Here is a 114,084-nt window from a genome sequence, read left to right as displayed (position 1 = left end):
AGACCTCCGTGTCCTTCGGCAAGCAGCGGTGGCCCCACACCGACGACCGGCCGGTCACCCAGCACATCACCTACCGCAACGACGGCGACCACTCCGTCACCCTGGACCTGGCGGCCACCGCGACCGGCCCCGGAGGCAGCACGGCCCCCGAAGGCATGTTCACGCTGAGCACCACACAGCTCACCGTCCCGGCGGGCGGCACCGCCGACGTCGATCTCACCGCGGACACCCGCGTCGAGGCGGCGGACGGCGCCTACTCGGGCACGCTGGTCGCCACCGCGCGGAACGGCGCCGAACCCGCTGCCGTACGGACCGCCTTCGGCGTCGTACGCGAGGCCGAGGCACACGACCTCACCCTGAAGTTCCTCGACCGCGGCGGCCGGCCCGTGAGCGCGCCGCTGACCGAGATCCTCGGGTACTCGGGCACGTACTGGACCACGAACCTCGAGGACTCCGAGCAGATCTCCAAGGGCGTGTACCGGGTGCGGGTCCCGCGCGGCGACTACGTCGTGGACACCCTGATGGAAGACGCCAGGGGCACGTCCGCGCTGGTCCGGCCGCAGCTCTCGCTGACCGGGGACACCACGGTCGTCTTCGACGCGCGCAAGGCGAAGCCGGTCGGGATCACCGCGCCGCAGGGCGCGAAGATGTCCGACGGCCAGCTCAACCTCGCCGTGGGCACCGGGGACACCGGGAGCGAGCCGCACAACACCACCCTGTTCCTGGGGGCGTTCAAGAACCTGCGCACCGCGACCCTGGGACCGACCGCCCCTCCCGGGAGGCTCAGCACGCAGCTCGGCGGCCTGTGGCAGAAGGGCAGCACCACCTACCACCTGCTCCACAACCTGCCCGACCGCTTCCCCACCGGCTATCGGCACACCACGCGCATGAACGAACTGGCCCTGCTGAAGCGGAACTTCGGCTCGTCCGTCGCGCACCGCAAGGGCATCGTCAACGTCCTGTGGAGCGGCCCCACCCTGTCACTGGGCACGGTGAGCGACCCCTTCCCGCTGCCGACGACCGCGAAGATCTACGTCACCACGCCCAAGGGCTTCAAGTGGACGGCCAACCTGGGCCAGCGAAACGCCTCCGGAGACGACGAGGACGTCTTCTACGGCACGGAGAGCGCGAAGTCGTACCAAGCGGGCCGGACCTACGCAGCCACGTACAACGTCGGTGTCTTCAGCCCGATCACCGGCGGCCCGTACGGCGCACAGCGCGACGGCGACACCCTCGACCTGTGCGTCCCCGACCTCGCCGACGGGACCGGACACCCCGCCTACTCCACAGCGAAACGCCACACCACGGTCACCGCGGACGGCAGCACCCTGCTCGACAACGACGGCGACCTCTGCCAGACCGTGGAGAAGCTCCCGTCCGTCCCGGCCCGCTACACGATCCGAACGAACCTGACCCGCCCGCCAGGCGTGGCCACGACCACGAGCCGCCTGACAGCGGCCTGGACCTTCACGTCCAGCCCGTCCGACTCCGGCTCGCTGCCCCTCTCCACGGTCCGCTTCCACCCGAAGCTGACCCCGACCGGCACGGCCCCCGCAGGCCGCCGCACCACGATCCCCCTCTCCCTCCAGGGCCCGGCGGCCACTGACCTGAAATCCCTGACGGTGAAGGTCTCCTACGACGCCGGCAAGACCTGGTCCCCCGCCCCGGTGACCACCACCCACGGCAAAAGGACCCTCACCCTGACCCACCCGGAAAACGCCCGCTCGGTCTCCCTCGAATCCACCCTGACCGACACCACCGGCAACACCTACGCGGTGACGATCCTGAACGCATACCTCCTGACCTGACGTGGCCCGGACACTCCTCGACGCGGTCACGCACCATCTGGAGCACTTCGCCGCTGCCGACCGAGACACACGTCTTCGTCGATCCGCAGAGGCGGGCAACTGCGGCGGAGGGACGACTGGGGGAAGGCTCGGAAGGCTGCGGGTGTCACGGCCGAGTTGCACTTCCAAGACCTTCGGCACACGGGCAACACGCTCGCTTCGACGGCAGGAGCCGGCACCCGGGAGCTGATGACGCGCATGGGCCACAGCAGCTCCCGAGCCGCGCTGATCCACCAGCACATGACCAGCGACCGGGACCGGGCCATCGCCGACCGGCTTGGCGCCATGATCCGGGGCGGCGGGGGAGTGGCCACCCCCGAGCCCTCTGAAAAGGATCGGACGGGCTCGTAGTGGCATGGATGTGGCAGGGCGCCTGAAACGGCCAAGGGCCAGCCTTGGAGGAAACCCCTCCTGAGCTGGCCCTTATGTCTGTGCCCCCGGCAGGATTCGAACCTGCGACACCCGCTTTAGGAGAGCGGTGCTCTATCCCCTGAGCTACGAAGGCGCGGTCGTGGCCGTGAAGGCCACAGGCGTCAGCGTACCGGATCTGTTCCGGGGAACGCTCGATCTTGTCCCGGGGGAGCGGGAAGCCCCGTAAAACGACCCCGTCACCCCTGCGAACCGCCCCGTCACGTCACCGCCACCCCAATGAACCCCCGTCACACCACCGCCACCCCCGTGAACCGCCCCGCCACCCGCAGGTCGCCCTCGATGCGGTCCGCCGCTGCGCGTAGCTCGGGGAGGATGTCCCGTACGCACTCCTCGACCGTGTGCCGTGCCGCGTGCATGGCCACGTTCAGGGCTGCCACCACCCGGCCGGTGCGGTCCCGTACCGGTACCGCGATGGACCGCAGCCCGTCCTCCAACTCCTCGTCGACCAGGGCGTATCCCTGCGCCCGGACCTCGTCCAGCACGTGCCGCAGGGCGGCGAGGTCCGTGACCGTGTGCCTGGTCAGTGGCCGCAGCGGTGCCAGGGCGCGCAGCTCGCGCTCGCGCTCCGGGCCGGTCAGGTCCGCCAGCATCACGCGCCCCATGGACGCCGCGTACGCCGGCAGCCGGGTCCCCACCGTGATGTTCACGCTCATCACCCGCCCCGTCGCCACCCGGGCCGTGTACTGGATGTCCCGGCCGGACAGCACCGACAGCGACGTCGACTCGTGGACCCGCTCCGAGAGCTCGGTCATGTGCGGCAGCGCGATCTCCGGCAGCGAGGTCCGCGACAGCGGCGGAAACCCCAGTCCCAGTACCCGCGGCGTGAGTTCGAAGACGCGGTCCCTCGCTCTCACCAGCCCGAGGTGCTCGTACGTGATGAGCGCCCGTCGCGCCGTCGCTCGCGCGAGCCCCGTCGCCTGGGCCACCTCCGTCAGGGTCAGCGCCGCCCGGCCCTCCCCGAAGGCGGTCAGCACCGTCAGTCCACGCGCCAGGGACTCCACGAACCCCCGGCCCAGTTCCTGCTTGGACGCGCCGGTCCAGGTCGCCAGGCCCGACGGGGGAGGCGCGGTGGCACGCACCGGCGTACGCAGGTCGTTCTGCATGCCCCGCACCGCCTCCCGCAACCGCGGCAGCAGCGTCTCGCGCAGATCCGCCGCCGTGTGTCGGCTGGTGTGGCTGACAACGCTCGCCGCGCACGCGATCCGTCCGGTACGGGGATCCCGAACCGGGACGGACACCGCGACCAGCCCCGGTTCGATCAACTGGTCGTCCAGCGCCCAGCCGCCCTCGGCCGCCGCTCGTACCCGCCTCTCGAAGTCCCCCTCCATATAAGCCACTTGGCGCGGTGGTACGGCCGCGAAGCCGCTGTCCTCCGGATCCGCGGCCCGCCGCGTGCGCCAGGCCCGCCACTCCGGCTCCCGCCACTCCGTCGCGAACAGCGCGCCCGGCGCGGTGCGTTCGGTCGGCAGCAGGTCGCCGATGCGGAAGCTGAGGGACATCGCGCGGCGGCGGGTGGCCTGGTGGATGAAGCGGATGCCGTCGCGGTCGGCGACCGCCAGGGACACGGACTCGTCCAGTTCGTCGGCCAGGACGTCGGCGCGTTCGGCCAGGAGCGACGGGAGGCGCAGCGCCGCCAGGTACGCGTTGCCGAGCTCCATCACGCGAGGCGTGAGGATCGCGTCGCGGCCGTCCAGGCGGACGTAGCCCATGCGGGCCAGTGTGGAGGTGATGCGGTCGACCGTGGAGCGGGCCAGTCCCGTCGTCCGCTCCAGCGCGCTCAGGCTCAGGGTGCCGCCCGCCTCCGTCAGCGTGCGCAGCACGGCGACCCCGCGGATCAGCGGCGTGACCGCCTCGTCCGGCACGCCGGCGTCGGAGACGGTGTCGAGGGCGGGGTTCGCGGGTGGCATCGGCTCTCCGGTACGGCGGTCAGGGCAGCCCTACCGTAAACGGCACTCCCACCCTCCCGCCGTCCCTTCACCTCGCCGCCGGTACGCCGGAAGCCGTCCGCCCCCCTCGCCGCCGCCCCCAAGACCCCGCCCCCCTCCTCACCGCCGCTCCACCACCACCCGATACTCCCCGTCAGCCTCCGCCCCCGCCCCGGCCCCGGCCCCCGACCCCACCCCCGCCACCTCGATCCGCACCCCCCTCTTCGTGTCCTTGAAGACATCCCCGACCCCGAACGGCGCGTCCGACAGTTCCGCCTGCACGTTCGGGCTCCGGGTGCAGCCCCCGCTGTCCCGCCGGGAGTCGTACACCGTCACCGGCCCCATCCCGGTGTCGACGTCCGCGTCGACCCGGTAGATCAGTACTCCCGGCCGGCAGACCGCCTCGTCGTTGCCCGCGCGGGTGCGGACCTCGACGGCGTAGCCCGTCCGGGGGCCGAGGGGGACGAAGATCAGTTTCGGGCCGCCCGCGCGCTCCAGGGGCGTCAGGGCGTACGACATCGTCCCGGGCGTCGCCGCGCAGGCGACCTGGGAGGCGTCCAGCCAGCCCAGTTTCCACTTGTGCCAGCCCAGGAGGTCGTTGTTGGCACCCCAGTCCTCGCTCATGATGTCCCAGTGGCCGACCGCGCCCCCGCCGTCCTGTGTGTAGAGGTCGGGGAGGCCGAAGACGTGGCCGTTCTCGTGGGGGAGTACGCGGTAGCCGGTGCGGCTGTAGGAGCCGGAGCCGTCGTCCTGCCGGGAGTAGACGAAGGAGGCGTTCGCCACCGGGACGCCGTCGGCGACCGGCGCCTCCGTGTTGCCGGCGAAGGTGACCGACAGGACCGTGTCCAGCGCCGAGGGGCCCGCGTTCGGGGTGATCAGGACGTTCAGGAAGTCGTAGTCGCGGAAGTCGACCTTGGGGTCGGCCGCGCCGACGATGTCCTGGACCAGGTCGCGGTAGCCGGGGTCGAAGGGGGCGCCGCGTTCTATGCCGTACGCCTTGAACGGCTTGGGCATGCGCAGCCAGTGCCGGATCGGTGCCTCGGGGCGGTAGTCGAGGCGGCCGTAGGAGGCGGTGCGGAACCATTTCGCGGTCTGCGGGAAGAACTCGCGGTAGCGGTCGAGCGCGTCGCCGGGGCCGGGGGCGTCGGGGAAGTCGACCATCAGGGTCAGGGCGTGGACGGTGCCCGTGGAGCGGGAGTAGCCGGTGGAGGTCGGTACGCCCTCCGACATCTGGACGGTGTGGCCGCCGCTGATCATGCAGGGGCCGAAGGCCGAGCCGCGGGCCGCCGCGATCGGGCCCGCCCCGGCCGCGCTGGCCGGTGCCCGCAGGTGCCCGCTGCCGGCCGAGGTGCTGACCGCGAGGACCAGGGCGGTGACGGATGCGAGGGCGGCGACGCGGCGCGGACGTATCCGACGGCTGAGCTGCATGCACGGGCCCTTCGTCCATGGCAGCCGCCGGTGTCAGGCTGCGCCCTTTCGATCACCCTCGGTCGCGGGGTGTGCGGGCGCTCGCTGGAGGAGTCCGAACGTGGGGTCGGGCGGGGAGCCGGCCGCCATGAAGCCGCAGAGGCCACGGCGAAGCCGTCAGGGGATGGGATGCGGTAGCTGCCAGGGAATGGGATGCAGAACCCGTCAGGGGAATGTGACGCAGGTCACGTCACTACTTCTCCTCAACCCGAAATAACCGGGGAGCGTCTCCCCGTTTAGTCAGGTGTCCGAGCGAAACGGGGACTGCTTCCCCGGATCGCACCCAACAGATTTCCCAGGAGTCCACCGTGACCGCCACGACGACCGCGAAGCCCGCGCAGCGCAAGGTGACCCGGCCGCGTGCCGACGCCCTGCGCAACCGGGAGCGGATCGTCACCGCCGCCCGCGAGATGTTCACCGAGTTCGGCCCGTACGTGCCGCTCGACGACATCGCCCGCCGGGCCGGCGTCGGCAACGCCACGGTGTACCGCAACTTCCCCGACCGCGACGCGCTCGTCCGCGAGGTCGTCTGCTCCGTCATGGACCGGACGTCGGAAGCGGCCGAGCAGGCGCTCGCGGAGACCGGGGATGCCTTCGAGGCGCTCGAGCGTTTCGTGCACATCGCCGCCGACGAGCGGATCAGCGCGCTGTGCCCGATGGTCCAGAGCACCTTCGACCAGAACCACCCCGATCTCGAAGCGGCCCGTGAGCGGTGCGAGCAGATCGTCGAGTCGCTGATGGACCGTGCCAAGGAGGCCGGCCAGCTGCGGACCGACGTCGGCGTCGGCGACCTGATGGTCGTCGTGGCCCAGCTCAGCCGGCCCCCGGCGGGCACGGACTGCCTCACCAACGACCGCTTCGTCCACCGCCATCTGCAAATGTTCCTGGACGGACTGCGGGCCCCGGCCCGATCGGTCCTGCCGGGCACGCCCGTGACCGTGGAGGATCTGCGCCGGCCCTGCGATTAGTTCCGCCGTTCCCGACGGTCAGCACTCCCGGAAGCCGGAGCTCCCGGACGGTCGGCACACCGAACGTGACACATACACACAGCATCTGAGACGCACCACCGACTGACCGGTTCTCGCGCCAGGCGAGCCGTCCCCTTACGACACCGTTTTTCCGTCACGAAGTCCCGAAGTGGGTACTCCCATGTCTGAAACAGCCGCAAAGGCTACCGGCAGCACCCCAGGTGCCGCCGATTCCAACCGCTGGAAGGCGCTCGTCTTCATCGCGCTCGCCCAGCTGATGGTCGTCCTCGACGCCACCATCGTGAACATCGCGCTGCCCTCCGCCCAGGCCGACCTGGGCATCTCGGACGGCAACCGGCAGTGGGTCGTCACGGCCTACGCCCTGGCCTTCGGTGGCCTGCTGCTCTTCGGCGGCCGGATCGCCGACCTGTGGGGCCGCAAGCGCGCCTTCGTCATAGGTCTGACCGGCTTCGCCGCCGCCTCCGCGCTCGGCGGAGCGGCCACCACCGGCGCCATGATGTTCGGCGCCCGTGCCCTGCAGGGCGTCTTCGGCGCCATGCTCGCGCCCGCCGCGCTCTCCCTGCTCGCCGTGATGTTCACGGACGCCAAGGAGCGTGCCAAGGCGTTCGGCATCTACGGCGCGATCGCCGGTGGTGGCGGCGCCGTCGGCTTCATCCTCGGCGGTGTGCTGACCGAGTACCTGGACTGGCGCTGGACGTTCTTCGTCAACATTCCGTTCGCCATCGTCGCCGCGCTCGGCGCGTACTTCGTCATCCGTGAGCCGGAGGGCGGCCGCAACCGCAACCCGCTCGACATCCCGGGCGTGCTGCTGTCCACCCTCGGTCTGGTCTCGCTCGTCTACGGCTTCACCCGCGCCGAGTCCGACGGCTGGGGCGACTCCCTGACGATCGGCCTGTTCGTCGCCTCCGCGGTGCTGCTGCTGGCCTTCGTCGTCACCGAGGCCAAGGTCAAGGCCCCGCTGCTGCCCCTGCGCGTGGTCACCGACCGCAACCGCGGCGGCATCTACCTCTCGCTCGGTATCGCGATCATCGCGATGTTCGGCACCTTCCTGTTCCTGACCTACTACCTGCAGGTCATCAACGGATACTCGCCGATCAAGACGGGCTTCGCCTTCCTGCCGATGATCGCGGGCATGATGATCGGCTCCACCCAGATCGGTGCCCGGCTGATGACCCGGGTCCCGGCCCGGGCGCTGATGGGCCCCGGCTTCCTGGTCGCCGCGGTCGGCATGCTGCTGATGACGCAGCTCGAGATCGGCTCGTCGTACGCCTCGACGATCCTGCCGTCGATGCTGCTGCTCGGTCTCGGCATGGGTACGGCGTTCATGCCGGCCATGTCCCTGGCCACGCTGGGCGTCGAGCCCCGTGACGCCGGTGTCGCCTCCGCGATGGTCAACACCTCGCAGCAGGTGGGCGGCGCGATCGGCACGGCCCTGCTGAACACGATCGCCGCCTCCGCGACGACCGCGTACATCAAGGACCACATCGGCTCCGCGACCTCCAAGTCGCAGGCGCAGCTGGTGCAGATGCAGGGTGCGGTGCACGGCTACACCAACGCGATCTGGATCGCCGTCGGCATGCTGGTCCTGGCCGCCGTGGTCGTCGTGACCCTGGTCACCGCCGGCCGCCCCGGTTCGACCGCCGTGGCCGGATCCGAGGAGGGCGTCGAGGACGAGCTGGCCGTGCCGGTGGTCGCCCACTGACGGCGGCCGCCCGGCCGTACCCCTTCGGAACCACTCGTACGTAGGAGGAAGGGGACGCCTCATACGTACGACCCCAGGATCTGCCCTGGTTTCGCTGAGTGAGCGGCTCAGCGGAGCCAGGGCAGGTCCGCGCCCGCCTCGTCGGGCTGCAGCCCCTCGGCGACGATCTGCATGATCTCGCCGAGGGTTTTCTGCTGTTCGGGGGTCAGACGGTCGAACACCGCCTGCCGTACGGCCGTGACGTGGCCCGGCGCGGTCCGCCGCAGCACCTCGTGGCCCTCCTCGGTCAGCACCGCGAACTGGCCCCGCTTGTCGGAGGGGCAGTCCTCGCGGCGCACCCAGCCGTTCTTCTCCAGGCGGGCGATGGCGTGGGAGAGGCGGGAGCGGGTGATCTTCGCCTTCATCGCCAGCTCCGTCATCCGCAGCCGGCCCTGCGGGGCCTCGGCGAGGCCCACGAGGAGGCCGTAGTAGACGTGCGGCATGCCCGCCTCGCGCTGGAGCTGGCGGTCGAGGTGGTCCTCCAGGAGCGTGGTGGCGTGGACGTAGGAGCGCCAGACGCGCTGTTCCTCGTCGGAGAGCCAGTGGGTGTCCGCGGGGGGCTCCTGTGCCGCGGGGGTGGGTGCAGCGGAGGTGGGTGCCGTCTTCATGCATCCACTGTACGAGACCTCTCCTTGAAATTTAAACAAATGAAGCGTACCGTCTTTTCATAGAGTTTTAGATTTCAACCATCGGGAAGCATCGGGAGTCACCGTCATGTCCGCCGAAACGCTGGAGCGCATGCCCGCCCTCTACCTCAGCCACGGCGCGCCGCCCCTCGCGGACGACCCCGTCTGGCCCGGCCAGCTCGCCGCGTGGTCCGCCGACCTGCCCCGCCCCAAGGCGATCCTGATGGTCTCCGCCCACTGGGAGGAGGCCCCGCTCGCCCTCGGCGCGGTGGACACGGTCCCGCTCGTCTACGACTTCTGGGGCTTCCCCGAGCACTACTACCGGGTGCGGTACGAGGCCCCCGGCGCCCCCGAACTCGCCGAGTCCGTCCGCAAGTTGCTGCGCGCGCCGGGCATGCCCGTGCAGGACATCCCGGACCGGGGGCTGGACCACGGCGCGTACGTCCCGCTCGTCGAGTTGTTCCCGGCCGCCGACATCCCCGTACTGCAGATCTCCATGCCGACGCTCGACCCGGTCAAGCTGATGGAGATCGGCCGCAAGCTGGCGCCCCTGCGTGACGAGGGCGTGCTGATCGTCGGCTCCGGCTTCTTCACCCACAACCTGGCCGCGCTGCGGCACGTCGGTCAGGGGGTGCCCGGCTGGTCGGCCGAGTTCGACGACTGGGGGCACGGCAGGCTGGAGGACGGCGACGTCGACTCGCTGCTCGACTTCCTGCACAAGTCGCCGGCCGGTCGGCTCGCCCACCCGCGCACCGAGCACTTCGCCCCGCTCTTCGTCACCATGGGCGCGGCGGACGCGGCCGGCGAACTGGACGCGCAGAAGTCGGTGATCGACGGGTTCTGGATGGGGCTGGCCAAGCGGTCTGTGCAGTTCGGCTGACCGCACCGGGCGCGCAGCCCTGCCTACAGCGGAGCCCTGCCTACGGCTCCGCCCTGCCTACAGCTCCTTCTCGTACCAGGCGACGTCCCAGTAACGGCCGAACTTCCGGCCCACCTCGCGGTACGTACCGACGTGACGGAACCCGAAGCGTTCATGCAGCCGCGTGGACGCTTCGTTGGGCTGGGCGACGCCCGCGTAGGCGCGGTGCAGGTCCTCGTCGGCCAGGGCCTCGAAGAGGGCCTTGTACAGCAGCGTGCCGATGCCGCGCCGGCCCGCGTGCGGGGCCACATACACCGTCGTCTCCACCGAGGTCCCGTACGCGGGCTTGGCTCGATAAGGGCTGGATGTGGCGTAGCCCAGAATTTCCTGTGTGTCCGCTTCCGTGGCAACCATCAGGCGGTACGGCCCGTCTTCAGGGTGGGAGAGCAGCCACGGACGGCGCTCCTGAGGAGTGAAGACGGCTGTGTCGAATGTGATGGGCGTCTCACGTACGTAGTGGTTGTAGATGTCGGTGAGGGCTTCGAGGTCGCTCTCGACTCCCGGCCTGACCTGCACCTCTGCACGCTCCGACGGCATCGGACCTCCTCATGTGGCCGGACAGGGTACTGCATGATCAGAAAAAACGAGGGACGGGTTGGGAATTCTGTCCGGATTCCAGTCGTTGTTTCCATCAGACGCAGGGCACCCGACAAAGGTGCTGAGCGGTACTCGAAGGCGAGTACCGGCGTCCAGAACCACCCGCCAGCCCTCCTCCGGTCTCGACTTCGCTCGAGCGGGGGGACCCCGATACGCAAGGGAGCACGCATGGCAACCCGTGCCGTCGCCCGTCGTCAGTCCGCCGCCGGCGAGACCGGTGACGCGGCACGCAGTGTTCGCGCTCATGGCGGCGAGATCGCAGACCGCGACCTGGTCGGCATGTACCTCGACGAGATAGCGCGCACACCGCTGCTCGACGCCGCCAAGGAGGTCGAGCTGTCCCAGATCATCGAGGCGGGTGTGTTCGCGCGACAGGTTCTCGACGGGTACGAGGAGTCCAAGGCCGAGGCCACCCGCGAGGAGCTGGAGGCTCTTGTCGCCCAGGGTGAGCGCGCCAAGGACATCTTCATCCGCTCCAACCTCCGTCTGGTCGTGGCCGTGGCCCGCCGCTACCCCCGTAGCGGCCTGCCCCTGCTGGACCTGATCCAGGAGGGCAACGCCGGCCTGGTCCGCGCGGTCGAGAAGTTCGACTACCGCAAGGGCTTCAAGTTCTCCACGTACGCGACCTGGTGGATCCGTCAGGCCATCACCCGCTCGATAGCCGACCAGTCCCGCACCATCCGCCTCCCCGTCCACCTGGTGGAGGAGCTGGGCCGGATCCGTCGTGTGCAGCGCGAGTTCAACCGCGAGCACGGCCGTGACCCGGAGCCCGCGGAGATCGCGGCCGAGCTCGGTTCCAACCCCGAGCGCGTGACGGACGTCCTGGACTGGGCCCGCGACCCGGTCTCCCTGAACATGCCGGTGGACGACGGGGGCGAGACCCAGTTCGGCGACCTGCTGGAGGACACCTCCGCGGTCTCCCCGGAGCAGTCGGTCCTGACCCTGCTGCGCAGCGAGGAACTGGACGACCTCATCGGCCGCCTCGACCCGCGCACGGCCTCCATCATCAAGATGCGCTACGGCATCGAGGACGGCCGGGAGCGCACGCTGACCGAGGTCGGCAAGGAGCACGGTCTGACGCGCGAGCGCATCCGTCAGATCGAGAAGCACGCGCTGCTGGAGCTGAAGAAGCTGGCCCGCGACACCGGCTTCGAGGCGGCGGCGTAACACCGACGGCCGCTGCGGCCGGGGCGTGCGCGTGGGGGCGCGAGCGAGCCGGCCCGCCGCGGCGGCGTACGACGGCCGCGGGCCGCGTACGCCGGGTGGCGGAAGACCGCGCAAACATGGCGCGTAACGCCGCTTCAACCGGCGGTGCCCTGGGAAAAAGACTTCAGGGCACAGGAGTTCGGGCGAACCGACAGACGTTCGGGGCGACCCGGACCGGCACGACCGGCCCCTGAACGACCCTCTGGACCAAGTCCCGACGCACACCCCCCCGGCGCCGGGACTCTCCATGAGCCGGGCTTCGGCGCCCCTCCCCCCGGGCGTCGTAGCCCGGCTCTTTTTTCGTCCGTCGGCTTTGCCGTCTGCTGCCGTCTGCGGGCATCTTCCGGCGGCCGACACCGTCTGCCGCCGTCTTCCGCCGGCCGACGTCGGCGTCCTCGCGCATGCTGGGTGCTTCCGGGCACGTTGGAGGGCGGGGCACCCCGAACCTGAACCCCGGGGTGGCCCGCCGGTGGCAGATTGTGCCACATCGGCATAGCCTGCCGATGTGAGCAGCCCCACCCCCGCACCGAACCCCCGCTCCTCCACGGCGGCGCCGCTCTCCCTGACCGAGCGGCGCAAGGCCGCGACCCGGATGGAGATCGCCCGCGCCGCGGCAGGCCTGTTCGTACGGCAGGGCCTGCGCGCCACCCGCGCGGAGGACATCGCCCAGGCCGCGGGAGTCGCTCCCCGCACCTTCTACCGCTACTTCGCGACCAAGGAGGAGGCCGTCGCCCCCCTCTACGCGGCGGGCGCCGAGCGCTGGACGGACGCCCTCGCCGAGGCCCCCGCCCACCTCTCCGTCCCCCAGGCCCTGGAACACGCGGTCCGCCACACCCTCACACCGGGCGCCGGCGTCTCGGCGGCCTCCTGGGAACTGGTCCGCACCCTCATCCGCCTGACCGACGACAGCCCGGCACTGGGCAAGGTCTGGGCGGAGGTGTGCCAGGAGTCGGAGGGGCGGCTGGGGGAGGTGCTGGCGGGGAGGCTGGCGGGCGACGGGACTGGAATTCGTCGTGAAGGTGGGCATGACAACGTTGGCAGTCGAGCAGCCGTGTCCCCGCAGTTGAGGTTCGCCGCCGCCGTCGCCGGGGCCGCCGTGCGGGTGGCCGTCGAGGTGTGGGCTGCGGGAGGGGCACCGGCGAGCGGGGAGCAAGGCCCGGCGGCGCTGGCGCTGCGGAACCTGGGGGCGGTACGGGACTTTCCCTGGGCCGGGATCGAGGAGGAGGCGTAGCAACCGCGGTGTGCGGCGCGACCCTTGATGTCCGGCGCCGTCACCCACCCGCGGCGTGCGTCAGCCGCGCCCCCAACTCCCTTACGTGCTGCACCAGTTCCGCAGGCTCCTGCACGGTGAACTCGAAGCCCAGCAACGCCAGCCGTACCGCCGTCCACTCGGGCGCGTCCCCCGATCTGCCGCGCAGACGGCAGGAGTTCGCGTCCAAGGGCTCCGGAGCCCCCAGCCACGCCGGTACCTTCGCGGCGACGGCCTCTGCGGACGCGGCGAAGGTGACCTCGAAGTCGTAGACCTCCTGCTGGCGTTGCATGGAGCGGCGCAGGAACTCGGCCGCGTCCCCCGTGGGCAACTCCCGCGGAGCGAACCGTGCGCCGGTCGCGAAGGGCTCGCTCACCCGGTCGACGCGGAAGGTCCGCCAGTCGGCGCGGTCGAGGTCGTAGGCGACGAGGTACCAGCGGCGTCCGGTCGACACGAGCCGGTACGGCTCCGTCAGGCGCCGTGATTCCGTTCCGTCCCCGGCCCGGTAGGCGAAGCGCAGCCGCTCCCGTCCGGCCACCGTGGAGGCCATCACGGTCAGCGTCTCGGGCGCGATGCTCGCCCCGTCGCCGCTGGTCAGCGGGGTGGTCGCGGCCTGGAGCGTGGTGACGCGGTGGCGGAGGCGGGAGGGCAGGACCTGCTCCAGCTTGGCGAGGGCCCGTACGGAGGCCTCGTCGACGCCTTCGAGGGCGTGCCCGGCGCCTGCCCTGAGGCCCACCGCGATGGCCACGGCCTCCTCGTCGTCGAGCACCAGCGGGGGCATCGCCTTGCCCGCGACCAGCCGGTAGCCGCCGTCGGCGCCCATGGTGGCCTGCACGGGATAGCCGAGTTCGCGCAGCCGGTCGATGTCCCGGCGGACCGTGCGCCGGGACACACCGAGCCGCTCGGCGAGCTCTCCGCCGGGCCATTCGCGGGGGGTCTGGAGGAGGGAGAGGAGCGTCAGGAGCCGGGCCGGGGTATCCGTCGTCATGATGTCGAGGATGCCGCACAAGTAGGACCTGTTCTGTCCTAATGGGGGCATAGCTTCGAGCCATGAACCGCATCGAGAACCCCGTCGTACCGCCGGACCGGCGCCGCTGGTTCGCCCTCGCCATCGTGATGACCGCGGCCTTCATGGACCTCGTCGACGTCACGATCGTCAACGTCGCCATCCCGTCCATCCAGCGGGACGCGGGCGCCTCCTTCAGCCAGATCCAGTGGATCACGGCCGGCTACGCGCTGGCCTTCGCCGCCGCACTGATCACGGGAGGCCGTCTCGGTGACATCCATGGCCGAAAACGACTGTTCCTGATCGGCATCGGCGGTTTCACCCTCGCCTCGGCGCTGTGCGGCTTCGCCGCCAACCCGGAGATGCTCGTCGCCTCACGCGTCCTGCAGGGCGGTATGGCCGCGATGATGGTGCCGCAGGTGCTGTCGATCGTGCACGCCACCTTTCCGGCGCACGAGCGCGGCAAGGTCTTCGGGCTCTTCGGGGCCGTCGTGGGCCTGGGCGCGGTACTCGGCCCGCTGCTGGGCGCCCTGCTGACGGAGTGGAACCTGTTCGGGCTCGAATGGCGGCCCATCTTCCTCATCAACCTGCCGGTCGGCATCGCGGGCCTGATCCTGGGCAGCCGCTTCATCACCGAGTCGAAAGCGCCGCGGGCGCTCAAACTCGACCTGGTGGGCGTGGCGCTGGTGACACTGGGGCTGCTGATGCTGCTCTACCCGCTGACCAGGGGACGCGAGCTGGGCTGGCCGCTGTGGGGGTACGCCTCGATGGCCGGCGCGCTGCTGGTCTTCGGCGCGCTGGTGGCGTACGAGAGGCGGAAGGCGGCGCGGGACGGCTCGCCGCTGGTCGAACTCTCGCTGTTCCGGGTCAAGAGCTTCGCGGCCGGTATCGCCGTGCAGACCGTCTTCGGGGTCGCGCTCGGCGTGTTCTTCCTGGTGTGGACGCTGTACATGCAGATCGGCCTGGGCTGGAGCCCGTTGCGGGCGGGCCTGACCGGAATTCCCTTCTCGATCGCGGTCTCGACGGCGGCGGGACTGTCCGTGCAGAAGCTGGTGCCGCGCTTCGGGCGGAAGGTGCTCCAGGCGGGCGCGCTGCTGATGGCGGTCGGCGTACTGCTCTACATCTGGGAGTCCGACCGGTACGGCCTCGGCATCGCCTCCTGGCAGATGGCGCTGCCGCTGGTGGTGATGGGCGTAGGCATGGGGCTGATCGTCGCGCCCCTGACGGACGCCGTGCTCACGGACGTACCGCGCGAACACGCCGGCTCGGCGTCCGGGCTCATCAACACGGTGCAGCAGATGGGGAACGCGCTGGGGCTGGGACTCGTGTCGGTGGTGTTCTTCGGCGCGATCGGGGACCGGCTGACGCTCGCGCAGGTGGGACCGGCGTACGTGCACGCCTTCCAGCACGCCCTGGGGTGGGTGGCGGCCGTGATGACGGCGATCTTCCTGCTGATGTTCGCGCTGCCGCGGCGGGCGGCACAGCAGGTCGGGGGCGGTGAGGTTTCGGACGTCTCGGTGGCGGCGGACGGCGAGGTCGCGCCGGCCTCCTCCGGCGGCCGGCAGGCCCGGGAGGGGGCGGGGGTGTAGCGGACGGACGCGGTGTCGTAGGTGAAGGGCGCGGTGTCGCGGACGGACCTGGTGTAACTGGCGGACGGACGTGTTCGCTCGGCGTGCGGTGAGGCACGTCGGCTGCGGGGCCCTCCCACCTCCCTCAGGGGGTGGGAGGCCCGTTTGTGTCCGGATGGCGCCCGGAACTGTTTACTTTCCGGAAATCCGGGCGTAGCCTCCGGGGAGAAACCACAAGTTCGGGCATCAGGTGGAAACACTCGGACATCGAGGCGGAGGCGAACGGAGATGTACGCACCCGAGCGGCAGCAGGAGATCCTCCGGCTCGCCCGTGACGGCGGCCGCGTGGACGTCGTGTCGCTGGCCGAGGAGTTCCAGGTCACGGCGGAGACCATCCGCCGGGACCTGAAGGCCCTCGACCGCGCCGGCCTGGTCCGCAGAGTGCACGGCGGCGCCATACCGGCCGGACGCCTCGACTTCGAGCCGGACCTCGCCGAGCGCGAGGGGACCTCCACGGACGAGAAGGACCGCATCGCGAAGGCCGCCGTGGCGGAACTGACGACCGAGGGCACGATGATCCTCGACGCGGGTACGACGGTGGCACGCCTCGCCGCCGCGATCCCGCTGGAGTCCTCCCTCACCGTCGTCACGCACAGCCTGCCGATCGCCGCGCGTCTCGCCGACCATCCGGGCATCCAGCTCCACCTCGTCGGGGGGCGCGTGCGGCACCGCACGCGCGCCGCCGTCGACGCGTGGGCGCTGCGCGCGTACGGCGAGATCCGCGCCGACGTGCTGTTCGTCGCGGCCAACGGCTTCTCCGCCGAGCACGGCCTGACCACCCCCGACCTCGCCGAGGCCGCGGTCAAGCGCGCGGCCGTGGCCGCCGCCCGCCGCGTGGTGCTGCTCGCCGACTCCTCCAAGCACGGCCAGGAGCACTTCGCCCGCTTCGGCGACCTGAGCGACGTGGACCTGCTGATCACCGACAGCGGGCTGAGCCGAGAAGACGCCGTCGATATCGAGCGCGGCGGCACGGAAGTAGTGCGCGCATGATCCTCACCGTCACCCCCAACCCCTCCCTCGACCGCACCTACGAGGTCCCCTCGCTCGACCGCGGCGAGGTCATCCGCGCCACCGGCGAGCGCATGGACCCGGGCGGCAAGGGCGTGAACGTCTCGCGCGCCGTCGCGGCCGCCGGGCGGCGCACGGTGGCGGTCCTGCCCCTGGGTGGTGCGCCGGGGGCGCTCGTCGCCGACCTGCTCGACGCGCAGGGCATCGAGGTCGCGCCGGTTCCGGTCACCGGCGCCACCCGCTCCAACATCGCGCTCGCCGAGGCGGACGGGGTGCTGACCAAGATCAATGCGCCGGGTCCGGAGCTGTCGGCGGAGGAGCAGGAACTGCTGCTGGAGACCGTGCGCGCGCAGTCGCGCGACGCGGACTGGATCGCGTGCTGCGGGAGCCTGCCGCGGGGTCTCGCGCCGGCGTGGTACGCCGATGTCGTCGCGCGGGCGCACGCCGGGGGCGCGCGGATCGCGCTGGACACCTCAGGGCGTGCGCTCCTGGAGGCGCTGCGCGAGCGGCCCGACGTGGTGAAGCCGAACGCCGAGGAGCTCGCGGAGGCCGTCGGACGCCCCCTGGCAACGGTGGGCGACGCGGTGAAGGCGGCCGAGGAGTTGCGCGAGATGGGCGCGCGCGCCGTGCTCGCGAGCCTGGGCGCCGATGGACAGCTCCTGGTGGACGGCGCGGGCGCCTGGTTCGGCAGCGCGCGCGTGGACGTCGTACGAAGCAACGTGGGCGCCGGCGACTCGTCCCTGGCCGGTTTCCTGATCGCCGGCGGCAGCGGCCCGGAGGCGCTCGCCTCGGCGGTGGCGCACGGCGCGGCGGCCGTCCAGCTGCCCGGAAGCGTGATGCCGACGCCCGGCGACCTCGACCTGGCGGCGGTGACGGTGACCGCCGATGTGCCGGTGGACCGCGAGTTGTCGGAGCCGGTGTCATGAACGTCCGTACCGGCCCGGGTTGGGGAGTCGTGAACGTCCGTACCGCGCCTGGTTGGGGAGTCGTGAACGTCCGTACCGCGCCTGGTTCGGGAGTCGTGAACGTCCGTACCGGCCCGGGTTCCGGAGTCGTGAGCTTCCGTACTGGCCCCGGTTCCGGTGTCCGGCATACGGCCGCCGGGCGGCGAGGCTCCCCGTTACTCGCCGCGGCCGACGGGAGGCAGGGCCACCTGAGCCGCCCTGCCCTCACTGGGAGGCGGGGTTTCCCCGGCCTCGCCTCCACGGGCCCGGCCTCCACAGGCCCCGCCCACACCGGCGGTCCCGAGTTTCCCGCCACCCCCCACAGCACCCCTGTCCCCACCCCCGCCCACCCCACTCCACGGGCGATACGCGTGCGAAGGAGCCCGCGATGAGCGAGATGATCACCGCGGACCTGGTCGATCTCGACCTGTCCGCCGACAGCAAGGAAGCGGCGGCGCGTGCCCTCGCCGAGCGCATGGTGGCCCTGGGCCGGGTGACCGACCTGGAGGGCTTCCTCGCCGATGTGGCGGCGCGCGAGGCGCAGATGCCGACCGGCCTGGACGGCGGCATCGGCATCCCGCACTGCCGCAGCGAGCACGTCACCGAGCCGACGCTCGCCTTCGGGCGCAGCACCGCGGGGATCGATTTCGGCGCGGCGGACGGTCCCGCCGACCTGATCTTCCTGATCGCGGCGCCCGCCGGTGCCGACGACGCCCACCTGACGATCCTGTCGTCGCTGGCCCGGCAGCTGATGAACGCGGAGTTCACCGCCGCGCTGCGGTCGGTGGAGGACGCGTCGGCCGCGGCCGCGCTGATCCGCGGGGACGAGGCGGCCGAGGCGCCCGAGGCGGCGGCCGAGGGCGCCGGCGCCACGGAGGGCGCCTCCGAGGACTCCGTGGCGTCGTCGGTGGCGGCCTCCGCCGACGACGCCACGGACAGCACCGCTGCGGCGCCGGGCGCGAGCGCCTCCGGCGAGGACGCCTCCGCCGAGCGCCCGTTCCGCATCGTCGCCGTCACCTCCTGCCCGACCGGCATCGCCCACACGTACATGGCGGCCGAGTCGCTGGAGAACGCGGGCCGCGAGGCGGGCGTCGAGGTCGTCGTCGAGACGCAGGGCTCGGCGGGCTTCACCCGGCTCGACCCGGGCGTCATCGCGGCGGCGGACGGCGTGATCTTCGCGCACGACGTCCCCGTACGGGAGAAGGAACGCTTCGCCGGCAAGCCCACCGTCGACGTCGGCGTGAAGGCCGGCATCAACCGGCCCGGCGAGCTGATCACCGAGGTGCGCGGCAAGGCCGCGCGCGGTGAGGTGACCGCGGGCGCCCCCTCGGGCGCGGGCACGCCGGTCGAACGTGCCGGCGACTCCGGCGAGGGCTACGGCACGAAGCTGCGCAAGTGGCTGATGTCCGGCGTCAGTTACATGGTCCCGTTCGTCGCGGCCGGCGGTCTGCTGATCGCCCTCGGGTTCGCGGTCGGCGGATACAAGATCAAGTCGGCGCCCTCGGTGATGGACCACTTCGTGTGGACGCAGACCGACAGCTGGGCCGCCCTGATGTTCCAGATCGGCGCCGTGGCCTTCGGCTTCCTGGTGCCGGTACTGGCCGGCTACATCGCCTACGGCATGGCGGACCGCCCGGGCCTCGTCCCCGGCTTCGTCGGCGGCATGATCGCCTCCACGATCAACGCGGGCTTCCTCGGCGGCCTGGTGGCCGGTCTGCTGGCCGGCGGCGTGGTGATGGCCATCCAGAAGATCGACATCCCTCCGGTGCTGCGCGGCATCATGCCGGTGGTGGTGATCCCGCTGATCTCCTCGGCGATCGTCGGGTTCCTGATGTTCGTCGTGGTCGGCAAGCCCATCGCCTCCGCCCAGAAGGCCATGACCGACTGGCTGAACGGTCTCTCCGGCTCCAACGCCATCCTGCTCGGCGCCCTGCTGGGCCTGATGATGTGCTTCGACCTCGGCGGTCCCGTCAACAAGGTCGCGTACACCTTCGCCACCGCCGGCATCGCCGTCTCCAACCCGAGCGACTCCGCGATGAAGATCATGGCCGCGGTCATGGCGGCCGGCATGGTGCCGCCGCTGGCGATGGCCCTGGCCACCACGGTCCGCGGCAAGCTCTTCACCGAGACCGAGCGCGAGAACGGCAAGGCCGCCTGGGTCCTCGGCGCCTCCTTCATCTCCGAGGGCGCCATCCCGTTCGCCGCCGCCGACCCGCTGCGCGTCATCCCCTCCGCCATGGTGGGCGGCGCGATCACCGGCTCCCTGTCGATGGCCTTCAGCACCACCCTGCGCGCCCCGCACGGCGGCATCTTCGTGGTCCCGCTGATCGGCAACCCCTTCCTCTACCTGATCGCCATCGCGGTCGGCGTGTGCGTCACCACCGCCCTGGTCGTCGTACTGAAGGGCATGCGCAAGCCGGCACCCGGCGCCGTGGGCGCCGGCAAGGCGGACGGCGCGGCCGCCACGGCGGAGGCGAAGCAGCCGGTCGCGGCGTGAGGCTCTGTTTGTCCCTTTGAGGCGCTGTGGCGTGTTCACGGCACCTGCGAGATACGTCACGGTCCGGGCCCAAAGGCCCGGACCGTGGTGTCTACTAGGCGCATGCCTGATGAGCACGTCCCGGTTCTCCAGTCGATGGGTGCGGCGATACTCCTCCTCACCGCAGCCCTGTGGGTGTTCGCCCTGTACGCCCTCTCCCGCCGCGGTCACTTCGGGCCGGTTCCCCGGCTCGCCGGCGGCCGCAGTCCGCGCCTCCTGCCGCGTCGGCGCCAGTCCGCTCCCCACCTGGAGTCGGTCGAACTGACCCCGGCGGAGAGAGCGGCGTTCGCGGGGCTCGTACGACAACTCAGCGACGGCCGCTGAGGCGTACGCCGGGGGCGCGCATCCGAACCGCACGCCGGGGCGCGCGCTGATATCGGGCGCGGGGGACGGGCGCTCAGCACCGTCCGCGTCCGCTCCTCAGGAGACCTGCGCCGCCCGCCGCTCCATGGCGTCCCGGGCCGCGTCCTCCGTGACGTACACCTCGCACATGTGCCGCCCGTCGGGCGTCGCCGTGTGTTCGACCTCCCAGAGGGAGACCTCCTCGCCGTCGCGCAGCAGGAACGCGTGCTCGTAGAGCGCGAAGCACAGTCCCGCGCGCCGCACACGGCAGGGGCGCCCGAAGGCCTGCGTGATCTGGTGCGCGAACGCCGTCGTGAGTAAAGCGGCCGTCTCCGCGCCCGGGCGGTCGGCGTTCTCCGCGCGGCGCAGGAGCCGGCGCGCGTGGTCCGCCGAGTCGTCCGGCACGTACGCGTGACGGGGCGCGGGGACCGGCGACAACTGCACCGTCACCGGCAACTCGAAGTCGGGTGTGTCCGGCGGCAGGGGCAGGCGCGCGGTGGCGGCGCGCAGCTCCTCCTCGTCGACGTACACCTCGTGCTGGGCGGCGCTGCCCGGCGCGGGGTTGTGCACGAGCTCCCACAGGGTGAGTGCCGAGCCGTCGGCGAGCAGCCAAGTGTGCCGGTACGTCTCGCGGTGCAGCCCCGAACTGTGGTGCGCGGAGTGCAGCGAGCTGTCGTGCGCCAGCGCACAGTCGAGGCGCTGTATGACCTCGTCCGGCAGCTCGAAGGAGTTCAGGGCACGGCCGAGGAGTCGCGCGAGGTGCTCCTCCGGAGACTCGGGCGACTCGGGTGGTTCGTACGCTGCTGTCTCGTACGGAACGCTCAAGGTTTCTCCCGGCGTTGCTGCATGTCACCTTGTGGGTGCATACCGTAGCCCCTCGGTCGGACATCATGTCCGGGAACCGAGAAAACGTGCGCACACAAAACGAGCGGGCCGTGTGAGAAATTCCCACACGGCCCGATGGCCTGTCAGAACCCGCTGCTCAGGCGGCCCTTGAGGCGATCATGAGCGGCGCACGGCGATCACGCGGCGCTTCCCGCGACCCACTCGTTCCACGGCAGGTTCCAGCCGTTGAGTCCGTTGTCCGGCGCCACCGTCTTGTCGGGGGAGTTCTTGACGATCACCACGTCCCCGACGAGCGAGTTGTCGTAGAACCACTTGGCGTTCGTGGCGCCCTGCGCGCCCTGTACGTCCGCGAGCCCCACGCAGCCGTGGCTGGTGCCCTCGCGGCCGAAGGGCGGGTTGGCCTTGTTGTACCAGTAGTTGCCGTGGAGGAACGTCCCCGACGTCGTCAGGCGCATCGCGTGCGGCACGTCCGGGATGTCGTACTCGCCGCCCAGCCCGACCGTCTGGCTGTTCATGCGCGTCTGCACGAACTTCTCGGAGATCACCATCTGCCCGTTGTACGTGGTGTGCTCCGGGCTGCCGGACGAGATCGGCAGCGTCTTGAAGGTCTTGCCGTCCCGAACCACCGTCATGGTCTGGGTGTTCACGTCGACCGTGGAGACCTGCGAGCGCCCGATGGTGAAGGTGACGGTCTTCTTCTGCACCCCGTAGACGCCGTTCGCGCCCTCGACCCCGTCCAGGTCGATCTTCATGGTGACCTTGGAGCCGGCCTTCCAGTACTCCTGCGGCCGGAAGTCGAGCCGCTGCGACCCGAACCAGTGCCCGACCACCTTCTGCCCGCTGCTGGAGGTGAGGGTGATGTGCGACTGCACGGCCTTCCGGTCGCTGATCACCTTGTCGAAGTTGAACGACACCGGCATCCCGACCCCGACCGTGGTCCCGTTGTCCGGCGTGTAGGTTCCGATGAAGCTGTTCGCCGAAGTGACCGTGGTGAAGATGGAGTTGGCGGCGGCCGTACGACCGTTCGAGTCCTTCGCGGTCGCCGAGATCTGGTACTTGGTCCCGCGCTCCAGCTGTCCCTTCGGCTTCCAGGCGCCGCCGTTGCCGGATATCGAACCCGGCACGGACTGTCCCGTGCCCGCCACCGTCATCTTCACGTCGGTCAGTTCGCCCCCGCTGACCTTCACGCCGGTCGTGTTGATCGAGGCGTCGGTCGAGCCGTCCTTCGCCGAGATGACGATCTTGGCCGTGGACGTCTTGGCCGAGCTGTTGCCGGTCTTGCTGTCGTTGTTCGAGTCGGCGTTGGCGTCACCGCCGCAGGCGGTGAGGGTGAGGGCGCCGACCATCAGGACGGCACTTGCCCCCAGTGCGCGCCGCGCTGCCATGTTCGGCGTTTTCACGTGCTGCTCCCCGTTCTCGTGGTGTGCGTGCTCCGCTCCAGTGCGTGGGAAAAGAGGGGGCAGGTGGTCGCGGAGGTTCCCGCCGTACGCCTTGGACGCCGTCACGTGACAGAACCGGGACAATGTGGCGAGAGAGGGGTTGTGGCTGGTGGGGGGCGCAGGCGCGCGGGTGCGGCGTGCGCGGCGCGGCGCACCCTGTGAACTCGGGCTGCGCGCTCGGTGCGTGCGGTCGGCGCGGGCTCAACGGCTCCCGTACAGCTCCTCGTACGACGGCCATGTCCCGCCCGGCCCGTCCACCGACTCCGCGGCGCGCACGGCGCGCACGATGGCCCGCGCCACCAGATCCGCGCCCGCGGCGAGGATCTCGTTGAGGGCGAGGGGGTGTTCGGCGTCGAGCGGGCGCGCCCCCGTCGCCAGCGCGAACACCGTGTCGCCGTCGTTGAGCAGGTGGACCGGCCGCACGGCGCGCGCGATGCCGTCGTGCGCCGTGCCGGCGAGCTTCTGCGCCTGCGCCTTCGACAGGTCCGCGTCGGTGGCGACCACGGCGAGGGTGGTGTTGAGCGGCGGGCGCCCGTTCTTCGCCGCACACTCGGCGAGACGCCGGCGCGCGGACTCGTGCACGCCCGCCTCCGGGTAGTTCACGCGCCCTTGGAACAACTCGCCGTACAGGACGCCCGTTTCGGGGTCCATCGCCGAGCCCGCCGCGTTCGCCACCACCAGCGCAGCCACGGTGATCCCGGAGCCGAGAACAGCGCTCGCGGTGCCCACTCCGCCCTTGAGCGGCCCGACGGCCGCGCCCGTTCCGGCGCCCACGCACCCTTCCGGCACGGGCGCGCCGACCGCACCGGCCGCGGCTGCCTCGACCGCGGCACGGCCGGTGGCGGCGCCGGGCCGGGCGCGGAAGTCGCCGCCCCGCCCCAGGTCGAAGACGCACGCGGCGGGCACCACCGGCACGACGTGCGCGGGATCCGGCCCTACGCGCACCCCACGCCCCTGCTCCTCCAGCCAGCCCATCACGCCGGAAGCCGCGTCGAGCCCGTACGCGCTGCCGCCGGTCAGCACGACCGCCTCCACCTTCTGCACGAGGTTGCGCGGGTCGAGGGCGTCGGTCTCCTTCGTGCCGGGGCCGCCGCCCCGGACGTCCACGGCGGCCACCGCGCCGCCTTCCGGGGCGAGGACGACGGTGGTTCCGGTGAGCCAGCCGTCACCGGTGTGCGTCGCGTGGCCCACGTGCACTCCGATGACGTCGGTCAAAGCGTCAACTGCCATGGACCCAGTGTGGACCGGGCCCATGACGTGAGGGGCCCGTCAGACGACCGGAGTCGTCGCCCGCTCCCCGCTCGCCCCGGTCCTCCGGCGCTCCTTGGACAGCATGTGTGCCGTCAGGGCCACGCCGGTCGCCACTGCGAGTCCCGACACGATGCCGGCCGCGAGCACCGCCCAGTCGCCCAGGAAGGTGCAGGCGATCACCAGGAGCGCCGTGACGGGCAGCACCAGCTGCTGCGCGATGCCCACCTTGAAGTAGCGGGAGTGCAGCGCCCACACCGTGAGCAGGTACAGCGCCGTCGGCAGGGTCACGGCGGCCGACGCGGCCAGCGTGGAGATGTGTGCCTTGCCGACCGCCTGCTCCACGGCCACCTCCAGTCCCGCTCCGATCGCCGCGGCCGAGGCGAAGATCAGGTAGTGGCCGTAACCCCAGATGAACGCCTGCCTGCTGGTGCGCAGGCGTCCGTGGATCGGCACGACGAAGTAGATCCACCAGGCGGCGAAGACGATGAGCAGTCCGCCCGCCGCGATCGGAAGCAGTTCGCCCAGCGCGTCGTGCTCGTCCACCCCCGACTTCACGGCGGCGGTGGCGGCGGCGATCGTCTCGCCGAGCACGATGATGGTGAACAGCCCGTAGCGCTCGGCGATGTGGTGCGGGTGCCAGGCGGTAGTGGAGTCCTTCTCCGCGTAGAGCGGTACGCAGAGCTCCGCGATCGCCATCACCAGGAAGACCCAGGGACGGGCCGGCTCGGGCAGCACGACCAGCCCGAGCCAGCCGACCAGGCAGAGCAGGACGCCGCCCGCGTACCGAAGGGCGGCGGTTCTCTCCGCGCCCTGTGCCGATCTCGCCGCTCTCAGCCACTGCGCCGCCATCGCCAGCCGCATGATCAGGTAGCCGAGCCAGACCACGGTGTAGTCGTGGTCCTCGAAGGCCCGTGAGATTCCGGCGGCCAGCACGAGGACGCCGGCGATCTGGACGAGGGTGACGACCCGGTAGAGGGCGTCGTCGTTGTCGTACGCCGAAGCGAACCAGGTGAAGTTCATCCAGGCCCACCAGATGGCGAAGAACTGCATCGCGTAGCTCATGATGCCGTTGCCCGCGTGCCCGTCCGCCACGGCGTGCACCAGGCCGACGCCCGCCTGGGCGATGGCCACGACGAAGCACAGGTCGAAGAAGAGCTCGAGCGGTGAAGCGACACGATGTGCCTCGTCGCGACCGCGCGCGGTGAGCCGACGCAGGGGTCTGTGGCGTTCGTGCGCGCCGGAGGGCGCCGGGGGAGGAGTCGAGCTGGACGTCATGGACCCAAGCACACCAGATAACCTGCCGAAATTCTTGTGAAGCGATTCACAAGCAGTCGCGGTCCTAAGGTCCCGACGAAAAGGCAAGGTCAGCGCCCTCCGCTTCCGTTCTGATCGATTATCGATAGGACCTTTGGACCGAGATCGGGGACCAACGCAACTCCCTGCGGCGCCCGCCCCGGCGTGCAATGGATCCGTACCCACGAAGCGATGCGGAAGGTCTCGGCCATGACTGCCACTCCTGCGGAAACCACTCCCGTCACCCCTGCCGAGGAGACGCCGCGCGAACCGTCCCCGCGAGGAGACGCCTGGAACGGCTTCCGCGGCGGCCTGTGGCGCGACACCGTCGACGTCCGCGACTTCGTCCAGCACAACTACACCCCCTACGAGGGCGACGGATCCTTCCTCGCCGGACCCACCGAGCGCACCGACAAGGTCTGGAACCAGCTCCTCGGGATGTTCCCGGCCGAGATCGAGCGCGGCATCTACGACGTCGACACCAAGACGCCCTCGCGCATCGACGCCTTCGCCCCCGGGTACATCGACCGCGACCTCGACCTGATCGTCGGCCTCCAGACCGACGCCCCGCTCAAGCGCGCCATCATGCCCAACGGCGGCTGGCGCATGGTCGAGGCCGCCCTGAAGGCCTACGGGTACGAGCCTGACGCGGCGGTCCGGGAGATCTACACCAAGCTCCGCAAGACCCACAACGACGGTGTCTTCGACGCCTACACCCCCGAGATCCGCGCCTGCCGCTCGTCCGGCATCATCACCGGCCTGCCCGACGCCTACGGCCGCGGCCGCATCATCGGCGACTACCGCCGCGTCCCCCTCTACGGCGTGGACCGGCTCATCGTCGCGAAGCGAGCGGACAAACTCGCAGTCGAAGTCCTCTGGCCGAGTGCGGAGGTGATCCAGGAACGCGAGGAAATCTCCGAGCAGATCCGCGCCCTCGAAGAACTCAAGGCCATGGCCCTCTCCTACGGCTACGACATCTCCGGCCCCGCCCGCACCGGCCGCGAGGCCGTCCAGTGGCTCTACTTCGCCTACCTCGCCGCCGTCAAGGAACAGAACGGCGCTGCCATGTCGATCGGCCGCATCGACGCTTTCCTCGACATCTACCTCCAGCGGGACATCGAGGCCGGCCTGCTCACCGAGTCCGAGGCCCAGGAGATCATCGACGACTTCGTCATCAAGCTCCGCATCGTGCGCTTCCTGCGCACCCCCGACTACAACGAGCTCTACTCCGGCGACCCCACCTGGGTCACCTGGTCCATGGGCGGCATCGGCACCGACGGGCGCCCCCTGGTCACCCGCACCACCTTCCGCGCCCTCAACACGCTCTACAACCTCGGCCCGGCCCCCGAGCCCAACCTCACCGTCTTCTGGTCCCCGCGCCTCCCGGAGGCCTTCAAGAAGTACGCCTCCCAGGTCGCCATCGACACCAGCGCCCTGCAGTTCGAGTCCGACGACCTCATGCGCCCCAAGTACGGCGACGACACCGCCATCGCCTGCTGCGTCTCCGCGATGGCCATGGGCAAGCAGATGCAGTTCTTCGGCGCCCGCGTCAACGTCGCCAAGGCCCTCCTCTACGCCATCAACGGCGGCCGCGACGAGAAGACCGGCAAGCCGGTCGTCGAGGGCTTCGAGCCGATCACCGACGAGTACCTCGACTACGACACCGTCCTCGCCCGCTACGACGCCATGCTCGGCTGGCTCGCCAAGACGTACGTGCACGCGCTCAACGTCATCCACTACATGCACGACAAGTACGCCTACGAGCGCCTCGAAATGGCCCTGCACGACCGGGCGATCCTGCGCACCATGGCCTGCGGCATCGCCGGCCTGTCCGTCGCGGCCGACTCGCTGTCCGCCATCAAGCACGCACGCGTGAAGGTCGTGCGGGACGAGACCGGCCTGGCCGTCGACTACGTCATCGAGGGCGAGTACCCGGCGTACGGCAACAACGACGACCGGGCCGACGACCTCGCCCGCTGGATCGTCCACGACTTCATGGAGAAGGTCCGCCGTCATCCGACGTACCGCGACGCGGTGCACACCCAGTCGGTCCTGACGATCACCTCGAACGTCGTCTACGGCAAGAAGACCGGCAACACTCCCGACGGCCGCCGCGCGGGCACCCCCTTCGCGCCCGGCGCCAACCCCATGAACGGGCGGGACGAGCACGGCTACATCGCCTCGGCGCTCTCCGTCGCCAAGCTCCCGTACGACGACGCGGAGGACGGCATCTCCCTGACCAACACCATCACCCCGGACGCCCTGGGCCGCACCCCCGAGGAGCGCGTCGCCAACCTCTCCGGCGTCCTGGACGGGTTCATGGCCGACGACGGCTTCCACATGAACGTCAACGTCCTTGACCGGGCAACCCTGGAGGACGCGATGGAGCACCCCGAGAAGTACCCGCAGCTGACCATCCGGGTCTCCGGCTACGCGGTCAACTTCGTCCGCCTCACCCGTGAGCAGCAGCTCGACGTCATCAACCGCACCTTCCACGGCTCGCTCTGAGGAGCAAGGACGATGACTCCGCTTCTTCCTACGGCGTCGGTTCTGCCGGCGCCGGCCTGCGGGCCCGTTCCCGCGGCGGCCACCCCGGCCGCCGCGGCGACCCGGCGCCAGGTGGTCGGCTCGGTCCACTCGTGGGACCTGTCGACCGGTGTCGACGGCCCCGGCACCCGCTTCGTCACCTTCCTGTCGGGCTGCCCGCTGACCTGCCTGTACTGCCACAACCCCGACACCTGGCGGATGCGCGACGGCAAGCGCACCACGGCCGACGAGATCGTCGCCGAGGCCCGCAAGTACACGCGGTTCATCGCCGCGGCCGGCGGCGGGGCGACCATCAGCGGGGGTGAGCCCCTGCTCCAGCCCGTCTTCACCGGCGAACTGCTGCACCGCTTCAAGCACGAACTCGGCCTGCACACCGCCCTCGACACCTCGGGCTTCCTCGGCGTCCGCGCCACCGACGCCCTGCTGAGGGACACCGACCTGGTCCTGCTCGACATCAAGTCCTGGGACCCCGCCACCTACCGCAAGGTCACCGGCCGCCCTCTGCAGCCCACCCTCGTCTTCGCCCGGCGTCTGGCGGACCTCGGCAAGGAGGTCCACGTCCGCTTCGTGCTCGTTCCCGGCCTCACCGACGACCCGGCCAACATCGACGGCGTCGCGGCCTTCGCCGCCTCGCTCGGCAACGTCACACGCGTCGACGTCCTGCCCTTCCACAAGCTCGGCGAGGCCAAGTGGCAGGCGCTCGGCCGCCCCTTCGTCCTGCACGACACACCCGCCCCGACCGCCGAACAGACCGCTGTGGCCAGGAGCATCTTCGAGTCCCACGGACTGTGCGCCGTCTGAACCGCGCGGACGGCGCCCGTCCCCGGGGCCGTACCCTGGAGGCATGACCTCCGCCCCCGCCCCCGAGCCGCGCGCCCCCAAGCCCGCGTTGATCTTCGACGACCCGATGGACCAGCAGTCCTCGGACGACACGGACCGCGGCTGGGGCGAGCGACCCGCCGCCGATAACGACAGCGCGGCCGACCTGAAGCGCTTCCTCGACGAGAAGCCGCCCCACCACCTCTGAGCCGCGCGGACAGCAGTCCGCCCGCCCCGGCGGGCCGCCGCCGCTACCGCCCGCCGGACCCGGCCCCACGCTGCTGCGCGACCAGAGCGTCGCGGATCTCCTTGAGCACCTCCAGCTCGGTCACCTCCATCACCTCTTGCGTGCCCTCCCTGGCCTTCCTGCGGGCCTCCTGCCGCGCCAGGTACTTCGACATCGGCAACACCATCAGGAAGTAGACGACCGCCGCGGTGATCACGAAGGTGAGAGTGGCGCCGAGGACGGAGCCCCACATGATCGGGATGCCGCTCTTCACCGTGCCGTCCGCGTTCAAGTGGCACGGGTCCTTCAGGCACGAGGTGTAGTTGTCGAGATTCTTCGTCCCGATCGCCCCGACCACCGGGTTGATGATCCCCTTCACCAGCGAGTTGACGATGTTGGTGAAGGCGGCGCCGATGACCACCGCTACCGCCAGGTCGACGACGTTTCCGCGCATCAGGAAGGCCTTGAAGCCCTGCCAGACGCTCGGATCCTTCTTCTCGCTCAACTCGGGGCCTCTTCTCGCGTGCACAGGTTGAAGAACGAACAGCTCCGCAACCTACGTCAACACGCGGCCATCCTGTCCAATCAGGTAGCTGAAACGAGGGACTTGACAGAAATTTCCGCAGGATACGGACAACGCGGCTCAGCACAGCGTCACCGCCAGGCGTGCCGTCGCGCCCGCGCCGGCGAGGCGCGCCGCGGTCGCCCGGGGAACCGAGAGCACGACCAACGCCCCGTTTCCGGCGTCGTCGCCCAACGGCTCCGGAACCCCGGTCACTCGGGCCCCGCGCGCGACCACACGAGCGTCACCGCCGGTGGCCGTCTCACGGGCGGCGATGACGTCCACCCGGTCGCCGGGCCGCAGCAGCCGGACGGTGGCGCCGTCGGCGATACGTACCGGCGCGGCCACGACCTCGACGGCACGGTGCTTCCGTACGGGGTCCGCCACCGGATGCCCGCGCGCGTGCTCGCCGGCGCGCGGGCCGGCCGCCACCAGCGCGGCCGCGGTCACGGCGAGGCCCGCCGCCACGGCCCGCCTGCGGTGCCGTACGAGGCGTTGCAACTGGTACCGCCCGCCCCGCACTCGCACCGGAGCGAAGTGCGGCACCTCGCACGTGGCGGGGACGTCGGTTCCGGGCGGGCGCGAGGAGGAGGGGGAGGGGTACGGGGCCGGAAGGGGAAGGGACATGCGGGATCACCACCTGCGTCGGGGAATCGGCTTGCAGGCCCACGATGAGGCCTTGCGCCGATGCCCGCCGAGACCGGTGGACTACCGACGGGTTGTGGAAAACTCCCTCACCCGAACGTGAAGTTCCGCCGCCTCGGCCGCCGCCGACGCCTTTCCCCGCAATCTCCCCGGCACCCTTCCCGCCACCGCGTCACGGCAGCTCGAAGCCGGGATTCATGCCGCCCAGCGCCTTGGTGCACAGGCAGTCGCGGTCCTCGTTCGCGGGCAGGCCCGCCACCGCGTCGAACAACACGCCCCGCAGCCGGTCCACGTTCGCGGCGAAGACCTGCAACACCTCGTCGTGCGAGACGCCTTCGCCGGTCTCCGCGCCCGCGTCGAGGTCGGTCACCAAGGTCATCGAGGTGTAGCAGAGCTCCAGTTCACGGGCGAGCGCCGCCTCCGGATGGCCGGTCATGCCCACCACCGACCAGCCCTGGGCCTGGTGCCACAACGATTCGGCACGGGTCGAGAAGCGCGGCCCCTCGACCACGACCAACGTGCCTCCGTCCACCGGCTCCCAGTCCCTGCCGCGCGCGGCCTTCAGCGCGGCCGCTCGCCCGACGGGGCAGTAGGGGTCGGCCAGGGAGACGTGGACCACGTTGGGCACATCGCCGCCGGGCAGCGGCAGCCCGTCGAAGTAGGTACCCAGCCGGGACTTCGTACGGTCGACCAGCTGATCCGGCACGAGCAGCGTGCCCGGGCCGTACTCGGCGCGCAGGCCGCCCACCGCGCACGGGCCCAGGATTTGGCGGGCACCGACCGACCGCAGGGCCCACAGGTTGGCCCGGTAGTTGATCCGGTGCGGAGGCAAGTGGTGACCGCGGCCGTGGCGGGGCAGGAAGGCGACCCGTCGTCCGGCGACCTCGCCGAGGAAGAGGGAGTCGCTGGGGGGCCCGTACGGGGTGTCCACCTGGACCTCGGTCACGTCCTCGAGGAACGAGTAGAAGCCCGAGCCGCCGATTACACCGATCTCTGCGTTCGCCATGGTCAGCACAGTATCCGGCGACGGCCTCGCGCGGAGAGGGGCTCCGGAAACGCCGACGACCCCGCCGTCGTGAGACGGCAGGGTCCTGTGAGCGTGTCCTAGGCCGCGGAGCTGTTGCTCGAGGAGGTGCTCGTGCCCGAGGACTTCGAGTCCGAGGACGACGAAGACGGGGTAGAGGTGGACGTCGACGGCTTGGACGACGCCGGCGAGCTGCTCGACGAGGAGCCGCGGCTGTCGTTGCGGTAGAAGCCCGAGCCCTTGAAGACAATGCCGACCGCGGAGAACACCTTCTTCAGGCGGCCACCGCAGTTGGGGCACTCGGTAAGGGCGTCATCGGTGAACTTCTGCACCGCCTCGAGGCCCTCGCCGCACTCGGTGCACTGGTACTGGTAGGTGGGCACTGTCTTCCTCCTGGCACTCTCACTCAATGAGTGCTAACGATGGTCCATAGTGACGTATTCCTGAGGATCAGTCCACCGTCATCGGCATGCGGTGACCGACGCCACGTGCCACGGTCCGGCTCCGGGGCCGTGCGGCCAGCCGAGAACGCAGGGCCACCAGGGTCGCCAGGGCGAGGACCGTACCGGCCATCGGCACCAGGAAACCGGCGCCACCCCAGAACCGGTCCTCCAGCTGACCTGCGATGGTCACGGCCGCCGCCTGGCCGAGCGCGACCGCGCCGGTCAGCCAGGTGAACGCCTCGGTGCGGGCCCCGGCCGGGACCAGGCCCTCGACCAGCGTGTAACCGGTGATCAACGCGGGCGCGATGCACATGCCGACGAGCAGACCCAGACCGGCCAGCACGAGCACCGAGTGCGCGGCCCACAGGCCGGAGGCCGTCAGCGCGAGCGCGCCGTACCCGACGACGAGGCGCCGCTGCGGGGCCACCTTCCAGGCGACCGCGCCGCACACGACGCCGGAGAGCATGTTGCCAGCGGCGAAGACGCCGTAGAGGACGCCGTTCAGCCCGGGCTCGCCGATCGACTCGCTGAAGGCGGCCAGCGACACCTGCATGCCGCCGAAGACGGAACCGATGCCGAGGAAGACAGCGATCAGGACGCGCACGCCGGGGATGCGCAGCGCGGAAGCGTGCTCCACGCGCGCGTGCCCGGCGCCGGTGACGGCGGGCTGGCTGCCCTTCTGCGCCGCGAACAGCAGACCGCCCAGCAGAGTGAGCGCCGCTTCCGTGACCAGGCCCGCGGCCGGGGTGACGGTGGTGCACAGGGCCGTGGCCAGCAGCGGGCCGAAGACGAAGGTCAGCTCGTCCGTGACGGACTCGAACGCTGCCGCGGTCGTCATCAGGGGCGTGCCCTGAAGCTTCACCCCCCAGCGGGCGCGCACCATGGGCCCGACCTGCGGCACCGAGGCGCCCGTGGGCACGGCCGCCGCGAACAGCGCCCACAGCGGCGCGTGGGCCAGCGCGAGCGCCGTCAGGGTCAGGCCCGACAGCGTGTGCAGCAGCACACCGGGCACCAGCACGGCGCGCTGCCCGTAGCGGTCCGCGAGCCGGCCGCTGTAGGGCGCGAACAGCGCCATGGAGACACCGGTGACGGCCGCGGCAGCGCCCGCCGCGCCGTACGAGCCGGTGGTGTGCTGCACGAGCAGCACGATGGAGATGGTGAGCATCGCGAACGGCTGACGCGCCGCGAAGCCGGGGAGCAGGAACGTCCAGGCGCCTCGGGTGCGCAGTAGCTGCCCGTATCCGGGGCGGGAGGGAGCCGACGAGTCCTTCGACGGCTCGGTGGTGACCGTGGACGCCACGGCCCGTGCCTTTCTGCCGCCTGGTAGCGCGCCCGTGCGGGGGCGCCGAGAGCTGTCCTCTTGCGCGGACTGCGGTAGATGCCGGTGCCCGCAGTGAAAAGGGAGCCCGACCGCCATACGGTCGCGCCAGCTCTGCGTCAGGCAGAGTTGGTTCGATCTAGGTGTGCCTTCATCCTACAAGGGTCAACCAGCGGTGCGCCTGTGAAAGCGAGCACCATCGGCCGGGTTCACCTGTGATTGGCGGGGGTGTGAACCGCACGAAACACGCCCTTAACGTCGCACGAGCCGCATCGCGCGCCGCGCGCGCCCCCGGGCCGGGCGCCCGGCGCCCCGCGCCCGGCACCCGCCGCCCGGAACTCAGCGCCCCGCATTCAGCGCCCCGCGCCCGTCCCGTTCGCGCCCAGCCACCCGGCCAGCTTGCCCCCGTGTCCGACGGCGCGCAGGCGCTTCTCCGCGGCGTCCCGGACAGGATCCGTGGCGACGACGAGGAGCTCGTCGCCCGTGCGCAGCACCGTCGTCGGCAGGGGAACAAACGATTTTCCGTCACGGACGACGAGGGTGACGGCGGCGCCGGCGGGCAGGCGCAGCTCGTTGACCTCGACGCCGTGCATCTTCGAGCCCTCGGGGATGGCGACGGACAGCAGGTGCCCGCGCAGCCGCTCCAGGGGGGCGGACTCGATGCCCAGGTCGGCGGCCTCGCCGCTGCCGCCCAGGTGCAGCTGGCGGGCGAGCCAGGGCAGCGTCGGGCCCTGGATCAGGGTGTAGACGACGACCAGCACGAAGACGATGTTGAAGATGCGGCGGCTGGCGTCGACGCCCTCCACCATCGGGATCGTCGCGAGGATGATGGGCACCGCGCCGCGCAGGCCGGCCCAGGACATCAGGGCCTGCTCCTGCCAAGGCACCCGGAACGGCGTGAGGCACAACACCACGCTCAGGGGGCGCGCGACCATGGTGAGCACCAGGCCGATGACGAGCGCGGGCACCACGTCGTCGCCGAGTTCGTGCGGCGTGACCAGGAGGCCGAGCAGGACGAACATGCCGATCTGGGCGATCCAGCCGAGCCCGTCGGCGAAACCGCGCGTGGCGGGCCAGTGCGGCAGCTTGGCGTTGCCCATGACCATCGAGGCGAGGTAGACGCCCAGGAAGCCGCTGCCGTGCGCCAGCGCGCCGCCCGCGTACGCCGTGACGGCGATCGCCATGACGGCGATCGGATACAGGCCGGAGGCGGGCAGGGCCACGTGCCGCAGGCCCCAGGCGCCGAGCCAGCCCACCGCGAGCCCGATGGCCGCGCCGATGGCCAGCTCGAGGGCTATCTCGCCCACCAGCACGTACCAGTGCTCCACGGGTCCCGCCGTGGAGAAGGCCACCACCAGGATGACCACCGGGGCGTCGTTGAAGCCGGACTCGGCTTCCAGAGTGCCCGTCACGCGCGCGGGGAGGGGTATCTTCCGCAGCACCGAGAAGACCGCCGCCGCGTCCGTCGAGGAGACGACCGCCCCGACGATGAGCGCCTGCCGCCACTCCAGCCCGATCAGGTAGTGCGCCGCCGACGCCGTGACCCCGACGCTCACCCCGACACCCACCAGCGCCAGCGCGGAGGCGGACGGCAGGGCCGGCCTGACCTCCTTCCACGTCGTGCCGAGACCGCCCTCGGCCAGGATCACCACCAGGGCGGCGTACCCGATGACCTGGGTCAGCTCGGTGTTGTCGAAGTGGATGTCGCCGATGCCGTCCTGGCCCATCAGGACCCCGATGCCCAGGTAAACGAGCAGGCTGGGGAGCCCGCTGCGCGAGGAGATCCGAACCGCTGCCACAGCGACGAGCAGGACGAGCGAGCAGACGAGCAGAAGCTGGTTGAGGTGGTGGACAGTCAGCGGCCGTTCCCTTCCCCGGCTCACACGCATCCCGCGCGGGAGCTCACGTACATAGGACACGAAGTCGTGGAACTCCGCATCCAAGTACTTCGTTACCTTACCTAACTCTTGACGATTTCTTGACGCTCGCCGAGGCAAGATCGAACACCGGCCGGCTCTCGTTCCCGACTCCGCGTCAAGGGGCACAGGGCCCTGCGCCTATGGTTGCTCCAGCACTCCAGGACCGCCTGCCGCTCGCGTTAGGACAGCAAGGACAGCGATGCCCCCCAACACCACCGCCACAACGGGTGACAAGCCTGGCAAGTCCGGCAGGAAGAAGGGGCGAAAAGCCCGACTCGTCGTGCTGGTACTGGTCCTGGCCATCATCGGAGGCATCGCCTACGGGGCGTACTGGTCCATCAGTACGGTGCGCGCGTCCTTCCCGCAGACGAAGGGGTCGCTCACGCTCGACGGTCTGTCAGGGCCCGTCGACGTCAAGCGCGACGGCTACGGCATCCCGCAGGTCTACGCCTCCTCCGACGAGGACCTGTTCATGGCGCAGGGCTACGTCCAGGCGCAGGACCGGTTCTACGAGATGGACGTACGCCGTCACATGACCTCCGGGCGCCTGTCGGAGATGTTCGGCAAGGGCCAGGTCAAGAACGACGAGTTCCTGCGCACCCTGGGCTGGGACCGCGTCGCCAAGGAGGAGTACGACACCAAGCTGTCGGCCTCGTCCAAGAAGTACCTCCAGGCGTACTCCAAGGGAGTCAACGCCTACCTGCAGGGCAAAAACGGCAAGGACATCTCCCTGGAGTACGCCGCCCTGGGCTTCACCAACGACTACAGGCCCGCGAAGTGGACCCCGGTCGACTCGATCGCGTGGCTGAAGGCGATGGCCTGGGACCTGCGCGGCAACATGCAGGACGAGATCGACCGCGCCCTGATGACCAGCCGCCTCGGCCCCAAGCAGATCGCCGATCTGTACCCGGACTACCCGTACAGCCGCAACAAGGCGATCGTGCAGGAGGGCCAGTACAACTCGTTCACCAAGACGTTCGAGCAGAACGGCTCCACCTCCACGGGCGGAACCTCCACAAGCGGTTCTACGGGCACGTCGTCGACGTCGGCGTCCTCGGCCCTGCAGAGCCAGCTTTCGGGCCTCTACAAGGTCCTGGACAACGTTCCCACGGCCGTCGGCGTGAACGGCCAGGGCATCGGCTCCAACTCCTGGGTCGTCTCCGGTAGCCACACCATCACCGGTCACCCCCTCCTCGCCAACGACCCGCACCTGTCGGCCTCGCTGCCGTCCGTCTGGTACCAGATGGGCCTGCACTGCCGCACGGTCTCCAGCAAGTGCCAGTACGACGTCACCGGTTACACCTTCGCCGGCATGCCCGGCGTGGTCATCGGCCACAACCAGAACATCGCCTGGGGCATGACCAACTCCGGTGTCGACGTCACCGACCTGTACCTGGAGAAGATCAGCGGCGACGGGTACCTCTACAACGGCACCGTCAAGCCCTTCAAGACCCGCGAGGAGACCATCAAGGTCGCCGGGGGCGCGTCGAAGAAGATCATCGTCCGTGAGACCTCCGACGGCATGCCTCTGCTGTCCGACCGGGACGACGAACTCGTGAAGGTCGGCAAGAAGGCCTCCGTCGACACCGCCGCCCCCGACCGCGGCGACGGCTACGGCATCGCCCTGCGCTGGACGGCACTCGACCCCGGCACCTCCATGGACGCCGTCTTCGCCATGGACAAGGCGTCGAACTGGAGCGACTTCCGTTCCGCCGCCTCCCTGTTCGACGTGCCGTCGCAGAACCTCGTCTACGCCGACAAGACCAACATCGGCTACACGCTGCCCGGAAAGATCCCCACGCGCGCGAAGAAGGACGACGGCTCCATCCCCATGCCGGGCTGGGACTCCGCCTACAAGTGGACCGGGTACATCCCGAAGGACGCCCTGCCCTACGAGTTCAATCCGAAGCGCGGCTACATCGTCACCGCCAACCAGGCCGTGATCGACAAGGACAAGTACCCCTACACGCTCACCACCGACTGGGGTTACGGCACCCGCAGCCAGCGCATCAGCGACCTGATCGAGTCGAAGATCAAGGGTGGCGGCAAGGTCTCCACCGACGACATGCGGCAGATGCAGCTCGACAACAGCAGCGAGATCGCCAAGCTGCTCGTGCCCAAGCTGCTGAAGATCGACATCGGGGACAAGAACGTCCGCGAGGCGCAGGAGCTCCTCGAGGGCTGGGACTACACCCAGGACGCCGACTCCGCGGCGGCCGCCTACTTCAACGCGGTCTGGCGCAACATCCTCAAGCTCGCCTTCGGCAACAAGCTGCCCAAGGAACTGCGCGTCAAGGGCCAGTGCCTGTGGGTCGACCCCGTCAACACCACCGGGCCCGCGGACGAGACGAACAAGGTCCGCGAATGCGGCGAGCGCGACACCGACCAGGCGCAGCCGGACGGCGGCGACCGCTGGTTCGAGGTCGTGCGCAACCTCATGAACGACCCCAAGAGCGACTGGTGGTCCACCCCCAAGTCGCTGACCCGGCCGGGGGCGAGCGACAACCGCGACGACCTGTTCAAGCGCGCGATGATCGACGCCCGCTGGGAGCTGACCGCCAAGCTCGGCAAGGACATCGACTCCTGGAGCTGGGGCCGGCTGCACCGCCTGTTCCTGAAGAACCAGACGCTCGGCACCGAGGGTCCCGGTTTCCTGCGGTACATGCTCAACCGCGGCCCCTGGAAGCTCAGCGGCGGCGAGGCGACGGTCAACGCCAGCGGCTGGAACGCCGCGGGCGGCTACGGCGTCGTCTGGGTGCCGTCGATGCGCATGGTGGTCAACCTCGGCGACCTCGACAAATCGAAGTGGATCAACCTCACCGGCGCCTCAGGCCACGCCTTCAGCGCCCACTACACCGACCAGACCGGCAAGTGGGCCAAGGGCGAACTCCTCGACTGGGACTTCTCGCAGAAGGCGGTCGACGACAACACCAGGGACACGCTGGTGCTGAAGCCGTGAGCCGCCGGCGGTAGACCGCGGAACGGAACAGGGGCCCTTCACGGCGCGTGAGAGGCCCCTTTTCCGCGCGTGGGAGAGGGTGGGGTGTTTCCGCGCGTGGGCAGGGGGTGTGCGCGGGGTTCGCGAGGCCTGGGGCGCGCGGGGTGTGGGCGCGTGGGGCGTGAGGCCCAGGAAGCGGGGCGCGTGGAGATCGCCGCGCGCCTCCTGGAAGTTCACGCGCCGCTACGGAAGCGGCGCACGCCCGACGGCGTCACGACCGCGTGCACAGGCCGGTCGTGCGCCTCCTCCGGCACGCGCTCGACGACCTCCGAGTCGTACAGCAGAACCACGAGCGCAGGGCGGGCGCCCGCGCGCTCCAGACGGGCGAGCACGCGGTCGTACGATCCTCCGCCGCGCCCCAGTCTCATACCGCCCGCGTCGACCGCGAGCCCCGGCAGCAGCACGACGTCCGCCCCGGTCACGGCGTCCGGCCCGAGACGCTCTCCGGACGGCTCGAACAGCGCCATCTTCCCGCTGTGTTGGACGCGTGCGAGGGAGTGCTCGCCGGTGTACGCGGCCCAGTCCAGGTCGTTGTCGGGCAGGAGTGCCGGGAGCAGGACCCGCACGCCCCGCGCGCGCAGCGCGTCCAGCAGCGCGAGGGTGCCCGGTTCGCTTCCGACCGAGACGTACGCCGCCACGGTGCGCGCCTGCGCCAGTTCGGGCAGTTCGAGAGCGCGCCCGGCCAGCGCCTCCGCGGCTTCTTGCACGTCATCCGCCGTCAACCTGTTTCTCACCGCGAGGAGCTCTCGCCGCAACATTCGCTTGTCAGGCTCGGCCGTACGTCCGTCGTGACCTGCGTCTGGCACCGCGTATCCCTCCTAATGCGCTCATATGAGAGCCAATTAACCGGAGCCTCAGATTCCCGCCCAAGGCACCGGATAGGGTTGCGGACATGACTCAGGCGCAACCCAGGATCAGCAAGGCTGTCATCCCCGCAGCAGGTCTCGGCACCCGGTTCCTGCCGGCCACCAAGGCCACTCCCAAGGAGATGCTGCCGGTCGTCGACAAGCCGGCGATCCAGTACGTGGTCGAGGAGGCCGTGTCCGCCGGCCTCGACGACGTCCTCATGATCACAGGTCGCAACAAGCGCCCACTCGAGGACCACTTCGACCGCAACTACGAACTCGAGTCCGCCCTGGAGAAGAAGGGCGACGACGAACGGCTTGCCAAGGTCCAGGAGTCCAGCGACCTCGCCACCATGCACTACGTGCGCCAGGGCGACCCCAGGGGCCTGGGTCACGCGGTGCTGTGCGCCGCCCCGCACGTCGGGCACGAGCCCTTCGCCGTCCTGCTCGGCGACGACCTGATCGACCCGCGCGACCCGCTTCTCGCGCGCATGGTCGAGGTCCAGGAGCAGTGCGGCGGCAGCGTCATCGCGCTCATGGAGGTCGCCCCGGAGCAGATCCATCTCTACGGGTGCGCGGCCGTCGAGGCCACCGAGGACAGCGACGTCGTCCGGGTGACGGGCATGGTCGAGAAGCCCGACGCCTCCGACGCCCCCTCGAGCTACGCGGTCATCGGCCGCTACGTCCTCGACCCGCACATCTTCGACATACTGCGCAAGACCGAGCCGGGCCGGGGCGGCGAGATCCAGCTCACCGACGCCCTGCAGCAGCTCGCGCAGGACGAGAAGGTCGGCGGCCCGGTGCACGGCGTGGTCTTCAAGGGCCGCCGCTATGACACCGGGGACCGTGGCGACTACCTGCGTGCCATTGTCAGACTCGCGTGCGAACGTGAAGACCTGGGCCCGGACTTCCGGACCTGGCTTCGCAGTTACGTAGCCGAGGAGATGTAGGGATTTGAGCAGCGCCGCGACCCGCGCCACCGGCCCGGACCACCTGTGGTCGGTGGACGAACACCTGGAGGACATCCTCACGACCGTCCGCCCCCTGGAGCCCATCGAGCTGAACCTCCTGGACGCGCAGGGCTGCGTCCTGGTCGAGGACGTCACGGTGCCGGTGTCGCTGCCGCCGTTCGACAACAGCTCCATGGACGGGTACGCGGTGCGGGTCGCGGATGTCGCGGGCGCGAGCGAGGAGTTCCCCGCGGTGCTGGACGTCGTCGGGGACGTCGCGGCGGGCCAGGCCGACCTGCTCCACGTGGGGCCCGGCCAGGCCGCCCGCATCATGACCGGCGCCCCGCTGCCGCCCGGAGCGGAGACGGTCGTGCCCGTCGAATGGACCGACGGCGGGCTCGGCGAAGGCCCGGTGACCGGGATGCGCGCCCGCAGCCTGGCGCCCGAGGGCGCCGAGGGGCACGTGCACGTGTACCGGTCGGCCGAGGCACGCGCGCACGTGCGCGCGATGGGCAGCGACGTGAAGGCCGGGGACAGGGCCCTGGAGGCCGGCACGGTCCTCGGGCCGCCGCAGATCGGTCTGCTCGCCGCGATCGGGCGCGGCACGGTGCGCGTGCGCCCGCGCCCGCGTGTGGTCGTCGTCTCCACGGGCAGCGAGCTCGTCCAGCCCGACGAGCAACTCGGCAGCGGCCAGATCTACGACTCCAACAGCTTCGCCCTCACCGCCGCCGCCCGCGACGCCGGTGCCATCGCCTACCGCGTGGGCGCGGTCGCCGACGACGCCGAGACGCTGCGCTCCACCATCGAGGACCAGCTGGTGCGCGCCGACCTCATGGTCACCACGGGAGGCGTCAGCGTCGGGGCGTACGACGTCGTCAAGGAAGCCCTGTCGCACGTCGGGGACGAGGACGAGGCGGGCAGCGGCGTCGAGTTCCGCAAGCTGGCCATGCAGCCCGGAAAGCCCCAGGGCTTCGGTTCCATCGGCCCCGACCACACCCCGCTGCTCGCCCTCCCCGGCAACCCCGTCTCGTCGTACGTCTCCTTCGAGCTGTTCGTCCGTCCCGCGATCCGCACCCTGATGGGGCTCGACGACGTCCACCGGCCCACGGCCCGCGCCACCCTCACCGCCGACAACGCTCTGACCTCGCCGAAGGGCCGGCGGCAGTTCCTGCGCGGGACGTACACGGACGGCACCGTGGCCCCGGTCGGTGGTGCCGGATCGCACCTGGTCGCGGCGCTCGCGCACGCCGACGCGCTGATCGTCGTCCCGGAGGACGTGGAGTCCGTCGAGCCCGGCACCGAAGTCGAGGTCGTCCTGCTCGGCTGAGCCCACGCGCGCGTGCCGGACCATGGGGCAGTCCTGGTCCGTTGTTTGCGCCGACTTGGGGGTACCGTGTCGCGCACAACAGGCCCACGCGCCGCACCGCGAGGGGCCCGGACCGGGAGCGCCGCACAGCATGAGTACGCAGGACCGACTGACGCACATCGACGAGGCGGGCGCCGCCCGCATGGTCGACGTATCCGGCAAGGACGTGACCGCGCGCACCGCGCGGGCCAGCGGACGCGTCCTCGTCTCACCGCGCGTGGTCGAGCTGCTGCGCGGGGAGGGCATGCCCAAGGGCGACGCCCTCGCCACCGCGCGCATCGCGGGGATCATGGGCGCCAAGCGCACCCCGGACCTCATTCCGCTCTGTCACCCGCTCGCGGTGTCCGGTGTGAAACTGGATCTGTCGGTCGCGGACGACGCCGTGGAGATCGTGGCCACGGTGAAGACCACGGACCGCACGGGCGTCGAGATGGAGGCGCTCACCGCGGTCTCCGTCGCCGCGCTCACCGTGATCGACATGGTCAAGGCGGTCGACAAGGGAGCGGTCATCACGGACGTGCGTGTGGAGGAGAAGACGGGCGGCAAGTCGGGCGACTGGAGCCGGGCGTGAGCGCCGGGGCGCGCGCCGGGAACGGCGCGCCGTATCGCGCGCTGGTCGTGACCGCCTCCAACCGCGCCGCCGCCGGCGTCTACGAGGACAAGGGCGGTCCACTGATCGCCGCGGGTCTCGAAGGCTTCGGCTTCGCCGTCGACGGCCCGCAGGTCGTCCCCGACGGCGATCCGGTCGAGGCCGCGCTGAGGGCCGGCGCCGAGGACGGCTACGACGTGATCGTGACCACCGGCGGGACCGGCATTTCGCCCACCGACGGCACGCCCGAGGCCACCCGCTCGGTCATCGACTACGAGGTGCCGGGCATCGCGGAGGCCATCCGGGCGTTCGGGAGGGAGAAGGTCCCGACCGCCGCGCTCTCCCGCGGCCTGGCCGGAGTGGCGGGAAGGACACTGATCGTCAATCTGCCGGGTTCCACCGGCGGGGTGAAGGACGGGCTGGCCGTCCTGGAGCCCCTCCTGGTGCACGCCGTCGACCAGATCCGCGGCGGCGACCATCCCAGACCCGGCGCCACCAGTGGGGGTGCGAGCTGAACAGCCCATCCTGGCCCGTCGTGCTGGCGGACGGCGACATCGTCCTCCGGCCGATAAAGCTGCGCGACCAGCGGGCGTGGCGCGAGGTCAACCGGCGCAACCGCGACTGGCTGCGCCCCTGGGAGGCGACCATTCCGCCGCCCACGCCCAGCGGGCCGATCACGCACCGGCCGACCTACCGCCAGATGGTGAGGCATCTGCGGTCCGAGGCGAATTCGGGTCGGATGCTTCCCTTCGTCATCGAGTACCAGGGGCGGCTGGTCGGTCAGTTGACGGTCGCGGGAATCACCTGGGGATCGATGTGTTCGGGGCACATCGGCTACTGGGTGGACGAGTCGGTGGCGGGGCGCGGAGTGATGCCGACGTCCGTGGCGCTTGTCGTCGACCACTGTTTCCGGACGGTTGGTCTGCACCGCATCGAGGTCTGCATTCGCCCGGAGAACGGGCCCAGTCGCCGGGTCGTGGAGAAACTCGGATTCCGCGAGGAGGGACTCCGACCGCGTTATCTCCACATCGACGGCGCCTGGCGCGACCACCTCGTCTTCGCGCTCACCGCGGAAGAGGTTCCGGACGGGTTGCTCAACCGTTGGCGTCGGGCACGATCCCAGCGCACCTCCGACGACGCCTCGCGAGAGACCGCGCGGGACCCGCAGAACACGCCGGGGAATCCCGCCTGGCCGTCCCATAGTCAAGAAAATTGAATAAGTGTTCGAAATTGATCGCTCCGCGACCGCCTCAAGACATTAAATTCGCCGCCTCGGCGGGCCGCTGATCGCATCCATCACAAAAAAAGTTCGAAATATCAGCCAGATCGTGCGACACACCGGCCCAATTGGCGGATGGCCTCGCGCAAACCCCTCTACGGTGTGAGGCGTGAGCAGCAGCGGCCTCATCTACGCAGTCATTGTCGGGGCCTGGGCCGCCTACTTGGTGCCGATGTGGCTCCGTAGGCAGGACGAGCTGAACGAGGCCCGTCCGACGGAACGCTTCAGCACAGCCATCCGGTTGCTGTCCGGACGGGCGGGGATGGAGCGCCGGTACGCCAAGGACCTGCGCGCGCGCTCCGCCGAAGAGGGGGAGCCCGGCGCCGACGCTTCGGACGTGGTCACCGACTCGGTGGACGTCCGGGCCTTCGCCATGCCTCCGGCGCGGCACCAGACCCGCGCGGAAGTGCAGTCTCCGGCGCCCGGGCGTGCACAACCGGCGCGCGAGCAGGCGGGAGCGCCGGCGGCCGCGTCGAGCGCCGCCCCGGCGCGCGCATCGAAACCCACGCCCGCGCGCGCATCCGACTCCGCGCCCGCGCGCAAGCGCCCGCCCATCGCGCGGCGCACGCCCTCGCAGGAGGCGGCCGCGGCCCGCGCCCGGCGCACGAAGGTTCTCGCGCGCCGTCGGCGCACAACCGTGATGCTCTTCATCGCATTCACGCTCGGCGCGATCGTCGCCGCCGTGGGCGGACTCGCCTTCCTCTGGGCGCCCGGCGTCCCCGCCGTGCTGCTCAGCGGGTACATCGCCTACCTGCGCTCCCAGGAACGCCGCCGCTTCGCCTACCAGATGGACCGGCGCCGTGCCGAGGCCGCGGCGCAGCGGCTCAAGGAGCGCGCGCGGCAGCCGCGCCGGCGCGTGACCGCCGAGGTCGACACCGAAGAACCGGAAGAAGGCCCAGAGACCGTGACCGATCCCGGGCTGTCCGCGCTCGCCGCCGACCGGCGGGCGCTGGTGGAGCAGACCGACCACGCGGAGTGGGTCGACCAGCAGCGTGAGCGGCAACGGCGGCCCGGGCACGGGGACAGCTGGGACCCGGTGCCGGTGCCGTTGCCGACGTACGTGACCGCGCCGGTCGCGCCGCGGGCGACCGCGGACGTGGACCTCGGGGCGCCGGACGCGTGGAGTTCGGCGCGGTCGAGTTCCGTCGCGCCCGAGCAGGAGGCGCAGGCCGGCTCCCGGGCCGAGCGGCGGGACGCGGCGGCGGCGGACGAGGCCGCTTCCGGCGAGGAGGCCGAGGAGGCCGGGGAAGCGAGGGCGGACGACGACGGGCGCTGTGACGCCCGCCGGGCGGCTTCCGCGCGGCGGGCCAGGGAGCGGGGGCGTACGCCGTTGTTCGACCAGTACGAGGACGGCGAGCGGCCGCGGGCCGCCAACGAGTAGCGCCCCCACCCGCCCCACCTGTGGCGCAGCCGTCCGCCCCACCTGTGGTGCTGCCGCCCGGCGGCCCCGGAACGGATTTCCAAGCACGCGGATCGGGGTGCTAGAGTTTCACTCGTTGCAAGGGCCTGTGGCGCAGTCCGGTAGCGCACCTCGTTCGCATCGAGGGGGCCAGGGGTTCAAATCCCCTCAGGTCCACGCAGCATGGAGCCCCTGTCGGTGATGGCCGACAGGGGCTCTTGCACGTCCCGCGGCCACAGACCCCGGACAACCCGCGGAACCCGCACAGCAGTTGGGCTGGACCAACCTTCCGCCCAGCCCCCTCTGCCCGGCCCGCTCGGCTCAGCCCCCGCTGCCCAGCCGCCCTGCCTCGCTACAGCGCCTTCGCGAAGCAGCGGCTCGCCTCGTAGTGCCGGTAGTAGCCGAACTTCCCGCACGGCTCGTAACCGCTGGAGGTGTACAGGGCGATGGCCTCCGGCTGCTTGGTGCCGGTCTCCAGGACCATCCGGGCCCGCCCCGCCGCCCGGGCGTCCTCCTCCAGGGCGGCCAGGATGCGCCGGGCGACGCCCCGGCCCCGCATCGACTCCACCACGAACATGCGCTTGAGCTCGGCGTCCCCGTCGAGGTTGCCCTCGCCGTTGGAGTCCTGGGTGCGCCAGCCGCCGGTGGCCACCGGGGTGCCGTCCACGTCGTAGGCGATCAGGTAGACGCCGTTCGGCGGCTCGAAGTCGGCCGGGTCGAGGAAGGTGGCGTCGCCGCCGTCGCCGTAGCGGGCGTGGTATTCGGCCTGGACCTCGTCGTTGAGCTTGACGGCGTCGGGGTGGTCGAAGGAGACCCGGCGTATGTTCATGCTGTGGACCGTACACCTATGCGAAGTAGGGAGATGGACGTCGTCCAGTGTGCCGGTATCGTTCCCGCGTGCCCACTGTGACCTCGGACAACATGTCCAGCCGCCGAGGTCGGCCATGAGGTCGAGGAGAGTGTTGTGACGACGGTGACCTCCGTCAACGTCAATGGACTGCGTGCCGCCGCGAAGAAGGGCTTCGTGGAGTGGCTCGCGGGGACCGGCGCCGACGTGCTCTGTCTGCAGGAGGTGCGGGCCGAGCCGCAGCAGCTGCCGGAGCAGGTCCGTACCCCGGACGGTTGGTACGTGGTGCACGCGCCCGCCGCCGCCAAGGGCCGGGCCGGCGTCTCCCTCTACACCCGACGTGAGCCCGACCGCGTCCAAGTCGGCTTCGGCTCTGCCGAGTTCGACGGCAGCGGGCGCTACGTCGAGGCCGACCTGCCGGGCATCACCGTCGCCTCCCTCTACCTCCCCTCCGGCGAGGTCGGCACCGAGCGCCAGGACGAGAAGGTCCGCTTCATGGACGAGTTCCTCGCCTATCTGAAGGGGCTGCGCGAGCGGGCCGCCGCCGACGGCCGGGAGGTCGTCGTCTGCGGTGACTGGAACATCGCCCACCGGCCGGCCGACCTGAAGAACTGGCGCGCCAACCAGAAGAACTCCGGGTTCCTGCCCGAGGAGCGCGAGTGGCTCTCCCGGGTCCTCGATCCCGCGGACGGCGGATACGTCGACGTCGTACGGGCGCTGCATCCGGAGGCGGAAGGGCCGTACTCGTGGTGGTCCTACCGGGGGCGGGCCTTCGACAACGACAGCGGCTGGCGCATCGACTACCACCTCGCCACGCCCGGGCTCGCGGCCAGGGCCGTCAAGGGGTACGTGGAGCGGGCCGCCACGCATGCCGAGCGGTGGTCGGACCACGCGCCGGTGACCGTCGTGTACGAGTGAGGTCCGGTCCCGGCGTCGTACGCGACGAACGTCACAGCGCCGGAAGATCAGCGCGGGAGATCAGCGCTTGAAAGTCAGCGCTGCGAGATCAGCCGCGGCGTCCCGCACGGACGGCCACCGCTGCGACGCTCTACCGTTCGGATTTCCGTTTGGTCGTCGACTGTCCGAGGCGTCGGTCCAGTGCCAGTGACAGTTCCGCCTCCACCACGCTCCGCGCCAGCGGGCGCAGGCGGTGCAGGTCCTCCTCGGGGCCGTGGCGCAGGACCAGTTCGGCGAACATCTCGGCCAGGGCGTCGGCGTGCTCGCGGACACGGGCGCCGGCCTCCAGGACCTCGGCGAGGGGGATGCCCTCGCGCACCAGGGCGGAGGAGACGTCGAGGAGGCGCCGGCTGATGTGGACGATCTCGCCGCCGTCGGTGCCGAGGTAGCCGAGGTCGAGGGCGGCGGCGAGGTTCTCCGTGGTGACCTGGCCCTCGAAGCGGGCGGCGAGCTCCTCGGGGGTGAGGCGGACCGGCTCCTCCTCCGTCGGCTCGACGCCCAGCAGGTCGGCGACGTCACGGCCGTGGTCGAGGGCCTCCGCCAGTTCCGCGATGCCGGTGAGGGTGTGGCCGCGCTCCAGCAGCGCCGCGATCGTGCGCAGACGGGCCAGGTGGTCGTCGTCGTACCAGGCGATGCGGCCCTCGCGACGGGGTGGCGGGATCAGCTTGCGTTCGCGGTAGAAGCGCAGGGTGCGCACCGTGATGCCGGCCAGGCGGGCCAGTTCCTCCATGCGGTACTCACGCTTGTCAGCCACGCCCGAACCCTACGTTGTACCCGCGGTAACTTTCCTGGCCCCGCCCCCTACCCATCGGTACGGAGCTGTTCTAACCTCCCATTGCGCCAGTATTCACTGGCATGGTCGCGTGAGGGAAGGGCGTCGGCATGGCTGAGCGGGAGCATGTGCGGGTGGCGGTGATCGGGTCCGGGTTCGGCGGGCTCGGGGCCGCCGTACGGCTGCGGCGCGAGGGCGTCACGGACTTCGTGGTGCTGGAGCGGGCGAGCAGCGTCGGTGGCACCTGGCGCGACAACAGTTACCCCGGGTGCGCCTGCGACGTGCCGTCGCACCTGTACTCGTTCTCCTTCGCCCCCAACCCGGACTGGCCGCGCACCTTCTCCGGGCAGGAGCACATCCGCGCCTACCTCGAGCACGTCACGGACCTCTTCGGGCTGCGCCCGCACATCCGCTTCGACTCCGAGGTGAAGCGGATGACCTGGAACGGCGAGAAGCTGCGCTGGGACATCGAGACGGCCGGCGGAAGCCTCTCGGCCGACTTCGTCGTCTCCGCCACCGGGCCGCTGTCCGACCCCAAGATCCCCGAGATCCCCGGGCTGGACTCCTTCCCCGGCAAGGTCTTCCACTCCGCCCGCTGGGACCACGACTACGACCTGCGCGGCAAGCGCGTGGCGATGGTGGGGACGGGCGCGTCCGCCATCCAGATCGTGCCGAGCATCCAGCCCGAGGTCTCCCGGCTCACCCTCTTCCAGCGCACCCCGCCGTGGGTCATGCCCCGCGTCGACCGGGCCATCAGCGGCGCCGAGCGGGCCCTGCACCGGGCGCTGCCCTTCACGGCGCAGGCCCGCCGCGGCCTGCTGTGGGGCATCAGGGAGTTGCAGGTCCAGGCGTTCACCAAGCACCCCAACGAGCTCGGATTCGTCGAGCAGTTGGCGAAGCGGAACATGGCCCGGGCCATCAAGGACCCGGCCCTGCGCGCCAAGCTGACCCCCGACTACCGCATCGGCTGCAAGCGGATCCTGCTGAGCAGCACGTACTACCCGGCGCTCGCCGAGCCGAATGTGGACGTCGTCGCCGGCGGGCTCAGCGAGGTCCGCGGCTCCACCCTCGTGGCCGCCGACGGCACCGAGGCCGAGGTCGACGCGATCATCTTCGGCACCGGGTTCCACGTCACCGACATGCCCATCGCGGAGCGGGTCGTGGGCGCGGACGGCCGGACGCTCGCCGAGACCTGGAAGGGCGGCATGGAGGCCCTGCGCGGCGCCTCCGTGCCGGGCTTCCCCAACTGGATGACCGTCATCGGCCCCAACACCGGGCTCGGCAACTCGTCGATGATCCTCATGATCGAGTCGCAGCTCAACTACATGGTCGACTTCCTGCGGCAGCTGGACGTCCTGGGCGGTCGCGCGGTCCTCGACGCCCGGCCCGGCGCCGTCTCCGCCTGGACCCTGCGGGTGCAGGAACGCATGAAGCGCACGGTCTGGGACACCGGCGGTTGCACCAGCTGGTACATGGACGCCAACGGCCGCAACACCACCATCTGGCCCGGTACGACCACCGAGTTCCGGCGGGCGACGCGGCGGGTGGACCTAGCGGAGTACGAACTCGTGCGCCAACCGGCGGCCGAGGAGACGGCCGAGAAGACGGAGGTGTCCGCGTGAGCCGCCTCATGCACGTCTCCTCCGGGCCGTACGCCCCTCCCGTCCCCGTCCGCGTGCTCACCGCCACCTCCGCCGACGGCGCCGGCCTCCACGTCGAGGTGCACGGACCCGAGGGCGCCCCCGCCGTCGTCCTCGCCCACGGCTGGACCTGCTCCACCGCCTTCTGGGCCGCGCAGATCCGGGACCTCGCCGCCGATCACCGCGTCATCGCCTACGACCAGCGCGGCCACGGACGCAGCCCGGCGAGCCCCGCCTGCACCACCGACGGCCTCGCCGACGACCTCGAAGCCGTGCTGAAGGCCACCCTCGCGCCCGGCGAGAAGGCCGTGATCGCCGGTCACTCCATGGGCGGCATGACGGTCATGGCGGCCGCGACCCGGCCCGTCTTCCGCGAGCACGCGGCGGCCGTCCTGCTGTGCAGCACCGGTTCCTCGCGGCTGGTCGCCGAGTCGACCGTCGTACCCATGCGGCCCGGACGGCTGCGGACCTGGCTGACCCGGAACATCCTCGGGGCGCGGGCCCCGCTCGGGCCGGTGACGCCTCTCGCGCGGCGGATCCTCAAGTACGGGACGATGGGGCCCGGTTCGGCACCTCACATGGTGGAGGCGTGCGCCCGCATCGTGCACGCGTGTCCGCGCAAGGTGCGCCACGCCTGGTCGAACGTCCTCGACCTGCTCGATCTCGACCACGGCGTACGGGAGTTGAGGGTGCCGACCGCCGTCGTCGTCGGGACCGCCGACCGGCTCACCCCGCCCGTGCACGCGCGGGCACTGGTGGCCGCGCTGCCGAACTGCGTGGACTCGACCGAGCTGCCGGGGCTCGGCCACATGACGCCGATCGAGGCGCCGGAGCTGGTCAGCGAACGGATCCGGGACCTCGTGACGACGTACGCAACGATCAAGGAGGGTGCATGAGCAAGGTCAGCCTCGAAGGACAGGTCGCCGTCGTCACGGGCGCCGCGCGCGGTGTGGGCGAGCTGCTCGCCCGCAAGCTGTCGGCGCGCGGCGCCAAGGTGGCGCTGGTGGGTCTGGAGCCGGACGCCCTCAAGCAGGTCTCCGAACGGCTGCACAGCGAGAGCGACCACTGGTACGCCGACGTCACCGACCACGAGGCGATGGCCCGCGTCGCGCGGGAGGTCAAGGAGCGGTTCGGGAAGGTCGACATCGTGGTCGCCAACGCGGGAGTGGCGACCGGCGGGCCCTTCGTGGACTCCGACCCGGAGGCGTGGCGGCGGGTCATCGAGGTGAACCTCATCGGGTCGGCCGTGACCGCCCGCGCGTTCCTGCCCGTTCTGATGGAGAGCCGCGGCTATCTGCTGCAGATCGCCTCCCTCGCCGCGATCACCCCGGCGCCGATGATGACCGCGTACTGCGCCTCCAAGTCCGGTGTGGAGGCGTACGCGCACAGCCTGCGGGCCGAGGTCGGCTACAAGGGCGTGCGGGTCGGCGTCGGCTATCTGTCGTGGACCGACACCGACATGGTGCGCGGCGCCGACCAGGACGAGGTCATGCGGGAGTTGCGGCAGCGGCTGCCGTGGCCCTCCAACAAGACCTATCCGCTGGGCCCGGCCGTGGACCGCCTCGTGGCCGGCATCGAGCGGCGCTCCAGCCATGTCTACGGGCAGTGGTGGCTGCGCGGGATGCAGGGCGTGCGCGGATACCTTCCGGGCATCATCGGGTCGGTCGGACAGCGGGAGATGAAGCGGTTCGCGCCCCGGTTGGCGGGAATGCGGCAGGGGCTCGTCGGCGCAGGTGGGGCGGCAGACGAGGAGGCCCGCGCTACGCACCGTAACTGATCGAAATGCGCGCTGTGTCCGCCCGTGTGAATCTGATGAAGGCCCCGCTCAGGGGCTCTTCCCCCCACTCGATACGGGAGTGAACCCACATGGGTATGAAGGACAAGTTCCAGGACCAGTCGGAGCAGTGGAAGCAGCAGGCCAAGCAGAAGGCCCAGGAGGCCAGGGAGCAGGGCCAGCAGCGTGGCCGGCAGGACCGGGACCGCATGCGTGACGAGCAGCCCGAGCGGATGCGCGAGGAGCAGGACCGGCTCGAAGAGGACTTCGACGCCTAGTCGCTGCGCCGGCGTTCGCCGGTGAGGTCGGAGTGGGGTGCCCTGCGTTTGCGGGGTGCCCCACTCTGCCGTTCTGTGCGCGGTTCCCCGCGCCCCTTCGATGCTAGGGAGTTGTGCGGGGAGGGAGCTTGGGGCGGGATCTGTCCGGGACGTTCGAGTAGTCCGGGGGAGTTGCCGGGGGGTTGGATTCCAGGAGTTGCAGGGCCAGTTGGACCGCGTCGTCCAGTTGGGCGTGGCGGCCCTCCGCCCAGTCGAGGGGGGTGCGGAGGATCTCCACGTCCGGGGTCACGCCCCGGTTCTCCACGCCCCAGCCGTACGCGTCGAACCACGCCGCGTTCATCGGGACCGTGATCACCGTGCCGTCGCCCAGTTCGTGGCGGCCGGTCATGCCGACCACTCCGCCCCAGGTGCGCTGGCCGATGACGGGGCCGAGCTTCAGGAGTTTGAAGGCCGCCGTGATCATGTCGCCGTCGGAGGAGGTCGCCTCGTCGGCGAGGGCGACCACCGGGCCGCGCGGGGCGTTGGAGGCGTACGACACCGGCTGGGCGTTGCGCGTCAGGTCCCAGCCGATGATCGTGCGGGTCAGCTTCTCCACCACCAGTTCGCTGATGTGCCCGCCCGCGTTGCCGCGCACGTCGACGATGAGGGCGGGGCGGGACACCTCCATCCGCAGGTCCCGGTTGAACTGGGCCCAGCCCGAGCCGCCCATGTCCGGGATGTGCAGGTAGCCGCAGCGGCCGCCGCTCAACTCCCGTACCACCGCCCGGCGTTTGGCCACCCAGTCCTGGTAGCGCAGGGGGCGTTCGTCGACCAGGGGGACCACGGCGACCCGGCGCGAGCGGCCCGCCTCGCCCTCGGCGGGTGTGAAGGTGAGCTCGACGGTCGTCCCGCCCGCGCCCGCCAGCAACGGATACGGCCCGGTCAGCGGGTCCACCGGCCGGCCGTCGACATGGGTGAGGACGGCGCCCTCCCGGATTCCCGTGCCCGCCAGCGGGGAGCGTGCCTTGGAGTCCGAGGGGTCGCCGGGCAGGATCCGCCTGACCACCCAACCCGCATCCCTGCGCACGAAGTTGGCGCCGAGCAGGCCCTGCCGGCGCTGGTAGTGGGGCGGCCCCTCGTTGCGGCGGGCGGCGGTGACGTAGGCGTGGGAGGTGCCCAGTTCGCCCAGCACCTCGCGCAGCAGGTCGGCGAACTCGTCCGGGGACGCGACCCGTTCGACCAGCGGACGGTACCGGTCCAGCACTCCGGTCCAGTCGACCCCGCACATCCCCGGGTCCCAGAAGTAGGCCCGGATCAGCCGGCCCGCCTCCTCGTACGACTGGCGCCACTCGGCCGCCGGGTCGACCTCGTGCAGGATGCGGCGCAGGTCGATCCAGACCGTCGTGTCGCCGTCGCCCGACTCACTGGAGGGGACCGCGCGCAGATCGCCCTCGTCGACCACCACCAGGCGGGTGCCCTCGCCGCTGACCGCGAACCAGTCGAGGTGGTCGACCAGTTCGGACTTCCTGGCCTTGCTGATGTTGAAGTGCTCCAGCGTCGGCCGGCCGCTGGTGTCGTCCGGGTTGACGAAGGTCTCGCCGAGCGCGCCCGAGATCGGCCAGCGCAGCCAGACCAGCCCGCCGCCCGCCACCGGATACAGCGCCGAGTACTTCGAGGCGGCGACCGGGAAGGGCGTGACCCTGTTCTCCAGCCCCTCGACCTCCACGGTCACCGCGCCGTCGCCCTCCTCCTCGTCGACGGGGTCCAGGCCGCCGGCGGCCGGTCGGCCCTCCGGGTTCAGCGCGAAGGGGGAGGGGGTCGCGGACGACAACGGGACCAGGTAGGGACGGCAGCCGAGCGGGAAGGACAGGTCCCCGGTGTGGACGTCGTAGACCGGGTCGAAGCCGCGCCAGGAGAGGAACGCCAGATAGCGGCCGTCCCTGGTGAACACCGGGTTCTCGTCCTCGAAGCGGCCGTTGGTCACGTCCACGACCAACCGCTCCGCCCGGCCTTTGGCGGCGATGCGGGCCATCTTGATCTGCCGCAGGGTCCGGCCGATCCCCGGGTGCGACCACGTCAGCCACCCCCCGTCCGGCGAGAAGGCGAGGTCCCGCACGGGGCCGTTGACCGACCGGATCAGCTCGGTCACCTCGCCGTTGGAGCCTTCGGTTGCGTCGATCAGCAGCAGGCGCCCGTCGTGCGAGGCGATGGCGAGGCGCTCGCCCCGGGGGTCGGAGACCAGCTCCAGGACGCGGCCCAGCTCGCCGGAGGCCAGGCGGCGCGGCTCCCGGTCGCCGCTCGCGCGCGGCAGCTGGGCGATCTCGACGGCGTCGTCGCCCTCCGCGTCCGTCACGTAGGCGACCTGGCCGGTCGAGCCCAGCATCTCGGGGAGCCGGACCCGCACGCCGGGGGTGTCCGTGATGGTGCGGGCCGGTCCGTCGCGGTGGGTCAGCCAGTACAGGCTGCCGCGTACGACGACGGCGCTCGCGCGGCCGGTCTCGTCGACGGAGAGGCCGTTGACGTGCTGTCCGGCCGGCACCTGGTAGGTACGGCGTCCCGCGCGCGGCCCGCTCAGCCGCACGTCGAGTCTGCGCGGCTCGGCGGCGAGGTCGTCGACGATCCACAGGTCCCCGGCGCACTGGTAGACCACCCGGGTGCCGTCGCTGGAGGCGTGCCGGGCGTAGAAGGCGTCGTGATCGGTGTGGCGGCGCAGGTCGGAGCCGTCGTACGCGCACGAGTACAGGTTGCCGATGCCCTCGTGGTCGGAGAGGAAGGCGATCCGGCCTCCGACGAACATGGGGGAGTGCAGGTGGCCCTCCAGGCCGTCGAGCAGCCGTTCGCCGTGGAACCACAGCCGGCCCGTCGCGCCGCCCCGGTACCGCTTCCAGGCGGCCGGCTCGTGCGGCGGGGTGCCGGTGAGCAGCAGGCTCTTGCGCTCGCCGTCGATCTCTGCGACCTGGATGTCGGATACCGGGCCCCAGGGGAGCTTGCGGCCGGGGTCGCCGTCGGGGGAGACCTTGTAGGCCCAGGTGAAGTAGGAGAAGGGCTCGCCGTGGGAGGCGACGGCCAGGATGGTGCCCTGCGGGGTCCAGCCGCAGACCTGGGTGTCGGCGGAACCCCAGTGGGTGAGCTGTCTGCCGGGCCCGCCGCCGTCCACCGGCACCACGTGGATCTCCGGTACCAGGCTGCGCCAGCTCGTGTACGCGATGGTGCCGCCGTCCGGTGAGAAGCGCGGATGGCCGGTCTTCGTGCGGTCGACGGTGAGGCGCCAGGCGCGTCCGGGGCCGTCGAGGGGGGCCAGCCAGAGGTCGTCCTCGGCGACGAAGCACAACAGGTCACCGCTCAGGTGCGGCAGGCGCAGATAGCTCACCTCCTCATGTTTTTCCGGCAAATCGGGCCGGGCAACTTATGTGCCCTTCATGTTCGTGAGGCAAGACACGTACGAAACGGTTTCGTTTCGCTCGGTAGGGGGGTATCTTCATGAACGTACAAAGAAACGAACGTCCCGAGCGGGAAGGCGAGTGGCATGACCGAGGTGACAACCGCGCGTCGCAGTCGCATCACGCCCGAGCGCGAGGCCGAGTTGTACGAGGCCGTGCTCGAACTGCTCAGGGAGGTCGGCTACGACGCCCTCACCATGGACGCCGTGGCGGCCCGCACCAAGTCCAGCAAGGCGACGCTCTACCGCCAGTGGGGCGGCAAGGCCGAGCTGGTCGCGAAGGCGGTGCGGCACAACAAGCGGGGCTTCGACCTCGGTGGGATCGACACCGGGTCGCTCAGGGGCGACCTGCACGCCCTGACCATGCGTTCGGACGACTGCGAGATGGAGCAGAACTCCGCGCTGATGCGAGGTCTGGCCATGGCCATCCATGGCAATCCGGACCTGCTGAAGGCGTTCAGGGAGTATCTGATCGAGCCGGAGATGGCCGAGTTCCGCCGGGTGCTGCAACGGGCGATCGACCGGGGCGAGGTCCGTGCGGACAACCCCGCGATCGATTACGTGATGCACATGATGATCGGCGGGTTCGCCGCCCGCACGATGATCGACGAGCAGCCGCCGACGCAGGCGTTCCTTCTGTCGTACATCGACGCCGTGGTCCTTCCGGCCCTGGGCGTCTGACCCCTCCCCACACTCTCCCCACCACCTGACGTCACCGCTCAAGTCGTCGGGACGGTCGCCCATGCCTCCCCGCCGGGCGATCACCCCTGCTCCGAAACACCCCACGACCTGACCGGGAGTACGCCCACGTGGCCACGTTCCTCTACCGACTCGGCCGGTTCGCCTTCCGGCGACGGCACTTCGTCGCACTGTTCTGGGTGGCGCTGCTGACGCTCGCCGGCGTCGCCGCGGCCAACGCGCCCGCCGCCGGCTCCACCTCCTTCTCCATCCCGGGCACGGAAGCGCAGAAGGCTTTCGACCTGCTGGACCAGCGTTTCCCCGGCTCCAATTCCGACGGTGCCACCGCCCGCGTCGTCTTCAAGGCGCCCAGCGGCGAGAAGATGACCGACGCCGCCAACAAGGCGACCGTCGAGAAGACGGTGAAGGAGCTGGCCGACGGCTCCGAGGTGACCTCCGTCGCCGACCCGTACACCGCGCACGCCGTCAGCAAGGACGGCACGGTGGCGTACGCGTCCGTGCGGTACGACAAGTCCGGCATGGAACTCAAGGACGCCTCCCGCACCGCACTGGAGGACACCGCCCAGCAGGCGCGGGACGCCGGGCTGACCGTCGAGATCGGCGGTGACGCGCTGCAGGCGGGCGCCGAACCGGGCGCGGCCGGCGAGGTCGTCGGCCTCGCCATCGCCGCCGTCGTCCTCGTCATCACCCTCGGCTCACTCGTCGCGGCCGGACTGCCCCTGCTGACGGCGATCATCGGCGTCGGCATCGGTGTCTCCGGCATCACCGCCCTCGCCAAGGCGCTCGACCTCGGCGACACGACCTCCACCCTCGCCCTGATGATCGGCCTCGCGGTCGGCATCGACTACGCGCTGTTCATCGTCTCCCGCTACCGCGGCGAACTCGCCGAGGGCCGCAGCCGCGAGGAGGCGGTCGGCCGGGCGGCCGGCACGGCCGGCTCGGCGGTGGTCTTCGCCGGCCTGACGGTCGTGATCGCGCTGGCCGGCCTGTCGGTGGTCGGCGTGCCGATGCTGACCAAGATGGGCCTCGCGGCGGCCGCCACCGTCCTGGTCGCCGTCCTCATCGCGCTGACCATGATCCCGGCGCTGCTCGGCTACGCGGGCCGCAAGGTCAGGCCGGCGGGTGAGAAGCGCCGCAAGACCGACGGCGCCCGCTCCGGCGGACCCGGCCTGGGCGAGCGTTGGGCGAGCTTCGTCGTACGGCGCCCGGCCGCCGTACTGCTGCTCGGCGTCGTCGGCCTCGGCGCGGTCGCCGTCCCGGCCACCCAGCTGGAACTGGGCCTGCCCGACGACGGTTCGCAGCCGACGTCCACGACCCAGCGGCGCGCCTACGACCTGCTGTCGGAGGGCTTCGGACCCGGCTTCAACGGCCCCCTGATGATCGTCGTCGACGCCAAGGGCAGCGACGACCCCAAGGCGGCGGCGAACCGTGTCGCCGACGACATCAAGGGCCTGAAGGACGTCACCACGGTCACCCCGGCGGTGTTCAACAAGGCCGGTGACACCGCGATGATCACCGTGGTCCCCGGATCCAAGCCGTCCTCCACGCAGACCGAGGACCTGGTGCACGCGATCCGCGACAAGGGCGCGGACGTCAGGGCCGACACCGGCGCGAAGGCCCTGGTCACCGGCACCACGGCCATGAACATCGACTTCTCGCAGAAGCTCAACGACGCGCTGATCCCGTATCTGGGCCTGGTCGTCGGTCTCGCGTTCCTGCTGCTGATCGCGGTGTTCCGCTCGATCCTGGTCCCGCTGAAGGCGGCCCTCGGCTTCCTGCTCAGCGTGCTGGCCGCGCTCGGCGCCGTGGTCGCGGTCTTCCAGTGGGGCTGGCTCGGCGGCCTGCTCGGGGTGGAGCAGACCGGCCCGATCATGTCGATGATGCCGATCTTCATGGTGGGCGTGGTCTTCGGCCTGGCGATGGACTACGAGGTGTTCCTCGTGACCCGTATGCGGGAGGCGTACGTCCACGGCGAGACGCCCGGCCAGGCCGTGGTCACCGGATTCCGGCACAGCGCGCGGGTCGTGGCGGCCGCCGCGGTCATCATGATCGCCGTCTTCGGAGGCTTCATCACCTCCAGCGAGTCCATGATCAAGATGATCGGCTTCGGCCTGGCCATCGCCGTCTTCTTCGACGCGTTCATCGTCCGCATGGCCATCGTCCCGGCGGTCCTGGCGCTGCTCGGCCGCCGGGCCTGGTGGCTGCCGAAGTGGCTGGACCGGGCGCTGCCCAACGTGGACGTCGAGGGCGAGGGGCTGAAGACCCTCGACGCCGCCGGGGGCGCCGACCGGGACACCGATCCCGACGAGGACCGGGAGCTGGTGAAGGCCTGAGGGCCTCTGAAGGTGTGAGTGCCGGATGACGGGCGGCCTTCCGGACGCGGTGGTGCAGTGTGCTGCACCCCGGGCTCGGGAGGCCGCTCCCTCGTTGCGCGGGGCGTCTCCCTCGGCGCGGCGGCCGGCCCGCTCGCGGAGCGCCGCAGGCGACGGGCCGTTGTCAGTGGCGCCCCCTAACGTGGCGGCATGACCACACTCTCCGAACGACCCCACACCGCCCTGCTGGTGATCGACGTCCAGCAGGGCGTCGTCGCGTCCGCGTACGAGCGGGACGCGGTCGTCGCGAACATCGCGTCCCTCGTCGACAAGGCCCGCGCCGAGGACGTCCCGGTCGTCTGGGTCCAGCACTCCGATGAGGGCCTGGAGAAGGGCAGCGACGACTGGCGGTACGTCCCCGAGCTGCCGCGCCGCGACTCCGAGTCCCTGGTCCACAAGAACTACGGCGACTCCTTCGAGGCCACCGACCTGGAGCAGGTCCTCGCCGAGGCGGGCGTCGGCCATCTCGTCGTCACCGGCGCGGAGACGGACGCGTGCATCCGGTCCACGATCCACGGCGCGTTCGCACGGGGCTACGACGTCACGCTCGTCGCCGACGCGCACACCGCCAACGACCAGAGCGAGTGGGGCGCCCCGCCGCCGGAGCAGGTCATCGCCCACACGAACCTGTACTGGCGCTGGCAGGGGGCGCCGGGACGCAAGGCTGCGGTGACGGACACCAAGGACGTGAAGTTCGGCGGCTGAGACGCCGGTTTCCCGGTTCCCGTCACCCGGAGTGACCGTCTCCACCTACCGTGATCCATGACGGAGCGTGAGTGACCCGTGACTGTCCGGCGTTTGTCTCGGACTGTCCCGGCTGTCCGCGATGCCGTCCGGGTACGGGGCGCGTTGGAGGTGGTCATGAACGAGGGCGTGGACGAGGCCGGTTGGGACGTGGAACCGGGGGACGAGATCGAGCCGGTCGTGCAGGCCGTGGGGCACCTGCTGAAGGTGTGCCGCGAAGGCGCGGGTATGCGGCCTGCCGAGTTCGGTGAACTCATGGGGTACGGCGAGGACATGGTCCGCAAGATGGAGCGGGGCCAGCGGATTCCGCGCCCGGAGTTCCTGGACAGGGCGGACACGGTCCTCAAGGCGCAGGGTCATCTGCGGGCGTTCATGGACGACATGCGGAAGGCGCGGTATCCGAAGAAGGTGCGGGAGCTGGCCGAGATGGAGGAGCGGGCGATCGAGGTGCTCCTCTATCGCAACCACAACATCCACGGCCTCCTGCAGACGCCGGAGTACGCGAAGGCCCTGTTCGAGACACATCAGCCCGCGCTCACGGCGGACGTGGTGGAACGGGAGACGGCCGCCCGCATGTCCCGTAAGGCGATCTTCGACCGTGACCCCGCTCCGACGCTCGGATTCGTCCAGGAACAGGTGACACTGGAGCGGCCGATCGGCGGGAGGATGGTGCTGCGCCGACAGCTCGAACACCTCCTGGAGGTGGCGCAGTCGAGGAACGTCACGTTCCAGGTGATGCCGACCGAGCGTGAGGACCACGCAGGCATGCAGGGGTTGATCGACGTGATGAAGTTCGGTGACGGCACTGCCATCGGACGCTCCGACGGAGCGTTCAACGGCCGTCCCGTCTCAAGTCATCGTGATCTTCAGATCCTCGAACTGCGCTATGGGATGATCCGGGCGCAGGCTCTCACGCCGAAAGAGTCGCTGGCCTTCGTCGAGCAAGTGCTGGGGAGACTATGAGCACTACGGAACTCCGCTGGTTCAAGAGCAGCTACAGCGACAGCAGTGAACCCGGCGACTGCGTCGAAGTCGCCGTCACTCCCGTCACGATCCACATCCGCGACTCCAAGACCCCGCAGGCCGCGCGCCTCGCCGTCGCCCGTACCACCTGGACCGCCTTCCTCACCCACGTGTCGCGCTGAACTCGGTCGCATGTCCGGTACACCCACCGCTAGCGTGCCGTGCATGACGAGTGCTGATGCCACCGATGGTTCCGCAGTCCACCCACGGTTCGCCGACGCCCTGCGCGAGCTGGGCCTGGACGGCCTGCACGGCCGTGTCCGCCGGTTTCCGGACGCGACCCGCACCGCGGCCGAGGCCGCGGCGGCGATCGGGTGCGAGCTGAGCCAGATCTGCAAGTCACTGATCTTCGCGGCCGACGGCGTGCCGGTACTGGTGCTGATGGACGGGGCGTCCCGGGTGGACGTCGAGCGGGTGCGGGAGGAGCTCGGCGTCGAGAAGGTGACGCGGGCGAAGGCGGACGTCGTCAGGGAGACGACCGGGTACGCCATCGGCGGCGTACCGCCCTTCGGGCACCGTACGCGGACCCGGGTGCTGGCCGACCGGTCGCTGCTCGCGCACGAGGTGGTGTGGGCCGCCGCCGGGACGCCGTACACGGTCTTCCCCATGGAGCCCAAGGAACTGATCGCCCACGCGGGCGCGACGCTGGTGGACGTGCGCGAGCCGGCGTCGTGACCCCGCTGGTCGCCACGGCGGTCCTGTTCGCCGCGGTCACGCACGCCAGCTGGAACGCGATCGCCCACCGGATCACCGACAAACTGGTCGGGTTCACGCTGATCGCGGGCGGCGGGATGCTGATCGGGCTGGCCATGACGCCGTTCGTGCCGGTCCCGGCGGCGGCCGCGTGGCCGTACCTGATCTTCTCGGCCGTCATCCACGCCGCCTACTACGTGCTGCTGATGAAGTCCTTCCGGCTCGGTGACTTCGGGCAGGCGTACCCGATCGCGCGCGGCACCGCGCCGCTGGTGGTCACCGTTCTGGCCGCGGTCTTCGCGCACGAGGTGCCCGACGGGTGGGCGGCGGCCGGGATCGCCCTGTCCTGCGCGGGACTGACCGGGGTCGCCCTGTGGGGGCTGCGCGGGCGCCGGCCGAACTGGGCGGCGATCGGCGCGGCGCTGGCCACCGGGCTGACCATCGCCGCGTACACGGTCGTGGACGGGCTGGGCGTACGGGCCTCGGGCTCCTCCCTCGGGTACATCGCCTGGCTGATGGCCGTGGAGGGCGTGGCGATCCCGGCGTACGCGCTGACCCGCCTGCGCGGCGACTTCCTCGCCGTCCTGCGGCCGTTCGCCGCCGTGGGCCTGCTGGGCGCCGCCCTGTCCGTCCTCGCCTACGGGCTCGTCCTGTGGGCCCAGACCAAGGCGGAACTCGCCCCGATCGCAGCCCTGCGCGAGTCGTCGATCATCGTCGGCGCGGCGATCGGCGCGGTCTTCTTCAAGGAACGCTTCGGAGCCCCCCGCATCATGGCCGCCGGCCTTCTGGTGGCGGGCATCGGCCTGATGCTGCACGCGAGTTAGGCGGTGCGCGTGAGCAGCGGTGAACGGGCCTGGTCCGAGCGTGAGCTGCCGGCGTTCCTCAGGCGCTGGCGCACCGAGTGGAAGGACGAGGAGCTATCCCCGGTGCACTATCTCGACTACGAGGGCGGGCTTCGTTTCGTCCTGGCGGCGGCCTGGCTGTTCTGCCCGGAGACGGTCGAGTACCGGGGCTGCGTGTTCCTCAAGGAGCGCTTCAGCCGGGCGGCCGTCGACGATTGGTTCACGAAACCGGGCCAGGAACGGCAGCGCGTCGAGGCCGTCGTCAACCACGTCGAGTTGTGGGCCGCTTTCGGCAACACCGCCCTCACGGACGACGACCGCCTCGGGGAGGAACTGCCCCAACTCGCCCTGGCTCTCGGGGAGTGCTGGCAGGGAGTCCTGTCCGCGCGCCATCCCCACCGGGAGATCACGGTCGAGGTGAGCGACGAGGAGGACGGCTCCTACGGGCCGACGGTGACCTTCTGGACGTCCCCGATGCACGCGAGTTAGCGGCGCCGCCCGCTCGGGCCCGCCTCCGGAGGAGAACCCGGCAACGTTGTCCGGAACGTTTCGCCAAGCGTTGGCCAAGCACGCGTCTGTATCGGGTTGTCGTGCACACGATTTGTCGATGCCTTGACGATCCGTTCCACCAACGTTCAGCCGGCCGTCTGTGCCTGGGTTGTGTGCCGTCCCTAGGGTCCCGACGGATTCCGGAAGAAGGGACTCATGGACACACTCCACGCAGTCCGGGCCCGCGCGGTCACCAAGTGCTTCGGCGACGTCGTCGCGCTCGACGCCGTCGACCTGGATGTGACGCAGGGTCGGATCCACGGCCTGGTCGGTCCGAACGGTGCCGGCAAGACGACGCTGCTCGGCCTGCTGCTGGGCCTGGCCGTCGCCGACGCGGGCGGCCTCGAAATCCTCGGCGTGCCCGTCGGGCGGGCGTTCGGCGTGCCCGAGGGGGTCGCCGGGTTCGTCGACGGGCCCGGCCTCTACCCCTCGCTGACCGCCCGGCAGAACCTCGCCGCGCTGGCCCGGCTGCGCGGCGAGGACCCGCGCACGGCCCGGGTCGACGAAGCCCTCGACCAGGTCGGCCTCACCGACGTCGCCGACGACCGGGCCCGCGGCTTCTCCCTCGGAATGCGCCAGCGGCTCGGGCTCGCCGCCGCCCTGCTCGCCAGGCCCCGGCTGCTGGTCCTCGACGAGCCCGCCAACGGCCTCGACCCGGCCGGCAAGCGACATGTGCACGGCGTCCTCGCCCGGCTCGCCGCGGACGGCACCGCCGTCGTGCTCTCCAGCCACCGTATGGACGACCTGGAGGCCCTGTGCTCCGAGGTCACCATCCTCGCCACCGGGCGGGTCGTCTTCTCCGGCCCGCCGGCCAAGCTCGCCGCCGAGAACCGCGAACTCGACTACCGGCTGCGCACGTCCGACCCGCAGGCCGCGCGCCGGCTGGCCGCCGAGACGGCCGGCATCCGGATCGTCGACGACCCGGGGACGCGGCAGGGCGCCGAGACGCTCGTCCTGCGCGCGCTCGTGCCCGCACTCGACGAACTGGTGGCCGCGATCGTCCGGTCGGGCGTCGCGGTCCGCGAACTGGCCCCCGTGGTCTCGCCGTTGGAGGCCGCCTTCCTCGCCCTCACCGACCAGCGCGAGGAGGCCGGCAGATGAGTACCGCCCTCACCGACCAGCGTCAGGAGGCCGGCCGATGACCGCCACCGTCGCCCACGACAAGGTTGTCGGCACCCGGCCCGTCTCCGTCCCGCGCGGCTACCGCTTCGAACTGGTCAAACTGGTCTCGCAGTGGCGCATCCGCCTGCTGGTGCTGGCCTGCTGGATCGCGCCGGGCGTCTTCGTCGCCGGCGTGGGCGGGCAGAGCACCCTGCCCTCCGACACCCTCTTCGGCCGCTGGATGCACGCCACCGGGTGGGCCGGACCGCTGGTGATGCTCGGCTTCGCCGGCACCTGGGCGCTCCCGCTGCTGACCTCCCTGGTCGCGGGCGACGTCTTCGCCTCCGAGGACCGGCTCGGCACCTGGCGGCACCTGCTGGTGGCCGTCCGCTCACCCCGCCGGATCTTCGTGGCGAAGTCCCTGGCCAGCCTCACCGTGATCCTGCTGCTGGTGGCCGGACTGGCCGTCTCCAGCACGGCCGGCGGCCTCGCCTCGGTCGGCGACCAGCCCCTGGTCGGCCTCGACGGCCACCGGCTGGCGTCCTCCGACACCGCCGTACGCGTCCTGCTCGCCTGGGCCGCCGCCCTCGCCCCCACCCTGGCCCTCGCCGCCATCGGCCTGCTCGGCTCGGTCGCGCTGGGCCGGTCCCCGACGGGCCTGCTGCTGCCCCCGCTCGTCGCCCTCGGCATGCAGGTCGCCCAGATGCTGCCGCTGCCGGTCGCCGTACGCCTCGCCCTGCCCGGCTACGCCTTCATCTCCTGGAACGGCCTGTTCACCAGCCCGGCCCAGCTCGCCCCGCTGCTGATCGGCGTCGCGGTGAGCCTGGTGTGGGCGCTGCTCGCGACCGCGCTGGCGTATCTGCTGTTCCTGCGCCGGGACTTCACCGACCTCGCCTACGACGGTGCCGGGCGCCGCGCCATCACCCTCGGGCTGCTGCCCCTGGCCGGCCTGACCGCCCTCACCGTCGCCGTGGTCGCCGTCTCGACCCCCTCCACCGGCTCCGGCATCACGCGGGACAAGGTCCAGGCCTCGGTGGCCACCGCCTTCGCGCACCTGTACCGCCTGCAGACCGAACAGCTGCGCCGCCCCGCCGTCACCGAGGCCCGGCTGCGTTCCACCGCGGCCTGCACCAAGAGCGACGGCCAGGGTGCCCAGAGCGGCGCGGGCAACGACTGGCGCTGCGTCGTCACCTGGCACCTTCCCGGCGTCCCGGTGCCGGGCCAGGCCATCTACCAGCTCGACGTCACCTCGGACGGGCGGTTCGTCGCCGACGGCGACGGGCCGAAGGAAGTCAACGGCTACTTCCTGGTGCGGACCCCGACAGGGGACGCGCCGAACCCGCTGTGGCAGTTCGACGGCAACGTCGAGCTGCTCGACACCACCTCGAAGGGATAGTTCCATGCAGGTAACACGGCAGCGCCGGGTTGACGAGAAGGAGCAGGTCAACCTCTTCGGCAGACGCGTCGGCCGCCGCGCCGTGCTGGTGACGGCAGGCATCGCCGTCGCCCTCGGCGTCACGGGCACGGCGGTCGCCTCGACGTGGCAGTTCGGCAGCCGGCAGGTCGCCGAGGACACCCCCGAGGGACAGGTCATCTCCAGCGACCAGTTCCTCAAGCCGTACGGCAGCCGCACGGTCGTCAACGACGGCAAGATCATGTCGTCGACGGTCAGCCCGGACGGCGGTCACCTCGCCGCCTCCGTCGCCGACGGCGACGCCTCCCTGGTCATCATGGACCTGAGCACCGGTCAGGTGATCCAGAAGGTCGGCACCAACAAGGCGGACGACCTGCGCATCAAGAGCGCCTCCGTCGGCCAGGAGGGCCCCACCTACTCGCCCGACGGCACCCAGCTGTGGCTCGGCCAGACCGACGGCTACACGAAGTTCACCGTCGGCTCCGACGGCACCCTCTCCAACCCCGTGGCCGTCCCGATCCCGGCGGACGGCGACAAGCACGCGCTCGTGGCCGGCGCCGTGTTCTCCGCCGACGGCTCCACCGTGTACGCGGCCGTCAACGGCCAGAACCGCGTCGTCGCCCTCGACGCGGCGACCGGAACCGTCCAGCACAGCTGGGCCGTCGGCAACGCCCCGCGCGGCCTCGCCCTGGCCGACGGCAAGCTGTACGTCAGCAACGAGGGCGGCCGCCCCGCCGAGGACGGCGACACCACCATCAACTCGTACGGCACCGACGTACCGGCGAACCCCGACACCGGCGCCACCACCACCGGCACCGTCAGCGTCATCGACACCACCGACCCGTCCGCCGCGGTCGACTCCATCGACGTCGGCCTGCACCCCACCGCGGTGTACGCCGCCAAGGGCGCGGTGTTCGTCACCAACACCGCCGACAACAACGTCTCGGTCATCGACACCCGCAAGGACAAGGTCGTCCAGACCATCGCGACCCAGCCGTGGCCCGAGGCGAAGGTCGGCTACGAGCCGGACGCGGTCACCCTCACCGACGACGGCCGTCTGCTGGTCACCCTCGGCCGCGCGAACGCGGTCGCCGTCTACCGCTACAAGTCGCCGCAGGAACCGGCCAGTTACGTCGGCCTGCTGCCCACCGACTACTTCCCCTCGGAGATCACCACCGTCGGCGACGACGTCGTCGTCTCCAACACCCGCGGCATCGACGCCCGCCGCCCCACCACCGCCGCCGGCCACGGCACCCACGACACCACGTCCAGCATCACGCGGTTCACACTGCCCGACGACCACGTCGTGCGGGCCCAGACCGCCAAGGTCTTCAAGCAGAACGGCTGGACGCCCGGCTCGGTCGTCACCTCGAGCGGCAAGAGCCACGTGCCGGCGCTCCCCGTCCCGCTGCGCCTGGGCGACCCCTCGACGATCAAGCACGTCTTCCTGCTCGTCAAGGAGAACCGCACCTACGACCAGGTCTACGGCGACCTCCCGCAGGGCGACGGCGACTCCACCCTCACCACCTTCGGCGAGAACGTCACCCCCAACCAGCACGCCCTCGCCGACCAGTTCGGGCTCTACGACAACTTCTACGACGTCGGCACCAACTCCGCCGAGGGCCACAACTGGCTGATGCAGTCGGACAACCCGGAGTACACCGAGTCCTCCGCCGGCGAGTACCAGCGCAGCTACGACACCGAGAACGACGCCCTCGGTCACCAGAAGTCCGGCTTCATCTGGAGCGGCGCGCAAGCGGCCGGCAAGTCCGTCAAGGACTTCGGCGAGTTCCAGTCGCTGGAGAGCAAGCCGGCCGACGCCACCTGGCAGAACCTGTACTGCGACAGCAAGAACATGGAAGCCACCGGCGCGCAGACCCAGTACCCCATCCAGACCGGCTCGGCGATCCCCTCCCTGAACAAGGTGTCGGTCCAGGGCTTCCCGATGTTCGACCTCAGCGTCCCGGACATCTACAAGGAACAGATCTGGAAGCAGGACTTCGAGAAGAACGGCCCGGCGAACCTCAACATGTTCTGGTTCTCCAACGACCACACCGGCGGCCCGGCCAACGCCGCCGCCGAAGTCGCCGACAACGACCTCGCCGTCGGCCGCATGGTCGACGAGATCTCCCACAGCAGGTACTGGAAGGACTCGGCGATCTTCGTCGTGGAGGACGACTCCCAGAACGGCCTCGACCACGTCGACGGCCACCGCGCCCCGGTCCAGATCATCAGCCCCTGGGCCCAGCGCGACACCGTCGACAGCCACTACTACTCGCAGATCACGATGATCCGCACCATCGAGCAGATCCTCGGGATCCACCCGATGAACCAGAAGGACAGCGCGGCCACCCCGATGTACGGCGCGTTCACGCTGAAGCCGGACAACACGCCGTTCACGGCCGTGCCCAACCGCACCTCCCTCACGCTCGGCGTCAGCCCGCAGCCGCCCTGCGGCTCGGACACCCCGGCGCCGCAGGATCCCTCGGCTGCCGCCGCCCCGACGTCCGCCGCGGTCCCCGAGGCCAAGCAGGCGCTCGCCGACGAGTGGAAGACGTGGGCCTCGCACCAGCGCCTGACCGGCCCGCACGCCGTGCCCGACTACGCCAACAACGAGCAGATGAACCGCTACACCTGGTACCAGACCCACAACTGGACCAAGCCCTACCCCGGCGACAAGAAGGTCTACGCGCCGAACGACGTTCCCGGCGCCTACCTCCCCTCCGCGGAGTCCGACGGCTGACCCGGCACCCCTCGCGCGAAGGAGCCCCCAGGAGCACTCTGGAAGCAGGTGTTCCGGAGGTGATCGACATGATGCACACCGCTGTGGGATGGCACGTGGAGATGGAGTTCAGCGAGGACGAGACGCACACACGGGCCGTCGCGATGGTTCGCTTGCCCGACGGGAGCGAGGTACGGGCCCATGGGCACGCGAGCCGCCACCACACCGACTCCAATCAGCCGAGGGTCGGCGAGGAGATCGCCGGCGCGCGGGCGCTGAACGAACTCGCCATGCAACTGCTCACCAAGGCGCACGGCGAGATCGACTCGGCCTCCGGCCGGACCTCCCACCCGATCAACGTCTGAGCGTCAGGCGGAACCGAGGGACGCGCGCAGCGCCCGTACCAGGGCCTGCGCCCTCGGGTCCGCCGTCACGCTCTTCCTGAAGCCGTTGGTCACATAGCCGAAGGCGATACCCGACTCGGGGTGGGCGAAGCCGAGAGCGCCGCCGCGGCCCGGGTGACCGAAGGAGGTGGGGGACAGCAGCGGGGAAGCCGCTCCATGCAGCATGTAGCCCAGGCCGAACCTGGTCGCCACGACCAGCACGCGGTCCGGTCCCGCGCTTCGTTCGGCGCGGGCCAGCTCGACCGTCTCCGGCGTGAACAGGCGTGCGCCGCCGTCCACTTCGCCGATCAGCGAGGCGTAGAAACGGGCCAGTCCGTCCGCCGTCGCGACGCCGTTGGAGGCGGGCAGGACGGCGGCCCGGTAGGCGGGGTCGTTCTCGTCGGGCAGCGGCGTGATCGCGGCGAAGGCACGGCGGGTGAGGGAGGCGGGGTCGGCGTAGGCCTCGGAGACCTCCCGCTTGGGGCGCGTCCTGAGACCGCGCGGGTCGGCCGGGGGATCGATCTGCGCCACCCGGCCCGCGCGCGCCCGCTCGCCGTCGGGCAGCCCGAGCCACAGGTCCGCGCCGAGCGGGCCCGCGATCTCACCGGCGATCCACTCGCCGATGTCCCGCCCGGTCACCCGCCGCACCAGCTCGCCGGTCAGCCAGCTGTACGTCTGCGCGTGGTACCCGTGGTCCGTCCCCGGCTCCCACACCGGCGCCTGCGCCGCGACCGCCTCGGCGCCTAGGTCCGGGTCGGCGGCCTGCGCGGGCGTGAGCGGCGTGTCCAGCACTGGCACGCCGGCCCGGTGCGCGAGCAGGTGCCACACCCGCGTCCGCTCCTTTCCGGCCGCCTTGAACTCCGGCCAGTACTCGCCGACCGGCGCGTCCAGATCGAGCTCTCCGCGCTGGTGCAGCAGCAGGAGTACGGCGGCGGCGACGCCCTTGGTCGCCGAGCGCACGATCTGCGCGGTGCCGTGCTGCCAGGGCTCGGTGCCGTCGACGTCCCTGGTCCCGGCCCACAGGTCGACGACCCTGTGCCCGTCCCGGTAGACCGCCACCGCCGCGCCGCGGTCCCCGAGCACGTCGAAGTTCCTCACGAACGCTTCCCTGACCGGCTCGAAGCCCTCGGCCACCGCACCGTTCACGTCCACGTCCGTGCTCCTCCTCGCGCTGTTCCGCTGTCCTACTCAACCAAGCAGAATCGTCACGTCGATGTTCCCGCGGGTCGCGTTCGAGTACGGGCACACCTCGTGCGCCGCGTCCACCAGCTTCGCCGCGACGTCCGGGTCCAGGACCGGCAGGGAGACGCTGAGGGCGACCGCCAGGCCGTAGCCGCGCGTCCTGTTGGGGCCGATGCCGACCTTGGCGGCGACGGTCGAGCCCGTCAGGTCGTAGCCCTCACGGTTGCCGACGAGGATCAGGGCGTTGTGGAAGCAGGAGCTGTAGCCGGCCGCGAAGAGCTGCTCGGGGTTGGTGCCGTCGCCGTCGCCGCCCAGCTGCGGCGGCATCGCCACCTTGAGCTGGATGTGGCCGTCCTGGCTGGTGACGTAGCCGTTCCGGCCGCCGTGCGCGGTCGCCTCGGCGACGTACATGATCTTCGTCGGACGGGTGTCGGTGCCCGTGTCCGTGCCGGTGCTGGTGCCGACGGTGAGGTCGTCGCTCATGGCGCTCATGGATGGCCCCCCAGAACGAGTGCGCGCGAGTACATCGTGCACAAGGTACTGGCCGGTAGGTCGGGATGGGGGATCGGGGGGATGCAACCGGGGGTAACGGGAGGCGGGGGGGGGGGGGGGGGGCCCCCGGGGGGGGGGGGGGGCCCCGGTAAGAGGGCGCCCCGAACCCCCACGGGGCGCGCGCCGTCAGGCGGGGCGCTCTGCCGCCTCGTGCGCCCTTTCCGCGAGCCTCCACAACTCCTCGCGCAACCGCGCGACCTCTTCGGTGCCGAGCCCCGTCGCCGTGAGCAGGGCGCCCGGCACGCACGCCGCACGCTCCCGCAGTTCCTCTCCGCGCCCCGTGCACGCGACGAGCACCGAGCGCTCGTCGTGGGCCGCGCGCTCCCGGCGCACCACCCCGGCGCTCTCCAGCCGCTTGAGCAACGGCGACACCGTGCCGTAGTCGAGCCGCAGGGCTGCGCCGAGCTCCTTCACCGTCGTCTCGCCGCGCTCCCAGAGGACGAGCATCACGAGGTACTGGGGGTAGGTGAGGCCGAGTTCCTCCAGCACCGGGCGGTAGGCGGCGGTCACCGCGCGCTGGGCCGCGTACAGCGCGAAGCACAGCTGGTCGTCGAGCAGCGGCGAGGCCGCGGCCGGCGTGTGGTCCTCGTTCGTCACGCGCCCATTGTCACGGACGGCCCGTGCCCGCCGTCACCGAACGGGGATCGAAGCCGAAGGGAAGCTCCAGGCGGTGGGCGCGCATGAGGTCGTCGTCGGAGAGGAGTTCGCCGGTCCTGCCGTCCGCGGCGATCACGCCCTCGCTGAGGATCAGGGAGCGCGGGCACAGTTCCAGGGCGTAGGGCAGGTCGTGGGTGACCATCAGGACCGTCACGTCCAGGGCGCGCAGGATGTCGGCCAGTTCGCGGCGCGACGCCGGGTCGAGGTTGGAGGAGGGCTCGTCCAGGACGAGGATCTCCGGCTCCATGGCGAGGACCGTGGCGACGGCCACGCGGCGCCGCTGTCCGAAGGAGAGGTGGTGCGGGGGACGGTCCTTGAACTCCGCCATGCCGACCAGCGCGAGCGCCCGGTCGACCCGCTCCTCCAGGTCCGCGCCGCCCCTGAGCCCGGCCGCCGCCGGCCCGAACGCCACGTCCTCGCGCACGGTCGGCATGAACAGCTGGTCGTCCGGGTCCTGGAAGACGATCCCGACCCGGCGCCGGATCTCCGCCATGTGCCGCTTGCCGACGGGCAGCCCGGCGACGGTCACCGTTCCCGCGCCGCCGGTCAGGATGCCGTTGAGGTGGAGCACGAGCGTCGTCTTGCCCGCGCCGTTCGGGCCGAGCAGCGCGACCCGTTCGCCGCGCTCGACGCGGAAGTCCACGCCGAACAGCGCCTGGTGGCCGTCGGGGTAGGCGAAGGCCAGTCCGGCCACTTCCAGAGAGGGCGTCTCGACAGTCACAGGGTCCATCCCAGCAGGCAGACGACAAGGGCGGCGAAGGGGAGGGCGAGGGCGTGCGACCACTGCGTCCGGGACGCGGTCACCTCGTCGATGACCGGCATCGAACCGGCGTATCCGCGGCTGACCATGGCCAGGTGCACGCGCTCCCCGCGCTCGTAGGAGCGGATGAACAGGGCGCCCGCGCTCTTCGCGAGCACCCCCCAGTGCCGCACGCCCCGCGCCTCGAACCCGCGCGACTCCCGCGCGATCCGCATGCGCCGCATCTCGTCGGTGATGACGTCGCCGTAGCGGATCATGAAGGAGGCGATCTGGACGAGGAGCGGCGGGAGCTTCAACCGCTGCAGGCCCAGCAGCAGTTCGCGCAGCTCGGTGGTGGAGGCCAGCAGGACCGACGTGGCCACGCCGAGCGTGCCCTTGGCGAGCACGTTCCACGCGCCCCACAGGCCGTTGACGCTCAGGGACACCCCCAGGACGTCCACCCGCTCGCCCTCCGCCACGAACGGCATCAGCACCGCGAACGCCACGAACGGCACCTCGATCAGCAGCCGCTTGAGGACGAAGCCGGCCGGCACGCGCGCGTGGTGCGCGACGGCACCCAGGAGGACGGCGTACAGGCCGAAGGCCCACATCGCCTCCCGCGGGGTCGAGACGACGACCACGACGAACGCGAAGGCGGCGGCGAGCTTGGTGTGCGGCGGCAGGGCGTGCACGGGGGAGTGCCCGTGCCGGTAGAGCCGGTGTGCGTGTCCCGCGCCCATGTCAGACGGCGCTCGTGCTCGTCGGTGAGACGTCCGGCGTACGCCGGCGGCGCACGACCCAGAACACCGCGCTCCCCGCGACCACCGTCACGCCGACGCCGATCACGCCCGCCAGCCCCCCGGACAGGCGGGCGTCCTCGACGTCCTTGACGCCGTAGTCGGCCAGCGGGGAGCCGGCCGAGGTGTGCCGCTGGGCCTTCTGGTCGATGCCCTTGTCATGCGCGACCTTCTCCAGTCCGTCGGGGCTGGAGGAGGCGTAGAAGCTGACGAAGCCCGCCAGGACGAGGGAGGTCGCGAGACCGGTGATCCACAGCGTGCGGCGGGAGGTGCGCGCCGCGACGGGCGCCGTGCGCGCCCCGTCGGGGGCCGGTACATCCACGAGCGCGCCGTTCACGCGCAGCTTCAGGCGCTGTCGCAGGCCGCGCGCGCCGTGCACGAGATCCGGGCGCACGGAGATCACCGCGCCCACCGTCAGCGCCGTGATCACCGCCTCCCCGAGCCCGATGAGCACATGCACGCCGATCATCGCGGTGGCGACCTCGCCGAGGGAGACGTCGGTCGTCCCGCCGACGGCGTAGATGAGGGTGAACGCCACCGCCGCGGCCGGCACCGACAGGAGCGCGGCGGCGAAGGAGGCGACGGTGACCGAACGCCGCCCGCGCGGCAGCACCTTCACCAGGACGCGGAAGACGGCGTACGAGACGACCGTCGTGACGATCGCCATGTCCGTGATGTTGACGCCGAGCGCGGTCAGCCCGCCGTCCGCGAAGAGGATCCCCTGCATGAGCAGGACCACGGAGACGCAGAGCACACCGGTGTAGGGGCCGACGAGGATCGCCGCCAGCGCCCCGCCCAGCAGGTGCCCGCTCGTACCGGCCGCGACGGGGAAGTTGAGCATCTGCACCGCGAAGATGAACGCCGCCACCAGACCGGCCAACGGGGCTGTTCTCTCGTCCAGTTCGCGTCGCGCGCCGCGCAGGCTCACGGCGACGGCGGCAGCGGCGACCACGCCGGTCGCGGCCGAGGTGGGCGCGTTGATGAATCCGTCAGGCACATGCACCGTTCGATGATAATGCCTTGTTGCGAACCTCTTGCAAGAGCGAGTTAGTCGTATGTCGGGTCGCTGCTCATTCGTCAAGAGGCATGAACGGGAAAATATGGGACATTGGAAGGGGGTGGACGCACATATTCCACACAGGTCACGCAGCGTGAGAGGCCCGTCACGATGTCTGTAGTCGAACAGTACGCGCGAGCCCACATCGTCTCCGACGACGCGATACCGGTCGACGAAGCGGTCCCCGTCATCCTGCGCTACGACCCGGAGGCCGACCCGCGTTCGGTGCGCTTCGCCCTCCCGGGCACCCCCGAATGGACCTGCTCCCGCTCGCTCCTCGAACAGGGCCTGCGTGCCCCGGCCGGCACCGGACAGGTCCGCGTATGGCCGTGCGGCCGCGTGCAGGCGGTCGTCGAGTTCCACTCCCCACAGGGCGTCTCGGTGGTGCAGTTCGAGACGAAGGCCCTGCTCAGGTTCCTGCGCCGCACCTACATGGCGGCGGCACCCGTCAGCCGCTGACCGGCACCGCCCGCCCGCGCAGGCGGCGCCCGGACGCCGTCGCTCAGCCCATCTTCAGCAGCGCCGCCACGATCGGACCGGCCGTGTCACCGCCGTGACCGCCCGCCTGGACCACCCCCGCCGCCGCGAGGTCGCCCCGGTAGGCGGTGAACCAGCCGTTCGGCTTCTTCTGGCCGTCCACCTCGGCCGAGCCCGTCTTCGCGCCCGCGTCACCGCTCAGGCCGGACATCGCCTTGGCCGCCGTACCGTAGCCCGCCGTGTACCGCATGACCTCCTTCAGCCAGGTCTGCGTCTGCGAGGACATCGTCCGGGACGCCTTCGCCAGAGTGCGGTGGTCGACGTCGGGGGAGACCAGGTACGGCTGGCGGAAGACGCCCGACTCCACGGTCGCCGAGACCGACGCCATGTTCAGCGGGTTCATGCGCACCCCGCCCTGGCCGATCAGCGAGGCACCCATCTGCGCACCGCTCTGCACCGGGATCGAGCCGTCGAAGGTCGGGACGCCGATGGCCCAGTTGTTCATACCGAGGCCGTAGACCTGCTGGGCCTCCGTCGTCAGGTCGCTGTCGGACAGCTTCGGCGCGAAGTTGATGAAGGCGTTGTTGCAGGAGGCGCCGAAGGCCAGCTTGAAGCTGCCCTGCTTGATCTCCGAGTTGTCGTCGTTGTGGAAGGTCCAGCCCGCGAGCTTGTACGTCTTGGGGCAGGGGTGCGACTGGTCCGGCTTGACGAGCTTCTTCTCGAACAGCATCGTCGACGTCACGATCTTCATCGTGGAGCCCGGCGCCAGGGAGCCCTGGAAAGCCGTGTTGAAGCCGGGGTTGTGGTTCGCCACGGCCAGGATCTCGCCCGTCGACGGGCGCACGACCACGACCGAGGACCGGTCCTTCGCGGCGACCTGCCGCTCGGCCGCCGCCTGGAAGGTGGGGCTCAGCGTCGTCTTCACCTTGCCCGGGGTGCCCTTGGTCAGCGTCAGCAGGCTCTTGTCGGACAGCTTGGCCTTCTGGGAGGCCTTGCCGCGCACGACGTCGAGCTCGATGCCCGCCTTTCCGCCGGCGATCTTGCCGTACTTCTCGCGCAGGCCGTCCAGGACCGGGCCCAGCGACGGGTACTCGGCGGTCGTCAGCTCGCCGCCGTCACGGTCGTAGGCCCTGACCGGAGGCGTCCCCGCCTCGCCGGTGACCAGGGTGTCGCCGTCCTTCAGGTCCGGGTGGACGACGGAGGAGTGCCAGTCGACCAGCGGCTTGCCGGTCTCCTTGTCGCGTACGACCGTCAGCGAACTGGCGTACGCCAGCGGCTTGCTGATGCCCTTGTACGCGACCGTGCCCTTGACGGAGAAGGGGACCTTGTCGCCGGTGCGGGTGCCCGGCGTGAGGGTGACGCCCGTGATGTGGGCGTCCTTGGTGTAGCCGGTGAGCAGGGCGGTGGCCGCCGTCGGGTCGTTCGTGACGGCGGCCGCCCGGTCGGCCTTGCCCGACTTCCAGGACGTCAGGAACTCCGTGGCCGCGGTCCGCACCTCGGTCGCCGACAACGGGCCGGTCTTGACGTGCTTGTGGTCGCCCGAGGACGCGGACGTCGAGGACGCCCCGTCCTCGGCCGAGGCCCCGTGGCCGTACAGCGCGTAGGCGCCGAGGCCGGCGCCGCCGACGACCACGGCGATCATCCCGCCGATGACGGCGGGCCTGGTCTTCCGTCGCTCGGCGACGCGCCTTCTGTTGCCCACAGTTCCCGTTCCTCCGCTGCTTCCCCAGGGTCCCCGTTGCCCTCATCCATCCCAACGACGCCAACAGCCTAGAGTCCCGAAGCGGAGCGGAAACTTCAGCCCGCCGTCCGTAGCACAGCTGCGACAATCGGGCCCGCCGCGGTGCCGCCGTGGCCGCCCTCCTCGGTCATGGCCGCGGCCGCCATGTCGTTGCGGAACCCGGTGAACCAGCTGTTGGACACGGTCTGCCCGTCGACCTCCGCGGAACCGGTCTTGGCGCCGATGTCACCGCGCAATCCGGCCATGGCGTTCATCGCCGTCCCCTGGGTTGCGGTGAGCCGCATCATCTGCCTCAGCTGGCCGGAGGTGCTCGCGGACAGGCCCTTCGCGGTGGCCAGTTCGCGGTCGTCCAGGTTCGGCGAGACCAGGTACGGCTGGCGGAAGCTGCCGGTGATGGCGGTCGCGGTCACCGACGCCATGTTCAGCGGGCTCATCTGCACCTGGCCCTGGCCGATGGCGTTGGCGGCGCGGTCCGGGCCGCTGACCGTGGGCACCTTGCCGTCGAAGGAGGTGATGCCGGTCTTCCAGTTGTCCCGGCCGAGTCCGAAGCGGTCCTCGGCCTCCTGCGTGAGCGAGGAGTCGGTGAGCGGCTTCTCGTCGATGAGCTTGATGAAGGCGGTGTTGCAGGAACGCAGGAAGCTGTTGGCGAGCGTGGCCTTCTCGTTGGGCTGCATGTTCTTGAGGTTGGTGAAGGTCTGGCTCTGCCAGGTGGCGCTCGGCGGACAGGGCGCCGGGCCGTTCATCGAGGTCACGCCGTTGTCGATGAGCATCGCCGCAGTGATGATCTTCATCGTGGAGCCGGGCGCGACCTCGCCCTCGAACGCCGCGTTGAACTGGTCCTTGCGGTTGTTGGCCACCGCCAGCACCTCACCGGTACTGGGCTTGACGGCCACCACCGACGACTGGTCGAACTTCTTCACCGCCGTCTCGGCCGCCGCCTGCGCACTCGCGCTGATCGTGGTCCGCAGCCTGCCCGCCCTGCCCTTGGCGAGGGTCACCAGCGTGGTGTCGGCCACCCCCTCCGCCTGGTGGTGGACGGCCAGCTCGATGCCGGGCGTGCCGCCCGCCTTGTCGCCGTAGCGCTGGCGCAGGGTGTCGATGACGGGCCCGAGCGAGGGGTACTTCTCCTTGGTCAGCACGGCCCCGTTGCGGTCCACGGCCTCGATCTCCGGGCTCGCCGACTCGCCGGTGACCAGCGTGTCGCCGGTCTTGAGCTGCGGATGGACGACCGAGGGCCGCCAGTCGACCAGCGCCCGCCCGGTGGTCCGGCCCCGCACCACCGTCAACTCGCTCTTGTACGTCAACGGCTTGGACTTGCCCTCGTACGACACCGTCGCCCTGACCGTGAAGGGCACCGTCGCCCCGCTCGCCGCGCCCGGGGTGATCTTCACGTCCTTGATGTGCGCGCTCTCGCCGTAGGCCGTCAGCAGCGGCTCGGCGCCGGCGTCGTCGTTCGTGTACGTGGCCGCCCGGGCCGCGTCCCCCTTCGACCAGGCGGCCAGGAACTTCGCCGACGTCTGCTTGATCTCGTCCTTGCTCGGCGGCCCCGTCTTCACGGACGCCGCTCCGCCGTCGCCGTCACCGTTCAGCGCCGACACGATGTTGAAGGCGCCGTACCCGGCGCCGCCCACCATCACGGCGAACACGCTGCCTATGACGGCGACCTTGACCCCCTTGGCCATCTCTCTCCCCGTTCCCCGTACATCGATCCTCCGCACTGTAGGCGGCGGGAGAGGCGGGCGTGAGGGAAGTTGCCCATGTGGGGACGAAAACCGGCTACACCCAGGTGTCCAGCCACATACGTGAACGCCAGTTGTCGATCGGGATCGCGGTGCCGGTGTACAGGGGCCAGAAGTAGATGAAGTTCCAGGCGATCAGCAGCACCAGGACGCCCGCGCCCGTCGCTCCGGCCACCCGCCGCGTGTCACTGGAGCCCGGCGGGCCGATGACCGCGCCCAGCAGCATCGCCACCGCCAGGCACAGGAACGGCACGAAGACGACGGCGTAGAAGAAGAAGATCGTCCGTTCCTGGTACATGAACCAGGGCAGATAGCCGGCCGCCACACCGCAGGCGATGGCACCGGCCCGCCAGTCGCGGCGGAACAGCCAGCGCCACAGGACGTACAGGACCGCGAAGCAGGCCACCCACCACAGCAGCGGCGTGCCGATCGCGAGGACCTCCCGGGCACACTTCTGGCCCGCGTCGGCGGCGCAGCCGTCCGCGCCGGGCGAGGGGGACTCGTAGAAGTACGACACCGGGCGGCCGTCGACGATCCAGCTCCACGGGTTGGACATGTACGTGTGCGGCGAGGACAGGCCGATGTGGAACTCGTAGACCTCGTGCTCGTAGTGCCACAGGCTGCGCAGCCAGTCCGGCAGGAAGGTCCAGCTGCCGCCCCGGCCGTCGGTCGCGGCCCAGCTGCGGAAGTAGCCGCCGGAGCCGTCCGCGGGGGAGAGGATCCAGCGGATCCAGGAGAGCAGGTAGACGGTGACGGCGATGACGGACATCACCACCCACGAGACGATCGACTCGGCCGCCCAGATCAGCGAGATCCGGTGGCGGGCGCCCGCCGTCCTGCGCGCCCCGACGTCCCACAGCGCGGCCATCAGGGCGAACGCGGCCAGGAAGTACAGGCCGTTCCACTTCGTGCCGATCGCCAGCCCCAGCAGCACGGCCGCCGCCCACCGCCAGGGGCGCAGACCCAGCCAGGTGGACTCGGCGACGTGCGCGTCGGGCCGCGCCTGACCGTCCGGGCCCACCGGGAGGGCGGCCGCGAGTCTGGCGCGCGCCCGGTCCCGGTCGAGCACCAGGCAGCCGAACGCGGCCAGCACGAAGAACATCAGCACGCCGTCGAGCAGCGCGGTGCGGCTCATCACGAAGTGCAGCCCGTCCACCGCCATCAGCGCGCCGGCCAGGCAGCCGAGGAAGGTGGAGCGGAAGATCCGGCGGCCGATACGGCACAGCATCAGCACCGACAGCGTGCCGAGCACGGCGGTCATGAAACGCCAGCCGAACGGGTTGAACCCGAACATCGTCTCGCCCAGCCCGATCACGTACTTGCCGACCGGCGGATGCACGACATAGGCCGCGTCCGTCGGGATCTTCACGTGTCCGTGGGAGGAGATGATCAGGTCGTTGGCGTTCTTGTCCCAGTTGACCTCGAAGCCGCGGTGGACGATCGCCCAGGCGTCCTTGGCGTAGTACGTCTCGTCGAATATCACCGCGTTCGGGCTGCCCAGGTGCCAGAACCGCATGACGCCCGCCAGCAGCGTCACCAGCAGCGGGCCGCCCCAGCCCGACCAGCGCGCGATGCGCCCGGCGAGCGCCGGCCGCACGCCCAGCACCTGCCACAGCCGCGGGCTCGGTTCGACGAACGGCGGCACCAGACGCTCACGGACGTCGCTTCTGTACCCGGCCGAGTATCCGAAACGGCGCAGCCGCAGCTGCCAGGCCGGCCGCTCGTCTTCGGGGGTCTGGCCTTGCCGGGTGTCCGGGGAGGACGCGGTACTGGTCACCGCGCCATCGTAGGGAACGGTTCTGTGTGAGTCCCGTGCATGGCAGGTAAGGGTTCGAATGCGTTCGCTTCCGTCGCTCCCTGGGAGGATGGGGGCGTGACCGGAATCCTCGTACTCGCAGGCACCCCCATCGGCGACATCGCGGACGCGCCCCCGCGACTGGCCCAGGAACTCGCCGGGGCCGACCTCGTCGCCGCCGAGGACACCCGGCGGCTCAGGCGGCTGACCCAGGCGCTGGGCGTCACCCCCAAGGGCCGCGTGGTGTCGTACTTCGAGGGCAACGAGTCCGCCCGCACACCGGAGCTGGTCGAGGAGCTGGTCAACGGGGCGCGCGTGCTGCTCGTCACCGACGCCGGCATGCCCTCGGTGTCCGACCCCGGCTACCGGCTGGTCGCCGCCGCCGTCGAGAAGGACATCCGGGTCACCGCTGTGCCGGGCCCGTCCGCCGTGCTCACCGCGCTCGCCCTGTCGGGGCTGCCCGTGGACCGGTTCTGCTTCGAGGGGTTCCTGCCGCGTAAGGCGGGGGAGCGGCTGACGCGGCTGAAGGAGGTCGCCGAGGAGCGGCGCACGCTCGTGTACTTCGAGGCCCCGCACCGGCTCGACGACACGCTCGCCGCGATGGCCGAGGCGTTCGGCGCCGACCGGCGGGCTGCCGTGTGCCGGGAACTGACCAAGACGTACGAGGAGGTCAGGCGCGGCCCGCTGGCGGAGCTCGCGGAGTGGGCGGCCGCGGGGGTGCGCGGTGAGATCACGGTGGTCGTGGAGGGGGCGCCCGAGCGGGGCGCGCAGGACGTGAGCGCGGAGGAGCTCGTGCGCCGTGTGCGCCTGCGCGAGGAGGCCGGGGAGCGCCGCAAGGAGGCGATCGCGGCCGTCGCGGCCCAGGCCGGGCTGCCCAAACGGGAGGTCTTCGACGCGGTTGTGGCCGCGAAGAACGCCGCTTCGGTGAGTGGTTCGTGAGGCTTTCGTGAACTGCGCCACACCCCCTCTGAGCAGGGCGCATCTCGCCTGAGCGAGCGCCCCACGGACAGGCAAAGGGCTGTCGTGAAAAGCAAAGCCCCAAGGGGCCGAGTGGGGGTGGTATGGCAAGGAAAATCCAAATCGGATCCAACACTCGACAGGCCTGCTGCGCTCACGCCGCCGGAAGCGTCCACTGGGTGAAGGGACGCACCCGTCCCTTTGTCCAGCGGACAAGAGGAGCTGGCATGAGCGAGATCGAAGGACGGACCGCCCTGCGCGGCGCGGCCACCGCGGTCGTCCACGAGTCGTACTCCTTCGCCTGCATGCGCTGCGGGCACGGCTGGGAGCAGTCGTACGAGATAGAGCACCACACGGACGCCGACGGCCACGAGTTCGTGATGTACGTGGCGAACGAAAGGATCGTCCCCTCCCCGCTGTCCAGGCCGACCTGCCAGAACTGCGACGCCCACGTCGTGCGGATCATGGGGCCCGGGCGGGTCTCCGCGGCGCACGACGCGGCGCACCGCTCCCATCGGCCCACCGCCCCGCAGGCCGGGCCCGTGGAGGCGCCGGAGACGGCCGCCGACGGCGTGGAGCCGAAGGAGCACCACCACTGGCATCTGTCCGATCTCCTGCACCCCTTTCAGCGCAAGGCGAGCTGACAGCTCCCCGGGCCGGGACGGCATGCCCCTTTCGTAGGATCGGGGCATGCCTTCCTCCAGCGCGAAGACCGGTGACAAGAGCGCACCGCCGCTCCCGGCGCCCCTCCGGGTGCCCGTCGCCGACTCCCACACCCACCTCGACATGCAGTCCGGCACGGTGGAGGAGGGGCTCGCCAAGGCCGCGTCGGTGGGCGTGACCACCGTCGTCCAGGTCGGCTGCGACGTACGCGGCTCGCGCTGGGCCGCCGAGACCGCAGCGGCCCACGACGCCGTCCACGCCGCCGTCGCCCTCCACCCGAACGAGGCGCCGCGCATCGTGCACGGCGACCCCGACGGCTGGTCCCGGCAGGGCGCGCGCGAACCGGGGGGCGCCACGGCGCTCGACGAGGCGCTCGCCGAGATCGACCGCCTGGCCGCGCTCCCCCACGTCAAGGGCGTCGGCGAGACCGGCCTCGACTACTTCCGCACCGGCCCTGAGGGCAAGGAGGCGCAGGAGCGCTCGTTCCGCGCCCACATCGAGATCGCCAAGCGGCACGGCAAGGCGCTCGTCATCCACGACCGCGACGCCCACGCGGACGTACTGCGCGTGCTGAAGGAGGAGGGCGCCCCCGAGCGCACCGTCTTCCACTGCTACTCCGGCGACGCCGAGATGGCGCAGACGTGCGCCCGCGCCGGCTACTTCATGTCCTTCGCCGGCAACGTCACCTTCAAGAACGCCCAGAACCTGCGGGACGCCGTGGCGGTGGCCCCGGCGGAGCTGCTGCTGGTGGAGACCGACGCGCCCTTCCTCACCCCGGTGCCGTACCGCGGACGGCCCAACGCCCCGTATCTCATTCCGGTCACGGTGCGCGCCATGGCCGCCGTCCGGGGCGTCGACGAGGACGTCCTGGCGACGGCACTCGCCGCGAACACCGCCCGCGCCTTCGATTACTGACCCATAACGCACGACTGTGCGTAGCCGCGTCGCTTTGGAGAGTGACGGTCGCTCCGCTAGGTTCTGTTGGCCCGATCCGGACCCCTCTGGACCCAACGGCCCCTGGAGCGTGTCGGCGTGAGCAACTCGCAGTACGAGACGTATGAGGAGTACGGCCCGGCCGCGCCGGCCGAGGCGTACCCGCCGTCGCCGGGGTACGACTGCTTCGGCGACGGCTTCGACGACCGTTTCGACGACGGCTTCGGTGACGGCGGGCTGGACGGCGGGTTCGGCGACGGCGGTTTCCGTGACCGTGGTTTCGACCTGCACAGCGCGCGGACCCTTCCGGCGGCGCACGTGGTGCCGGAGGCGCCGGTGGTGTCCGGTGCGCTCGGGGCGTACGGCGATCCGTACGCGCCTGCGTACGAGACGTACGGGGCGTACGAGGCGTACGGACAGGGTGCCGACGCGCCGCGCGAGCCCTACGAGGCGGCGCTGCCGCGCCAGACGGGGCGCGTGGTGAACGAGGGGGCGCCCGACGAGGCCGCGCGCGCCGTGGCGAGCGGGCGCGGTTCGCGCCGGCGCAAAGTGCGGTACGCCGAGCGCCCGAACGACTCCGTGCGCCGCCTGCTGCCCCAGGCGCTGGTCGTCGCCTTCCTCGCCGGCGGAACCTCCGCGTTCGTCGCCAACGACAAGGCGATCGAGCTGAGCGTCGACGGCAAACCGCGCACCCTGCACACCTTCGCGGACGACGTGACGGAACTCCTCGCGCAGGAGGGCGTCGCCGTGGGGGAGCACGACGTGGTCGCGCCCGCCCCCGGCACGGCGCTCGCCAGCGGCGACGAGGTGGCGGTGCACTACGGGCGCCCCGTGCGGCTCACGCTCGACGGACACCGGCGCGAGGTGTGGACCACGGCGAACACTGTGCAAGGGGCGCTCGACCAACTGGGCGTGCGCGCGGAGGGCGCGTACATGTCCGTCTCGCGCTCCCAGCCCATCGGACGCGCCGGCCTCGCCCTCGACGTCCGCACCGAACGCTCCGTGACGATCATGGCCGACGGCCGCGCCCGCACCGTGCGCACGAACGCGGCGACCGTGCGCGAGGCGGTCGAGGAGGCCGGTGTCACCCTGCGCGGCGAGGACACCACGTCCGTCCCGGGCGACAGCTTCCCGCGCGACGGACAGACCGTGACCGTGCTGCGCGTGACCGGCAGCGAGGAGGTCCGCGAGGAGCCGATCCCGTTCGAGACGGAACGCAGGAACGACCCCACGCTGTTCAAGGGGACGGAGGTCGTCGAGCAGACCGGGCAGCCGGGCCTGCGACGCGACACCTACGCCCTGCGGACCGTCAACGGCGTCCGGCAGAAGCCGCGCAGGACCGACTCCGACGTGGTGCGCGAGCCGCGCAGACAGATCGTGCGGGTCGGCACCAAGCCCCTGCCGACGTCCGTGCACGGCGCGGACGGCCTGAACTGGCACGGGCTGGCGGCGTGCGAGTCGGGCGGCAGGCCGGACGCGGTCGACCCTTCGGGGACGTACGGGGGCCTGTACCAGTTCGACACCCACACCTGGCACAGCCTCGGCGGCAGCGGGCGGCCGCAGGACGCGACGGCGGAGGAGCAGACGCTCCGGGCGAAGAAGCTGTACGTGCGGCGCGGGGCGAGCCCCTGGCCGCACTGCGGGACGCGCCTGCACGGGTGAGCCGCGCGGACGGGGGCGGGGCGACACCCCCGTACCCTTGTCCCCGTGAGCAGCAGCCCCGCCCCAGACGCCCTCCTCGGGCCCGCCGACGTACGCGAACTCGCGGCCGCCCTCGGTGTGCGTCCCACCAAGCAGCGCGGCCAGAACTTCGTGATCGACGCGAACACGGTCCGCCGTATCGTCCGCACCGCCGAAGTCCGCCCCGACGACGTGGTGGTGGAGGTCGGCCCCGGGCTCGGCTCGCTCACGCTCGCGCTGCTGGAGGCCGCCGAGCACGTCACCGCCGTGGAGATCGACGACGTACTGGCCGCCGCGCTGCCGGCGACCGTCGCGGCCCGCATGCCGGAGCGCGCCGGGCGTTTCGCGCTGGTCCACTCCGACGCGATGCAGGTGAGCGAGCTGCCCGGCCCGCCGCCGACCGCGCTGGTGGCGAACCTGCCGTACAACGTCGCCGTACCGGTCCTGCTGCACATGCTCGACACCTTCCCGACCATCGAACGCACCCTGGTCATGGTCCAGTCGGAGGTCGCCGACCGCCTCGCCGCCGGGCCCGGGTCGAAGGTGTACGGCGTGCCGTCCGTGAAGGCCAACTGGTACGCCGAGGTCAAGCGGGCCGGGGCGATCGGACGGAACGTCTTCTGGCCGGCGCCGAACGTCGACAGCGGTCTCGTGGCGCTCACCCGGCGCACCGAGCCGGTCGCGACCACCGCCTCCAAGGCCGAGGTGTTCGCCGTGGTCGACGCCGCCTTCGCGCAGCGCCGCAAGACGCTGCGGGCCGCGCTCGCCGGATGGGCCGGTTCGGCCCCGGCGGCGGAGGCGGCCCTGGTCGCCGCCGGGGTGTCGCCGCAGGCGCGCGGCGAGGCGCTCACCGTCGAGGAGTTCGCGCGCATCGCAGAGAACAAGCGGGCCGGCGCCACCGAGCCCGTCGAGCACGAGGAGCCCCGTTCCCAGTGAGCGTCACCGTCCGCGTCCCCGCCAAGGTCAACGTGCAGCTCGCGGTGGGCGCCGCCCGGCCCGACGGCTTCCACGACCTGGCCAACGTCTTCCTCGCGGTCGGCCTCTACGACGAGGTGACCGTGACGCCGGCCGAGGAGCTGCGCGTCACCTGCGAGGGCGCCGACGCCGACCAGGTCCCCCTGGACCGTACGAACCTCGCCGCGCGGGCCGCGCTCGCGCTCGCCGAACGGCGGGGCATCGAGCCGGCCGTGCACATCCACATCGCCAAGGACATCCCGGTCGCCGGCGGCATGGCGGGCGGCAGCGCGGACGGCGCGGGCGCGCTGCTGGCCTGCGACGCGCTGTGGAGTGCGGGCGCCTCGCGGGCCGAACTGCTCGCCATCTGCGCCGAGTTGGGCAGTGACGTGCCGTTCAGCCTGGTCGGCGGCGCGGCGCTGGGCACCGGGCGCGGCGAACAGCTGACCGCGCTGGAGGTGGGCGGCACCTTCCACTGGGTGTTCGCGATGGCCGGGCGGGGGCTGTCGACGCCGGCCGTGTTCCGGGAGTTCGACCGGCTCACGGCAGACCTCGACGTCCCCGAGCCGGTCGCCTCGCAGGAGCTGCTCGACGCCCTCGCGAAGGGCGACGCCGACGCGCTCGCCGCCGCCGTCTCCAACGACCTGCAGCCCGCCGCCCTCTCGCTCTTCCCGGAGCTCGCCGACACGCTGGCCACGGGCCGCGCCGCCGGCGCCCTCGCCGCGCTCGTCTCCGGATCGGGGCCGACGACGGCGTTCCTCGCCCGGGACGCGCGGTCGGCGGTGAAGGTGGCGGAGGCACTGGAGGCCTCGGGCACCTGCCGCACGGTGCGTACGACGACGGCTCCGGCGCCGGGCGCGACGGTGCTCGGGGGCACGCCGGCGTAACGGCACATCCGCGAGGGGATCTGACCTGCGCGGGGATCGGTCGGCCACCGGTGCGCATTACGCTGGGAGGCTGATCGATCCCCCCGGGCAGGAGAGAAATGGCCGTCAATCTGGTCAATGTCGAGAACGTCAGCAAGGTGTACGGCACTCGTGCCCTCCTCGACGGCGTCTCCCTCGGCGTCTCCGAAGGCGACCGGATCGGGGTCGTGGGACGCAACGGGGACGGCAAGACCACGCTCATCCGCATGCTGGCCAAGCTCGAGGAGGCCGACACCGGGCGCGTCACCCACTCCGGAGGGCTGCGCCTGGGGGTGCTCACCCAGCACGACTCCCTGGACCCGAACGCCACCGTGCGGCACGAGGTCATCCGGGACATGGCCGACCACGAGTGGGCGGGCAACTCCAAGATCCGGGACGTGCTCACCGGACTGTTCGGCGGGCTGGATCTGCCCGGTTTCCCCCAGGGTCTCGACACCGTCATCGCGCCCCTGTCCGGCGGTGAGCGGCGCCGTATCGCCCTCGCCAAGCTGCTCATCGAGGAACAGGACCTGATCGTCCTCGACGAGCCGACCAACCACCTCGACGTCGAGGGCATCTCGTGGCTCGCCCGCCACCTGCGCGAGCGCCGCTCCGCGCTGGTCTGCGTCACGCACGACCGCTGGTTCCTGGACCAGGTGTGCACGCGCATGTGGGACGTGCAGAAGGGCGACGTCTACGAGTACGAGGGCGGTTACTCCGACTACGTCTTCGCGCGCGCCGAGCGTGAGCGCATCGCCGCCACCGAGGAGGTCAAGCGGCAGAACCTGGTCCGCAAGGAGCTGGCCTGGCTGCGCCGCGGGGCGCCCGCGCGTACGTCCAAGCCGCGCTTCCGCGTCGAGGCCGCCAACGAGCTGATCAAGGACGTGCCGCCGCCCCGGGACAGCTCCGAGCTGATGAAGTTCGCCTCCTCGCGGCTCGGCAAGACGGTCTTCGACCTGGAGGACGTGACCGTCCAGGCCGGCCCCAAGGTGCTGCTCAAGCACGTCACCTGGCAGCTCGGCCCCGGCGACCGCGTCGGCCTGGTCGGCGTGAACGGCGCAGGCAAGACCTCCCTGCTGCGGGCGATGGCGGAGGCGGCCCGCAGCGAGGGCGAGACGCAGCCGGTCGGCGGCCGGATCGCCGTCGGGAAGACGGTCAAGCTCGCCTACCTCTCCCAGGAGGTCACCGAGCTGAACCCGAACCTGCGGGTGCTGGAGGCCGTCCAGCAGGTGCGCGAGCGCGTCGACCTCGGCAAGGGACGCGAGATGACCGCCGGGCAGCTGTGCGAGACGTTCGGCTTCAACAAGGAGAAGCAGTGGACGCCGGTCGGCGATCTCTCCGGCGGTGAGCGCCGCCGCCTCCAGCTGCTGCGCCTGCTCATGGACGAGCCCAACGTCCTCTTCCTCGACGAGCCCACCAACGACCTCGACATCGAGACCCTGACCCAGCTGGAGGACCTCCTCGACGGCTGGCCCGGCTCGATGATCGTCATCTCCCACGACCGGTTCTTCGTCGAGCGCACCACCGACCGCGTCTTCGCGCTGCTGGGCGACGCCACGCTGCGGATGCTGCCGCGCGGCATCGACGAGTACCTGGAGCGGCGCCGGCGGATGGAGGAGGCGGTCGCCGCGGCCGCCCCGGTCGCGGACAAGCCCGTCGCCGAGAGGAGCTCCGCGGACCAGCGCGTGGCGAAGAAGGAACTGCAGAAGATCGAGCGGCAGTTGGACAAGGTCTCCGAGCGGGAGGCCAAGCTGCACGCCCAGATCGCCGAGAACGCCACGGACTTCGCGAAGGTGGCCGAACTGGACGCGGAGCTGCGGGATTTGGCCGGGCAGCGGGAGGAACTGGAGCTGCGCTGGCTCGAACTCGCCGAGGACGCGTGAAGCACGTGTGAAGGCGTAACGGCGGTATCACGGGCCGGTCGTCCCTTGGGAACAGCGGACGAACCGGCCCGGTGCGTTGTCGGTGCCGAGTGATAGAAAGAGCCGTCTGAGAACTCTCTGAGTACGACTCCGGCTCATCACGCGCCTCGGGGCGTGGCTGGAAATCAGTGATCGAACGGGGGAAAGCGCTGATGACACAGCCGCCGCAGGGTGGCTTCGGACCGCCGCAGGACCCGCCGCCCCAGGGCGGATTCGGGTCCCCGCAGCCTCCGCAGAGCCCGCCGCCTCCGCAGCCCGGTTACGGCCACCCCCAGCCTCCGCAGCCCCCTCAGCCGCCCGCGCAGCCACCCCAGCAGCCGGGTCCGTACGGTCAGCCCGGTCCCTACGGTCAGCCGCAGCAGCCGGGTCCGTACGGTCAGCCCGGCCCCTACGGCCAGCCGCAGCCGCCCGGCCCGTACGGAGCGCAGCCCGGCTACGGCTACCCGCCGCAGCCCCAGTACCCGGGCGGGCCCGGCACCCCGGGCGGCCCCAAGTCCTCCAAGGGCAGGCCGGCGCTGATCGCGGTGGCGGCCGTCGCCGCCCTGGCCGTCATCGGCGGAGTCGCGTACGCGGTGACCCGCGGTGGGGACGACGGCAAGAAGCCGGTCGCCGGGCAGAGCGACGATCCCAAGCCCACCGCGTCCGGCACCTCGGGCGGCTCCGGCGGCACGAAGGGTTCCGATCCCGAGGACCTCAACTCGGGCCGCCAGGCGGGCGAGGCGAAGGTCCTCTGGTACAAGTCGCCGCCGGACACGCCCGGTTCGGGCGCCGACGCCCCCGGCATGTGGATCACCGGCAAGACGGTGGTGAAGGCGGCGTACAAGCAGGTCTTCGCCTACGGCGTGGGCGACGGCGCGACCGCCTGGGGCCCGGTGACGTTCCCGCAGAAGATCTGTTCGGTCACCCCGCAGAAGTCGTCCGACGACAAGGTCGTGGTGGCGTACGAGAGCGGCACCGGCGAGCGCGCCAAGTGCAACAAGCTCCAGCAACTCGACCTGAACACCGGCGCGAAGGGCTGGAGCGGCACGCTCGGCGACGGCGCGCTGTTCGACAACACCATCAACGTCTCGCTGTCCATCACCGGCAAGACGGTGGTGGCGGGCCGCGCCCAGTCCGGGGTGGGCTTCGACGTCGACAGCGGCAAGAAGCTGTTCGAGAAGACGAAGTACGGCAGCTCCTGCTTCCCGACCGCGTTCGCGGGCGGCGCCAGGCTGGTCTCCGTCGCGTCCTGCGACGCCTCCGAGGCGAACGAGCACGAGGAGATCCAGGAGCTCGACCCGAAGACCGGCAAGGCCAGGTGGACGCAGAAGTTCGACAAGGGCTGGACGGTCTCGCGGACCTACTCCGTCGACCCGCTCGTCGTCTACAGCACGAACGAGGACAAGAAGGCCTGGAACATCTCCTCCTTCGACTCCAAGGGGCGTTTCCGCTCCCAGGTCGGCTTCGACGAGAACTTCGCCCCGCAGTGCGGCTGGCAGATCCTCGACCGCGACCTGCAGGGCTGCGAGGGCGTGGCGGCCGACGCGAACACGCTCTACCTGCCGACCAAGGCGACCACCGGGCCGAACGAGATCGTCGCGATCGACCTCGCCGACGGCAAGGAGAAGTGGCGCGTGAAGTCCACCGCGGACGAGTCGATGCTGCCGATGAAGGTGGAGGGCGGAAAGCTCATCGCCTACGTCGAGCCGTCGTACGACGCGGGCGGCGAGGTCGTGTCGATCGCGACGAGCGGCTCGGACCACAAGCCGGCGAAGCTGCTGCGCAACCCGGCGGGCACGGCCGACCTGGAGAACGGCTTCTACTCCAAGGCCTACGACTGGGTCGACGGCCGCTTCTACCTCTCCTCGACCCGGCTGGCCGGCAATGACGACTCGAAGGGGAAGCTGATTCTCGCCTTCGGCAACTGACGCCGTCCCACGGCTCCCCACGTCCCCGTCGCCCCGCCGCCGCCCCCGAGGTACCCCGCCATGACCCAGCCCCCGCCCCCGCCGCCGAACCAGCCGCCGAACCAGCCCCCTCAGCAGCCCGGCTTCGGCCCGCCCCAGGGCCAGCAGCCGCCCCAGCCGCCGCAGACACCCCCGCAGCAGCCGGGTTTCGGCGCCCCGCAGACCCCGCCGCAGCAGCAGCCGCCCTACGGCGCCCCGCAGCCGCCCCCGCAGCCCGGCTACGGCTACCCCCAGGCCCCCCAGCCTCCGCAGCAGCCCGGCTACGGCTACCCCACGCCGCAGCCGCCGTACGGCCAGCAGCCCAACCCCTACGGCCAGCAGCCCGGTTACGGCTATCCGCAGCAGCCCGTACCGCCGCACCCCCAGGCCGGCGGACGGAAGAACAACACGCCGCTGATCGTCGTCGCGGCGGTCGCCGCGCTCGCGCTCGTCGTGGGCGGCATCTGGTACTTCGCGTCCGCCGGTGGCGACGCCAAGAAGGACCGGACCGCGAACTCCAGCGGCGGCACCGGCGGCGGCGACGGCGGTGACACCGGCAAGGGCGGCGTCGACGGCAAGGGCGAGGAGAAGGTGCCCGCCGACACCGCCTCCAAGCTGCTGTACAAGCTCCCGGCGCCCAAGGTCGACGACACCACCGTGGTGTCCGGTTCCTGGCTGACCGACAAGGTGTACGTGAAGAGCGGCGTCGCCCAGATCAGCGCCTACGACCTCGACAAGGGCACCAAGCAGTGGACGATCAGGCTGCCCGGCCCGGTCTGCACGGTCAGCCAGCACACCACCGACGACCACCGCACGGCCGTCCTCTTCCAGCCCAAGATGCCGGCGAAGAACAGGTCGGCCGGATGCAGCCAGGTCGCGGCGATCGACCTGGACGCAGGCAAGAAGCTGTGGACGAAGTCGGTCGGTGACGGCGCCGGCGGGACGATCACGTTCAGCAACGTCACCGTCAGCGCGAGCACGGTCGCCGCGGGCGGCCTGCAGGGAGGCGCCGCGTTCGACGTCTCCAGCGGCAAGCCGCTGTGGGCCCCGAAGGCCGACGACACCTGCTACGACGCCGGGTACGGCGGCGGCGAGAAGCTGGTCGCGGTGCTCAAGTGCGGTCAGTACGGCGAGCGCCTGCTGCACATCCAGACCATCGACCCGCAGACGGGGAAGGTGATCTCGGAGTACAAGATGGCCAAGGGCATCGAGTACGCCTCCGTCGTGTCGACGAACCCGCTGGTCGTGGCGGCCGACGCGGGCGACAGCGCCGGGGACGGCAGCGAGATCTCGGACTTCTACTCCATCGACAACAAGACCGGCAAGCTGATCAACCGGATCTCGGCGCCGGGCAAGCAGTACGCGGCCCGCTGCGACGGCATCACCAAGATCGAAGGCTGCACCGGTCTCGCCGTCGGCAACGACCGGCTGTACGTCCCGACCGAGGAGCACAGCGGCACCAAGGAGTACAGCCAGACCAACGAGATCGTCGCCTTCGACCTGGCCACCGGCAAGCAGACCGGCCAGCGCGCCGACGCCGGCGACGGTTACACGATCACGCCGCTGCGCATGGACAACGGCAACGTGATCGCGTACAAGCGCCCGCCGTACGACAAGGGCGGCCAGATCGTCAGCATCGACGGCGGCTCCTTCAAGGAGACGACCCTGCTGGAGAACCCGGCGACCGGTCCCGCGCGGTCGGCGGAGACCACGATGTCGCCGGACTACTCCGAGATCCTCTACTCGCAGGGCCACCTGTTCATGGCCTCGCAGTTCGCCGACAAGTCGTCGTCGGCGGGGGACAAGTACCTGGCCCTGGCGTTCGGTACGGGCAGCTGAATCACCCACGTATGAGAGAAAAACAAGATATTCCGTCGATCCGGGGCAGTTCTCACCGGTAGGGGGAGCGCAACGTCGAACAAGCGTGTAGCTTCCGGGGGCATGAAGAGCGGGGGAGCCGGGAGGGGGGCTCCTGTCCGCGCGGACCGGTGGGCACCCATGGTGGGGCATGCCTGGGGATCCACTGGGGGGAGTGGGGGGTTTGCTCGATGGGAGTGCGGCTCATGGTGGTCGACGACCACCGACTGCTCGCCGAGGCGCTGGCCTCGGCGCTGAAGCTGCGGGGGCACCGGGTGCTGGCCGCCGCGGCGCCGGCCGCGGGCGCGGCGGAGCTGGTGATCACACGCGCGCCGGAGGTGTGCCTGCTGGGTACGGCGACGCCGGCCGAGCCGGGCATGTTCGACCCGGTGGTGCGGATCAAGCGGGAGCGTCCGCAGGTGGCGGTGCTGGTGCTGGGCCCGGTGCCCAGTCCGCGCGGGATAGCCGCGGCCTTCGCCGCGGGCGCGTCCGGCTACGTACGCCACGACGAGCGCATCGAGGGCGTCGAGCGGGCGATCATGAAGGCGCGGGCGGGTGAGGCGGCGGTCGCTCCGCAGCTGTTGCAGGGGGCCTTCAGCGAGCTGCTCAACCCCGCCGCACAGCCCGACGACGAGGGCCAGCGTCTGCTGCAGATGCTCACCCCGAGGGAGGTCGAGGTGCTGGTCCGGGTCGCCGACGGGGAGGACACCCGGCTGATCGCGGCCGGCATGGGCATCGCCCCGTCGACCGCGCGCACCCACGTCCAGCGCGTCCTGATGAAACTGGGCGTCGGCTCCCGCCTGGAGGCGGCGGCCCTGGCGGCCCGCACGGGCCTGCTGGACCGGGCGGGACCGCTGTCGCACCCGGCGCCGGAGACGGGAGCGGGGCCGGAGGCGTCGTAGCCTCCGGCCCCGCGGCCGTCACTCGGCGGGCTTGTCCGGCAGGTCCTCGGGGGTGACCTCGGGGACCGTCGGCGGGGTGGGCCGCAGCTTCAGCCAGACCAGGAAGAAGATGCCCAGCAGCAGCATCCCGATCCCGGTCCACAGGTTGATGTTGATGCCCTGTGCCTTGTCGATGGCGGCCTGGTCGTCGGTGATGCCGGCGATGGTGACGATCACGCCGTAGAGGACGAACAGGCCGCCGATGATGCGGCGCAGGTCGAAGATGCGGGCCGCGGTGGCCGACTTCTTCTGCAGTTCGGAGACCTCACGCTGGACGTCCTGCTCGGAGTACGCGTGCGGCTCGGGGCGCTCGGAGGGGCTGGAAAAATCGGACATGGTCTCTCGATCCTCCCGCGATCAGAGCGAGAACGGGATGTAGCAGGCGGCAGCGATGATCACCGCGCCCCAGCCCAGCAGGGCCGGCTTGCGGTACCAGGCCTCGTCGCCGGGGGCGGGCGGCTCGGTCATGCCGGGGGAGGTGGTGCCGTAGACCAGGCCCTGGAGCTCCTCGGCGGGCTTGGGCTCGGTGAACAGGGACACGGCGAACATCACCACGGCGCCGGCGGCGAAGCCGACCATGGCCGAGACGAAGTTGGCGCCCTGGTCGGTGGGGATGTCGATGATGCCCTGCTTGTAGATGACGAAGTAGTTCACCATCGCGGCCACGGTGCCGGCGAGCAGGCCCCAGAAGCCGGACTTCACGGACGCGCGCTTCCAGAACATGCCGATGATGAAGACGACGAACATCGGCACGTTGAAGAAGGAGAACAGCGTCTGCAGGTAGCTCATGATGTTCGAGAAGGACGAGGCCAGGAAGGCCGTGCCGACCGAGGCGCAGACGCCGATGACCGTGATCAGGCGGCCGAAGCGGACGTAGTAGGCGTCCTCACGGCCCTTGACGACGTACCGGCCCCAGATGTCGTTGGTGAACACCGTGTTGAAGGACGACACGTTGGCGGCCATGCCGGCCATGAAGGCGGCGAGCAGACCGGTGATCGCGATGCCGAGGACGCCGTTGGGCAGCAGCCCGTGCATCAGGTACAGGATGGCGTCGTTGTACTGGTAGCCCGACTTGGGGGTGCCGAAGCCGGGGACCAGGGCCGCCGCGACCAGCCCCGGGATCATCACCAGGAAGACGATGAAGATCTTCGGGTACGCGGCGATCAGCGGGGTGCGCTGGGCGGCGGAGAGGTTCTTCGCGGACAGGGCGCGCTGCACCTCGGCGAAGTTCGTCGTCCAGTAGCCGAAGGAGAGCACGAAGCCGAGGCCCAGGACGATCGTCAGCCAGTTGGCGCCCAGCGGGTTGGTGCTGCCGATGCCGGTGCCGCCCCACGCGGTGGTGAAGTTCGAGCCGTGCGTCGCGGTGAGCTTGTCGGTCAGGCCGCCCCAGCCGCCGACCTTCTTCAGGCCCAGGACGACGATCGGGATGAGGGCCGCGAGGATCACGAAGAACTGCAGTACCTCGTTGTAGATCGCGGACGACAGACCGCCGAGGGTGATGTACGCGAGCACGAAGGCGCCGGCGACCACGATCGCCACCCACTGCGGCCAGCCCAGCAGTGCCTCGACGACGAGCGCGAGGGCGTAGAGGTTCACACCGGCGATCAGAATGGCGGCAAAGGCGAACAGCAGCGAACTGAGAAGATGTGCCCATTTGTCGAAGCGCAGCAGCAGCATCTCGGGAACCGAGCGGACCTTGCTGCCGTAGTAGAAGGGCATCATCACCAGGCCGAGGAAGACCATGGCGGGGATGGCGCCGATCCAGTACCAGTGCACGGTGTACGCGCCGTACTGCGCGCTGTTGGCGGCCATGCCGAGGATCTCGGTGGCGGCCAGGTTGGCGGAGATGAAGGCGAGGCCGGTGATCCAGGCGGGCAGGGAGCGTCCGGAGAGGAAGAAGTCGAGGCTGGTCTTCACCGATCTACGAGCGGCGAAGCCGATGCCCAGGACGACGACGAAGTAGATACCGAGGATCGTGTAATCGAGCCAACTCGTGGGGAGTCGTAGCTCGGCGGCGAGGGGGACAGCCAAGTTCGTGGGGGTTTGCATAAGAACTCGCTTCGTTGCGTGAACTGATCCAGAGCGGAACCTACGCCTCCGTGTTCAGTTATTGAACACTTCGGTTGATGCTCTTTGTTGGATTGTGATGTTGACGACTCTGGGTGATCGTGTTCCAATGTGTTTGGTTATGTTTGATGGCTGTGCAGCTGAGTGAGTGGCTCGGATAGGGAGTCCGCAGTGAAGAAGACGTCGACCCGACTGGCCGACGGTCGCGAGCTGATCTACTACGACCTGCGCGACGACGTCGTGCGCGACGCGGTGGACAAGCGACCCCTGGAGCGGACCCACACCACCTCCGAGATCCGCCGCGACCCCCTGCTCGGCGACAGCGTTGCCATCGCCTCGCACCGGCAGGGCCGCACCTACCACCCGCCGGCCGACGAGTGCCCGCTGTGCCCCTCCCAGGACGGGCGGCTGAGCGAGATCCCGGACTCGTCGTACGACGTCGTCGTCTTCGAGAACCGTTTCCCCTCCCTCGCCGGCGACTCGGGCCGCTGCGAGGTCGTCTGCTTCACCTCCGACCACAACGCGTCCTTCGCCGACCTCACCGAGGAGCAGGCCGCCCTGGTGCTGGACGCGTGGACGGACCGCACGTCGGAGCTGTCGCATCTGGCCTCCGTGGAGCAGGTGTTCTGCTTCGAGAACCGCGGCGCCGAGATCGGCGTGACTCTGGGTCACCCGCACGGCCAGATCTACGCCTACCCCTTCACCACCCCTCGCACCGCACTGATGCTCCGGCAACTCGCCCAGCACAAGGAGGCGACCGGCGGGGAGAACCTCTTCGATCACGTTCTCGAGCGTGAACTCGCCGACGAGCGGGTCGTCCTCGAGGGTGAACACTGGGTGGCGTTCGTGCCGTACGCGGCCCACTGGCCGTACGAGGTCCACCTGTACCCCAAGCACCGCGTGCCGGACCTGCTCGCCCTGGGCGAGGAGGCGCGCACAGAGTTCCCCAAGGTCTATCTGGAACTGTTGAGGCGCTTCGACCGGATCTTCGGTGAGAACGAGCCGCCGACGCCGTACATCTCGGCCTGGCACCAGGCCCCGTTCGGCGCGCTGGAGGAGTTCGAGGGCGTCAACCGCGACGACTTCGGGCTCCACCTAGAGCTTTTCACCATTCGCCGTACGTCCGGCAAGCTGAAGTTCCTCGCGGGTTCCGAGTCCGGCATGAACGTGTTCATCAACGACGTGCCGCCGGAGCGCGCGGCCGAGCGACTGCGAGAGGTAGCGAGTTGATGAGCGGCAAGTATCTGGTCACCGGTGGCGCGGGCTATGTCGGCAGCGTGGTCGCCCAGCATCTGCTGGAGGCGGGCCACGAGGTCACCGTCCTCGACAACCTGACCACCGGGTTCCGCGAGGGGGTCCCGGCGGGCGCCACCTTCGTCGAGGGTGACATCCGCGACGCCGCCAAGTGGCTGGACTCCTCCTACGAGGCCGTCCTGCACTTCGCCGCGTTCTCGCAGGTCGGCGAGTCGGTCGTGAAGCCCGAGAAGTACTGGGACAACAACGTCGGCGGCACCATGGCGCTGCTCGGCGCGATGCGCGAGGCGGGCGTGCGCAAGCTCGTCTTCTCCTCCACGGCGGCGACCTACGGCGAGCCGGAGCAGGTCCCGATCGTCGAGACCGCCCCGACGAAGCCCACCAACCCCTACGGCGCCACCAAGCTCGCCGTCGACCACATGATCACCGGCGAGGCGGCCGCCCACGGCCTGGGCGCGGTCTCCCTGCGGTACTTCAACGTGGCGGGCGCCTACGGCGCGTGCGGCGAGCGCCACGACCCCGAGTCGCACCTGATCCCCCTCGTCCTCCAGGTCGCCCAGGGCAGGCGCGAGGCGATCTCGGTGTACGGCGACGACTACCCGACGCCCGACGGCACCTGCGTGCGCGACTACATCCACGTCGCGGACCTGGCCGAGGCCCACCTGCTCGCGCTGAAGGCCGCCACCTCCGGCGAGCACCTGATCTGCAACCTCGGCAACGGCGAGGGCTTCTCGGTCCGCCAGGTCATCGAGACCGTCCGTCAGGTGACCGGCCATCCGATCCCCGAGGTCGTGGCCCCGCGCCGCGGCGGCGACCCGGCGGTCCTGGTGGCCTCGGCGCACAGCGCCCGCGAGAAGCTGGGCTGGAACCCGTCCCGCGCGGATCTCGCGGGAATCGTCGCGGATGCGTGGGAGTTCGCGCAGAACATCTCCAGGGAGCAGTAGTGGGTGCACAGCAGGTCCGGGAAGGCTTCGCCGCGCTGTACGGGGCCGAGCCGGAGGGCGTCTGGTCGGCGCCGGGCCGCGTCAACCTCATCGGTGAGCACACCGACTACAACGACGGCTTCGTGATGCCCTTCGCGCTGCCGCACACCGCGGTCGCGGCCGTCTCGCGCCGCGACGACGGCGTGCTGCGCCTGCACTCGGCGGACGTCGAGGGCGGCGTGGTGGAGCTGCGCCTGGACGACCTGGCACCGGAGTCCGACCGGAACTGGACGGCGTACCCGGCGGGTGTCGTCTGGGCGCTGCGCGAGGCCGGTCACGCGGTGACCGGCGCCGATGTGCACCTGGCGTCGACGGTCCCCTCCGGCGCGGGCCTGTCCTCCTCGGCCGCGCTGGAGGTGGTGATCGCCCTGGCGCTCAACGACCTGTTCGAACTGGGTCTGCAGCGCTGGCAGTTGGCCCGCCTGTGCCAGCGCGCCGAGAACGTCTACGTCGGCGCGCCCACCGGCATCATGGACCAGACGGCCTCGGCCTGCTGCGAGGACGGCCACGCCCTGTTCCTCGACACCCGGGACCTCTCCCAGAAGCAGATCCCCTTCGACCTCGCGGCCGAGGGCATGCGCCTGCTGGTGGTGGACACCCAGGTCAAGCACGCCCACAGCGAGGGCGAGTACGGCAAGCGCCGGGCGGGCTGCGAGCGGGGTGCGGCGCTGCTCGGCGTCGACGCCCTGCGGGACGTCCCGTACGCCGAACTCGACGACGCGCTCGCGCGGTTGGGCGACGACGAGGAGGCGGTCCGGCTGGTGCGGCACGTCGTCACCGAGGACGAGCGGGTGGAGAAGGTCGTCTCCCTGCTGAAGGCGGGCGACACGCGCGCCATCGGCCCGGTGCTGGTGGCCGGCCACGCGTCCCTGCGCGACGACTTCCGCATCTCCTGCCCGGAGCTGGACCTGGCGGTCGACACGGCCCTGGCGGCCGGCGCCCTGGGCGCGCGGATGACGGGCGGCGGCTTCGGCGGCTCGGCGATCGTCCTGGCGGAGGCCGCCGACGTCGAGACCATCACGAAGGCGGTCGAGGGGGCCTTCGCGACGGCGGAGTTCACCGCCCCGCGGATCTTCGAGGCGGTCCCGGCGGCCGGGGCCCGCAGGCTCAGCTGAGCCGCTTGGTCAGGGTGTACTCGGTGATCCCCGGCGGATAGTCGGGGATCACGCACACCACGTCGTACCCCTGCTTCTGGTAGAAGTCCGGCGCCTGGAAGTCCCAGGTCTCCAGGCGCACGGAAGCGCAGCCCCGCTCCCGCTTCGCGATGCGCTCCGCCGTCGCGAGCAGTTGCGAACCAAGACCCGCTCCCCGGTGGCGCGCGTCCACCCACAGATAGGTCACGTGCAGCCAGGTCGTCCAGGTGTGGCCGACCAGTCCGCCCGCGAGGGCGTCGGTGTCGTCCAACGCCCATACGTGGAGCGGAAGTTCCCGTTCACCTGGGGTTCCCCGCAGAGCGCGCAGCACGGGGGAGGCCGCCGTGTTGGTCTCGCGCAGCCGGGTTCGGAGAAGATCGCGCCGGGCCCTGTCGACTTCTGTCTCAAGACGAAACATGCGGCTCACGATAAACGCGTCGGACCGCCAGTTCTGCAAATAACCTTCCCCTCCCGGCCCCCAGCCGTACCCTGATGAGCAGCACCGGTGGGGGCCGGTGCCGATCAGGGGGCGAGACAGTCGGGTACGACACCCGAAGTGGGGGTAGCAGTTTCCGCACGGCGGCGGCCGTGCCGGGCCATCGCGCCGGGCGTCGTGCCCGCGCCCGTACCGTCTCCCGAACAAAGGGGTCCCCTGCTCTTCAGGAGCCTGGGGAAGGGGGTTTCGTGGTTCGCATCCGAGTCCTGGTCGTCGACGACCACCGCATCTTCGCCGAGTCGCTCGCCGCAGCCCTTGCGGCCGAGCCCGACGTCGACGTCTCCGCAGCGGGCAGCGGTCCCGCCGCGCTGCGCAGCCTGGAGCGGGCGGCGGCCGAGGGGCGCCGCTTCGACGTGCTGCTCGTCGACGCCGACCTGGGCGGCAACCTGCCCGGTGTGCGGCCCGCCGTGCCCGTCCAGGAGGTCGGCGAGGACGGTCTCGTCGACGGGATCTCGCTGGTCGCCGGGGTGCGCACCGCGCAGCCGGGGGTACGGATCGTCGTCCTCGCCGAGAAGGACGATCCGCGGCGCGCCGCGCTCGCCCTGCAGGCCGGGGCGTCCGGCTGGGTCGCCAAGGACTGCTCGCTGTCGAGACTCCTGAACGTCATCCGGGGCGTCCTGCGCGACGAGACCCATCTGCCGCCCGCCCTGCTCACGGGCGTCCTCAGGGAGCTGACGGCCGCGCGCAAGCACCGCACCGAGAGCGAACGGCTGGTGGAGTCCCTCACGCCGAGGGAGCGGGAGGTGCTGCGCTGCATGGTGGCGGGGCTCGGCCGGAAGGCGGTCGCCGAGCGGCTGTTCCTCTCCCCGCACACGGTGCGCACCCATATGCAGAACGTCCTCGGCAAGCTGGGCGTGCACAGCACGCTGGCCGCCGTCGCCCTCGCCCGCCGGGCCGGGGTCGGGCCGGTGGACCTAGCCGGGGATGTTGTCGAACGGGGCGGTCAGCTGGCGTAGCAGCCCGGCGAGTTCACCGCGCTGGGCGCGCGAGAGCTCGGCGAGGATCGCCCGCTCCTGGTCGAGGAGGCCGGCCAGGGCCTGGTCCGCGCGGTCCTGGCCCTCGGTCGTCAGACGCACCAGCACACCCCGCCGGTCGCTCGGGTCGGGCAGCCGCTCCACCAGGCCCTTCTTGGTGAGCCGGTCGATGCGGTTGGTCATCGTGCCGGAGGTGACCAGCGTCTGCGTCAGCAGCTGTCCCGGTGAGAGCTGGTACGGCGTCCCCGCGCGCCTGAGCGCGGTCAGCACGTCGAACTCCCAGGGCTCCAGGCTGTGCTCGGCGAACGCCAGCCTGCGCGCCCGGTCCAGATGCCGGGCCAGTCTGCTCACCCGGCTGAGCACCTCGAGCGGTTCCACGTCGAGGTCCGGGCGCTCCCGGCGCCACGCAGCGACCAGCCGATCGACCTCGTCCTCCATGGCGATCAGTGTAGTGGTTGTGTCGATGTGAAGTCTCTTGATGTCGAGTCTCTTGACATCGAGAGAATTCGGCGGGGAAGGTAGCAGTCATGACCAGCCCTGCCTGGGACCCCGCCCAGTACCTCCGCCATGCCGGCCACCGCGCCCGGCCCTTCGCCGACCTCCTCGCGCGCGTCCCCGACCTGCCCTCCGCCGAGCCGGCCGTCGCCGACCTCGGCTGCGGCCCCGGCAACGTCACCGTCCTGCTCGCCGAACGCTGGCCCGGCGCGCACATCACCGGCTACGACAACTCGCCCGAGATGCTCGACCGGGCCTTCACCGAACACGCGGGACCCACACCCGGCGGCGGGCACCTGGACTTCGCCCACGCCGACGTCCGCACCTGGGCGCCCGCACGGCCGTACGACCTGATCGTCAGCAACGCCACCCTCCAGTGGGTGCCCGGGCACGCGGAGCGGTTCGGCGAGTGGATCGCGGGGCTCCGGCCGGGCGGCACCTTCGCCTTCCAGGTGCCCGGCAACTTCTCCGCCCCCAGCCACCGGCTGATGCGCGAGATCGCCCGCTCCCCCCGCTTCGCGGACCACCTCGGCGACCTCCTCCGCCACGACGACGCCGTCCTCGCGCCGGAGGCCTACCTGGAGCGGCTGACCTCCCTCGGCTGCGAGGCCGACGTGTGGGAGACGACGTACCTGCACCTGCTGACCGGCGAGGATCCGGTGCTGGACTGGGTGAAGGGGACGGGACTGCGGCCCGTCCTGACCGCCCTCGCCGACGATCCCAAGGCCCGGGAGGAGTTCCTCGCCGAGTACCGCTCGGCCCTGCGCGAGGCCTATCCGGCCACCGCGCACGGCACACCGTTCCCGTTCCGCCGCATCTTCGCCGTCGCCCGCAAGGAGGCCTGATGCTCACCGCCGTCGACCACGTCCAGCTCGCCGCCCCCGCCGGCTGCGAGGACCTGCTGCGCGCCTACTACGGGGACGTCCTCGGCATGACCGAGATCCCCAAGCCGCCCGTGCTCGCCGCGCGCGGAGGCTGCTGGTTCCAGGCGGGCGCCGTACAGCTGCACCTGGGGGTGGAGGACGACTTCCGGCCCGCGAGGAAGGCGCACCCCGGGCTGCGGGTCACCGGCATCGAGGCGTACGCCGCCCGGCTGCGGGCGAAGGGGGCGCGGGTCGTCTGGGACGGCGACCTGCCCGGACACCGGCGCTTCTACTCCGAGGACCCCGTGGGCAACCGGCTGGAGTTCCTGGAGCCGGTGGACGGAGTTTGCCCGGCGCCCTGAGGGCTACCCGTACGGCGACAGTGAAGTCCCGCTTACTGAAGGTGAACTCTGATGGCAGGCGAACAGAAGGCCAAGGGCAAGAAGGAACAGGCCAAGGGCAAGGTCAAGGAGACCGTGGGCCGCGCTGTCGGCAACGAGAGCATGGAGGCCGAGGGCCGTCTGGAGCAGTCCAAGGGCGACGCCCGGCAGGCCAAGGAGAAGGCCAAGGACGTCTTCAAGCGCTGACAGCACACGACGGGAGCGTTCAGCTCTTGCGGTGCCCAATGAGCCGCGGCTTCTGCTCCAGCCCGTCCAACCCGTGCCACGCCAGGTTCACCAGGTGGGCCGCGACCTCCGCCTTCTTCGGACGGCGCACGTCCAGCCACCACTGACCGGTCAGCGCGACCATGCCGACCAGAGCCTGCGCGTACAGGGGGGCGAGCTTGGGGTCGAAGCCGCGGCTCTTGAACTCCCGGCCCAGGATGTCCTCCACCTGGGTGGCGATGTCCGAGATCAGCGAGGCGAAGGTACCCGTCGACTGCGGGATGGGGGAGTCCCGCACCAGGATGCGGAAGCCGTCGGTGTACTCCTCGATGTAGTCCAGGAGCGCGAACGCGGCCTGCTCGCACAGCTCACGCGGGTGGCCGGCGGTCAGGGAGCTGGTCACCATGTCCAGCAGCCGCCGCATCTCGCGGTCCACGACCACCGCGTACAGGCCCTCCTTGCCGCCGAAGTGCTCGTACACCACCGGCTTGGACACCCCGGCCTTCGCCGCGATCTCCTCCACCGACGTGCCCTCGAAGCCCTTCGCGGCGAAGAGGGTGCGGCCGATCTCCAGCAGCTGCTGGCGTCGCTCGGCGCCCGTCATGCGGGTCCGCCGCGCGCGCCGCGGTTTGTCGGTGCTCTCGGTGCTGCTGGAGTCGGTCGCCACGGCGTCAATCATGCCGCCTCGGCGGTCTCCTTCCGGTGCCGAGTGCCGTCTTCCCCGGTGATACGGCGCGAATCGATACGCGAGCGTGACGGCCAGCGCACGTCGTACGCCCAGCCGAACGCCTCGAACCAGCGGATCAGACGGGCACTGGAGTCGAGCTGCCAGCGCTCCACGCCGTGCCGCGCCGAGGTCGGGTCGGCATGGTGCAGGTTGTGCCAGGACTCGCCGCACGACAGCACGGCCAGCCACCACACGTTGCCCGAGCGGTCCCGCGACTTGAACGGCCGCTTGCCGACCGCGTGACAGATCGAGTTGATCGACCAGGTCACGTGGTGCAGCAGAGCCACCCGAACGAGTGAGCCCCAGAAGAACGCGGTGAACGCGCCCCACCAGGACCAGGTGACCAGACCGCCGATCAGCGGCGGCAGCCCCAGGGACAGCACCGTCCAGAACACGAACTGGCGGGAGATCGCACGGATGGCCGGGTCCTTGATCAGATCCGGCGCGTACTTGTCCTGCGGGGTCTGCTCCTCGTCGAACATCCAGGCGATGTGCGCCCACCACAGGCCCTTGATCAGCGCCGGGACCGTCTCCCCGAAACGCCACGGGGAGTGCGGGTCGCCCTCCGCGTCGGAGAACCTGTGGTGCTTGCGGTGGTCCGCCACCCAACGGACCAGCGGACCCTCGACCGCCATCGACCCCATGATCGCCAGGGCGATCCGCAGGGGCCGCTTGGCCTTGAAGGAACCGTGCGTGAAATAGCGGTGAAAACCGATGGTGATGCCGTGGCAGCCCAGGTAGTAGAAGAAGACCAGCAGACCGAGATCCAGCCAGCTCACCCCCCAGCCCCACGCCAGCGGAACCGCGGCAAGCAGCGCGAGGAACGGAACGGTGATGAACAGCAGCAGCGTGATCTGCTCGATCGACCGCTTCTGCTCACCGCCCAACGTGGCCGAGGGAGTCGGGGTGTCGGTCGCCTTCGGGGCGTCTCCGATCACATCGGAGCTCGTGGTCATGGGCGTCCCCTGTGGGATCGAGGGTTGAGACAGATGCCGGGTCGAAACCATGCACGCCTTCCTACGGTTCCGTAACCTACGGCGTCGTAAGTATGGCAGTGGCTTGCCCGGCGGCAAGAGCCCGAGAGTCTGCGCGTCCGCATGGACACCTATCCTTGGAGTCGGTCGGACAGCGCGGTCCGCTCTGATTCCTTCCCGGATGTCAGGGCCGTATGCGGCGCCCGCCGCGCGGTCCCGCCCGCCGGGTTCCCTCCCAGACGAGCTTCAACACTGCAAGGAGCCGCACCTGTGAGCAGTGCCGACGACCAGACCACGACGACCAGCAGTGAGCTGCGCGCCGACATCCGCCGGCTGGGTGACCTTCTGGGCGAGACCCTCGTCCGCCAGGAGGGCCCCGAGCTTCTGGAACTCGTCGAAAAGGTCCGCCGCCTCACGCGCGAGGACGGAGAGGCCGCCGCTGAACTGCTGCGCGGCACCGAACTGGAGACCGCGGCCAAGCTGGTCCGCGCCTTCTCCACCTACTTCCACCTGGCCAACGTCACCGAACAGGTGCACCGCGGCCGCGAACTGCGCGCCCGGCGCGCCGCCGAGGGCGGCCTGCTGGCCCGCACCGCCGACCGCCTCAAGGACGCCGACCCCGAGCACCTGCGCCAGACGGTCGCCCACCTCAACGTCCGCCCGGTGTTCACGGCCCACCCCACCGAGGCCGCCCGCCGCTCGGTCCTCAACAAGCTCCGGCGCATCGCAGCCCTCCTGGAGACCCCGGTCATCGCCTCCGACCGGCGCCGCCTCGACACCCGCCTGGCCGAGAACATCGACCTGGTGTGGCAGACCGACGAACTGCGCGTCGTACGGCCCGAACCCGCCGACGAGGCCCGCAACGCCATCTACTACCTCGACGAACTCCACGCCGGCGCCGTCGGCGACGTCCTGGAGGACCTGACGGCCGAGCTGGAACGGGTGGGCGTGAAGCTCCCGGACGCCACCCGGCCGCTGACCTTCGGCACCTGGATCGGCGGCGACCGCGACGGCAACCCGAACGTCACCCCCCAGGTCACCTGGGACGTCCTCATCCTCCAGCACGAGCACGGCATCAACGACGCCCTGGAGATGATCGACGAGCTGCGCGGCTTCCTGTCCAACTCCATCCGCTACACCGGCGCCACCGAGGAGCTCCTGGAGTCCCTCCAGGCCGACCTCGACCGCCTCCCCGAGATCAGCCCCCGCTACAAGCGCCTCAACGCCGAGGAGCCCTACCGCCTCAAGGCCACCTGCATCCGGCAGAAGCTGGAGAACACCAAGCAGCGCCTCGCCAAGGGCACCCCGCACGAGCCGGGCCGCGACTACCTCGGCACGGGCCAGCTGCTCGCCGACCTCACCCTCATCCAGAACTCCCTGCGCGCACACCGCGGCGCCCTCTTCGCCGACGGCCGCATGGACCGCACCATCCGCACGCTGGCCGCCTTCGGCCTCCAGCTCGCCACCATGGACGTACGCGAACACGCGGACGCCCACCACCACGCCCTCGGCCAGCTCTTCGACCGCCTCGGCGAGGAGTCCTGGCGGTACGTCGACATGCCCCGCGAGTACCGGGCCCGGCTGCTCGCCAAGGAACTGCGCTCCAGAAGGCCGCTCGCCCCCACCCCGGCACCCGTCGACGCCGCCGGCGCCAAGACCCTCGGCGTGTTCGAGACCGTCAAGCGGGCCCTCGCCGTCTTCGGACCCGAGGTCATCGAGTCGTACATCATCTCCATGTGCCAGGGCGCCGACGACGTCTTCGCCGCCGCCGTCCTCGCCCGCGAGGCCGGCCTGATCGACCTCCACGCCGGCTGGGCGAAGATCGGCATCGTGCCGCTGCTGGAGACCACCGACGAGCTCAAGGCCGCCGACACGATCCTCGAGGACATGCTCTCCGACCCGTCCTACCGGCGCCTGGTGGCGCTGCGCGGCGACGTCCAGGAGGTCATGCTCGGCTACTCCGACTCCTCCAAGTTCGGCGGCATCACCACCAGCCAGTGGGAGATCCACCGCGCCCAGCGCCGGCTGCGCGACGTCGCCCACCGCTACGGCGTACGGCTGCGCCTCTTCCACGGCCGCGGCGGCACCGTCGGCCGCGGCGGCGGCCCCTCCCACGACGCGATCCTCGCCCAGCCATGGGGCACCCTGGAAGGCGAGATCAAGGTCACCGAACAGGGCGAGGTCATCTCCGACAAGTACCTCATCCCCTCCCTGGCCAGAGAGAACCTGGAACTGACGGTCGCCGCCACCCTGCAGGCCTCCGCCCTGCACACCGCGCCCCGCCAGTCCGACGAGGCCCTCGCCCGCTGGGACGCGGCCATGGACGTCATCTCCGACGCCGCCCACGCCGCCTACCGCGCCCTCGTCGAGGACCCGGACCTGCCGACGTACTTCCTCGCGTCGACGCCGGTGGACCAGCTCGCCGACCTGCACCTGGGCTCCCGGCCCTCCCGCCGCCCCGGCTCCGGCGTCTCGCTCGACGGCCTGCGCGCCATCCCGTGGGTCTTCGGCTGGACCCAGTCCCGCCAGATCGTCCCCGGCTGGTTCGGCGTCGGCTCCGGCCTGAAGGCCCTGCGCGAGACCGGCCTGGACACGGTGCTCGACGAGATGCACGAACAGTGGCACTTCTTCCGCAACTTCATCTCCAACGTCGAGATGACGCTCGCCAAGACCGACCTGCGGATCGCCGCCCACTACGTCGACACCCTCGTCCCCGACGAGCTCAAGCACGTCTTCGACACCATCCGTGCCGAACACGAGCTGACCGTCCGCGAGGTCCTGCGGGTGACCGGCGAGAGCGAACTCCTCGCCGCCACCCCGGTCCTGAAGCAGACCTTCGCCATCCGCGACGCCTACCTGGACCCGATCTCCTACCTCCAGGTGACCCTCCTCAAGCGGCAGCGTGACGCCGCGGCCGCCGGCGAGGAACCCGACCCGCTGCTCTCCCGCGCCCTGCTCCTCACCGTCAACGGCGTGGCGGCGGGCCTGCGCAACACCGGCTGACCCCGCGAAACGGCGGTGCCCCCGAGTGTCGTACTCGGGGGCACCGCCGTTTCACACCTACGTCAGGCCCGGCGCCGCCGGACCACCAGGTAACCGCCGGCCGCCACCAGCGCCGCCGCCAGGCCCGACAGCAGCCCGACCGGCGCGCCGTTGCCCGTCTCGGCGAGGTCGCCCGAGTCGCTGCCACCCTGCGCGGACGGCGACGAGGACGCGGAGACGCCCCCGGACGACGACGAGCTCGGGGACGCGGAGGACCCGGCCGAGGGCGACGAGGACGCGGACGCCGACGCGGAGGCCGAGGCCGACGGGGACGCCGACGAGGACGGGGTGGAACCGCCACCGCCCTCGTCCTTGCAGTCCGTCCAGAACACCTTCTGCTTCGCGGCACCCTTCTCACCGTCGAAGTTCCAGAACAGCTTGTAGTGCCCGTCGGGCAGCGACAGGTCCTCGGTGCGGCCGTGACCCTTGGCGTCGAGCGTGATCGCGCCGGACTTCACCGTCTCGCCCTTGCTGCCGGCGGTCGGTGCCCAGGCCTCGATGTGCCAGTCGACCTCCTGCACGGCGTCGAAACCGAACGCGTCCAGGTAGAACGTGCAGACGTGCGGCTCGTTGCGCTTGAGCTCCTCGCCGGTCTTGGCATCGTGGATCTTCACGGTCCCGTTGTCCCCGGGAGCGGTGGCATGGGCTGCGACGGGCGCGGAGAACAGCGCGGCCGCGGCGACGGCGGACAGAGCGCCGGCGCGAGAGAGGGTACGCATGGGGCTGATCCATCTTCGAGTTGTGGACGGGAAGATGTGGAGGGGGCGGCTCAGCATCCAGCCACGGCTGACCCAAGGTCAATCACGAACGGACAACACTTGGGTGCTCCACGGAAATGGAGAACGCGAAAACCCCTCACATGGTCACGAAAGCCGCGGTGAGCAACGCGACCCCCGACCCCGCCATCACCCACGCGAGCCGCGTCCGCCGCAGCCCCCCGGCCACCACCACCGACGCCAGCAACAACGCCCCGCCCAGCGGAACCCACGCGTACAGCACCCCGGCCGGCCCCGACCGCACCACCTCGTCGCCCCCCGGCATCACCACCACCGAGTACGACCGCCCCTTGCGCACGGCGGCCGTCTTCTCGATGGCCATCCGCGCATGGCCCGGCGATCCGGAGGAGAGCGGCGTGAACGGCCCCGTACAGGTCCGCCCTTCGCACCGCGTCACCTCGATCGTGCCGCGCTCCCGCCCCTTGGTGAGCATCACGTACGGAGCGGTCCGCCACGACCCCCACACCCCGGCGACCAGAATCAGCACCGCCACCGCACCCATCACCACGAGCCGCCCGAACCGCAACGCGGTACCGGAGACCTGGGCCTGACGGGAGGATGTGGCGGCAGAGGCAGGCATGGCCGGGATCATTGGCCATGCCTCAGCGCCCGGTCAACTCGGCCGGGGGACAAGTCAGGAGTTGTACGTGCTTTGCGCCCGCTCCAGCCCCTCGATGACAAGGCACTCCACCGCGTCCGCGGCCCGGTCCACGAAGTAGTCCAGCTCCTTGCGCTCCGCGGAGGAGAAGTCCTTCAGCACGAAGTCCGCGACCTGCATACGACCCGGCGGCCGCCCGATCCCGAACCGCACCCGGTGATAGTCGGCCCCGAACGCCTTCGTCATCGACTTCAGCCCGTTGTGCCCGTTGTCCCCACCGCCGAGCTTCAGCCGCAACGTGCCGTAGTCGATGTCCAGCTCGTCATGGACGGCCACCACGTTCGCCACCGGCACCTTGTAGAAGTCCCGCAACGCGTTGACCGGACCACCCGACAGATTCATGTACGACATCGGCTTGACCAGGATCACCCGGCGGTTGGCCGGCCCCGGAGGACCGATCCGCCCCTCCACGACCTGGGCCTGCGCCTTGCCCGCCCGCTTGAACCTCCCTCCGATCCGCTCGGCCAGCAGATCGGCCACCATGAAACCCACGTTGTGCCGGTTACGGGCGTACTCCGGCCCGGGATTGCCGAGTCCGACGACCAGCCAGGGGGCGCTGGAGGGGGTGGTCACGTCCATCTCTCCTCGATACGCGCCAGCCGCTGCCCCGTACGGGAACAGCGGCTGACGAAACGACGATCCGTGCGGATCAGGCCTCGGCGACGGCCTCGTCGGCGGCCTCGGACTCCTCGCCCTCGGTCTCCTCCGCCTGCGCGGCCAGGACCTGCAGGACGACAGCGTCCTCCTCGACGGCCAGCGTGGTGCCGTTCGGCAGCGTGATGTCCTTGGCGAGGACGGAGGCGCCGGCCTCCAGGCCCTCGACGGAGACCGTCACGGACTCGGGGATGTGCGTGGCCTCGGCCTCGACCGGCAGCGCGTTCAGGACGTGCTCCAGCAGGTTGCCACCCGGGGCCAGCTCGCCCTCGGTGTGGACCGGGATCTCGACCGTGACCTTCTCGCCACGCTTGACCAGCAGCAGGTCGACGTGCTCAAGGAAGCCCTTGATCGCGTCACGCTGAACGGCCTTCGGAATCGCCAGCTCGCTGCTCTTGCCGTCGATGTCCAGGGAGATCAGGACGTTCGGCGTACGCAGCGCCAGCAACAGGTCGTGGCCCGGAAGGGTCAGGTGCAGCGGGTCGGAGCCGTGGCCGTACAGCACACCGGGAACCTTGTTGTCACGGCGGATACGGCGGGCGGCACCCTTGCCGAACTCGGTGCGCGTCTCGGCGCTGAGCTTCACCTCGGACATGTGGATCACTCCTCGTACAGGTAGATGCGGACGTGGTCACCCGGCCACGAACGGCCTGCTACGAAGAGCGCGTCGATAACGGACCGCCGAACCCCTGGAAACGGGACCGGCCTCCCTCGCCGAGCAACTGCAGCAGTCTACTCAGCGAGGGAGGCCAGAGAAAAATCGATCATCAGCGCCGGCCGGGCGCGATCATCAGCGCGCGCCGGGCGCGAGCGATCATGCAGAACCGTTTTTACGGCTCACTGCTCGTCGAACAGGCTCGTCACCGAACCGTCCTCGAACACCTCACGCACCGCACTCGCGATCGTCGGCGCGATCGACAGCACCGTGATCTTGTCCAGCTCCCGGTTCAACTCACCCGGCGTCGGCAGCGTGTTCGTGAACACGAACTCACTCACCCGCGAGTTCTTCAACCGGTCCGCCGCCGGCCCCGACAGCACACCGTGCGTCGCCGTCACGATGACGTCCTCCGCGCCATGCGCGAACAACGCGTCCGCGGCCGCACAGATCGTGCCACCCGTGTCGATCATGTCGTCGACCAGCACGCACACCCGGCCCTTGACCTCACCCACGACCTCATGGACGGTCACCTGGTTCGCCACGTCCTTGTCACGCCGCTTGTGCACGATCGCCAGCGGCGCGCCCAGCCGGTCGCACCAGCGGTCCGCCACCCGCACCCGACCCGCGTCCGGCGAGACGACCGTCAGCTTGTCCTTGTCGACCTTCCGGCCCACGTAGTCCGCCAGCAGCGGAAGCGCGAACAGATGATCCACCGGACCGTCGAAGAAGCCCTGGATCTGGTCCGTGTGCAGATCCACGGTCAGAATCCGGTCCGCACCCGCCGTCTTCATCAGATCGGCGATCAGCCGCGCCGAGATCGGCTCACGACCACGGTGCTTCTTGTCCTGGCGCGCATAGCCGTAGAACGGCACGATCACCGTGATCGACCGCGCCGAAGCCCGCTTCAGCGCGTCGATCATGATCAACTGCTCCATGATCCACTTGTTGATCGGAGCGGTGTGGCTCTGGATCAGAAAGCAGTCGGCACCACGAGCCGACTCCTGGTACCGCACATAGATCTCGCCGTTGGCGAAGTCGAAGGCCTTCGTCGGGACGACCCCGACACCCAGCTGCTGGGCGACCTCCTCGGCAAGCTCGGGGTGGGCGCGGCCGGAGAAGAACATCATCTTCTTCTCGCCGGTCGTCTTGATCCCGGTCACAGCTGTCTCCTCAGAGGTGTCTCAACTGGGTGTGCACTTATCACCGTACGCCGTGTCGAAGGCGTCCGTTTCCGGTCAGTCTTCGCTCTCGACCTGCCGAGACGCCGCCTCGGCCGCCTTCGCCGCCGCGCTCCCAGGACGCTTACGAGCCACCCAACCCTCGATATTCCGCTGCTGACCACGGGCCACAGCCAGCGAACCGGGCGGCACATCCTTCGTGATCACGGACCCGGCGGCGGTGTACGCACCGTCCCCGACCGTGACAGGAGCCACAAACATATTGTCCGAGCCGGTACGACAATGCGACCCGACGGTGGTGTGGTGCTTCTCCTGACCGTCGTAGTTCACGAACACACTGGCAGCACCGATGTTCGTGTACTCACCGATCGTCGCGTCACCGACATACGACAGATGCGGCACCTTCGTGCCCTCACCGATCGACGCGTTCTTCGTCTCCACGTACGTACCGATCTTGCCCTTCGCACCCAACCGGGTACCCGGCCGCAGATAGGCGAACGGCCCCACGTTCGCGTCCGGCCCCACCTCCGCACCGTCCGCCACCGTGTTGTCCACCCGCGCCCCCGCCCCGACACGCGTGTCCGTCAGCCGGCTGTTCGGCCCCACCTCGGCACCCTCACCCAGATGCGTGGAACCGTGCAGCTGAGTCCCCGGATGCACCACGGCGTCCTGCTCGAACGTCACGGCGACATCAACCCACGTGGTCGCCGGATCGACCACCGTCACACCGGCCAACATGGCCCGCGTCAGCAGCCGCTCGTTCAGAATCCGCCGCGCCTCACTCAACTGCACACGGTTGTTGATACCGGCGATCTCCCGATGATCGGCCGCCACACAGGCCCCCACCCGGTGACCCGCCTCACGCAGAATGCCGAGGACATCCGTCAGGTACTCCTCACCCTGACTGTTGTCCGTACGAACCTTCTTCAACGCGTCGAAGAGCAACTGACCGTCGAACGCGAACACACCCGAGTTGATCTCACGGATCGCCCGCTGCGCCTCGGACGCGTCCTTGTGCTCGACGATCCCCGTCACCGCACCGGTGGCCTCGTCCCGCACGATCCGCCCGTAACCGGTCGCGTCCGGCACCTCCGCGGTGAGCACCGTGACGGCGTTGGCGTCGCCCGAGTGCGTCGCGGCCAGCCGCGACAACGTCTCACCGCTCAGCAGCGGGGTGTCCCCGCACACGACCACCACCGTGCCGTCGACACTGCCACCGAGCGACTCCAGCGCGATACGCACGGCGTGACCGGTGCCGTTCTGCTCCGCCTGCACCGCGGTGCGCACCCCGGGGTCGATCTCGCCGAGATGTGCGGCCACCTTCTCCCTTGCGTGGCCGACGACGACCACCAGGTTCTCGGGGTCCAACTCACGGGCGGCGGCGAGCACATGGCCGACGAGACTGCGGCCGCAGATCTCGTGCAGGACCTTCGGTGTGGCCGACTTCATACGGGTGCCCTCACCCGCTGCGAGAACGACGACGGCTGCCGGGCGAATGGCGCTCACGGGGTGGCCCTTCGGCTGTGGAGGAGGTGGGGACATCCGAAGGATACCGGGGCGTTTCCTGGGGGACATGAGAGTGGGCCCTGACGGTGCTGTCACCGGTCAGGACCCGAACTGAGTATTGCTCCCGGGGGAGGACTCGAACCCCCATGATCAGAACCAAAATCTGACGTCTTGCCCTTAGACGACCCGGGATGGCCGCTATGTCCGATTCTGTAGATCGGCAGCGGTCGCAGCCCCTACTATGCCGTACCACCAGCCTTCGACGCGACGATACAGATCGGCTCCGCCGCGCACATCGATGCGCAGGCAGCCGTAGTAGTTCTCCCCGGTGTTCTTCCGGTTGGTACGCGGGTTGTGTTTCTTGAGTCTCGTCCTCAGCAGTGCGGACCTCTCGATGCCTACATGGGCCGCCCAGAATTTCTCGGCGAGTGGGACGTCCGCGGACTCGTGGATGTGGACGGCGAACCTGAGCAACGAGGGGTCGACTTGGAGCAGTCTCAGCCAGGTCAGGAAGACCGTGATCATGTCGGGGTCGCTGTTGACGAAGGTGATGCGTTCTCGCCGGCTGTAGGGCTTGCTCTTGGCTCCCTCGGCCCAGTACAGCCCGACGCCGACCAGGAATAGTTCGCGGTCGGTCAGTCGGCCCACTTCGACCGCCGCCAGCTGCTTCGTGCGCTGTCGTTCCTCCTCGTGCAGTCGCAGCTTTGCCTCCCAGCCGCGTCTGGCGATGGCTGAGGCCTCCTCGCGGGTGCGTGTCCGACGCTCCGGCTTCGGCAGGTCCCGTACCCACAGGGAGATCGAGCTCTTGGAGCAGCCGAGCTCCACCTGGATCCGGTCGTACGTCCAGCCCTGGAGGCGGAGTTCGCGGGCTCTGGTCCTCAGGTCGTCCTTCGCGTTCGGGCGCTTGGTCCATTCGGGAGGGGGTTCGCCCTCCAGGAGGCGGTTGAGGATGTCGTTGTTGTGGACGCGGAGCCGGTCGCGGATCTGGCGTCGGCTGAGGCCCTCGCGTCGCAGTGCGACCGCCTGCTCCCGGAGGCCCTCGAAATCGGCGTACTTGCCGCAGGAATGTGCCATACGCATACCGTCCGGGCGGAATGATTGCTTCCGATGTCGAACGGTGAGCGATTCAGCAGTTCGAGGGAAAGGGGGTCGTTTCGTGCTCGTCCCATCACGGAATGTGGTGTAGGCCAGTCGCGGAAACTCGCCGGAAAACCGGCCGGGAACGCCCGTAGGCTGGAGGCATGACCACGACGGGGGAAGACCACACCGCGGCCCGGGGAGGGCCGTGGTGGTGGGCGAGGTGGCGCAGCGCGGCGTTGGATGTGGGGCTGGCGCTGGCGTCGGCGTTGGAGTGTGCGTTCGAAGGTGTGCGGTTCGCGCGGGACGCGGGGATTCCTGTGGCCGCGGGGGTGGTGTTCGGGGTGCTGGCCGGTTCGGCGCTGTTGGTGCGCCGGCAGTGGCCGATCGCAGTGGTGTTGGTGTCGATCGCGATCACGCCCGCCCAGATGGGTTATCTGATGGGCATCGTCGGCCTGTACACGCTCGCCGCGTCGGAGTTGCCGCGCCGCATCATCGGTTCTCTGGCCGGTATGTCCCTGGTGGGCATGTTGATCGTGATGTTCGTGCGGGTGCGGCAGGACATGGCGCAGGGGACGTGGGATCTGGGTGACTGGTTCGTGCCGTTCGCGGCGATCACGACCGCGATCGGGATGACCGCGCCGCCGTTGCTGCTGGGTCTGTACGTGGGGGCGCGGCGTCGGCTGATGGAGAGTCTGCGGGAGCGTGCGGACAGCCTGGAGCGGGAGTTGCAGTTGCTCGCGGAGCGTGCGGAGGAGCGCGCGGAGTGGGCGCGGAACGAGGAGCGGACGCGGATCGCCCGGGAGATGCACGACGTCGTCGCGCATCGGGTGAGTCTGATGGTGGTGCATGCCGCCGCGCTGCAGGCGGTCGCTCGGAAGGATCCCGAGAAGGCGGTGAAGAACGCCGTGCTGGTGGGGGACATGGGGCGGCAGGCGTTGACGGAGCTGCGGGAGATGCTCGGGGTGCTGCGCAGTGGGGACGGTGCCGGGGCGCGGCGGGGTGAGCATGCGGTGCCGCTGGCGGCGGTGGGGGTGGCGGCCGCGGTGGCTGCCTCTCGGGTGGTGGAGGAGGGGGAGGGGCCCTGCCTCTCCGAGCTGGAGGAGTTGATCGGGCAGTCTGCGGCCGCCGGGATGGTCGTGGATCTGTCGGTGGAGGGGGATGCGCGGTCGTACACCGCGGAGATCGAGCAGACGGCGTACCGCGTGGTGCAGGAGGCGTTGACGAACGTCCACAAGCATGCGGCGGGGGCGAAGACGCATGTGCGGCTGGCGCATCGGGTGTCGGAGATCGCGATGCAGGTGGAGAACGAGCCGCCGCCGGAGGTGGGGTCGGCGTCGGCACGGTTGCCGTCCGGGGGGAACGGGCTGGTGGGGATGAAGGAGCGGGTGGCCGCGCTGGGCGGGGTGTTCGTGTCGGGGCCGACGGATGCGGGTGGTTTTCGGGTGTCGGCGGTGATTCCGGCGGTGGCCGCGGCGGTGTGAGGTTCTTCTTTGTCGTGGCGGTGGCGTGGCGCTGGCGCGGCGGTGTGGGGCCGTTGTCGGCCGGGTGGGTCAGCCCGCGGTGAGGCGGACGGGTTCGATGCCGGAGACGAGGCCGGCGAGGGCCTGGTCGATGTCGGGGCCGAGGTACCAGTCGCCGGTGTGGTCGAGGGCGTAGACGCGGCCTCCGGCGTCGATGGCGAGGAGGGCGTCGGTGTCGGTCTCGGTGCCGAGGGGGCTGACCTCGGTGTCGAGGGCGCGGCCGAGGTCGCCGAGGGTGCGGGCCATGTGGAGGCCGTGCAGGGGGTCCAGGTGGAGCGCGGTGGGGGCGATCTGGCGGCCGGGTCCGGTGGGGGTGAGGTGGAGGCCGCCGAATTCGGCCCAGGCTTCCACGGCGGCGGGGAAGACGGCGTGCCGGTGGCCTGCGGGTGACTGGTGGTCGCGCAGTGCGTCGGCCCAGATCTCGGCCTGCTTTATGTCCCAGCGTCCGGGTTGCCAGCCGGCGGCGCGCAGGGCGGCGTCGACGGGTACGGGGAAGCGCGTGGTGGAGGTGCGGTCGGGGTGCATCTGCCCTTCGATCGTCGAGGTCATGGACCGGCCGTGGGGCCGTCTTGCGGGTGTGGGGTGGGGGGTGGGGAGTGGCCGTCTGCCGCCGTGGTGCGGCGGGTCAGTCGTCTGTCGCCGTGGGGTCGACGATGCGTACGCCGAAGTGGGCGCTGAGGGCGGTGCAGGCGCGGCAGGGTGTGGCGAAGCTGCCGTGGAGGGGGTCGCCGTCCTCGCGGATGCGGCGGGCGGTGAGTTTGGCCTGCTTGAGGGCTTTGCGTGCCTCGCCGTTGGTCATGGGTTTGCGGGCGGCGCGTTTGCTGCGCGCGGCGTCGGCGGTGGCTATGTGGCGGGAGATGAGGATCGTCTCGGCGCAGCGGCCGGTGAAGCGGTCGCGTTGGTCGCTGGTGAGGGTGTCGAGGAAGTCCTGGACGAGGGGGTGCAGGGCGGGGGGTTCCTCGCCGCGGGCGGCGGTGCCGGTGAGGGTGGCGCCGCGGACGGAGAGGGCGGCGGCGACGGTGGGGAGTATGCCGTCGCGGCGGTGGTGGAGGGCGGGCGCGGGTGTGGTGTCGGTGGCGCTCCAGCCGATGCGGGGGTCGCCGGACCGCCCTGTGTGCGGTGCCGTGTGCGGTGCCGTTTGCGGTCCCGTCTGCGTCGTGTTCATGATCGTCATCCCCTCCCGAGCGTCCCCTCGGAGGAGACAGAGTGCCAAACTCCGTTGCTGGTGCGGTAGCTGGGGCGGTGCGACACGCCCGGGTTTGGGCGGTGTGTAAGGGCGGGGTGACGGCTGGTCACGGAAGCGGAGTGCGGCTGACCGGTGCCCGGTGACCGGTGTCGTCGTACCGCATAGGCTGTCGCCACCGCGATCCATGCGGCTGCCGCGTGCCGTGCGGTTGACGCGTGGAGACAGTCAGACATACGGGGTGCGGTGGCCGGAGGTGGTCACCGGGGTCCGTACAGAACGCCGCAGGGGGCAACCGCCATGACGACAGGTCGGCTCGGGCTGGGGGCACCGCCCAGCCGCCAGGCCGGGGGACAAGCCGTGCCGCCGAACGCGGCCTATGCCGGGCAGGTCGTGCATTTCCCGGATCCGGTTCGGGCGGCGCGTCACCCGAGAGGGGTACGTGTCGATGAGCACGGCTACCCCGATTTCTCGCCCTACGCGCGTGCCGCCGCGGAGATCGCGGAGCCGCCGGAGGGTTTCGGGGTCGACGAGCTCAGACTGACGGACTACGTCTCGGCGAACGCGGTGCAGGCGGCTTCCGGGCACGACCTGTGGGACACGGTGGCGTCGGTGGCGACGCCGCACGGCTGGACGTGGCATCACGTGGTGGGGTCGCGGCGGCTGGAGTTGGTGCCGGTCGAGGTGAAGGCGTTGCTGCGGCATCACGGCGGGATCGCCACGGCGGCGGTGGACCAGGGCAAGCGGGGCACGCGGCCGTTGCAGGAGACGCGGCCGGCGCATTTCGGGTTGCCGAAGTCGGGTGTGGCGGTGACGGAGGCGCAGGTGCAGGGGGTCGAGGAGGACCTCGGGTACCGGCTGCCGGGTGCGTACCGTTCGTTCTTGAAGGCGGCGGGCGGGTGCGCGCCGGTGGGGACCGCGTTGGACGCGGAGTTGGGCCTGCTGATCGACCAGCCGTTCTTCACGGTGCGGGACGAGGCGGCGGTCAACGATCTGGTTTACGTCAACAAGTGTCTTCGTGACCACCTGACGAAGGATTACCTGGGGGTCGCGTTCGTGCAGGGCGGGTTGCTCGCGGTGAAGGTGAAGGGCGAGCGGATCGGTTCGGTGTGGTTCTGCGCGTACGACGACGCGCGGGACGTGGATCCTTCGTGGGCGCCGGCGGACCGGGTGGAGCGGCTGTTGGTGCCGTGCGGTGAGGACTTCGATGTCTTCCTGTCCCGACTGGCCGGTTCTCCGCCGGAGTTGGAGACCGTGGCGAACCTGATGGTGGACGGCGGGTTCGCGCGTGCGGTGCCTGTGTCCTCGTCTTCTTCGGCGTCTTCGGCGTCTTCGGC

102 protein-coding genes and 3 tRNA genes (2 of these 105 running past the window's edge) are annotated in these 114,084 nt (G+C 70.7%); 60 read left to right on the top strand and 45 right to left on the bottom strand.

The features are described from left to right. Positions 1–1,808, top strand: the 3' portion of a protein-coding gene (locus tag ACIGDI_RS24760; RefSeq protein ID WP_399900387.1) for a S8 family peptidase. 1,537 nt of this gene lie to the left of the window's left edge; 1,808 of the gene's 3,345 nt are visible here — the last part of the coding sequence; the start codon falls outside the window, past its left edge; the stop codon is at positions 1,806–1,808. A gap of 471 nt (positions 1,809–2,279) precedes the next feature. On the opposite strand, the gene ACIGDI_RS24755 is transcribed toward ACIGDI_RS24760, so the two are convergent. From ACIGDI_RS24755 to ACIGDI_RS24745, 3 genes are all read right to left on the bottom strand, one after another. Then, positions 2,280–2,352, bottom strand: a tRNA-Arg gene (locus ACIGDI_RS24755). A 154-nt stretch (positions 2,353–2,506) separates the two neighbouring features. After that, on the bottom strand, positions 2,507–4,186 hold the full coding sequence (locus ACIGDI_RS24750) for an IclR family transcriptional regulator C-terminal domain-containing protein (RefSeq protein WP_399900384.1): 1,680 nt from the start codon (positions 4,184–4,186) through the stop codon (positions 2,507–2,509). A gap of 138 nt (positions 4,187–4,324) precedes the next feature. Further along, positions 4,325–5,632, bottom strand: a complete 1,308-nt coding sequence (locus ACIGDI_RS24745) for a M6 family metalloprotease domain-containing protein (RefSeq protein ID WP_399900381.1) — start codon at positions 5,630–5,632, stop codon at positions 4,325–4,327. A gap of 347 nt (positions 5,633–5,979) precedes the next feature. Here ACIGDI_RS24745 and ACIGDI_RS24740 point away from each other — a divergent pair, with 347 nt between their 5' ends. Together ACIGDI_RS24740 and ACIGDI_RS24735 are read left to right on the top strand one after the other, a co-directional pair. After that, positions 5,980–6,639, top strand: coding sequence for a TetR/AcrR family transcriptional regulator (locus ACIGDI_RS24740; RefSeq protein ID WP_307825975.1), 660 nt, complete (start codon positions 5,980–5,982; stop codon positions 6,637–6,639). A 181-nt stretch (positions 6,640–6,820) separates the two neighbouring features. Next, complete coding sequence (locus ACIGDI_RS24735; protein WP_399900377.1) at positions 6,821–8,362, top strand: MFS transporter; 1,542 nt, start codon at positions 6,821–6,823, stop codon at positions 8,360–8,362. 107 nt (positions 8,363–8,469) lie between these two features. Here the strand turns inward: ACIGDI_RS24735 and ACIGDI_RS24730 are convergent, their stop codons facing one another. Further along, a complete protein-coding gene (locus ACIGDI_RS24730) occupies positions 8,470–9,009 on the bottom strand; it encodes a MarR family winged helix-turn-helix transcriptional regulator (protein ID WP_399900374.1) in 540 nt (179 codons plus the stop codon). A gap of 106 nt (positions 9,010–9,115) precedes the next feature. On the opposite strand from ACIGDI_RS24730, the gene ACIGDI_RS24725 reads away from it, so the two are divergent. Then, positions 9,116–9,907, top strand: coding sequence for a dioxygenase (locus tag ACIGDI_RS24725; RefSeq protein WP_399900371.1), 792 nt, complete (start codon positions 9,116–9,118; stop codon positions 9,905–9,907). Positions 9,908–9,964: 57 nt separating this feature from the next. Here the strand turns inward: ACIGDI_RS24725 and ACIGDI_RS24720 are convergent, their stop codons facing one another. After that, positions 9,965–10,483: a GNAT family N-acetyltransferase gene (locus ACIGDI_RS24720; RefSeq protein ID WP_272177593.1), complete on the bottom strand. Its 519-nt coding sequence runs from the start codon at positions 10,481–10,483 to the stop codon at positions 9,965–9,967. Positions 10,484–10,711: 228 nt separating this feature from the next. Here ACIGDI_RS24720 and ACIGDI_RS24715 point away from each other — a divergent pair, with 228 nt between their 5' ends. Both ACIGDI_RS24715 and ACIGDI_RS24710 read left to right on the top strand, forming a co-directional pair. Further along, complete coding sequence (locus ACIGDI_RS24715; RefSeq protein WP_399900368.1) at positions 10,712–11,710, top strand: RNA polymerase sigma factor RpoD/SigA; 999 nt, start codon at positions 10,712–10,714, stop codon at positions 11,708–11,710. 544 nt (positions 11,711–12,254) lie between these two features. After that, positions 12,255–12,980, top strand: a complete 726-nt coding sequence (locus ACIGDI_RS24710; RefSeq protein WP_399900365.1) for a TetR/AcrR family transcriptional regulator — start codon at positions 12,255–12,257, stop codon at positions 12,978–12,980. A gap of 40 nt (positions 12,981–13,020) precedes the next feature. Here the strand turns inward: ACIGDI_RS24710 and ACIGDI_RS24705 are convergent, their stop codons facing one another. Next, a complete protein-coding gene (locus tag ACIGDI_RS24705) occupies positions 13,021–13,986 on the bottom strand; it encodes a helix-turn-helix transcriptional regulator (protein WP_399900362.1) in 966 nt (321 codons plus the stop codon). A gap of 62 nt (positions 13,987–14,048) precedes the next feature. On the opposite strand from ACIGDI_RS24705, the gene ACIGDI_RS24700 reads away from it, so the two are divergent. The 5 genes from ACIGDI_RS24700 (at position 14,049) to ACIGDI_RS24680 (ending at position 20,444) form a co-directional block, all read left to right on the top strand. Further along, complete coding sequence (locus ACIGDI_RS24700; RefSeq protein WP_399900359.1) at positions 14,049–15,593, top strand: MFS transporter; 1,545 nt, start codon at positions 14,049–14,051, stop codon at positions 15,591–15,593. A 267-nt stretch (positions 15,594–15,860) separates the two neighbouring features. Next, positions 15,861–16,622, top strand: coding sequence for a DeoR/GlpR family DNA-binding transcription regulator (locus ACIGDI_RS24695; RefSeq protein ID WP_399900356.1), 762 nt, complete (start codon positions 15,861–15,863; stop codon positions 16,620–16,622). Next, complete coding sequence (pfkB, locus tag ACIGDI_RS24690) at positions 16,619–17,566, top strand: 1-phosphofructokinase (protein WP_200705684.1); 948 nt, start codon at positions 16,619–16,621, stop codon at positions 17,564–17,566. The genes ACIGDI_RS24695 and pfkB overlap by 4 nt, the downstream gene beginning before the upstream one ends. A gap of 406 nt (positions 17,567–17,972) precedes the next feature. Beyond that, complete coding sequence (locus ACIGDI_RS24685; protein ID WP_399900354.1) at positions 17,973–20,081, top strand: fructose-specific PTS transporter subunit EIIC; 2,109 nt, start codon at positions 17,973–17,975, stop codon at positions 20,079–20,081. Between the two features lie 102 nt (positions 20,082–20,183). Then, positions 20,184–20,444, top strand: coding sequence for a hypothetical protein (locus ACIGDI_RS24680; RefSeq protein WP_399900352.1), 261 nt, complete (start codon positions 20,184–20,186; stop codon positions 20,442–20,444). A gap of 96 nt (positions 20,445–20,540) precedes the next feature. On the opposite strand, the gene ACIGDI_RS24675 is transcribed toward ACIGDI_RS24680, so the two are convergent. From ACIGDI_RS24675 to ACIGDI_RS24660, 4 genes are all read right to left on the bottom strand, one after another. Further along, on the bottom strand, positions 20,541–21,287 hold the full coding sequence (locus ACIGDI_RS24675; RefSeq protein WP_399900349.1) for a DUF6227 family protein: 747 nt from the start codon (positions 21,285–21,287) through the stop codon (positions 20,541–20,543). Between the two features lie 197 nt (positions 21,288–21,484). Next, on the bottom strand, positions 21,485–22,654 hold the full coding sequence (locus tag ACIGDI_RS24670; RefSeq protein WP_399901168.1) for an Ig-like domain-containing protein: 1,170 nt from the start codon (positions 22,652–22,654) through the stop codon (positions 21,485–21,487). 294 nt (positions 22,655–22,948) lie between these two features. Further along, a complete protein-coding gene (locus tag ACIGDI_RS24665) occupies positions 22,949–23,977 on the bottom strand; it encodes a P1 family peptidase (protein WP_399900346.1) in 1,029 nt (342 codons plus the stop codon). 39 nt (positions 23,978–24,016) lie between these two features. Next, complete coding sequence (locus tag ACIGDI_RS24660) at positions 24,017–25,273, bottom strand: low temperature requirement protein A (RefSeq protein WP_399900344.1); 1,257 nt, start codon at positions 25,271–25,273, stop codon at positions 24,017–24,019. A 228-nt stretch (positions 25,274–25,501) separates the two neighbouring features. Between ACIGDI_RS24660 and pflB the strand changes: the two genes are divergently transcribed. From pflB to ACIGDI_RS24645, 3 genes are read left to right on the top strand one after another with little or no spacing between them, the layout of a single operon-like run. Continuing rightward, positions 25,502–27,799 (top strand): formate C-acetyltransferase, encoded by a 2,298-nt coding sequence (gene pflB / locus ACIGDI_RS24655; RefSeq protein WP_390629077.1) that lies wholly within the window; start codon positions 25,502–25,504, stop codon positions 27,797–27,799. A 12-nt stretch (positions 27,800–27,811) separates the two neighbouring features. Continuing rightward, the gene (gene pflA, locus ACIGDI_RS24650) at positions 27,812–28,639 is read left to right on the top strand and encodes a pyruvate formate-lyase-activating protein (RefSeq protein WP_399900341.1); all 828 of its coding nucleotides are present in this window, start codon (positions 27,812–27,814) and stop codon (positions 28,637–28,639) included. A gap of 43 nt (positions 28,640–28,682) precedes the next feature. After that, positions 28,683–28,865, top strand: a complete 183-nt coding sequence (locus ACIGDI_RS24645; protein ID WP_399900339.1) for a hypothetical protein — start codon at positions 28,683–28,685, stop codon at positions 28,863–28,865. Positions 28,866–28,908: 43 nt separating this feature from the next. Here the strand turns inward: ACIGDI_RS24645 and mscL are convergent, their stop codons facing one another. The 6 genes from mscL to ACIGDI_RS24615 form a co-directional block, all read right to left on the bottom strand. Next, positions 28,909–29,388, bottom strand: a complete 480-nt coding sequence (gene mscL, locus ACIGDI_RS24640) for a large conductance mechanosensitive channel protein MscL (RefSeq protein WP_399900337.1) — start codon at positions 29,386–29,388, stop codon at positions 28,909–28,911. Positions 29,389–29,526: 138 nt separating this feature from the next. Next, on the bottom strand, positions 29,527–30,072 hold the full coding sequence (locus ACIGDI_RS24635) for a hypothetical protein (RefSeq protein ID WP_399900334.1): 546 nt from the start codon (positions 30,070–30,072) through the stop codon (positions 29,527–29,529). A 190-nt stretch (positions 30,073–30,262) separates the two neighbouring features. Further along, complete coding sequence (locus ACIGDI_RS24630; RefSeq protein WP_399900331.1) at positions 30,263–31,096, bottom strand: S-methyl-5'-thioadenosine phosphorylase; 834 nt, start codon at positions 31,094–31,096, stop codon at positions 30,263–30,265. 98 nt (positions 31,097–31,194) lie between these two features. Then, positions 31,195–31,497, bottom strand: a complete 303-nt coding sequence (locus tag ACIGDI_RS24625; RefSeq protein ID WP_200703602.1) for an FmdB family zinc ribbon protein — start codon at positions 31,495–31,497, stop codon at positions 31,195–31,197. A 67-nt stretch (positions 31,498–31,564) separates the two neighbouring features. Further along, the gene (locus ACIGDI_RS24620; RefSeq protein WP_399900328.1) at positions 31,565–32,857 is read right to left on the bottom strand and encodes an MFS transporter; all 1,293 of its coding nucleotides are present in this window, start codon (positions 32,855–32,857) and stop codon (positions 31,565–31,567) included. A 371-nt stretch (positions 32,858–33,228) separates the two neighbouring features. Next, positions 33,229–34,764, bottom strand: a complete 1,536-nt coding sequence (locus tag ACIGDI_RS24615) for a potassium/proton antiporter (protein ID WP_399901165.1) — start codon at positions 34,762–34,764, stop codon at positions 33,229–33,231. A 229-nt stretch (positions 34,765–34,993) separates the two neighbouring features. On the opposite strand from ACIGDI_RS24615, the gene ACIGDI_RS24610 reads away from it, so the two are divergent. After that, on the top strand, positions 34,994–37,753 hold the full coding sequence (locus ACIGDI_RS24610) for a penicillin acylase family protein (RefSeq protein ID WP_399900325.1): 2,760 nt from the start codon (positions 34,994–34,996) through the stop codon (positions 37,751–37,753). Between the two features lie 212 nt (positions 37,754–37,965). On the opposite strand, the gene ACIGDI_RS24605 is transcribed toward ACIGDI_RS24610, so the two are convergent. Then, positions 37,966–38,550, bottom strand: coding sequence for a 5-formyltetrahydrofolate cyclo-ligase (locus ACIGDI_RS24605; RefSeq protein WP_399900322.1), 585 nt, complete (start codon positions 38,548–38,550; stop codon positions 37,966–37,968). Between the two features lie 134 nt (positions 38,551–38,684). Between ACIGDI_RS24605 and galU the strand changes: the two genes are divergently transcribed. The 7 genes from galU (at position 38,685) to ACIGDI_RS24570 (ending at position 44,397) form a co-directional block, all read left to right on the top strand. Continuing rightward, positions 38,685–39,587, top strand: coding sequence for a UTP--glucose-1-phosphate uridylyltransferase GalU (galU, locus tag ACIGDI_RS24600; RefSeq protein WP_399900319.1), 903 nt, complete (start codon positions 38,685–38,687; stop codon positions 39,585–39,587). A 4-nt stretch (positions 39,588–39,591) separates the two neighbouring features. Then, positions 39,592–40,914, top strand: a complete 1,323-nt coding sequence (gene glp / locus ACIGDI_RS24595; protein WP_399900317.1) for a gephyrin-like molybdotransferase Glp — start codon at positions 39,592–39,594, stop codon at positions 40,912–40,914. 130 nt (positions 40,915–41,044) lie between these two features. Beyond that, a complete protein-coding gene (moaC, locus tag ACIGDI_RS24590; RefSeq protein WP_399900314.1) occupies positions 41,045–41,524 on the top strand; it encodes a cyclic pyranopterin monophosphate synthase MoaC in 480 nt (159 codons plus the stop codon). After that, on the top strand, positions 41,509–42,057 hold the full coding sequence (locus ACIGDI_RS24585) for a molybdenum cofactor biosynthesis protein B (RefSeq protein WP_399901162.1): 549 nt from the start codon (positions 41,509–41,511) through the stop codon (positions 42,055–42,057). Before moaC ends, ACIGDI_RS24585 begins: the two co-directional genes overlap by 16 nt. 20 nt (positions 42,058–42,077) lie before the next feature. Beyond that, positions 42,078–42,758, top strand: coding sequence for a GNAT family N-acetyltransferase (locus ACIGDI_RS24580; RefSeq protein WP_399900312.1), 681 nt, complete (start codon positions 42,078–42,080; stop codon positions 42,756–42,758). A 172-nt stretch (positions 42,759–42,930) separates the two neighbouring features. Next, positions 42,931–44,202, top strand: a complete 1,272-nt coding sequence (gene glpR / locus ACIGDI_RS24575) for a gephyrin-like molybdotransferase receptor GlpR (protein ID WP_399900308.1) — start codon at positions 42,931–42,933, stop codon at positions 44,200–44,202. A 121-nt stretch (positions 44,203–44,323) separates the two neighbouring features. Then, positions 44,324–44,397 (top strand) — tRNA-Ala (locus tag ACIGDI_RS24570). Positions 44,398–44,572: 175 nt separating this feature from the next. Here the strand turns inward: ACIGDI_RS24570 and ACIGDI_RS24565 are convergent. Continuing rightward, positions 44,573–45,049, bottom strand: coding sequence for a GNAT family N-acetyltransferase (locus ACIGDI_RS24565; RefSeq protein ID WP_399900305.1), 477 nt, complete (start codon positions 45,047–45,049; stop codon positions 44,573–44,575). A gap of 135 nt (positions 45,050–45,184) precedes the next feature. On the opposite strand from ACIGDI_RS24565, the gene ACIGDI_RS24560 reads away from it, so the two are divergent. Then, the gene (locus tag ACIGDI_RS24560) at positions 45,185–45,985 is read left to right on the top strand and encodes an exodeoxyribonuclease III (protein ID WP_272177614.1); all 801 of its coding nucleotides are present in this window, start codon (positions 45,185–45,187) and stop codon (positions 45,983–45,985) included. A gap of 130 nt (positions 45,986–46,115) precedes the next feature. On the opposite strand, the gene ACIGDI_RS24555 is transcribed toward ACIGDI_RS24560, so the two are convergent. Then, positions 46,116–46,754, bottom strand: a complete 639-nt coding sequence (locus tag ACIGDI_RS24555; RefSeq protein ID WP_399901159.1) for a MerR family transcriptional regulator — start codon at positions 46,752–46,754, stop codon at positions 46,116–46,118. 152 nt (positions 46,755–46,906) lie between these two features. Here ACIGDI_RS24555 and ACIGDI_RS24550 point away from each other — a divergent pair, with 152 nt between their 5' ends. The 4 genes from ACIGDI_RS24550 (at position 46,907) to ACIGDI_RS24535 (ending at position 50,488) form a co-directional block, all read left to right on the top strand. Further along, positions 46,907–48,418, top strand: coding sequence for a flavin-containing monooxygenase (locus tag ACIGDI_RS24550; protein WP_399900301.1), 1,512 nt, complete (start codon positions 46,907–46,909; stop codon positions 48,416–48,418). Then, on the top strand, positions 48,415–49,332 hold the full coding sequence (locus tag ACIGDI_RS24545; protein WP_399900298.1) for an alpha/beta fold hydrolase: 918 nt from the start codon (positions 48,415–48,417) through the stop codon (positions 49,330–49,332). Before ACIGDI_RS24550 ends, ACIGDI_RS24545 begins: the two co-directional genes overlap by 4 nt. Then, complete coding sequence (locus ACIGDI_RS24540; protein WP_272177616.1) at positions 49,329–50,213, top strand: SDR family oxidoreductase; 885 nt, start codon at positions 49,329–49,331, stop codon at positions 50,211–50,213. The genes ACIGDI_RS24545 and ACIGDI_RS24540 overlap by 4 nt, the downstream gene beginning before the upstream one ends. A gap of 89 nt (positions 50,214–50,302) precedes the next feature. Next, positions 50,303–50,488 (top strand): hypothetical protein, encoded by a 186-nt coding sequence (locus ACIGDI_RS24535; protein WP_399900295.1) that lies wholly within the window; start codon positions 50,303–50,305, stop codon positions 50,486–50,488. Between the two features lie 103 nt (positions 50,489–50,591). On the opposite strand, the gene ACIGDI_RS24530 is transcribed toward ACIGDI_RS24535, so the two are convergent. After that, on the bottom strand, positions 50,592–53,837 hold the full coding sequence (locus tag ACIGDI_RS24530; RefSeq protein ID WP_399900292.1) for a S41 family peptidase: 3,246 nt from the start codon (positions 53,835–53,837) through the stop codon (positions 50,592–50,594). 156 nt (positions 53,838–53,993) lie between these two features. On the opposite strand from ACIGDI_RS24530, the gene ACIGDI_RS24525 reads away from it, so the two are divergent. From ACIGDI_RS24525 to ACIGDI_RS24470, 12 genes are all read left to right on the top strand, one after another. Beyond that, complete coding sequence (locus ACIGDI_RS24525; RefSeq protein WP_399900290.1) at positions 53,994–54,587, top strand: TetR/AcrR family transcriptional regulator; 594 nt, start codon at positions 53,994–53,996, stop codon at positions 54,585–54,587. A gap of 128 nt (positions 54,588–54,715) precedes the next feature. Then, complete coding sequence (locus ACIGDI_RS24520; RefSeq protein WP_399900287.1) at positions 54,716–56,938, top strand: MMPL family transporter; 2,223 nt, start codon at positions 54,716–54,718, stop codon at positions 56,936–56,938. 189 nt (positions 56,939–57,127) lie between these two features. Continuing rightward, on the top strand, positions 57,128–57,682 hold the full coding sequence (locus ACIGDI_RS24515; protein ID WP_399900285.1) for a cysteine hydrolase family protein: 555 nt from the start codon (positions 57,128–57,130) through the stop codon (positions 57,680–57,682). A 156-nt stretch (positions 57,683–57,838) separates the two neighbouring features. Further along, positions 57,839–58,684, top strand: a complete 846-nt coding sequence (locus ACIGDI_RS24510) for a helix-turn-helix domain-containing protein (RefSeq protein ID WP_399900282.1) — start codon at positions 57,839–57,841, stop codon at positions 58,682–58,684. Beyond that, positions 58,681–58,866 (top strand): DUF397 domain-containing protein, encoded by a 186-nt coding sequence (locus ACIGDI_RS24505; protein ID WP_399900279.1) that lies wholly within the window; start codon positions 58,681–58,683, stop codon positions 58,864–58,866. The genes ACIGDI_RS24510 and ACIGDI_RS24505 overlap by 4 nt, the downstream gene beginning before the upstream one ends. A 10-nt stretch (positions 58,867–58,876) precedes the next feature. Continuing rightward, positions 58,877–59,419, top strand: a complete 543-nt coding sequence (locus tag ACIGDI_RS24500) for a YbaK/EbsC family protein (protein WP_399900276.1) — start codon at positions 58,877–58,879, stop codon at positions 59,417–59,419. Next, entirely contained in the window at positions 59,416–60,261 is an 846-nt protein-coding gene (locus ACIGDI_RS24495; protein ID WP_399900274.1) for an EamA family transporter, read from the top strand. The genes ACIGDI_RS24500 and ACIGDI_RS24495 overlap by 4 nt, the downstream gene beginning before the upstream one ends. Before the next feature lie 9 nt (positions 60,262–60,270). Next, positions 60,271–60,768 (top strand): hypothetical protein, encoded by a 498-nt coding sequence (locus ACIGDI_RS24490; protein ID WP_399900271.1) that lies wholly within the window; start codon positions 60,271–60,273, stop codon positions 60,766–60,768. 216 nt (positions 60,769–60,984) lie between these two features. Then, positions 60,985–61,929: an ABC transporter ATP-binding protein gene (locus ACIGDI_RS24485; protein WP_399900269.1), complete on the top strand. Its 945-nt coding sequence runs from the start codon at positions 60,985–60,987 to the stop codon at positions 61,927–61,929. A gap of 37 nt (positions 61,930–61,966) precedes the next feature. Then, entirely contained in the window at positions 61,967–63,325 is a 1,359-nt protein-coding gene (locus ACIGDI_RS24480; protein ID WP_399900266.1) for an ABC transporter permease, read from the top strand. Between the two features lie 4 nt (positions 63,326–63,329). After that, positions 63,330–66,086, top strand: coding sequence for a phosphoesterase (locus ACIGDI_RS24475; RefSeq protein ID WP_399900263.1), 2,757 nt, complete (start codon positions 63,330–63,332; stop codon positions 66,084–66,086). Positions 66,087–66,154: 68 nt separating this feature from the next. Then, a complete protein-coding gene (locus ACIGDI_RS24470; RefSeq protein ID WP_351565100.1) occupies positions 66,155–66,430 on the top strand; it encodes a DUF1876 domain-containing protein in 276 nt (91 codons plus the stop codon). Between the two features lie 3 nt (positions 66,431–66,433). Here ACIGDI_RS24470 and ACIGDI_RS24465 read toward each other — a convergent pair whose 3' ends face one another. The 6 genes from ACIGDI_RS24465 to ACIGDI_RS24440 all read right to left on the bottom strand — a co-directional run bounded on the left by ACIGDI_RS24465 (position 66,434) and on the right by ACIGDI_RS24440 (position 71,378). Further along, positions 66,434–67,600, bottom strand: a complete 1,167-nt coding sequence (locus ACIGDI_RS24465; protein WP_399900260.1) for a serine hydrolase domain-containing protein — start codon at positions 67,598–67,600, stop codon at positions 66,434–66,436. Between the two features lie 36 nt (positions 67,601–67,636). Continuing rightward, positions 67,637–68,113: an organic hydroperoxide resistance protein gene (locus ACIGDI_RS24460; protein ID WP_399901156.1), complete on the bottom strand. Its 477-nt coding sequence runs from the start codon at positions 68,111–68,113 to the stop codon at positions 67,637–67,639. A gap of 195 nt (positions 68,114–68,308) precedes the next feature. Continuing rightward, positions 68,309–68,779 carry a MarR family winged helix-turn-helix transcriptional regulator gene (locus ACIGDI_RS24455; protein WP_399900257.1) on the bottom strand — a complete coding sequence of 157 codons (471 nt, stop codon included), beginning with the start codon at positions 68,777–68,779 and terminating at the stop codon, positions 68,309–68,311. Positions 68,780–68,789: 10 nt separating this feature from the next. After that, positions 68,790–69,569, bottom strand: a complete 780-nt coding sequence (locus ACIGDI_RS24450) for an energy-coupling factor ABC transporter ATP-binding protein (protein ID WP_399900254.1) — start codon at positions 69,567–69,569, stop codon at positions 68,790–68,792. Continuing rightward, positions 69,557–70,318, bottom strand: a complete 762-nt coding sequence (gene cbiQ, locus ACIGDI_RS24445) for a cobalt ECF transporter T component CbiQ (protein ID WP_399900251.1) — start codon at positions 70,316–70,318, stop codon at positions 69,557–69,559. The genes ACIGDI_RS24450 and cbiQ overlap by 13 nt, the downstream gene beginning before the upstream one ends. A 1-nt stretch (position 70,319) precedes the next feature. Then, complete coding sequence (locus ACIGDI_RS24440) at positions 70,320–71,378, bottom strand: energy-coupling factor ABC transporter permease (RefSeq protein WP_399900247.1); 1,059 nt, start codon at positions 71,376–71,378, stop codon at positions 70,320–70,322. A 165-nt stretch (positions 71,379–71,543) separates the two neighbouring features. On the opposite strand from ACIGDI_RS24440, the gene ACIGDI_RS24435 reads away from it, so the two are divergent. Next, the gene (locus tag ACIGDI_RS24435) at positions 71,544–71,891 is read left to right on the top strand and encodes an SsgA family sporulation/cell division regulator (protein WP_399900244.1); all 348 of its coding nucleotides are present in this window, start codon (positions 71,544–71,546) and stop codon (positions 71,889–71,891) included. Positions 71,892–71,934: 43 nt separating this feature from the next. Here the strand turns inward: ACIGDI_RS24435 and ACIGDI_RS24430 are convergent, their stop codons facing one another. From ACIGDI_RS24430 to ACIGDI_RS24420, 3 genes are all read right to left on the bottom strand, one after another. Next, entirely contained in the window at positions 71,935–73,611 is a 1,677-nt protein-coding gene (locus tag ACIGDI_RS24430; RefSeq protein WP_399900241.1) for a penicillin-binding transpeptidase domain-containing protein, read from the bottom strand. Between the two features lie 95 nt (positions 73,612–73,706). Beyond that, a complete protein-coding gene (locus tag ACIGDI_RS24425; protein WP_399900238.1) occupies positions 73,707–75,332 on the bottom strand; it encodes a penicillin-binding transpeptidase domain-containing protein in 1,626 nt (541 codons plus the stop codon). A gap of 94 nt (positions 75,333–75,426) precedes the next feature. Beyond that, positions 75,427–77,166, bottom strand: a complete 1,740-nt coding sequence (locus ACIGDI_RS24420) for a dolichyl-phosphate-mannose--protein mannosyltransferase (protein ID WP_399900235.1) — start codon at positions 77,164–77,166, stop codon at positions 75,427–75,429. 96 nt (positions 77,167–77,262) lie between these two features. Here ACIGDI_RS24420 and rsmI point away from each other — a divergent pair, with 96 nt between their 5' ends. The 10 genes from rsmI (at position 77,263) to ACIGDI_RS24370 (ending at position 89,882) form a co-directional block, all read left to right on the top strand. Then, positions 77,263–78,123 (top strand): 16S rRNA (cytidine(1402)-2'-O)-methyltransferase, encoded by an 861-nt coding sequence (rsmI, locus tag ACIGDI_RS24415; RefSeq protein ID WP_399900232.1) that lies wholly within the window; start codon positions 77,263–77,265, stop codon positions 78,121–78,123. 245 nt (positions 78,124–78,368) lie between these two features. Then, positions 78,369–78,785: a hypothetical protein gene (locus ACIGDI_RS24410; protein WP_399900229.1), complete on the top strand. Its 417-nt coding sequence runs from the start codon at positions 78,369–78,371 to the stop codon at positions 78,783–78,785. A gap of 46 nt (positions 78,786–78,831) precedes the next feature. Next, on the top strand, positions 78,832–79,719 hold the full coding sequence (locus ACIGDI_RS24405) for a TatD family hydrolase (protein ID WP_399900226.1): 888 nt from the start codon (positions 78,832–78,834) through the stop codon (positions 79,717–79,719). 117 nt (positions 79,720–79,836) lie between these two features. Then, positions 79,837–81,399 (top strand): ubiquitin-like domain-containing protein, encoded by a 1,563-nt coding sequence (locus tag ACIGDI_RS24400; RefSeq protein WP_399900223.1) that lies wholly within the window; start codon positions 79,837–79,839, stop codon positions 81,397–81,399. A 45-nt stretch (positions 81,400–81,444) separates the two neighbouring features. Next, on the top strand, positions 81,445–82,353 hold the full coding sequence (rsmA, locus tag ACIGDI_RS24395; RefSeq protein WP_399900220.1) for a 16S rRNA (adenine(1518)-N(6)/adenine(1519)-N(6))-dimethyltransferase RsmA: 909 nt from the start codon (positions 81,445–81,447) through the stop codon (positions 82,351–82,353). Next, a complete protein-coding gene (locus ACIGDI_RS24390; protein ID WP_399900217.1) occupies positions 82,350–83,258 on the top strand; it encodes a 4-(cytidine 5'-diphospho)-2-C-methyl-D-erythritol kinase in 909 nt (302 codons plus the stop codon). The genes rsmA and ACIGDI_RS24390 overlap by 4 nt, the downstream gene beginning before the upstream one ends. A gap of 98 nt (positions 83,259–83,356) precedes the next feature. Beyond that, positions 83,357–85,159, top strand: a complete 1,803-nt coding sequence (locus ACIGDI_RS24385; protein WP_399900214.1) for an ABC-F family ATP-binding cassette domain-containing protein — start codon at positions 83,357–83,359, stop codon at positions 85,157–85,159. 191 nt (positions 85,160–85,350) lie between these two features. Beyond that, on the top strand, positions 85,351–87,105 hold the full coding sequence (locus tag ACIGDI_RS24380) for a PQQ-binding-like beta-propeller repeat protein (protein WP_399900211.1): 1,755 nt from the start codon (positions 85,351–85,353) through the stop codon (positions 87,103–87,105). Positions 87,106–87,165: 60 nt separating this feature from the next. Beyond that, positions 87,166–88,962: a PQQ-binding-like beta-propeller repeat protein gene (locus tag ACIGDI_RS24375; protein WP_399900209.1), complete on the top strand. Its 1,797-nt coding sequence runs from the start codon at positions 87,166–87,168 to the stop codon at positions 88,960–88,962. A 209-nt stretch (positions 88,963–89,171) separates the two neighbouring features. Then, positions 89,172–89,882, top strand: a complete 711-nt coding sequence (locus ACIGDI_RS24370; RefSeq protein ID WP_272177637.1) for a response regulator transcription factor — start codon at positions 89,172–89,174, stop codon at positions 89,880–89,882. 18 nt (positions 89,883–89,900) lie between these two features. Here the strand turns inward: ACIGDI_RS24370 and ACIGDI_RS24365 are convergent, their stop codons facing one another. Both ACIGDI_RS24365 and ACIGDI_RS24360 read right to left on the bottom strand, forming a co-directional pair. Then, positions 89,901–90,257: a hypothetical protein gene (locus ACIGDI_RS24365; protein WP_399900205.1), complete on the bottom strand. Its 357-nt coding sequence runs from the start codon at positions 90,255–90,257 to the stop codon at positions 89,901–89,903. A 21-nt stretch (positions 90,258–90,278) separates the two neighbouring features. Then, the gene (locus ACIGDI_RS24360; RefSeq protein WP_399900202.1) at positions 90,279–91,970 is read right to left on the bottom strand and encodes a sodium:solute symporter family protein; all 1,692 of its coding nucleotides are present in this window, start codon (positions 91,968–91,970) and stop codon (positions 90,279–90,281) included. Between the two features lie 189 nt (positions 91,971–92,159). Between ACIGDI_RS24360 and galT the strand changes: the two genes are divergently transcribed. Genes galT through galK form a run of 3 tightly spaced genes read left to right on the top strand, consistent with a single transcriptional unit; the run spans position 92,160 to position 95,340 of the window. Beyond that, a complete protein-coding gene (gene galT, locus ACIGDI_RS24355; RefSeq protein ID WP_399900199.1) occupies positions 92,160–93,218 on the top strand; it encodes a galactose-1-phosphate uridylyltransferase in 1,059 nt (352 codons plus the stop codon). Continuing rightward, positions 93,218–94,186, top strand: coding sequence for a UDP-glucose 4-epimerase GalE (galE, locus tag ACIGDI_RS24350; protein ID WP_399900196.1), 969 nt, complete (start codon positions 93,218–93,220; stop codon positions 94,184–94,186). The genes galT and galE overlap by 1 nt, the downstream gene beginning before the upstream one ends. Beyond that, positions 94,186–95,340, top strand: coding sequence for a galactokinase (galK, locus tag ACIGDI_RS24345; protein ID WP_399900193.1), 1,155 nt, complete (start codon positions 94,186–94,188; stop codon positions 95,338–95,340). The genes galE and galK overlap by 1 nt, the downstream gene beginning before the upstream one ends. Here the strand turns inward: galK and ACIGDI_RS24340 are convergent. Beyond that, entirely contained in the window at positions 95,333–95,776 is a 444-nt protein-coding gene (locus tag ACIGDI_RS24340; RefSeq protein WP_399900191.1) for a GNAT family N-acetyltransferase, read from the bottom strand. The two genes, galK and ACIGDI_RS24340, sit on opposite strands and share 8 nt — an antisense overlap. 266 nt (positions 95,777–96,042) lie before the next feature. Between ACIGDI_RS24340 and ACIGDI_RS24335 the strand changes: the two genes are divergently transcribed. Further along, positions 96,043–96,810, top strand: a complete 768-nt coding sequence (locus ACIGDI_RS24335) for a response regulator transcription factor (protein WP_058924853.1) — start codon at positions 96,043–96,045, stop codon at positions 96,808–96,810. Here ACIGDI_RS24335 and ACIGDI_RS24330 read toward each other — a convergent pair. Then, positions 96,769–97,266: a MarR family winged helix-turn-helix transcriptional regulator gene (locus ACIGDI_RS24330; protein ID WP_200703622.1), complete on the bottom strand. Its 498-nt coding sequence runs from the start codon at positions 97,264–97,266 to the stop codon at positions 96,769–96,771. The genes ACIGDI_RS24335 and ACIGDI_RS24330 overlap by 42 nt on opposite strands. A gap of 89 nt (positions 97,267–97,355) precedes the next feature. Between ACIGDI_RS24330 and ACIGDI_RS24325 the strand changes: the two genes are divergently transcribed. From ACIGDI_RS24325 to ACIGDI_RS24315, 3 genes are read left to right on the top strand one after another with little or no spacing between them, the layout of a single operon-like run. After that, entirely contained in the window at positions 97,356–98,168 is an 813-nt protein-coding gene (locus ACIGDI_RS24325) for a trans-aconitate 2-methyltransferase (RefSeq protein WP_399900186.1), read from the top strand. After that, positions 98,168–98,548, top strand: coding sequence for a VOC family protein (locus ACIGDI_RS24320; protein ID WP_390629121.1), 381 nt, complete (start codon positions 98,168–98,170; stop codon positions 98,546–98,548). Before ACIGDI_RS24325 ends, ACIGDI_RS24320 begins: the two co-directional genes overlap by 1 nt. Before the next feature lie 51 nt (positions 98,549–98,599). Beyond that, complete coding sequence (locus ACIGDI_RS24315) at positions 98,600–98,773, top strand: CsbD family protein (protein WP_399900183.1); 174 nt, start codon at positions 98,600–98,602, stop codon at positions 98,771–98,773. 19 nt (positions 98,774–98,792) lie between these two features. On the opposite strand, the gene ACIGDI_RS24310 is transcribed toward ACIGDI_RS24315, so the two are convergent. Together ACIGDI_RS24310 and ACIGDI_RS24305 are read right to left on the bottom strand one after the other, a co-directional pair. Next, positions 98,793–99,470, bottom strand: a complete 678-nt coding sequence (locus ACIGDI_RS24310; protein ID WP_200703626.1) for a TetR/AcrR family transcriptional regulator — start codon at positions 99,468–99,470, stop codon at positions 98,793–98,795. Continuing rightward, positions 99,467–100,474 carry an acyl-CoA desaturase gene (locus ACIGDI_RS24305; protein ID WP_399900180.1) on the bottom strand — a complete coding sequence of 336 codons (1,008 nt, stop codon included), beginning with the start codon at positions 100,472–100,474 and terminating at the stop codon, positions 99,467–99,469. The genes ACIGDI_RS24310 and ACIGDI_RS24305 overlap by 4 nt, the downstream gene beginning before the upstream one ends. A 288-nt stretch (positions 100,475–100,762) precedes the next feature. Between ACIGDI_RS24305 and ppc the strand changes: the two genes are divergently transcribed. Further along, the gene (gene ppc, locus ACIGDI_RS24300; protein ID WP_399900177.1) at positions 100,763–103,495 is read left to right on the top strand and encodes a phosphoenolpyruvate carboxylase; all 2,733 of its coding nucleotides are present in this window, start codon (positions 100,763–100,765) and stop codon (positions 103,493–103,495) included. 62 nt (positions 103,496–103,557) lie between these two features. Here the strand turns inward: ppc and ACIGDI_RS24295 are convergent, their stop codons facing one another. The 8 genes from ACIGDI_RS24295 to ACIGDI_RS24260 all read right to left on the bottom strand — a co-directional run bounded on the left by ACIGDI_RS24295 (position 103,558) and on the right by ACIGDI_RS24260 (position 110,038). Continuing rightward, positions 103,558–104,253: an LPXTG cell wall anchor domain-containing protein gene (locus ACIGDI_RS24295; protein WP_399900174.1), complete on the bottom strand. Its 696-nt coding sequence runs from the start codon at positions 104,251–104,253 to the stop codon at positions 103,558–103,560. A gap of 136 nt (positions 104,254–104,389) precedes the next feature. Continuing rightward, entirely contained in the window at positions 104,390–104,902 is a 513-nt protein-coding gene (locus ACIGDI_RS24290; protein WP_399900171.1) for a hypothetical protein, read from the bottom strand. A 42-nt stretch (positions 104,903–104,944) separates the two neighbouring features. Then, a complete protein-coding gene (pth, locus tag ACIGDI_RS24285) occupies positions 104,945–105,547 on the bottom strand; it encodes an aminoacyl-tRNA hydrolase (RefSeq protein WP_399900169.1) in 603 nt (200 codons plus the stop codon). A gap of 70 nt (positions 105,548–105,617) precedes the next feature. After that, on the bottom strand, positions 105,618–106,217 hold the full coding sequence (locus ACIGDI_RS24280) for a 50S ribosomal protein L25/general stress protein Ctc (RefSeq protein ID WP_272177644.1): 600 nt from the start codon (positions 106,215–106,217) through the stop codon (positions 105,618–105,620). 242 nt (positions 106,218–106,459) lie between these two features. Beyond that, the gene (locus ACIGDI_RS24275) at positions 106,460–107,440 is read right to left on the bottom strand and encodes a ribose-phosphate diphosphokinase (RefSeq protein ID WP_200703633.1); all 981 of its coding nucleotides are present in this window, start codon (positions 107,438–107,440) and stop codon (positions 106,460–106,462) included. A 75-nt stretch (positions 107,441–107,515) separates the two neighbouring features. Beyond that, on the bottom strand, positions 107,516–108,964 hold the full coding sequence (gene glmU / locus ACIGDI_RS24270) for a bifunctional UDP-N-acetylglucosamine diphosphorylase/glucosamine-1-phosphate N-acetyltransferase GlmU (RefSeq protein WP_399900165.1): 1,449 nt from the start codon (positions 108,962–108,964) through the stop codon (positions 107,516–107,518). Between the two features lie 121 nt (positions 108,965–109,085). Continuing rightward, positions 109,086–109,156: transfer RNA gene (locus ACIGDI_RS24265), tRNA-Gln, on the bottom strand. A gap of 6 nt (positions 109,157–109,162) precedes the next feature. Next, positions 109,163–110,038: a hypothetical protein gene (locus ACIGDI_RS24260; protein WP_399900162.1), complete on the bottom strand. Its 876-nt coding sequence runs from the start codon at positions 110,036–110,038 to the stop codon at positions 109,163–109,165. A gap of 167 nt (positions 110,039–110,205) precedes the next feature. Between ACIGDI_RS24260 and ACIGDI_RS24255 the strand changes: the two genes are divergently transcribed. Next, positions 110,206–111,525 (top strand): sensor histidine kinase, encoded by a 1,320-nt coding sequence (locus tag ACIGDI_RS24255; RefSeq protein WP_399900159.1) that lies wholly within the window; start codon positions 110,206–110,208, stop codon positions 111,523–111,525. Positions 111,526–111,594: 69 nt separating this feature from the next. Here the strand turns inward: ACIGDI_RS24255 and ACIGDI_RS24250 are convergent, their stop codons facing one another. Beyond that, entirely contained in the window at positions 111,595–112,089 is a 495-nt protein-coding gene (locus ACIGDI_RS24250; RefSeq protein ID WP_399901153.1) for an SUKH-3 domain-containing protein, read from the bottom strand. 100 nt (positions 112,090–112,189) lie between these two features. Beyond that, positions 112,190–112,738: a YwqJ-related putative deaminase gene (locus ACIGDI_RS24245; RefSeq protein WP_399900157.1), complete on the bottom strand. Its 549-nt coding sequence runs from the start codon at positions 112,736–112,738 to the stop codon at positions 112,190–112,192. A gap of 309 nt (positions 112,739–113,047) precedes the next feature. Between ACIGDI_RS24245 and ACIGDI_RS24240 the strand changes: the two genes are divergently transcribed. Further along, positions 113,048–114,084 carry the 5' portion of an SMI1/KNR4 family protein gene (locus ACIGDI_RS24240; protein ID WP_399900154.1) on the top strand. The gene runs 25 nt beyond the window's last position, so 1,037 of the gene's 1,062 nt are visible here — the first part of the coding sequence; its start codon is at positions 113,048–113,050; its stop codon lies off the right edge, out of view.

Origin of the sequence: Streptomyces sp. NPDC085900 (assembly GCF_044540925.1) — a bacterium.
Classification (GTDB): Bacteria; Actinomycetota; Actinomycetes; order Streptomycetales; family Streptomycetaceae; genus Streptomyces; species Streptomyces gilvifuscus.
The sequence above is the reverse complement of the archived record's forward strand: the minus strand, read 5'-3'. Positions and strand labels throughout refer to the sequence as shown.

What these genes read in the sequence shown, in the direction of transcription:
- ACIGDI_RS24315 (WP_399900183.1), top strand. Translation starts at nt 98,600, where the DNA reads ATGGCAGGCGAACAGAAGGCCAAGGGCAAGAAGGAACAGGCCAAGGGC.
- ACIGDI_RS24280 (WP_272177644.1), bottom strand. Translation starts at nt 106,217, where the DNA reads ATGTCCGAGGTGAAGCTCAGCGCCGAGACGCGCACCGAGTTCGGCAAG.
- pflA (WP_399900341.1), top strand. Translation starts at nt 27,812, where the DNA reads ATGACTCCGCTTCTTCCTACGGCGTCGGTTCTGCCGGCGCCGGCCTGC.
- ACIGDI_RS24480 (WP_399900266.1), top strand. Translation starts at nt 61,967, where the DNA reads ATGACCGCCACCGTCGCCCACGACAAGGTTGTCGGCACCCGGCCCGTC.
- ACIGDI_RS24260 (WP_399900162.1), bottom strand. Translation starts at nt 110,038, where the DNA reads ATGGCACATTCCTGCGGCAAGTACGCCGATTTCGAGGGCCTCCGGGAG.
- ACIGDI_RS24715 (WP_399900368.1), top strand. Translation starts at nt 10,712, where the DNA reads ATGGCAACCCGTGCCGTCGCCCGTCGTCAGTCCGCCGCCGGCGAGACC.
- pflB (WP_390629077.1), top strand. Translation starts at nt 25,502, where the DNA reads ATGACTGCCACTCCTGCGGAAACCACTCCCGTCACCCCTGCCGAGGAG.
- ACIGDI_RS24515 (WP_399900285.1), top strand. Translation starts at nt 57,128, where the DNA reads ATGACCACACTCTCCGAACGACCCCACACCGCCCTGCTGGTGATCGAC.
- ACIGDI_RS24245 (WP_399900157.1), bottom strand. Translation starts at nt 112,738, where the DNA reads ATGACGATCATGAACACGACGCAGACGGGACCGCAAACGGCACCGCAC.
- ACIGDI_RS24425 (WP_399900238.1), bottom strand. Translation starts at nt 75,332, where the DNA reads ATGGCCAAGGGGGTCAAGGTCGCCGTCATAGGCAGCGTGTTCGCCGTG.
- ACIGDI_RS24380 (WP_399900211.1), top strand. Translation starts at nt 85,351, where the DNA reads ATGACACAGCCGCCGCAGGGTGGCTTCGGACCGCCGCAGGACCCGCCG.
- ACIGDI_RS24745 (WP_399900381.1), bottom strand. Translation starts at nt 5,632, where the DNA reads ATGCAGCTCAGCCGTCGGATACGTCCGCGCCGCGTCGCCGCCCTCGCA.
- ACIGDI_RS24375 (WP_399900209.1), top strand. Translation starts at nt 87,166, where the DNA reads ATGACCCAGCCCCCGCCCCCGCCGCCGAACCAGCCGCCGAACCAGCCC.
- ACIGDI_RS24510 (WP_399900282.1), top strand. Translation starts at nt 57,839, where the DNA reads ATGAACGAGGGCGTGGACGAGGCCGGTTGGGACGTGGAACCGGGGGAC.
- galU (WP_399900319.1), top strand. Translation starts at nt 38,685, where the DNA reads ATGACTCAGGCGCAACCCAGGATCAGCAAGGCTGTCATCCCCGCAGCA.
- ACIGDI_RS24695 (WP_399900356.1), top strand. Translation starts at nt 15,861, where the DNA reads ATGTACGCACCCGAGCGGCAGCAGGAGATCCTCCGGCTCGCCCGTGAC.
- ACIGDI_RS24255 (WP_399900159.1), top strand. Translation starts at nt 110,206, where the DNA reads ATGACCACGACGGGGGAAGACCACACCGCGGCCCGGGGAGGGCCGTGG.
- ACIGDI_RS24660 (WP_399900344.1), bottom strand. Translation starts at nt 25,273, where the DNA reads ATGACGTCCAGCTCGACTCCTCCCCCGGCGCCCTCCGGCGCGCACGAA.
- ACIGDI_RS24610 (WP_399900325.1), top strand. Translation starts at nt 34,994, where the DNA reads ATGCCCCCCAACACCACCGCCACAACGGGTGACAAGCCTGGCAAGTCC.
- ACIGDI_RS24700 (WP_399900359.1), top strand. Translation starts at nt 14,049, where the DNA reads ATGAACCGCATCGAGAACCCCGTCGTACCGCCGGACCGGCGCCGCTGG.
- ACIGDI_RS24735 (WP_399900377.1), top strand. Translation starts at nt 6,821, where the DNA reads ATGTCTGAAACAGCCGCAAAGGCTACCGGCAGCACCCCAGGTGCCGCC.
- ACIGDI_RS24365 (WP_399900205.1), bottom strand. Translation starts at nt 90,257, where the DNA reads ATGTCCGATTTTTCCAGCCCCTCCGAGCGCCCCGAGCCGCACGCGTAC.
- ACIGDI_RS24605 (WP_399900322.1), bottom strand. Translation starts at nt 38,550, where the DNA reads ATGTTGCGGCGAGAGCTCCTCGCGGTGAGAAACAGGTTGACGGCGGAT.
- cbiQ (WP_399900251.1), bottom strand. Translation starts at nt 70,318, where the DNA reads ATGGGCGCGGGACACGCACACCGGCTCTACCGGCACGGGCACTCCCCC.
- ACIGDI_RS24305 (WP_399900180.1), bottom strand. Translation starts at nt 100,474, where the DNA reads ATGACCACGAGCTCCGATGTGATCGGAGACGCCCCGAAGGCGACCGAC.
- pfkB (WP_200705684.1), top strand. Translation starts at nt 16,619, where the DNA reads ATGATCCTCACCGTCACCCCCAACCCCTCCCTCGACCGCACCTACGAG.
- ACIGDI_RS24320 (WP_390629121.1), top strand. Translation starts at nt 98,168, where the DNA reads ATGCTCACCGCCGTCGACCACGTCCAGCTCGCCGCCCCCGCCGGCTGC.
- ACIGDI_RS24330 (WP_200703622.1), bottom strand. Translation starts at nt 97,266, where the DNA reads ATGGAGGACGAGGTCGATCGGCTGGTCGCTGCGTGGCGCCGGGAGCGC.
- ACIGDI_RS24680 (WP_399900352.1), top strand. Translation starts at nt 20,184, where the DNA reads ATGCCTGATGAGCACGTCCCGGTTCTCCAGTCGATGGGTGCGGCGATA.
- ACIGDI_RS24615 (WP_399901165.1), bottom strand. Translation starts at nt 34,764, where the DNA reads ATGCGTGTGAGCCGGGGAAGGGAACGGCCGCTGACTGTCCACCACCTC.
- ACIGDI_RS24685 (WP_399900354.1), top strand. Translation starts at nt 17,973, where the DNA reads ATGAGCGAGATGATCACCGCGGACCTGGTCGATCTCGACCTGTCCGCC.
- ACIGDI_RS24730 (WP_399900374.1), bottom strand. Translation starts at nt 9,009, where the DNA reads ATGAAGACGGCACCCACCTCCGCTGCACCCACCCCCGCGGCACAGGAG.
- ACIGDI_RS24705 (WP_399900362.1), bottom strand. Translation starts at nt 13,986, where the DNA reads ATGACGACGGATACCCCGGCCCGGCTCCTGACGCTCCTCTCCCTCCTC.
- ACIGDI_RS24720 (WP_272177593.1), bottom strand. Translation starts at nt 10,483, where the DNA reads ATGCCGTCGGAGCGTGCAGAGGTGCAGGTCAGGCCGGGAGTCGAGAGC.
- ACIGDI_RS24500 (WP_399900276.1), top strand. Translation starts at nt 58,877, where the DNA reads ATGTCCGGTACACCCACCGCTAGCGTGCCGTGCATGACGAGTGCTGAT.
- galE (WP_399900196.1), top strand. Translation starts at nt 93,218, where the DNA reads ATGAGCGGCAAGTATCTGGTCACCGGTGGCGCGGGCTATGTCGGCAGC.
- ACIGDI_RS24385 (WP_399900214.1), top strand. Translation starts at nt 83,357, where the DNA reads ATGGCCGTCAATCTGGTCAATGTCGAGAACGTCAGCAAGGTGTACGGC.
- ACIGDI_RS24535 (WP_399900295.1), top strand. Translation starts at nt 50,303, where the DNA reads ATGGGTATGAAGGACAAGTTCCAGGACCAGTCGGAGCAGTGGAAGCAG.
- ACIGDI_RS24635 (WP_399900334.1), bottom strand. Translation starts at nt 30,072, where the DNA reads ATGTCCCTTCCCCTTCCGGCCCCGTACCCCTCCCCCTCCTCCTCGCGC.
- ACIGDI_RS24670 (WP_399901168.1), bottom strand. Translation starts at nt 22,654, where the DNA reads ATGGTCGGCGCCCTCACCCTCACCGCCTGCGGCGGTGACGCCAACGCC.
- ACIGDI_RS24525 (WP_399900290.1), top strand. Translation starts at nt 53,994, where the DNA reads ATGACCGAGGTGACAACCGCGCGTCGCAGTCGCATCACGCCCGAGCGC.
- ACIGDI_RS24310 (WP_200703626.1), bottom strand. Translation starts at nt 99,470, where the DNA reads ATGATTGACGCCGTGGCGACCGACTCCAGCAGCACCGAGAGCACCGAC.
- ACIGDI_RS24645 (WP_399900339.1), top strand. Translation starts at nt 28,683, where the DNA reads ATGACCTCCGCCCCCGCCCCCGAGCCGCGCGCCCCCAAGCCCGCGTTG.
- ACIGDI_RS24630 (WP_399900331.1), bottom strand. Translation starts at nt 31,096, where the DNA reads ATGGCGAACGCAGAGATCGGTGTAATCGGCGGCTCGGGCTTCTACTCG.
- ACIGDI_RS24550 (WP_399900301.1), top strand. Translation starts at nt 46,907, where the DNA reads ATGGCTGAGCGGGAGCATGTGCGGGTGGCGGTGATCGGGTCCGGGTTC.
- ACIGDI_RS24665 (WP_399900346.1), bottom strand. Translation starts at nt 23,977, where the DNA reads ATGGCAGTTGACGCTTTGACCGACGTCATCGGAGTGCACGTGGGCCAC.
- moaC (WP_399900314.1), top strand. Translation starts at nt 41,045, where the DNA reads ATGAGTACGCAGGACCGACTGACGCACATCGACGAGGCGGGCGCCGCC.
- ACIGDI_RS24565 (WP_399900305.1), bottom strand. Translation starts at nt 45,049, where the DNA reads ATGAACATACGCCGGGTCTCCTTCGACCACCCCGACGCCGTCAAGCTC.
- ACIGDI_RS24290 (WP_399900171.1), bottom strand. Translation starts at nt 104,902, where the DNA reads ATGATCCCGGCCATGCCTGCCTCTGCCGCCACATCCTCCCGTCAGGCC.
- ACIGDI_RS24475 (WP_399900263.1), top strand. Translation starts at nt 63,330, where the DNA reads ATGCAGGTAACACGGCAGCGCCGGGTTGACGAGAAGGAGCAGGTCAAC.
- ACIGDI_RS24505 (WP_399900279.1), top strand. Translation starts at nt 58,681, where the DNA reads ATGAGCACTACGGAACTCCGCTGGTTCAAGAGCAGCTACAGCGACAGC.
- ACIGDI_RS24470 (WP_351565100.1), top strand. Translation starts at nt 66,155, where the DNA reads ATGATGCACACCGCTGTGGGATGGCACGTGGAGATGGAGTTCAGCGAG.
- ACIGDI_RS24540 (WP_272177616.1), top strand. Translation starts at nt 49,329, where the DNA reads ATGAGCAAGGTCAGCCTCGAAGGACAGGTCGCCGTCGTCACGGGCGCC.
- ACIGDI_RS24325 (WP_399900186.1), top strand. Translation starts at nt 97,356, where the DNA reads ATGACCAGCCCTGCCTGGGACCCCGCCCAGTACCTCCGCCATGCCGGC.
- ACIGDI_RS24360 (WP_399900202.1), bottom strand. Translation starts at nt 91,970, where the DNA reads ATGCAAACCCCCACGAACTTGGCTGTCCCCCTCGCCGCCGAGCTACGA.
- ACIGDI_RS24725 (WP_399900371.1), top strand. Translation starts at nt 9,116, where the DNA reads ATGTCCGCCGAAACGCTGGAGCGCATGCCCGCCCTCTACCTCAGCCAC.
- ACIGDI_RS24340 (WP_399900191.1), bottom strand. Translation starts at nt 95,776, where the DNA reads ATGTTTCGTCTTGAGACAGAAGTCGACAGGGCCCGGCGCGATCTTCTC.
- ACIGDI_RS24435 (WP_399900244.1), top strand. Translation starts at nt 71,544, where the DNA reads ATGTCTGTAGTCGAACAGTACGCGCGAGCCCACATCGTCTCCGACGAC.
- pth (WP_399900169.1), bottom strand. Translation starts at nt 105,547, where the DNA reads ATGGACGTGACCACCCCCTCCAGCGCCCCCTGGCTGGTCGTCGGACTC.
- ACIGDI_RS24450 (WP_399900254.1), bottom strand. Translation starts at nt 69,569, where the DNA reads ATGGACCCTGTGACTGTCGAGACGCCCTCTCTGGAAGTGGCCGGACTG.
- ACIGDI_RS24555 (WP_399901159.1), bottom strand. Translation starts at nt 46,754, where the DNA reads ATGGAGGAACTGGCCCGCCTGGCCGGCATCACGGTGCGCACCCTGCGC.
- ACIGDI_RS24370 (WP_272177637.1), top strand. Translation starts at nt 89,172, where the DNA reads ATGGGAGTGCGGCTCATGGTGGTCGACGACCACCGACTGCTCGCCGAG.
- ACIGDI_RS24410 (WP_399900229.1), top strand. Translation starts at nt 78,369, where the DNA reads ATGAGCGAGATCGAAGGACGGACCGCCCTGCGCGGCGCGGCCACCGCG.
- ACIGDI_RS24405 (WP_399900226.1), top strand. Translation starts at nt 78,832, where the DNA reads ATGCCTTCCTCCAGCGCGAAGACCGGTGACAAGAGCGCACCGCCGCTC.
- ACIGDI_RS24250 (WP_399901153.1), bottom strand. Translation starts at nt 112,089, where the DNA reads ATGCACCCCGACCGCACCTCCACCACGCGCTTCCCCGTACCCGTCGAC.
- ACIGDI_RS24485 (WP_399900269.1), top strand. Translation starts at nt 60,985, where the DNA reads ATGGACACACTCCACGCAGTCCGGGCCCGCGCGGTCACCAAGTGCTTC.
- ACIGDI_RS24295 (WP_399900174.1), bottom strand. Translation starts at nt 104,253, where the DNA reads ATGCGTACCCTCTCTCGCGCCGGCGCTCTGTCCGCCGTCGCCGCGGCC.
- ACIGDI_RS24460 (WP_399901156.1), bottom strand. Translation starts at nt 68,113, where the DNA reads ATGAGCGACGACCTCACCGTCGGCACCAGCACCGGCACGGACACGGGC.
- ACIGDI_RS24750 (WP_399900384.1), bottom strand. Translation starts at nt 4,186, where the DNA reads ATGCCACCCGCGAACCCCGCCCTCGACACCGTCTCCGACGCCGGCGTG.